The 113,713-nt window shown below is 64.4% G+C and carries 105 protein-coding genes and 1 pseudogene (1 of these 106 cut by a window edge); 53 read left to right on the top strand and 53 right to left on the bottom strand.

From position 1 onward, the window contains the following. Positions 1-206: pseudogene (locus QCE83_RS25625) on the top strand (ribose ABC transporter permease); the annotation flags it as partial. Positions 207-288: 82 nt separating this feature from the next. Then, the gene (locus QCE83_RS25630) at positions 289-1,236 is read left to right on the top strand and encodes an ABC transporter substrate-binding protein (protein WP_309818011.1); all 948 of its coding nucleotides are present in this window, start codon (positions 289-291) and stop codon (positions 1,234-1,236) included. A 9-nt stretch (positions 1,237-1,245) separates the two neighbouring features. On the opposite strand, the gene QCE83_RS25635 is transcribed toward QCE83_RS25630, so the two are convergent. Beyond that, positions 1,246-2,193: a hypothetical protein gene (locus QCE83_RS25635; protein ID WP_309818013.1), complete on the bottom strand. Its 948-nt coding sequence runs from the start codon at positions 2,191-2,193 to the stop codon at positions 1,246-1,248. Positions 2,194-2,268: 75 nt separating this feature from the next. After that, a complete protein-coding gene (locus QCE83_RS25640) occupies positions 2,269-3,000 on the bottom strand; it encodes a hypothetical protein (protein ID WP_309818018.1) in 732 nt (243 codons plus the stop codon). A gap of 107 nt (positions 3,001-3,107) precedes the next feature. On the opposite strand from QCE83_RS25640, the gene QCE83_RS25645 reads away from it, so the two are divergent. Then, on the top strand, positions 3,108-4,250 hold the full coding sequence (locus tag QCE83_RS25645; RefSeq protein WP_309818021.1) for an L-dopachrome tautomerase-related protein: 1,143 nt from the start codon (positions 3,108-3,110) through the stop codon (positions 4,248-4,250). Between the two features lie 4 nt (positions 4,251-4,254). Here QCE83_RS25645 and QCE83_RS25650 read toward each other — a convergent pair whose 3' ends face one another. Continuing rightward, positions 4,255-5,163, bottom strand: a complete 909-nt coding sequence (locus QCE83_RS25650) for a LysR family transcriptional regulator (protein ID WP_309818024.1) — start codon at positions 5,161-5,163, stop codon at positions 4,255-4,257. A gap of 85 nt (positions 5,164-5,248) precedes the next feature. On the opposite strand from QCE83_RS25650, the gene QCE83_RS25655 reads away from it, so the two are divergent. From QCE83_RS25655 to QCE83_RS25670, 4 genes are read left to right on the top strand one after another with little or no spacing between them, the layout of a single operon-like run. Further along, on the top strand, positions 5,249-5,779 hold the full coding sequence (locus QCE83_RS25655) for an SRPBCC domain-containing protein (protein ID WP_309818028.1): 531 nt from the start codon (positions 5,249-5,251) through the stop codon (positions 5,777-5,779). Next, positions 5,776-6,465 (top strand): type 1 glutamine amidotransferase domain-containing protein, encoded by a 690-nt coding sequence (locus QCE83_RS25660; protein WP_309818031.1) that lies wholly within the window; start codon positions 5,776-5,778, stop codon positions 6,463-6,465. The genes QCE83_RS25655 and QCE83_RS25660 overlap by 4 nt, the downstream gene beginning before the upstream one ends. A gap of 54 nt (positions 6,466-6,519) precedes the next feature. After that, a complete protein-coding gene (locus QCE83_RS25665) occupies positions 6,520-7,020 on the top strand; it encodes a lactoylglutathione lyase family protein (RefSeq protein WP_309818034.1) in 501 nt (166 codons plus the stop codon). 56 nt (positions 7,021-7,076) lie between these two features. Then, on the top strand, positions 7,077-8,195 hold the full coding sequence (locus QCE83_RS25670) for an NADH:flavin oxidoreductase/NADH oxidase (protein ID WP_309818036.1): 1,119 nt from the start codon (positions 7,077-7,079) through the stop codon (positions 8,193-8,195). A gap of 23 nt (positions 8,196-8,218) precedes the next feature. Here the strand turns inward: QCE83_RS25670 and QCE83_RS25675 are convergent, their stop codons facing one another. From QCE83_RS25675 to QCE83_RS25690, 4 genes are all read right to left on the bottom strand, one after another. Beyond that, on the bottom strand, positions 8,219-9,835 hold the full coding sequence (locus QCE83_RS25675; protein ID WP_309818040.1) for an ATP-binding protein: 1,617 nt from the start codon (positions 9,833-9,835) through the stop codon (positions 8,219-8,221). A 46-nt stretch (positions 9,836-9,881) separates the two neighbouring features. Next, positions 9,882-10,241 carry a response regulator gene (locus QCE83_RS25680; protein WP_309818043.1) on the bottom strand — a complete coding sequence of 120 codons (360 nt, stop codon included), beginning with the start codon at positions 10,239-10,241 and terminating at the stop codon, positions 9,882-9,884. A gap of 75 nt (positions 10,242-10,316) precedes the next feature. Continuing rightward, entirely contained in the window at positions 10,317-10,688 is a 372-nt protein-coding gene (locus QCE83_RS25685; protein WP_309818045.1) for a response regulator, read from the bottom strand. Positions 10,689-10,703: 15 nt separating this feature from the next. Next, on the bottom strand, positions 10,704-12,158 hold the full coding sequence (locus QCE83_RS25690) for an ATPase domain-containing protein (RefSeq protein WP_309818046.1): 1,455 nt from the start codon (positions 12,156-12,158) through the stop codon (positions 10,704-10,706). A 372-nt stretch (positions 12,159-12,530) separates the two neighbouring features. Between QCE83_RS25690 and QCE83_RS25695 the strand changes: the two genes are divergently transcribed. From QCE83_RS25695 to QCE83_RS25705, 3 genes are all read left to right on the top strand, one after another. Beyond that, on the top strand, positions 12,531-14,096 hold the full coding sequence (locus tag QCE83_RS25695) for a methyl-accepting chemotaxis protein (RefSeq protein WP_309818049.1): 1,566 nt from the start codon (positions 12,531-12,533) through the stop codon (positions 14,094-14,096). Positions 14,097-14,103: 7 nt separating this feature from the next. Beyond that, positions 14,104-16,974, top strand: a complete 2,871-nt coding sequence (locus QCE83_RS25700) for an EAL domain-containing protein (protein WP_309818051.1) — start codon at positions 14,104-14,106, stop codon at positions 16,972-16,974. 317 nt (positions 16,975-17,291) lie between these two features. Continuing rightward, the gene (locus QCE83_RS25705; RefSeq protein ID WP_309818055.1) at positions 17,292-18,428 is read left to right on the top strand and encodes a porin; all 1,137 of its coding nucleotides are present in this window, start codon (positions 17,292-17,294) and stop codon (positions 18,426-18,428) included. Positions 18,429-18,471: 43 nt separating this feature from the next. On the opposite strand, the gene QCE83_RS25710 is transcribed toward QCE83_RS25705, so the two are convergent. Further along, positions 18,472-19,620: an NAD(P)/FAD-dependent oxidoreductase gene (locus tag QCE83_RS25710; protein ID WP_309818058.1), complete on the bottom strand. Its 1,149-nt coding sequence runs from the start codon at positions 19,618-19,620 to the stop codon at positions 18,472-18,474. A 364-nt stretch (positions 19,621-19,984) separates the two neighbouring features. Between QCE83_RS25710 and QCE83_RS25715 the strand changes: the two genes are divergently transcribed. The 4 genes from QCE83_RS25715 (at position 19,985) to QCE83_RS25730 (ending at position 24,009) form a co-directional block, all read left to right on the top strand. Further along, positions 19,985-21,574: a hypothetical protein gene (locus tag QCE83_RS25715; RefSeq protein ID WP_309818061.1), complete on the top strand. Its 1,590-nt coding sequence runs from the start codon at positions 19,985-19,987 to the stop codon at positions 21,572-21,574. Between the two features lie 965 nt (positions 21,575-22,539). After that, the gene (locus QCE83_RS25720; protein WP_309818756.1) at positions 22,540-23,022 is read left to right on the top strand and encodes a molybdopterin-dependent oxidoreductase; all 483 of its coding nucleotides are present in this window, start codon (positions 22,540-22,542) and stop codon (positions 23,020-23,022) included. After that, complete coding sequence (locus QCE83_RS25725; RefSeq protein WP_309818064.1) at positions 23,019-23,570, top strand: nitrogen fixation protein NifQ; 552 nt, start codon at positions 23,019-23,021, stop codon at positions 23,568-23,570. Before QCE83_RS25720 ends, QCE83_RS25725 begins: the two co-directional genes overlap by 4 nt. Before the next feature lie 37 nt (positions 23,571-23,607). Next, a complete protein-coding gene (locus tag QCE83_RS25730) occupies positions 23,608-24,009 on the top strand; it encodes a LysR family transcriptional regulator (RefSeq protein ID WP_309818066.1) in 402 nt (133 codons plus the stop codon). A gap of 28 nt (positions 24,010-24,037) precedes the next feature. On the opposite strand, the gene QCE83_RS25735 is transcribed toward QCE83_RS25730, so the two are convergent. Continuing rightward, entirely contained in the window at positions 24,038-25,339 is a 1,302-nt protein-coding gene (locus tag QCE83_RS25735) for a DUF2325 domain-containing protein (protein WP_309818071.1), read from the bottom strand. 286 nt (positions 25,340-25,625) lie between these two features. Here QCE83_RS25735 and lpdA point away from each other — a divergent pair, with 286 nt between their 5' ends. Further along, a complete protein-coding gene (gene lpdA / locus QCE83_RS25740; protein ID WP_309818075.1) occupies positions 25,626-27,407 on the top strand; it encodes a dihydrolipoyl dehydrogenase in 1,782 nt (593 codons plus the stop codon). Positions 27,408-27,411: 4 nt separating this feature from the next. Here lpdA and QCE83_RS25745 read toward each other — a convergent pair whose 3' ends face one another. Genes QCE83_RS25745 through QCE83_RS25755 form a run of 3 tightly spaced genes read right to left on the bottom strand, consistent with a single transcriptional unit; the run spans position 27,412 to position 32,953 of the window. After that, positions 27,412-28,068 (bottom strand): retron system putative HNH endonuclease, encoded by a 657-nt coding sequence (locus tag QCE83_RS25745; protein ID WP_309818077.1) that lies wholly within the window; start codon positions 28,066-28,068, stop codon positions 27,412-27,414. Beyond that, a complete protein-coding gene (locus QCE83_RS25750; RefSeq protein ID WP_309818079.1) occupies positions 28,065-29,471 on the bottom strand; it encodes an AAA family ATPase in 1,407 nt (468 codons plus the stop codon). Before QCE83_RS25750 ends, QCE83_RS25745 begins: the two co-directional genes overlap by 4 nt. Positions 29,472-29,500: 29 nt before the next feature. Continuing rightward, complete coding sequence (locus QCE83_RS25755; protein WP_309818080.1) at positions 29,501-32,953, bottom strand: response regulator; 3,453 nt, start codon at positions 32,951-32,953, stop codon at positions 29,501-29,503. A 373-nt stretch (positions 32,954-33,326) separates the two neighbouring features. Between QCE83_RS25755 and QCE83_RS25760 the strand changes: the two genes are divergently transcribed. Continuing rightward, the gene (locus QCE83_RS25760; RefSeq protein ID WP_309818082.1) at positions 33,327-33,653 is read left to right on the top strand and encodes a hypothetical protein; all 327 of its coding nucleotides are present in this window, start codon (positions 33,327-33,329) and stop codon (positions 33,651-33,653) included. On the opposite strand, the gene QCE83_RS25765 is transcribed toward QCE83_RS25760, so the two are convergent. Beyond that, positions 33,647-34,588: a LysR substrate-binding domain-containing protein gene (locus tag QCE83_RS25765; protein ID WP_309818084.1), complete on the bottom strand. Its 942-nt coding sequence runs from the start codon at positions 34,586-34,588 to the stop codon at positions 33,647-33,649. The two genes, QCE83_RS25760 and QCE83_RS25765, sit on opposite strands and share 7 nt — an antisense overlap. Before the next feature lie 253 nt (positions 34,589-34,841). On the opposite strand from QCE83_RS25765, the gene QCE83_RS25770 reads away from it, so the two are divergent. From QCE83_RS25770 to QCE83_RS25790, 5 genes are all read left to right on the top strand, one after another. Next, positions 34,842-36,101 carry an aromatic ring-hydroxylating dioxygenase subunit alpha gene (locus QCE83_RS25770; protein ID WP_309818086.1) on the top strand — a complete coding sequence of 420 codons (1,260 nt, stop codon included), beginning with the start codon at positions 34,842-34,844 and terminating at the stop codon, positions 36,099-36,101. 79 nt (positions 36,102-36,180) lie between these two features. Further along, on the top strand, positions 36,181-36,963 hold the full coding sequence (locus QCE83_RS25775; protein WP_309818088.1) for a DeoR/GlpR family DNA-binding transcription regulator: 783 nt from the start codon (positions 36,181-36,183) through the stop codon (positions 36,961-36,963). Next, complete coding sequence (locus QCE83_RS25780; RefSeq protein ID WP_309818090.1) at positions 36,960-38,144, top strand: MFS transporter; 1,185 nt, start codon at positions 36,960-36,962, stop codon at positions 38,142-38,144. The genes QCE83_RS25775 and QCE83_RS25780 overlap by 4 nt, the downstream gene beginning before the upstream one ends. After that, a complete protein-coding gene (locus tag QCE83_RS25785) occupies positions 38,141-38,524 on the top strand; it encodes a VOC family protein (RefSeq protein WP_309818092.1) in 384 nt (127 codons plus the stop codon). The genes QCE83_RS25780 and QCE83_RS25785 overlap by 4 nt, the downstream gene beginning before the upstream one ends. A 95-nt stretch (positions 38,525-38,619) precedes the next feature. Further along, complete coding sequence (locus tag QCE83_RS25790; protein ID WP_309818094.1) at positions 38,620-39,063, top strand: DUF2501 domain-containing protein; 444 nt, start codon at positions 38,620-38,622, stop codon at positions 39,061-39,063. Positions 39,064-39,082: 19 nt separating this feature from the next. On the opposite strand, the gene QCE83_RS25795 is transcribed toward QCE83_RS25790, so the two are convergent. From QCE83_RS25795 to QCE83_RS25830, 8 genes are all read right to left on the bottom strand, one after another. Then, positions 39,083-39,391, bottom strand: a complete 309-nt coding sequence (locus tag QCE83_RS25795; protein ID WP_309818095.1) for a hypothetical protein — start codon at positions 39,389-39,391, stop codon at positions 39,083-39,085. 224 nt (positions 39,392-39,615) lie between these two features. Then, positions 39,616-39,834: a hypothetical protein gene (locus QCE83_RS25800; RefSeq protein WP_309818097.1), complete on the bottom strand. Its 219-nt coding sequence runs from the start codon at positions 39,832-39,834 to the stop codon at positions 39,616-39,618. Positions 39,835-39,931: 97 nt separating this feature from the next. After that, on the bottom strand, positions 39,932-40,675 hold the full coding sequence (phbB, locus tag QCE83_RS25805; protein ID WP_309818098.1) for an acetoacetyl-CoA reductase: 744 nt from the start codon (positions 40,673-40,675) through the stop codon (positions 39,932-39,934). Positions 40,676-40,835: 160 nt separating this feature from the next. Then, entirely contained in the window at positions 40,836-42,017 is a 1,182-nt protein-coding gene (locus tag QCE83_RS25810) for an acetyl-CoA C-acetyltransferase (RefSeq protein ID WP_309818100.1), read from the bottom strand. A 908-nt stretch (positions 42,018-42,925) separates the two neighbouring features. Continuing rightward, positions 42,926-45,292: a cytochrome P450/oxidoreductase gene (locus QCE83_RS25815; RefSeq protein ID WP_309818102.1), complete on the bottom strand. Its 2,367-nt coding sequence runs from the start codon at positions 45,290-45,292 to the stop codon at positions 42,926-42,928. A 45-nt stretch (positions 45,293-45,337) separates the two neighbouring features. Next, positions 45,338-48,109 (bottom strand): autotransporter outer membrane beta-barrel domain-containing protein, encoded by a 2,772-nt coding sequence (locus tag QCE83_RS25820; protein WP_309818104.1) that lies wholly within the window; start codon positions 48,107-48,109, stop codon positions 45,338-45,340. 145 nt (positions 48,110-48,254) lie between these two features. After that, a complete protein-coding gene (locus QCE83_RS25825) occupies positions 48,255-49,418 on the bottom strand; it encodes a dienelactone hydrolase family protein (RefSeq protein ID WP_309818105.1) in 1,164 nt (387 codons plus the stop codon). Between the two features lie 30 nt (positions 49,419-49,448). Further along, positions 49,449-50,792 carry an Nramp family divalent metal transporter gene (locus tag QCE83_RS25830; RefSeq protein ID WP_309818106.1) on the bottom strand — a complete coding sequence of 448 codons (1,344 nt, stop codon included), beginning with the start codon at positions 50,790-50,792 and terminating at the stop codon, positions 49,449-49,451. A 198-nt stretch (positions 50,793-50,990) separates the two neighbouring features. On the opposite strand from QCE83_RS25830, the gene QCE83_RS25835 reads away from it, so the two are divergent. The 5 genes from QCE83_RS25835 to rpoD all read left to right on the top strand — a co-directional run bounded on the left by QCE83_RS25835 (position 50,991) and on the right by rpoD (position 59,191). Next, a complete protein-coding gene (locus QCE83_RS25835) occupies positions 50,991-52,904 on the top strand; it encodes a phage integrase family protein (protein WP_309818108.1) in 1,914 nt (637 codons plus the stop codon). A 191-nt stretch (positions 52,905-53,095) separates the two neighbouring features. Further along, on the top strand, positions 53,096-54,274 hold the full coding sequence (locus QCE83_RS25840) for an AAA family ATPase (RefSeq protein WP_309818757.1): 1,179 nt from the start codon (positions 53,096-53,098) through the stop codon (positions 54,272-54,274). Then, a complete protein-coding gene (locus QCE83_RS25845; RefSeq protein WP_309818110.1) occupies positions 54,275-55,249 on the top strand; it encodes a ParB/RepB/Spo0J family partition protein in 975 nt (324 codons plus the stop codon). It abuts the gene before it with no gap. Between the two features lie 301 nt (positions 55,250-55,550). Next, entirely contained in the window at positions 55,551-56,876 is a 1,326-nt protein-coding gene (locus tag QCE83_RS25850) for a replication protein O (protein ID WP_309818112.1), read from the top strand. Positions 56,877-57,187: 311 nt separating this feature from the next. After that, positions 57,188-59,191 (top strand): RNA polymerase sigma factor RpoD, encoded by a 2,004-nt coding sequence (gene rpoD, locus QCE83_RS25855; protein ID WP_309818114.1) that lies wholly within the window; start codon positions 57,188-57,190, stop codon positions 59,189-59,191. 103 nt (positions 59,192-59,294) lie between these two features. Here rpoD and QCE83_RS25860 read toward each other — a convergent pair whose 3' ends face one another. Together QCE83_RS25860 and QCE83_RS25865 are read right to left on the bottom strand one after the other, a co-directional pair. Continuing rightward, positions 59,295-59,654, bottom strand: coding sequence for a hypothetical protein (locus QCE83_RS25860; protein WP_309818116.1), 360 nt, complete (start codon positions 59,652-59,654; stop codon positions 59,295-59,297). A 252-nt stretch (positions 59,655-59,906) separates the two neighbouring features. Continuing rightward, positions 59,907-60,611, bottom strand: a complete 705-nt coding sequence (locus tag QCE83_RS25865) for a glutathione S-transferase N-terminal domain-containing protein (RefSeq protein WP_309818119.1) — start codon at positions 60,609-60,611, stop codon at positions 59,907-59,909. A gap of 379 nt (positions 60,612-60,990) precedes the next feature. Here QCE83_RS25865 and QCE83_RS25870 point away from each other — a divergent pair, with 379 nt between their 5' ends. Further along, positions 60,991-61,494, top strand: a complete 504-nt coding sequence (locus QCE83_RS25870; protein WP_309818121.1) for a hypothetical protein — start codon at positions 60,991-60,993, stop codon at positions 61,492-61,494. Between the two features lie 88 nt (positions 61,495-61,582). Beyond that, positions 61,583-62,350 carry an SDR family oxidoreductase gene (locus QCE83_RS25875; protein ID WP_309818122.1) on the top strand — a complete coding sequence of 256 codons (768 nt, stop codon included), beginning with the start codon at positions 61,583-61,585 and terminating at the stop codon, positions 62,348-62,350. Between the two features lie 32 nt (positions 62,351-62,382). Here QCE83_RS25875 and QCE83_RS25880 read toward each other — a convergent pair whose 3' ends face one another. Beyond that, entirely contained in the window at positions 62,383-62,613 is a 231-nt protein-coding gene (locus QCE83_RS25880; protein ID WP_309818124.1) for a hypothetical protein, read from the bottom strand. Positions 62,614-62,843: 230 nt separating this feature from the next. On the opposite strand from QCE83_RS25880, the gene QCE83_RS25885 reads away from it, so the two are divergent. From QCE83_RS25885 to QCE83_RS25915, 7 genes are all read left to right on the top strand, one after another. Then, positions 62,844-64,829: a sigma-54-dependent Fis family transcriptional regulator gene (locus tag QCE83_RS25885; protein ID WP_309818126.1), complete on the top strand. Its 1,986-nt coding sequence runs from the start codon at positions 62,844-62,846 to the stop codon at positions 64,827-64,829. Positions 64,830-65,009: 180 nt separating this feature from the next. After that, positions 65,010-66,065, top strand: a complete 1,056-nt coding sequence (locus QCE83_RS25890) for an NAD(+)/NADH kinase (protein ID WP_309818127.1) — start codon at positions 65,010-65,012, stop codon at positions 66,063-66,065. 21 nt (positions 66,066-66,086) lie between these two features. After that, positions 66,087-67,082: a thiamine pyrophosphate-dependent dehydrogenase E1 component subunit alpha gene (locus QCE83_RS25895; protein WP_309818129.1), complete on the top strand. Its 996-nt coding sequence runs from the start codon at positions 66,087-66,089 to the stop codon at positions 67,080-67,082. Between the two features lie 18 nt (positions 67,083-67,100). Beyond that, positions 67,101-68,117: an alpha-ketoacid dehydrogenase subunit beta gene (locus tag QCE83_RS25900; RefSeq protein WP_309818131.1), complete on the top strand. Its 1,017-nt coding sequence runs from the start codon at positions 67,101-67,103 to the stop codon at positions 68,115-68,117. Next, on the top strand, positions 68,117-69,241 hold the full coding sequence (locus QCE83_RS25905; protein ID WP_309818133.1) for an acetoin dehydrogenase dihydrolipoyllysine-residue acetyltransferase subunit: 1,125 nt from the start codon (positions 68,117-68,119) through the stop codon (positions 69,239-69,241). Before QCE83_RS25900 ends, QCE83_RS25905 begins: the two co-directional genes overlap by 1 nt. A gap of 109 nt (positions 69,242-69,350) precedes the next feature. Then, on the top strand, positions 69,351-70,100 hold the full coding sequence (locus QCE83_RS25910; RefSeq protein WP_309818135.1) for a lipoyl protein ligase domain-containing protein: 750 nt from the start codon (positions 69,351-69,353) through the stop codon (positions 70,098-70,100). A 17-nt stretch (positions 70,101-70,117) separates the two neighbouring features. Continuing rightward, positions 70,118-70,948, top strand: a complete 831-nt coding sequence (locus QCE83_RS25915; RefSeq protein WP_309818139.1) for a hypothetical protein — start codon at positions 70,118-70,120, stop codon at positions 70,946-70,948. 18 nt (positions 70,949-70,966) lie between these two features. Here QCE83_RS25915 and QCE83_RS25920 read toward each other — a convergent pair whose 3' ends face one another. The 3 genes from QCE83_RS25920 to QCE83_RS25930 form a co-directional block, all read right to left on the bottom strand. Then, positions 70,967-71,494 (bottom strand): hypothetical protein, encoded by a 528-nt coding sequence (locus tag QCE83_RS25920; RefSeq protein WP_309818141.1) that lies wholly within the window; start codon positions 71,492-71,494, stop codon positions 70,967-70,969. Positions 71,495-71,545: 51 nt separating this feature from the next. Then, positions 71,546-71,905, bottom strand: a complete 360-nt coding sequence (locus QCE83_RS25925) for a hypothetical protein (RefSeq protein WP_309818144.1) — start codon at positions 71,903-71,905, stop codon at positions 71,546-71,548. Positions 71,906-72,091: 186 nt separating this feature from the next. Further along, positions 72,092-72,847: a DeoR/GlpR family DNA-binding transcription regulator gene (locus QCE83_RS25930; RefSeq protein ID WP_309818146.1), complete on the bottom strand. Its 756-nt coding sequence runs from the start codon at positions 72,845-72,847 to the stop codon at positions 72,092-72,094. A 79-nt stretch (positions 72,848-72,926) separates the two neighbouring features. Here QCE83_RS25930 and QCE83_RS25935 point away from each other — a divergent pair, with 79 nt between their 5' ends. Then, positions 72,927-73,523 carry an NUDIX domain-containing protein gene (locus QCE83_RS25935; RefSeq protein WP_309818147.1) on the top strand — a complete coding sequence of 199 codons (597 nt, stop codon included), beginning with the start codon at positions 72,927-72,929 and terminating at the stop codon, positions 73,521-73,523. Here QCE83_RS25935 and modC read toward each other — a convergent pair. From modC to modA, 3 genes are read right to left on the bottom strand one after another with little or no spacing between them, the layout of a single operon-like run. Then, positions 73,512-74,615 carry a molybdenum ABC transporter ATP-binding protein gene (modC, locus tag QCE83_RS25940; RefSeq protein ID WP_309818149.1) on the bottom strand — a complete coding sequence of 368 codons (1,104 nt, stop codon included), beginning with the start codon at positions 74,613-74,615 and terminating at the stop codon, positions 73,512-73,514. The two genes, QCE83_RS25935 and modC, sit on opposite strands and share 12 nt — an antisense overlap. Then, positions 74,608-75,288, bottom strand: coding sequence for a molybdate ABC transporter permease subunit (gene modB, locus QCE83_RS25945; protein WP_309818151.1), 681 nt, complete (start codon positions 75,286-75,288; stop codon positions 74,608-74,610). Before modB ends, modC begins: the two co-directional genes overlap by 8 nt. 8 nt (positions 75,289-75,296) lie before the next feature. After that, the gene (gene modA, locus QCE83_RS25950; protein WP_309818153.1) at positions 75,297-76,064 is read right to left on the bottom strand and encodes a molybdate ABC transporter substrate-binding protein; all 768 of its coding nucleotides are present in this window, start codon (positions 76,062-76,064) and stop codon (positions 75,297-75,299) included. A 318-nt stretch (positions 76,065-76,382) separates the two neighbouring features. On the opposite strand from modA, the gene QCE83_RS25955 reads away from it, so the two are divergent. The 3 genes from QCE83_RS25955 (at position 76,383) to QCE83_RS25965 (ending at position 78,168) form a co-directional block, all read left to right on the top strand. After that, complete coding sequence (locus QCE83_RS25955) at positions 76,383-77,180, top strand: enoyl-CoA hydratase/isomerase family protein (RefSeq protein WP_309818156.1); 798 nt, start codon at positions 76,383-76,385, stop codon at positions 77,178-77,180. 15 nt (positions 77,181-77,195) lie between these two features. Next, positions 77,196-77,864, top strand: coding sequence for a glutathione S-transferase family protein (locus QCE83_RS25960; RefSeq protein ID WP_309818158.1), 669 nt, complete (start codon positions 77,196-77,198; stop codon positions 77,862-77,864). Positions 77,865-77,985: 121 nt separating this feature from the next. Beyond that, positions 77,986-78,168, top strand: coding sequence for a hypothetical protein (locus tag QCE83_RS25965; RefSeq protein WP_309818160.1), 183 nt, complete (start codon positions 77,986-77,988; stop codon positions 78,166-78,168). Between the two features lie 279 nt (positions 78,169-78,447). Here QCE83_RS25965 and QCE83_RS25970 read toward each other — a convergent pair whose 3' ends face one another. The 5 genes from QCE83_RS25970 to QCE83_RS25990 all read right to left on the bottom strand — a co-directional run bounded on the left by QCE83_RS25970 (position 78,448) and on the right by QCE83_RS25990 (position 83,797). Further along, positions 78,448-78,720 (bottom strand): hypothetical protein, encoded by a 273-nt coding sequence (locus QCE83_RS25970; protein WP_309818163.1) that lies wholly within the window; start codon positions 78,718-78,720, stop codon positions 78,448-78,450. A 67-nt stretch (positions 78,721-78,787) separates the two neighbouring features. After that, complete coding sequence (locus QCE83_RS25975) at positions 78,788-80,668, bottom strand: S10 family serine carboxypeptidase-like protein (protein ID WP_309818165.1); 1,881 nt, start codon at positions 80,666-80,668, stop codon at positions 78,788-78,790. Between the two features lie 555 nt (positions 80,669-81,223). Then, a complete protein-coding gene (locus tag QCE83_RS25980) occupies positions 81,224-81,499 on the bottom strand; it encodes a cytochrome c (protein WP_309818758.1) in 276 nt (91 codons plus the stop codon). A gap of 38 nt (positions 81,500-81,537) precedes the next feature. Next, on the bottom strand, positions 81,538-82,806 hold the full coding sequence (locus QCE83_RS25985; RefSeq protein ID WP_309818167.1) for a PQQ-dependent sugar dehydrogenase: 1,269 nt from the start codon (positions 82,804-82,806) through the stop codon (positions 81,538-81,540). A 235-nt stretch (positions 82,807-83,041) separates the two neighbouring features. Further along, the gene (locus QCE83_RS25990) at positions 83,042-83,797 is read right to left on the bottom strand and encodes a hypothetical protein (protein ID WP_309818169.1); all 756 of its coding nucleotides are present in this window, start codon (positions 83,795-83,797) and stop codon (positions 83,042-83,044) included. A gap of 178 nt (positions 83,798-83,975) precedes the next feature. Between QCE83_RS25990 and QCE83_RS25995 the strand changes: the two genes are divergently transcribed. Beyond that, the gene (locus QCE83_RS25995) at positions 83,976-84,452 is read left to right on the top strand and encodes a glycine zipper 2TM domain-containing protein (protein WP_309818172.1); all 477 of its coding nucleotides are present in this window, start codon (positions 83,976-83,978) and stop codon (positions 84,450-84,452) included. Between the two features lie 121 nt (positions 84,453-84,573). On the opposite strand, the gene QCE83_RS26000 is transcribed toward QCE83_RS25995, so the two are convergent. Further along, positions 84,574-84,741 (bottom strand): hypothetical protein, encoded by a 168-nt coding sequence (locus QCE83_RS26000; RefSeq protein WP_309818174.1) that lies wholly within the window; start codon positions 84,739-84,741, stop codon positions 84,574-84,576. Positions 84,742-84,838: 97 nt separating this feature from the next. Between QCE83_RS26000 and QCE83_RS26005 the strand changes: the two genes are divergently transcribed. Continuing rightward, positions 84,839-86,038, top strand: a complete 1,200-nt coding sequence (locus QCE83_RS26005) for a polysaccharide pyruvyl transferase family protein (RefSeq protein ID WP_309818175.1) — start codon at positions 84,839-84,841, stop codon at positions 86,036-86,038. On the opposite strand, the gene QCE83_RS26010 is transcribed toward QCE83_RS26005, so the two are convergent. Continuing rightward, positions 86,029-86,901 (bottom strand): LysR family transcriptional regulator, encoded by an 873-nt coding sequence (locus QCE83_RS26010; protein WP_404985592.1) that lies wholly within the window; start codon positions 86,899-86,901, stop codon positions 86,029-86,031. The genes QCE83_RS26005 and QCE83_RS26010 overlap by 10 nt on opposite strands. Before the next feature lie 103 nt (positions 86,902-87,004). Here QCE83_RS26010 and QCE83_RS26015 point away from each other — a divergent pair, with 103 nt between their 5' ends. The 3 genes from QCE83_RS26015 (at position 87,005) to QCE83_RS26025 (ending at position 89,764) form a co-directional block, all read left to right on the top strand. Further along, positions 87,005-88,567: an MFS transporter gene (locus QCE83_RS26015; RefSeq protein WP_309818177.1), complete on the top strand. Its 1,563-nt coding sequence runs from the start codon at positions 87,005-87,007 to the stop codon at positions 88,565-88,567. Positions 88,568-88,695: 128 nt separating this feature from the next. Further along, positions 88,696-89,022 (top strand): potassium channel family protein, encoded by a 327-nt coding sequence (locus tag QCE83_RS26020; protein WP_309818178.1) that lies wholly within the window; start codon positions 88,696-88,698, stop codon positions 89,020-89,022. A 40-nt stretch (positions 89,023-89,062) separates the two neighbouring features. Continuing rightward, positions 89,063-89,764: an SDR family NAD(P)-dependent oxidoreductase gene (locus QCE83_RS26025; protein WP_309818179.1), complete on the top strand. Its 702-nt coding sequence runs from the start codon at positions 89,063-89,065 to the stop codon at positions 89,762-89,764. A 12-nt stretch (positions 89,765-89,776) separates the two neighbouring features. On the opposite strand, the gene QCE83_RS26030 is transcribed toward QCE83_RS26025, so the two are convergent. The 12 genes from QCE83_RS26030 to QCE83_RS26085 form a co-directional block, all read right to left on the bottom strand. Continuing rightward, positions 89,777-90,820, bottom strand: a complete 1,044-nt coding sequence (locus QCE83_RS26030) for a sensor domain-containing diguanylate cyclase (RefSeq protein WP_309818180.1) — start codon at positions 90,818-90,820, stop codon at positions 89,777-89,779. A 232-nt stretch (positions 90,821-91,052) separates the two neighbouring features. Next, positions 91,053-92,264, bottom strand: coding sequence for a cyclopropane-fatty-acyl-phospholipid synthase family protein (locus QCE83_RS26035; protein ID WP_309818181.1), 1,212 nt, complete (start codon positions 92,262-92,264; stop codon positions 91,053-91,055). Continuing rightward, positions 92,261-93,049 carry a DUF1365 domain-containing protein gene (locus tag QCE83_RS26040; RefSeq protein WP_309818182.1) on the bottom strand — a complete coding sequence of 263 codons (789 nt, stop codon included), beginning with the start codon at positions 93,047-93,049 and terminating at the stop codon, positions 92,261-92,263. The genes QCE83_RS26035 and QCE83_RS26040 overlap by 4 nt, the downstream gene beginning before the upstream one ends. After that, positions 93,046-94,347 carry an FAD-dependent oxidoreductase gene (locus QCE83_RS26045; RefSeq protein ID WP_309818183.1) on the bottom strand — a complete coding sequence of 434 codons (1,302 nt, stop codon included), beginning with the start codon at positions 94,345-94,347 and terminating at the stop codon, positions 93,046-93,048. The genes QCE83_RS26040 and QCE83_RS26045 overlap by 4 nt, the downstream gene beginning before the upstream one ends. A 72-nt stretch (positions 94,348-94,419) precedes the next feature. After that, positions 94,420-95,016, bottom strand: coding sequence for a lipocalin family protein (locus tag QCE83_RS26050; RefSeq protein ID WP_309818184.1), 597 nt, complete (start codon positions 95,014-95,016; stop codon positions 94,420-94,422). Continuing rightward, positions 95,013-96,134: a cyclopropane-fatty-acyl-phospholipid synthase family protein gene (locus QCE83_RS26055; RefSeq protein ID WP_309818185.1), complete on the bottom strand. Its 1,122-nt coding sequence runs from the start codon at positions 96,132-96,134 to the stop codon at positions 95,013-95,015. Before QCE83_RS26055 ends, QCE83_RS26050 begins: the two co-directional genes overlap by 4 nt. A gap of 40 nt (positions 96,135-96,174) precedes the next feature. Next, positions 96,175-96,954 (bottom strand): DUF1295 domain-containing protein, encoded by a 780-nt coding sequence (locus QCE83_RS26060; RefSeq protein WP_309818186.1) that lies wholly within the window; start codon positions 96,952-96,954, stop codon positions 96,175-96,177. A 172-nt stretch (positions 96,955-97,126) separates the two neighbouring features. Continuing rightward, the gene (locus QCE83_RS26065; RefSeq protein WP_309818187.1) at positions 97,127-97,867 is read right to left on the bottom strand and encodes an anti-sigma factor domain-containing protein; all 741 of its coding nucleotides are present in this window, start codon (positions 97,865-97,867) and stop codon (positions 97,127-97,129) included. Next, positions 97,864-98,460: a sigma-70 family RNA polymerase sigma factor gene (locus QCE83_RS26070; protein WP_309818188.1), complete on the bottom strand. Its 597-nt coding sequence runs from the start codon at positions 98,458-98,460 to the stop codon at positions 97,864-97,866. Before QCE83_RS26070 ends, QCE83_RS26065 begins: the two co-directional genes overlap by 4 nt. Positions 98,461-98,630: 170 nt before the next feature. Further along, the gene (locus QCE83_RS26075; protein ID WP_309818189.1) at positions 98,631-99,074 is read right to left on the bottom strand and encodes an SET domain-containing protein; all 444 of its coding nucleotides are present in this window, start codon (positions 99,072-99,074) and stop codon (positions 98,631-98,633) included. Between the two features lie 306 nt (positions 99,075-99,380). Further along, positions 99,381-99,659: a hypothetical protein gene (locus QCE83_RS26080; protein WP_309818190.1), complete on the bottom strand. Its 279-nt coding sequence runs from the start codon at positions 99,657-99,659 to the stop codon at positions 99,381-99,383. A 32-nt stretch (positions 99,660-99,691) separates the two neighbouring features. Then, the gene (locus tag QCE83_RS26085; RefSeq protein WP_309818760.1) at positions 99,692-100,747 is read right to left on the bottom strand and encodes a DMT family transporter; all 1,056 of its coding nucleotides are present in this window, start codon (positions 100,745-100,747) and stop codon (positions 99,692-99,694) included. A 143-nt stretch (positions 100,748-100,890) separates the two neighbouring features. Between QCE83_RS26085 and QCE83_RS26090 the strand changes: the two genes are divergently transcribed. Then, positions 100,891-101,205 carry a hypothetical protein gene (locus QCE83_RS26090; protein ID WP_309818191.1) on the top strand — a complete coding sequence of 105 codons (315 nt, stop codon included), beginning with the start codon at positions 100,891-100,893 and terminating at the stop codon, positions 101,203-101,205. 108 nt (positions 101,206-101,313) lie between these two features. Continuing rightward, positions 101,314-101,652 (top strand): cupin domain-containing protein, encoded by a 339-nt coding sequence (locus QCE83_RS26095; protein ID WP_309818192.1) that lies wholly within the window; start codon positions 101,314-101,316, stop codon positions 101,650-101,652. Here QCE83_RS26095 and QCE83_RS26100 read toward each other — a convergent pair. Continuing rightward, positions 101,649-102,551 (bottom strand): LysR family transcriptional regulator, encoded by a 903-nt coding sequence (locus QCE83_RS26100; protein ID WP_309818762.1) that lies wholly within the window; start codon positions 102,549-102,551, stop codon positions 101,649-101,651. The genes QCE83_RS26095 and QCE83_RS26100 overlap by 4 nt on opposite strands. A gap of 143 nt (positions 102,552-102,694) precedes the next feature. Between QCE83_RS26100 and QCE83_RS26105 the strand changes: the two genes are divergently transcribed. From QCE83_RS26105 to QCE83_RS26115, 3 genes are all read left to right on the top strand, one after another. After that, positions 102,695-103,636 carry a hydroxymethylglutaryl-CoA lyase gene (locus QCE83_RS26105; RefSeq protein WP_309818193.1) on the top strand — a complete coding sequence of 314 codons (942 nt, stop codon included), beginning with the start codon at positions 102,695-102,697 and terminating at the stop codon, positions 103,634-103,636. 7 nt (positions 103,637-103,643) lie between these two features. Further along, on the top strand, positions 103,644-104,792 hold the full coding sequence (locus tag QCE83_RS26110; protein WP_309818194.1) for a CaiB/BaiF CoA-transferase family protein: 1,149 nt from the start codon (positions 103,644-103,646) through the stop codon (positions 104,790-104,792). A 112-nt stretch (positions 104,793-104,904) separates the two neighbouring features. Next, positions 104,905-106,344, top strand: coding sequence for an MFS transporter (locus tag QCE83_RS26115; protein WP_309818195.1), 1,440 nt, complete (start codon positions 104,905-104,907; stop codon positions 106,342-106,344). 91 nt (positions 106,345-106,435) lie between these two features. On the opposite strand, the gene QCE83_RS26120 is transcribed toward QCE83_RS26115, so the two are convergent. Then, positions 106,436-106,588 (bottom strand): hypothetical protein, encoded by a 153-nt coding sequence (locus QCE83_RS26120; protein ID WP_309818196.1) that lies wholly within the window; start codon positions 106,586-106,588, stop codon positions 106,436-106,438. A gap of 54 nt (positions 106,589-106,642) precedes the next feature. Between QCE83_RS26120 and QCE83_RS26125 the strand changes: the two genes are divergently transcribed. Together QCE83_RS26125 and QCE83_RS26130 are read left to right on the top strand one after the other, a co-directional pair. Then, complete coding sequence (locus QCE83_RS26125) at positions 106,643-107,032, top strand: hypothetical protein (RefSeq protein ID WP_309818197.1); 390 nt, start codon at positions 106,643-106,645, stop codon at positions 107,030-107,032. 102 nt (positions 107,033-107,134) lie between these two features. After that, positions 107,135-107,422, top strand: coding sequence for a hypothetical protein (locus QCE83_RS26130; protein WP_309818764.1), 288 nt, complete (start codon positions 107,135-107,137; stop codon positions 107,420-107,422). A 37-nt stretch (positions 107,423-107,459) separates the two neighbouring features. On the opposite strand, the gene QCE83_RS26135 is transcribed toward QCE83_RS26130, so the two are convergent. Beyond that, a complete protein-coding gene (locus QCE83_RS26135; RefSeq protein ID WP_309818198.1) occupies positions 107,460-107,771 on the bottom strand; it encodes a hypothetical protein in 312 nt (103 codons plus the stop codon). Between the two features lie 869 nt (positions 107,772-108,640). Between QCE83_RS26135 and QCE83_RS26140 the strand changes: the two genes are divergently transcribed. Beyond that, positions 108,641-109,798, top strand: coding sequence for a porin (locus QCE83_RS26140; RefSeq protein ID WP_309818199.1), 1,158 nt, complete (start codon positions 108,641-108,643; stop codon positions 109,796-109,798). Between the two features lie 80 nt (positions 109,799-109,878). On the opposite strand, the gene QCE83_RS26145 is transcribed toward QCE83_RS26140, so the two are convergent. Next, positions 109,879-112,272 (bottom strand): ATP-binding protein, encoded by a 2,394-nt coding sequence (locus tag QCE83_RS26145; protein WP_309818200.1) that lies wholly within the window; start codon positions 112,270-112,272, stop codon positions 109,879-109,881. 298 nt (positions 112,273-112,570) lie between these two features. Here QCE83_RS26145 and QCE83_RS26150 point away from each other — a divergent pair, with 298 nt between their 5' ends. Next, positions 112,571-113,713: the 5' portion of a ShlB/FhaC/HecB family hemolysin secretion/activation protein gene (locus QCE83_RS26150; RefSeq protein WP_309818201.1), read on the top strand. 645 nt of this gene lie beyond the right edge of the window; 1,143 of the gene's 1,788 nt are visible here — the first part of the coding sequence; it begins with the start codon at positions 112,571-112,573; its stop codon lies beyond the right edge, outside the window.

Genomic DNA, 113,713 nt, shown 5'->3' on the forward strand with positions numbered 1-113,713 from the left:
CAGTCATTCTCGGCGGCACGAGCGTCGTCGGCGGCGTCGGGTCGATTGTCGGCACGCTGGTGGGCGCGCTCATCATCGCCGTGCTGTCCAACGGTCTCGTGCTGCTTGGCGTGTCGGACATCTGGCAGTACATCATCAAAGGCCTGGTGATCATCGGCGCCGTGGCGCTCGACCGTTACCGCCAGCGCGGCTCGGCCCGCACCTGATTCTTCCATCCTCCATCCGGGCGCTTGCAGGGTCCGCTTGCGCCCGACTCAAACACGAACGGACCAACCTGGAGACAACACCATGCGCAAGCACAATCCGCTGTTCGCCGGCGTCGCACTCGCCCTGGGACTCAGCCTGTCGATCCCGGCCCACGCCGCCGACAAGCAACTGAAATCGATCGGCGTCACTGTCGGTTCGCTCGGCAACCCGTACTTCGTGACGATTTCGAAAGGCGCGGAAGCGAAAGCCAAGGCCATCAATCCGGCCGCGAAGATAACGGCCGTGTCGGCGGATTACGACATGAACAAGCAGTTCACGCAGATCGACAATTTCATCTCGGCGCACGTGGACATGATCCTCATCAACGCGGTGGACCCGAAGGCGATCGAGCCGGCCGTGAAGAAGGCCAAGGCGGCGGGTATTGTGGTGGTCGCGGTGGACGTCGCGGCCGCCGGCGCCGATGCCACCGTGCAGACCAACAACGTGCAGGCCGGCGAACTCGCGTGCGACTTCCTCGCGAAGAAGCTGAACGGCAAGGGCAACGTGGTGATCGAGAACGGGCCGCAAGTGTCGGCGGTGATCGACCGGGTGAACGGCTGCAAGAGCGTGTTGGCGAAGAACCCGGGCATCAAGGTCCTGTCCGACGATCAGGACGCGAAGGGCTCGCGCGAAGGCGGCATGAATGCGATGCAAGGTTATCTGACGCGCTTCCCGAAACTCGACGGCGTGTTCGCGATCAACGATCCGCAGGCCATCGGCACGGATCTGGCGGCGAAGCAATTGCATCGCAATAACATTGTGATCACGTCGGTGGACGGCGCGCCTGACATCGAGTCCGCGCTCAAGTCCGACACCATGATCCAGGCGTCCGCGAGCCAGGACCCGTGGTCGATGGCGCAGCAGGCGGTGAGCGTCGGCTACGACCTGATGAACGGCAAGAAGCCGAGCAGCACGATGATCCTGATGCCCTCCACGCTCATCACGCGTGAGAACGTCGGTAACTACAAGGGCTGGTCGTCGCCGCGCTGAACGCGGTGCTTACCTGAGCGGCAGCACGCGGAGGGCGCTCGGCCGGCTGGGCGAAGTCGAGCGATCCACCGCGACCAGCCGCTTGCGCGCCACGTCCACGGCGACGCCGCGCGGGGCGTCCAGATCGTCCGCGATGACGGTCGGACGGCCGCGCTTCGAGAAGCTGCATACGGCGTGCGCGCCGCATTTCGTGTAGAGCGTGCCGTCGGGCGCCGCGGCCAGCAGGTCGGGCGCTTCGACGGTCGCGAAGACATCGCTGGCGGCGAGCGGCGCGTCGGCGGTGCGCGCCGCCGGCAAATCCACGCGATAGATGCGGTTCGCGGCCTGATCGCTGATATAGAGCGTATCGCCGGCCAGCGCGAGCCCGACCGGCTTCTTCAGGCCCGTGACGATATCCTGCTCGATCACCTGCCGTGGCGCCGCGCCGCGCGTGATGATGCTGACGCCGCCCGTCGCGGGCGCGTCGCCTTCCTTCGAAAACCAGCTCGACAGGAACGTGCCGCCATCGAGCACCAGCAGACCCAGACGACGTCGTGCGGCATTCGTGTCGGACGCGAGGTTGACCTGACCGCTCGGCGCGACATCGAACACGGCGCTCGACGAACCGAAGCCGAAGCGCTCCACCAGCAGATGCCCGTTCGGCGCGAACGCAATCTGGCTCAGGCTCACACGCTGACCGTCCGCCGCCGGCAGGCGCGCGTAGGGCGAGAACGCGGGCGCTTCCGCTTCGCCGAGGTGCTGCGTCATCAGGATGCCGTTGCTGTCGTCATCGGTGACGAACACCGCGCCGTCCGAATCGCGCACGGCTACGCTGTTCGGCGTGCCCGTCAGCGGCACCTTCTGCGCCGTTGTCGTAACGGGGGCGACCGAGCCGCAGGCCGCCAGAAGCATCGTTGTAGCAAACGCCGTCATCAGCCGCCGGTGCATGGCGATGCCTCCCATCGAGTGGATGTCCATTCTTTCTTCCAACTCAGATGATAGTGGCCCGCTTCAACGTGCGCCGACTTGGCAAGCCTTGAAACGACGCGCCTTTCAACTGTTTTGCGGATGATGTGGATCCGTATCGTCCGCATGATGGCTGCCGGGCAGGCCGCCTCCGCCACCTCCACCACCTCCTCCTCCGCCGAGCCCCGCGCCGCCGCCTCCGCCCTTGCCTCCCTGACTCTCGCCCTGCTTGCCCTTGGCCCCGGACGGCCGCGCCGGACCCTGTGCCGGAATGCGGACCGTCACCGGCACCGCATCCAGATCGAGCGCGTCGCGGATGAAATCGCGCAGCGAGATCACGAGTTCAGCCGTATGAATCGGCCGTCCCTGCACCATTTCGGTCGCGGCATGAGCGGCCAGGCGCACCTGTTCCTCCGTGCCGAGCAAGATGATGTCGGCCAGCGCGGCCTCCACCGAGTCGCGGATGCGCCGCGACCTTTCCGTCTTGCCCGGATCGTGAGCATCGCGTGCCGCGTTGGAATCATCCAGCGCGGCAAGGGCGTCATCGACGGCGGGCGGCACGGCCATCGAAGCGCGCCTGAGATCCTTGAGATGGGTCGGATCGACGGCGAGATTGCCGGTGAACGATCCTCCCAGCGTCTTGTACGCGGCGATCAGCGTACGCAGCCGTTCGTTGATCTGCCGGTTGGCACGCTCACGCCGCTGCTGGACCGTCTGCATCAGCAGCAAGCGGACACCGACGCCGATCAGCGTGACGACGGCCAGCGTGAAGAGCGTCGAAAGAAGGGTTTGCCAGGAACTGAAGTTCAGGTCGCGCATGAGTGGACGTCAGAAAGGTTGGGGAACACAGCCACGGCTCGATATGCACTCGCAAGGCGCGCACCCGTAGAATGACGCGCTTTCGCAACCGAACCCGAGGGACATCGATGCAGTTGAACAGACGCGCATTCCTGTCGCTGATGGCCGCAACGGGCGCGAGTCTCGCGGCGCCCCGCTTGCACGCTCAGGAAGCGCCGCTAAAGCTGAACGTAGCGGTGAGATCGCCGTGGATGGCCAACCAGGTCGCGCTGACGCGCTCGAACATGTTGTTCCTCGGCCTGCCGCGTTACGCGCGCGACACGCCCACGCCGTCGCTTGCGCGGCGCGAGCCTGACGGCCGGCTCGTCCCATTTCCGGGGAACGCCTGGAACGACTGGAAGCCGGGCGACGACGGCCGCGACGCCTTCGTCTATCTGAACTCGGTGCATATCTTCGCGGAAGATACCGTATGGTGCGTGGATCAGGGTTCGCTCAGCCCGGATGCCTTCCCGCACGTCAATGAAACGCTGGACCACGGCGCGCAGAAGGTAGTCCGGCTCGACACGCAATCGGGCAAGGTGCTGGACGTACTGCGCTTCGACGACACGATTCTGCCGCCGGGCGCGCAGCTGAACGACCTGCGCTTCCATGGCTCGACGATGTACCTGACCGACTCGGGCCTGGGCGGGATCATCGTGCATGACATGACGACCGGCAAGACCGTGCGCAGGTTGTCCGGCGACCCGCACGTGAAAGCCTCACTGACCGAGATCCCGTCGATCCTCGCGCACGTCAAGGGCGGCAAGACATTCCGTCCGCCGAATAGCGACATGATCGAGATCACGTCCGATGGAAAGTGGCTCTACTGGGCCTCGCCGACCGGGCCGTTGGTCCGGATCGAGACACGCTTCCTGAAGGATGCGAACCTGTCCGACGCGCAACTGGCCGCGCGCGTCGAGCACGTCTTCGATAACCGCTTCTCCGGCGGCTGCTGCATGGACTCGGCGGGCAACGTCTACTTCTCGGAGACGGTCACGCATCACATCACCGTGCTGTCGCCAGAGGGCCGCACGGCGGTGCTGGCATCGGACCCGACGCTCGTTCGTCCGGACGGCTCGTTCATCAGCCATGACCGGCACCTGTATATCCCTGTCAAGCAGGCCATCGGCGAGAATGCCGCGCACCAGCAGGCGCCCTTCGTGATCTATTCGATCGCATTGCCCAAGCGCTTCGACGGCATCGCGCTCGGCGGCCCGGTGACAGGCACATGACACGTCAATCCAGCGCGGAGCAGACGTCGGACAGCATGTCCCGCATCCATCGGTGCGCCAGCGAATGATGCGTGCGTTCGTGCCATGCCATGGTTTTCGTGAAGCCGTCCACTTCGACCGGCGCATCGACGATCACGAGGCCATCGCCCGGTTGCACCAGCCGGCGCGGCACGACCGCGATCAGGTCGCTGCGCTGGAGAATGCGCGGCAGCACGAGGAAGCTCGTCACCGACAACGCCACGCGACGCGCGCGCCCCAGACGTTCGAGCGCCTGATCCGTGGCGCCGCTGAAGGCGCCGCCGTTGTACGACACCAGCGCGTGATCGAGCGCGCAGAAGCGATCCAGCGACAACGCGCCCGTGTGCGCATCCGGGTGCCCCTCGCGCATCACGCAGACATAGCCTTCGTCGAATAGCCGGCGCGCGTGCAACTCCGGCGGCGTGGTATCCGGCGTGACGAGCGCGAGGTCGAGATCGCCGCGTTCGAACTGGGTCTGCAAGAGCTGGTTGCGCACCGGCACCACCGCGATGCGCACACCGGGCGCGCGTTCCCGCAACCGCTCCATGAACGGCACGATCACCACTTGCAACGCGTAATCCGTGGCGGCGAGCGTGAGCGTCATGTCGGCGCTGGCCGGATCGAAGGCGGGCGCGCGGAAGATGGTTTCGATATCGCTCAACACCTGCTTGAGCGGAACGGCTAGTTCCAGCGCCCGTTCGGTCGGCACGATGCCGCGCTGCGTCCGCACGAACAGCGGGTCGCCAAAGCTTTCGCGCAGACGCGTGAGCATGCCGCTCACGGCCGGCTGCGTCAGCGCCAGCCTGCGCGCGGCTTTCGTGACGTTGCGCTCGTCCAGCAGCGCATCCAGCGCGCGCAGCAAGTTCAGATCGATGTTTCTGATATCAGATTGCATGATGACTGAAATCATGACATGTAATTGGATTTATTTCAGCGCGGCGCTCATCATTTGCGTGGTCAACTTTCTCTTGTGAAACGCCATGCAATCCATCCACTGGCCCGAGGGCTACGTGCCCGGCTTCTCCGATAATTTCGCCTCGAACGAGGTGATCGTCGCGGGTCTCAGCGTCGCCGACGTCTGGCCGCTGCTCGATGACACAACCCACTGGCCGACGTACTACAGCAACGCGTCCGAGATCCGTTTTCACGATGGCAACGGACCGCGCCTCGTCCTTGACGCGCGCTTTCGCTTCACGACCTTCGGCTTTCCGGTCGAGGCGGAAGTGACGGAACATGTGCCGCCCGCGCCGGGACAAGCCGCGCGCGTGGCATGGCACGGCTGGGTGGAAGGCGATGCCGCTTCACGCCTCGACGTGCATCACGCGTGGTTGCTGGAAGATCTTCCTGGCGGCCGCGTGCGGATCCTCACGCAGGAAACGCAGAACGGCGCACCGGCCAAGCAACTGGCGAGCACGCGTCCGAACCCGATGATCAACGGCCATCAGGACTGGCTGGACGGCATGGTCGCGGCGGCGCGCGCGACGCGGTCGAGCAAGGGAGGCGTGCAATGAGCGCCGCGAAGATCCTGATGATCGTGACCTCGCACGCGACGATGGGCGACAGCGGCCGCACCACCGGCGTCTGGTTCGAGGAGCTTTCGACGCCCTATTACACGTTCGTCGATGCGGGCGTGCACGTCGATATCGCATCGATCGCGGGCGGGCCGGTGCCGTTCGATCCGCATTCGATCGACGCCGAAGCGGATCAGCCGGCCAGCGTCCGGCGCTTCAGGAACGATGCGCACGCGATGCAGCAAGTCGAAGCGTCCAAGAAGATCGACGACGTGGACGCGGCACCTTACTCGGCGATCTTCCTGCCCGGCGGCCACGGCACGATGTGGGACTTGCCGGCGAGTACAAAGCTCGCCCGCCTGCTGTCGGACGCTTGGTCGCAGAACAAGGTGCTGGCCGCGGTTTGTCATGGCCCGGCGGGTCTCGTCAACGTGAAGGACGCCAACGGCCAGCCGCTCGTCGCGGCGCGCAAGGTGACGGGCTTCAGTAACAGCGAAGAAGAAGCAGCCGGACTCACACACGCTGTTCCCTTCCTGCTCGAAGACCGCCTGCGCTCGCTCGGCGCGCAGTACGTCAGCGCCGCGGACTTCCAGCCGCATGCCATCCGCGACGGCAAGCTCGTAACTGGGCAGAACCCGGCATCGTCGGAAGAAGCTGCGCGGCTCACCTTGCAAGCCATCGCGTGACGCGCCGCGTCGCCCGCCCGGTCCAGCCATTCATTCACCCAGGAAATCCGCACCATGCTCACGCCTTATCCGCGCGCGTTCTCGCACATCGGCCTCTCGGTCACCGACCTCGACGCCGCCGTCAAGTTCTACACCGAAGTCATGGGCTGGTATCTCATCATGCCGCCGACCACCATCACCGAAGATGAAAGCGCCATCGGCGTGATGTGCACCGATGTCTTCGGCGCGGGCTGGGGCTCGTTCCGCATTGCGCATCTGTCGACGGGCGACCGCATCGGCGTCGAGATCTTCCAGTTTCGCAACGCGCAGAAGCCCGAGAACAACTTCGAATACTGGAAGACCGGCGTATTCCATTTCTGCGTGCAAGACCCGGACGTGGAAGGACTGGCCGCGAAGATCGTCGCTGCGGGCGGCAAGCAGCGCATGCCGGTGCGCGAGTACTTCCCGGGCGAGAAGCCTTATCGCATGGTCTATATGGAAGATCCGTTCGGCAACATTCTCGAGATCTATAGCCATAGCTATGAATTGACCTATTCGGCCGGCGCCTATAACTGACCAGCACTGACCGGCACTGACCGGCCCGCAACCGCACCACTTTCAACGAGGTATCGATGGCAGCGCTTTTCAGCCCCTTCTCGATCAAGGACATCACGCTGCGCAACCGCATCGCCGTTCCGCCGATGTGCCAGTACAGCGCTATCGAAGGCGTCACCACCGAGTGGCACGACGTGCATTACGCGAGTCTCGCGCGCGGCGGCGCGGGGCTCGTGATCGTCGAGGCGACCGCTGTGTCGCCCGAAGGACGCATCACGCCCGCCTGCACCGGCCTGTGGAACGACACGCAAGCGCAAGGCATGGCGCGCATCGCGGCGTCCATCAAGCGCGCCGGCGCGGTGCCGGGCATCCAGATCGGTCATGCCGGATGGAAGGGCAGCGCCAATCGTCCGTGGGACGGCGACGATCACATTCCGAACAGCGACGCGCGCGGCTGGCAGACCCTCTCGCCGTCGGCCATCGCGTTCGGGGGCAAGCTCGACAAGGTGCCCACCGAAATGACGCTCGACGACATCGCCCGCGTCAAGGCGGACTTCGTCGCGGCCGCCGTGCGTGCGCGCGACGCCGGCTTCGAATGGCTCGAACTGCATTTCGCGCACGGCTATCTGGCGCAGAGCTTCTTTTCGGTTCATGCCAACCAGCGCACGGATCAATACGGCGGCGACGCGCAAGGACGCGGCCGCTTCCTGATCGAAACGCTGCATGCGGTGCGCGCTGTCTGGCCCGAGCGTCTGCCGCTCACGGCGCGCTTCGGCGTCATCGAATTCGACGGACGCGACGAGGAAACGCTCGCCGAAGCCATCGATCTCGTCAGCCGCATGAAACAGGACGGACTCGATCTGCTCAACGTCAGCATGGGCTTCTCGACGATCCAGGCCAGTGTGCCGTGGTCGTCGGGGTTCATGGCGCCCATCGCGGCGCGCGTGCGCGAAGGCGCGGGCATTGCCGTCGCGACGGCGTGGGGCATGGACGAGCCGGCCGAAGCGAATCGCGCGATCGAAGCGTCGCAACTCGATCTCGCGATGATGGGCCGCGCGCATCTCGCCGATCCGCATTACCCGTTCCGCGCGGCGCGCGAGTTGCAGGTTGCGAAGTCGTCGACGCTGTTGCCGGAGCAGTACGCTTATTGGCTCGCGCGTTATCCGGGCCCGCAGAACGGCGAGCCGGTGGAGTGATGGTGATGCCTACGGCCTGAGCTTCATTCGCCGCCGGGCTGCATCAGCGGCAGGCGGACGGTGAAGGTCGAGCCGAGGCCGGCGCCGTCGCTCGCGCCATCCAGCATGCCGCCGTGCAGATCGACGATCTGTCTGGCAAGCCACAGCCCCAGTCCCAGCCCGCCGACGCGTCCGCTGGTGCGCGGCGCAATCTGCTCGAAGCGGTCGAAAATGCGCGGCAGGGCTTCCGGCTCGATGCCGCGCCCCGTATCGCGCACCTGGATGCTGACGTGATCGTCCAGCACCTTCATCGACACGGTGATGCTGCCGGCATCGGTGAACTTGATCGCGTTGGTCAGCAGGTTCGACACGACCTGTCCGAGGCGGTTTTCATCGGCCAGCACGACGCAGGAACCCAACTCCGCGATATCGAGTTGCAGCCCCTTGTGCTCGGCCAGCTTGCGCATGTCTTCGACCACGATCGCAACCAGCGGACCGATATCGATGGGCTTGAGATTCGCCGAGAGCTTCCCGGTCACGACGGCGCCGCTGTCGAGCAAATCATCGACCATTCTCGACAACTGCCGACCGTTGCGGCGAATGGCATCGCCGGCCTTGGCGACGTGATTCGGATCCGCGACGAGTTGCAGCAACTCCGCCCACGAGACGATGGCATTCAGCGGCGAGCGCAGTTCATGGCTCACCGCCGCGATGAAGCGGTCCATGGTGGCCGCCAGCGCTTCGCTCCGCTCGCGCCCCGAGCGCTCTTCGCCCGCGACGGCATGCGCCTCGATCTCCCGCTCCTTGCGCCCCGTGATGTCGAGCGTGAAGCCCGCCACCGAGCGAACGGTCACGTCACCATCGAACCGCGCCATGCCGCGGATCAGCACCCAGCGATGGCCCGTGTGCGTCTGCACGAGCCGTTCGAACTCGAAAGGCTGTCCGGACTGAAGCAGGCGCCAGTGGGCCGCGAACTGCTCGGTGGTATCGCCGAGGAAAGACGCGTGCGTGAGTTCGTCGGCGTGATCCTGGCCCAGGTCGCGGCGGCATCGTTCACTGCACTTCACCGTGCCCGCCATCAGATCGACTTCCCAGGCGCCGACGCCCGCGAACGCCAGCGCTTCCTCGAAATGGCCGAGATGATCCGCGAGCTGCTTTTGCGTCTCCTGCACGAGGATTTTCCGCAGACGCGCATTCGACCGCATCTGCGCCTTCTCGCGCCGTTCGCCCTCGCCGGCCAGCGTGCGGGCGGTCACGTCCTCGAAGCGAAGGACGACGTGGGACGGAAGATCCTGCGTCGCCGGAACCCGCTGCGCGAAGATCTGCCAGTGACGCACTGCCGGAGCGGTGCTTGAGGTTGTTTCTTCGGTGGATTGTCCGCCGTCGAGACGGAACACCGGCGAGGACCGGCGCTGTCCGGCCCGCAGACTGGCCGCGATATTGACGATCAGATGCTCGCAGTTGCGGCGCTGTTCCGCCAGTAGGCCGTCCGGCGCCGCGTCTTCAGGGAATGCGAACAGCGTCCGCCATGCAGCGTTCGCGCTGACGACCGCGCCGTCGGCATCGAGGATCAGGTAAGGGTCGAGCAGCCGTTCGAAGATGCGCAAGTCATCCGCCGCTGCCCAGACGTCCGAACCGTCCTTTCGCGTAGCCTGATCCATCAGGGGCTTCGCCTGTCGCGAGCGCTGCGTTCGAAGCGGTGCATCGTCAGCCACCTTCTGCAAGTCTGGCGACGGTCGCCAGGAAGTCGTCCATGCGCGCGGGCTTGCGCACAACCGCGTTCCACAGGGCCGTGAACGCGGACGCATCGACATGAGCCGACGTGTGCAGCACGATCGGAATGTGCTCCCATTCAGGGTGTTGACGCAGCACGCGGCTCAGTTCCTCGCCGTTCATGCCAGGCATCATCAGGTCGGTAATCACAAGGTCGGGAGGCCGGCGTTGCATCGCGAGCAATGCTTCCCGCGCGCCGCCCGCGCGTTCGACTTCGTAACCGACGAGTTCCAGCGCGAAACTCCACGCTTCGAGCAAGTCCGGTTCATCATCAACGAGAAGGATACGCGTCATTTGGCGCTCACAGCGACGATAGATGCCACCCTGCCTGCCGGCGGTTCGACCGATTTACTGGGGTTCAGCACGGCATTACTCCGTTGCTCCGCGCTGAACCTGAACGTACCGCGCGACTGTTCCAATCAGGTCAGCCGGCGCGCACGGCTTGCGCAACAAGGCGGCGAACCGGTGAACCTCGTCCGGCGGAATTGCGTGCGGCACCGCGCTGCACAGGACGATGGGCATCGTCGGGCCGTCTTGCTGAAGCGCCCTCGCAAGCTCCAGGCCCGACATGACGGGCATCATGAAATCGGTCACGACGAGCGCCGGATGGACACGCGCGATCAGGCTCAGCGCCTCTTTTCCGTTGGGCGCGGCGTGAACCGTATATCCCTCGTCTTGCAGGAGAAACGTGAGGGAATCGGTAATCAGGGATTCGTCATCGACGACGACCAGAGTAGACATGCAGACCGGCGACGGCTATCGGCCGCGCGCTTTGATGTTCCCCCCCGCTGCGACGACGACGTCGCTCAGCGGCAGCGTTCCGATCACGTGTACACCCTTGCCCGAACTGGAAATGCCGACTTCGGCCACGGTGGTGTCGAAGAGACTGTCGCGCACCTTGAGCACCGCGATGGCCCGCTTCATGACGCCGTCGACGAGTTCATGCTGCATGCCGATCACGTTGTCCAGCTGGCTCAGGATTTCCGGCGACGGATTCTCGATCCACGGCCCCGACAGTTCCTTCACTTCCCAGGTACAGACCGTGGTGACGCCCAGGCCGCGCAGTTCGTTGGTGAGCGCCGCGAAGAACTCGACCATGCGATGCGGGTCCACGGTAGCGCGCTCGAAGCCGGCCAGACCGTCGATGAAGACACGTTTTGCGCCGCTCGCCCGCACGACGTCGAGCAGGTCGTAGGCGAGTTTGTCGAGCAGGTTCTCGGTCATCGGTCGCCAGATGACCTTGAGCGCGCCCGATGCACAGCGCTGCTCCCAGTTCAGGCCGAGCGCGTGCGCCTTGGTTTGCAGGCGCTCTGGCGTTTCATAGAAGCCGAAATGCACCGCCGGTTCCTCCGGCGTGCCCAGTTGCAGGAAATTCAGTCCGAAGGTTGTCTTGCCGCTGCCCGCCGGGCCGACGAGAACGGAGACCGAACTTGCCGGAATGCCGCCGCCGAGACGGGCGTCCAGTCCGTCGATGCCGGTGGGGATCCTATAGGGCGGTGCAGGGTCGCTCCGGGTTGGAAGTGCCAGCGCGACTTCGAGCCGCGGGTAGACGACGATGCCGCGATTGCCGATCTCGAACAGATGCAGCCCGCCCATCGCGCGGCTGCCGCGCGACTTGGCGACGCGGATCTGACGCACCGTGCGCGACGCAGCGAGGATTTCCTCGATCTGCAGCACGCCGTCGACCATCGTGTGTTCGGGGCTGGATTCGTCGATGCGCGCGCTCGTCAGGAACAGCACGGTGCAGCCGGTGAAGGCCGCGTGCCCCTGGAGTTCGGCGACGAAAGTCTTGACGTCGAGATTGCTTTCGCCGCTTTCGCGCGCGTTGAGCAGGCCGTCGAGCACGAGGATGCTGGCTTTCTGCCGGGCAAGCTCGGTGCGCAGCGTGGCGACCAGCGCCGAGAGTCCCTCTTCGCGCAGCGTGCGGAACAGGCTGATGTACGTGATGCCGTTTCCGACGCGTTGCGCGTCGTAGAAGTCGAGCGTCGAGAGCGACTGGAACAGTCTGTCGTGCGACTCGGCCAGCAGCGTCACGTACAGCACCTTGCGGCCCTGGCGAGCCTGTGCGAACGCGATCTGATTCGCAAGAATCGTCTTGCCTGCGCCAGGGCGACCCTGAATGATGTAGGACGAGCCTGCCACGAGGCCGCCGCCACAGATTTCGTCGAGTCCGGTGACGTCGCTGCGTAAGCGCGCAAGCGTGTTATCCATTGCCTGGGTCCATGAAAGCGAAGATGTGGAGCAACCGAATGTCACCGGCTTACCCGCGTACCCGGCAGTCTACCCGATAACCATCTCCTTCCGACCCGTATCCTCTTGTGCGCATCAACCGGGGAGCCTTTGCGGACGCGGCTCGCAGGGCTTTCGACAGCGCGAAAAAATTGCTCAGTGACACGCTCGCGGTCGGTAAATCAGGGAGCGCGATAAAAAATATTTGCTGCGCATCAATTCGCTAACGTTTGCCATGACCGTCGACTAGTTGTCCACCGTTCAGTCCTGTCCCAACACGCCGTAAGGCCGCTTGGAAAGCTTAAGCGACCACTAAAAAACGCCTTCGGACAACTCGAACAAGGAAAAACAACCATGTCAGGGAAACTGCGAGTCAAGACCAAACTCGCGCTCGGATTCGGCATGCTCACTGCGGCCGTGCTGATCGTGGCCGCGCTTTCGATCGAGGCGCTGCGTGAATCCGACGCACGCTTCATGTCCTACGTGCACGGCATCAATGCGCGCGCGACGCTGGCCGAACACATCCGGACCGATGTCGACCGGCGCGCCATCGCGGCGCGCAATCTCGTGCTGGCCACTCGGCCCGAGGATATCGAACTCGAGAAAGCCGCGGTCACGCAAGCGCACGAAGACGTGCAGCGAGACTTGCGTTCCTTCAAGGACATGGTGGCCGGCGCGCAGGATGTCACGCCGGAAGTGCGGGCCCGCGTGGCGGAAATCGACCGCGTCGAGGCGCTCTACGGGCCAGTGGCATTGCATATCGTCGATCTCGCGCTGAAGGGGCAACGGGAGGAAGCCATCGCGCGCATCAACGACGACTGCCGTCCGCTGCTCGCCGCGCTCGTCAAGGCGACGCAAGATTATTCGGAACTGACGCAGCGACGCGAGGAACAGCTCGTCACTGAATCCGAACGCCATTACGTCACCGCGCGCCTCCTGCTGAGCGGCGTCTGCGCGCTAGCGGCGCTGGGCGCCGTGCTGGCGGGCTTCGTCATCACGCGCGGCGTGATGCGCGCGCTGGGAGCGGAACCGGATGCGCTGAGCGCCGTCGCGCAACGCGTCGCGAGCGGCGATCTGGCGCCGGTCGCCCACGCCGATGCTGCCCCGCGCGACAGCGTGCTTGCCTCGATGAGCACCATGCAGAAAAATCTCGTGCAACTCATCGGCAATGTGCGGGCATCCGCCGATCACATCGCCACGGGTTCGAGCCAGATTGCATCGGGCAATGTCGATCTGTCGACCCGCACCGAACAGCAGGCGGCATCGCTCGAAGAAACCGCATCCAGCGTCGAGGAACTCACCACGACCGTGCGCCAGAACGCCGAGCACGCGCAGCAGGCCAACGCGCTCACGGCCAGTGCGAGCGCCGTCGCCAGCGACGGCAGCGCGGCCGTCACCCGCATGATCGAAACCATGTCCGAGATCAGCGCGCGTTCGAGCCAGATCGCGAACATTACGGGCATCATCGACAGCATCGCCTTCCAGACGAACATCCTGGCGCTCAATGCCGCCGTCGAAGCTGCACGCGCGGGCGAGGAAGGACGCGGATTTGCCGTCGTCGCGGCGGAAGTGCGCAGCCTCGCGCAGCGCTCGTCGAGTGCCGCGAAGGAAATCAAGGCGCTGATCGACACCTCGGTGGAGCGCATTGCCGAAGGCTCCTCGCTGGCGGGCAAGGCCGGCGTGACCATGACGGACGTCACGCAGGCCGTGTCCAAGGTGCGCGACATCATGGGCGAAATCGCGGCGGCGTCCAGCGAACAGAGCCGGGGCATCGAGCAATTGAGTCACGCCATCTTGCAGATGGATCAGGTCACGCAGCAAAACGCGGCGCTGGTGGAAGAGGCCGCGGCGGCGGCGCAGTCGCTCGATGACCAGGGACGCCGCCTCACGGATGCCGTGTCCACCTTCCGCGTAGCCTGATCAACGTATGAACGACGAAGACTTCCTGACTTGCGGCAACGCGGACGCGTCCAGCGAACGGGTGTACCGGCGGCTCGTGCAGAGCATCACCGGTTATGCCATCTATATGCTCGACGTGGACGGCATCATCACGACCTGGAACGCGGGCGCGCAGAAAGCCAAAGGCTATGCCGCCGATGAGATCATCGGCCGCCATTACGGCTGTTTCTATTCCGTCGAGGAACGGCTGAACAACCTGCCGGACCGCAATCTGGAAACCGCGCGCACCACCGGCAAGTACGAAGCCGAAGGCTGGCGCGTGCGCAAGGACGGCAGCCGCTTCTGGGCGCACGTGGTCATCGATGCGCTGCGCGACGAACACGGCGTCCTGTTCGGCTTTGCGAAGATCACGCGCGATTGCACCGAGCAACGGCGCGTCAGTGAATACGCGTTCGATCAGGAACGGCGCTTCCGCTTCCTCGTGCAGAGCGTGACCGACTATGCCATCTACATGCTCGACATCAATGGCATCGTGTCGAACTGGAATGCCGGCGCGCAACGCACGAAGGGCTATAGCGCGGATGAGATCGTCGGCAGGCATTTCAGCTGCTTCTACACGCCCGACGATCAGGCCGCGGGCCTGCCCGCCCGCAGTCTCGCGACGGCGCTCGCGCAGGGCAAGTACGAAACCGAGAGCTGGCGCGTGCGCAAGGACGGCACGCACTTCTGGGCGCATGTCGTCATCGATCCGATCTACGACGACAACGGCGAGCTGTTCGGCTTCGCCAAGGTCACGCGCGACCGCACCGAGGCCCGCGCATTGCAGAAGCAGACGCGCGATCACGAGCGCAGCTTCCGGCTCCTGATAGAAGGCGTCACCGACTACGCGATCTACATGCTCGATGCGAACGGCATCGTGTCGAACTGGAACGCCGGGGCGCAACGCGCGAAGGGTTACAAGGCGAGCGAGATCGTCGGCAAGCATTTTTCCTGTTTCTACGATCCGCGCGACCAGGAACAAGGGCTGCCGCAACACGGACTCGACACCGCGCGCGCCCATGGCAAGTTCGAGGCGCTGGGCTGGCGCTTCCGCAAGGACGGCACCAAGTTCTGGGCGCACGTGCTGATCCAGCCGATCTACGACGACCGTGGCGACCTGTTCGGCTTCGCCAAGATCACGCGCGACTGCACCGAGCAGCGCGAGACCTCGCTGGCGCTGGAAGAGACCACGCGCAATCTCGACCTCGCGCTGGAGAACATGCTGCAAGGCTTATGTCTGTTCAACCGGCGCGGCCGTCTGGTGCTGTGCAACGACCAGTTCGCGCGCATCCTCTCGATTCCCGCCGGCAGCCTGCCCGCCGGCATCTCGTTGCGCACCGTGCTGCGCCGCATCTGCGACCGCAAGACCGGAACACGGGACGATGCGGCCAATGCAGTCGACGAACTGCGCCGCAATCTGCTGCGCGGCTCCGCGCTGGGACAGGAGCAGACCCACATCGAATTCCAGCACCTCGGTCGCAGCATCGGGGTCGTAACGCGGCTGCTGTCGCATGGCGGCTGGGTATCGACGATCGAGGATGTCACCGAGCGCCGCGCCGCCGAACGGCGCATCTCACATCTGGCGCATCACGATCATCTGACGGACCTGCCGAACCGCGTGAGCTTCAAGGAACGCCTGGAGCATCTCGTCGATGCCGTCACGCCCGAGCATCCGTTCGCCCTGCTCTATCTCGATCTCGACCGCTTCAAGGTGGTCAACGACACGCTGGGCCATCACGCGGGCGACGAACTGCTCAAGGCGGTGTCGCAGCGGCTGGGCTCGCTGTTGCGCGCAAGCGATCAGCTGGCGCGCCTGAGCGGCGACGAGTTCACCATCCTGCAGACGTGGGCACGCACGCCGGACGATGCCGCCGCGCTCGCGCAGCGCTGCATCGACGCGCTGGTGACGCCGTTCGAGATCGTCGGCAATGAGGTGACGGTGGGCGTGAGCATCGGCATCGTGTGCTGCACGGTGGGAAGCGTCGATGCCGACAACGTCCTGCAGCAAGCCGATCTCGCGCTCTACAAAGCCAAGCGCGAGGGCCGCAACTGTTTTCGCATCTACGAGCGCGGCATGAACGATCCGCTGCGGCTGCGTAACGAACTCGAAGACGACCTGCGCCGCACGCTGCGCTCGGACGAACTCGAAGTGCATTACCAGCCGATCGTCGATGCCCGCAGCGGCCGCACGACCGCGTGCGAAGCGCTGCTGCGCTGGCATCATCCGAAGCGCGGGCTGATCTCGCCGGCCGAATTCATCCCGATTGCGGAAGAGCGCGGCCTGATGCCGGAAATCGGCGCGTGGGTCATGCAGCGCGCGTGCCGCGATGCTGCGAAATGGCCCGCGCATGTGCGGCTCAGCATCAACGTTTCGCCGGCGCAGTTGCTCTATGAAGACTTCACGCGGGTGCTGCTGCGTTCGCTCAATACGGCGGGCTTGCAGGCGCATCGGCTGGAGATCGAGATCACCGAGACCGCGCTGCTCGAGACCTCGGGCACGCCGCACCGCATTCTCAACGAGATCCGTTCGCTTGGCGTGGGCGTCGCGATGGACGACTTCGGAACAGGCTATTCATCGCTGAGCATCCTGCAAAGCTTTCCGTTCACGCGGGTGAAGATCGATCGCGGCTTCGTCAACGGTCTCGGACGCAATCCGAAGTCGGCGGCAATCGTGCGCGCCATCAGCGAACTATGTCGCAGTCTGGGCCTGCCGATCACCGCGGAAGGCGTGGAGACGGCCGAGCAACGGCAAGCGCTGCTCGGCGAACATTGCGATGAACTGCAGGGCTTCCTGCTGTCACGCGCGCTGACGACGCGGGCCGTCGAGTCGTGGCTGCACAAGGAATCTCCCCAGCAATAGGCCGAGCGCTATTCGTTTCGCTCTCACTAGATCTTCCAGGAAGTTACCGCATTTGACCGCGCTTGAATGCGGCTGACTGCGGTTGACGCCTGGCCGCGCGCGAACACTTTGTTTCAAAACGCGTTTTCTCCTGGGTGCCGTGCCTGAAACCGCGCACGCCCAACATTCCGTAACGAATGCACGAACGAACGGCGTCGAGGCCCGTGATTTAATCCGGCCTCCGACGCGTCGACCGGTCGATCGGACGGGCTGTTCGCGCGAGGCATGCATGTCTTGCGCAACTCAGGCACATCCTCAAGCTCTATTGGAGAAACACAGTGAAGAAATCCTTATTCGCGCTGACCGTGCTCGGCACCGTCGCGGGCGCGGCGCATGCACAGAGCAGCGTGACGCTCTATGGCCTCATCGACGCGGGGCTGACCTATACGAACAATCAGGGCGGCTCGCACAACATTCAGGCGACGAGCGGCGCCGTCAACGGCAGCCGCTGGGGCCTGCGCGGCGCTGAAGATCTCGGCGGCGGACTGAAGGCGATCTTCACCCTCGAAAACGGCTTCAACATCATGAACGGCAATCTCGGGCAGAACAGCCGCGAGTTCGGCCGGCAGGCGTTCGTCGGTTTGTCGAGCAACCAGCTGGGTGCGCTCACGCTCGGCCGGCAGTACGATTCCGTCGTCGATTATCTTGGCCCGCTCGCGCTCACCGGCACGCAATATGGCGGAACGCAGGCCGCGCATCCGTTCGACAACGACAACCTCGACAACTCGTTCCGCGTCAGCAACTCCGTCAAGTATCAGAGCGTGAACTACGGCGGCTTCAAGTTCGGCGGCCTGTATGGTTTCTCGAACGAGGCCGGCGGCTTCGCGACGAATCGCGCTTATAGCGTCGGTGCGTCGTATGCGTTCGGGCCGTTGAACGTGGCAGCGAGCTACATGCAGTTGAACAACGCGGGCGCGACGCTGAACGCAAGCGGCGCGGTCAGCGACGACGCGACCTTCGCGGCCAGCCGTCAACGCACCTTCGGCGCGGGCATCAGCTATGCGTTCGGTCCGGCGCAGGCGGGCTTCGTCTTCACGCAGACGCGGCTCGACGGCGCGACCGGCATCGGTGCATCGGCATCGGGCGTGACGGGCGGCATCACGCTCGACGGCGGCAGCGCGCGCTTCACCAACTACGAAGTGAACGGCCGCTATAACCTGACGCCCGCGTGGTCGCTGTCCGGCGCCTACACCTTCACCGACAGCCATCTGCAGGGCGTCGATCCGAAGTGGAATCAGATCAGCCTGCAAACCGCCTATGCGCTTTCGAAGCGCACCGACGTCTATCTGCAAGGCGTGTATCAGCACGTGAGCGATACGGGCGACTCGGGCATCACGGCGGCGATCAACGGGCTGTCGGCGTCATCGACGAACAGCCAGGTCTCGGCGACCGTGGGCTTGCGGCATCGTTTCTGAGCGCGACGGGCTTAAGCGTGGGCATGGCGTTCGCGGCGCTGCTTCAATGCGCCGCGAACAGTTCCACCACGCTCTGCGGCGCGTGTTCGCCGAAGAATCGCTCGTGGTTGCGAGCGGTTCGATCGGCGAATGCGGCGCTGCGCGGGAACAGCGCGCTTTCGTAGGCTTCAAGCGCTTGCTCGATGTCGTCACGATGCGCGCACAGCGCCAGGCCTAGTTCGGCGCCGTCCTGTAGGGCAAGGTTGGCGCCTTCGCCGGCGAACGGCGACATCAGGTGCGCCGCATCGCCCACGAGGGTCACGCCTTCAGTTCCAGTGCGTGCCCAGTGATGATCGATTGGCAGGGCGTGGATCGGGCGGATCACGAGGTCGGTTTCGCTGTCCAGTATCAAGGCTCGCAGATCGGCAGCCCATCCTTCGAATTCATGCGCGAGCCGGGTTAGTGAGGACGAGCGCTCTTTGAAGTCGATCGTGTCGAGCCAGTCTTGCGGCTTCTGCAACGCGACGTACACACGCACCGTGCCGTCCGCGTAGCGGTGCGCAAGAATGCCCTTCCCCGGTTCCACCGCCATGAGCGTGCCCGTTTCGATTGCCGTCGAGACTGTCGAGCCGGATCGATGGCTGATTTCCATGAAGGTCGTGCCGGTGTAGGCCGGCTTTGCAGCGGACAGGAGCGGCCGAACCCGGGACCATGCGCCATCAGCACCGATCAATAATGCCGTGCGCCCGGTGACGCCGTTGTCGAATGCGATCTCGTGGCCGCCCTCTTGCAGACGGCGCACACGGGTCAGTTTGTGGCCCCAGCGGATCGTATCGGCCGGCAGCGAATCGATCAGCATGCGACGCAACGCGCCTCGGTCGACTTCAGGCCGCGTGGGCGCGGCGGATGCGGGCTGGTCGAACAGGATGGTCGCGTGCCTGTCGACGACGCGCTTCGCGTCCTCGCCTGGAAGCACGAGATCAAGAAAGCGATCGTAGAGGCCTGCGGCTCTCAGGCCAGCCTGGCCGTTGTATTCGTGGATGTCCAGCAGGCCGCCCTGTGAGCGCGCGTCGGGAGAAGGTTCGGCTTCGTAGATCGTCGAACGAATTCCATTGATGTGCAGGACGCGGGCGAGCGTCAGGCCGCCCAGGCCAGCACCGATGATGGCAATGCGGGCCGCTGCGACGGTCGAGGAAACGAGAGGTGGGTTCATGGCGCGTTCCGGTAAGTACGAGCGAATCGCGCGGAAACACGACGGCTCGTAACGGTTCCGACGGGATGTCGGAGGAAACGCTGGTCAGCCCAAACCGAGTGGTTTGAGTGACGTGTGCGCGGTCTTTTTCAGCGAGGCTTGCGCGCGCGGGCTGATCTGGAAGACCGTTTTTCGCGAATGTCAGGTGCGGAGTATTGCATGGAAGGGCGTTGCGAGGGGAGAACAACCGGGCGCTGATTGAGGTCGGCGCCCGGGTCTTGGGTCGATCGTGGGTGTGTCGATGGCACGAGGCCGGCCGAAACGTGCCAGTCCGGTCGATCTCGTGCTTTGTTGCTTTGTAGTTAGCGTTCTTGTGCCGAGGTTAGTGGTTGCCGCCGCCACCGCCGCCGCCGCCACCACCACCGCCGCCACCACCACCGCCGCCGCCACCGCCATTGCCGTGGCCGCCACCGCCATTGCCGTGACCACCGCCACCGTTGCCGTGTCCACCACCACCGTTGCCGTGACCACCGTCGCCATGGCCACCACCGCTGCCGGCTCCATGGCCACCGTCGCCGTGGCCACCGTCACCGTGGCCACCGCTGCTGCCGTTGCCACCGCCGACGCCATGGCCGCCATCACCATGGCCACCGTCGCCGTGGCCACCGCTGCTGCCGTTGCCACCGCCGACGCCATGGCCGCCATCGCCATGACCACCGTCGCCATGGCCACCGTCGCCGTGACCGCCGCTGCCATTGCCGCCGCCGACGCCATGGCCGCCATCACCATGACCGCCGTCACCATGGCCACCGTCGCCGTGACCGCCACTGCCATTGCCGCCGCCAACGCCGTGGCCGCCATCACCATGACCGCCGTCACCGTGGCCACCATCGCCGTGACCGCCACTGCCATTGCCACCACCAACGCCGTGGCCGCCATCACCATGACCGCCGTCACCGTGACCGCCGCTGCCATTGCCGCCGCCAACGCCGTGGCCACCGTCGCCATGACCACCGTCGCCGTGACCACCGCTGCCGTTGCCACCGCCGACGCCATGGCCGCCATCGCCATGACCGCTGCTGCCATTGCCGCCACCAACGCCGTGACCGCCATCGCCGTGGCCGCCGTCACCGTGACCGCCGTCGCCATGTCCACCATCACCATGACCACCGTCGCCATGACCGCTGCTGCCATTGCCGCCACCAACGCCGTGACCGCCATCGCCATGACCACCGTCGCCGTGACCGCCGTCACCATGACCGCCGTCGCCGTGACCACCGTCGCCATGGCCACCGTCGCCATGGCCACCGTCGCCATGACCGCCATCGCCATGACCGCCGTCACCATGGCCACCGTCGCCATGACCGCCATCGCCGTGGCCACCATCGCCGTGGCCACCGTCACCATGGCCGCCATCACCGTGACCACCGTCACCATGGCCACCGTCGCCATGCCCGCCATCACCATGACCGCCATCACCATGACCGCCATCGCCATGGCCACCGTCGCCATGCCCGCCATCACCATGACCGCCATCACCATGACCGCCATCGCCATGGCCGCCATCGCCGTGGCCGCCATCACCATGACCGCCGTCGCCATGGCCGCCATCGCCGTGGCCACCATCACCATGGCCGCCATCGCCGTGGCCACCATCACCATGGCCGCCATCACCGTGACCACCATCGCCATGACCGCCATCGCCATGACCGCCATCGCCATGACCGCCATCGCCATGACCGCCATCGCCATGCCCATGACCGTCACCGCCGTGGCCGTGACCATTGCCACCGCTATCGCCACCGCCATCGCCCGTACTACCTCCTCCCGTACTACCACCGCCTGTACTACCTCCGCCCGTACTGCCCCCGCCCGTACTACCCCCGCCCGTGCTTCCGCCTCCACCCGTCCCACCCGAACCGCCACTCGATCCACCCACGCCCGAACTCGAACCGCCTCCTTGTCCACCGGCTGACACAGCGCCGCCTCCCGACGTCGCGCCGCCTCCCTGACCGGATGCCCCGTTCCCGGCGCTGCCGCTACCGCTGCCGCTGCCCGTACCAGTGCTGCTGCCGGAGGTGCCGGCGCCCGACGTGCCATTGCTCCGGCTACCGCTCCTCAACGCAACCGAGCGTCCCGGCAACACCGCTGCCTGCGCCACAGTCTGCGCGGCCGGTACAGCCGCGGCCATGGTCTGCGTCCCGACGGCGCACCCCGTCGATGTCAGGTTATCGCAAGCATCCTGTGAGGAAGCTGCATGTGAAAGATTGGACATCGCCGCAGCAATGACGAGCACGCTAAGCCTGAGTGCCGTCCTCAATTCATATTTGTTCGAGTTCCTCATGTTTTCCCCGTATGAGCAGTCGCGCCGCCTCTGGTGATGCGGATAACGCGATGTGGGGCAAGAATGGCAGTCTGGAAATGTTGTTCTGTGCGCTACTCAACCGAGCGCCCGGCGGCTGCGCGTAAGCACGTGCGCGTCCTCGCAGAAAACGTTTGCAGAAGACTCAAATGCAACTGTCGCAATTACCTGAAGCGACGCCAGCCAGCGCAAGCTTTACCTTGGAATGCTCTCGAAGCACGCCGTCTGCGATCCATGAGTCTCATCCTTTACTACGCCATCCGAACTATTTTAGGCCGCGTTGAATCCGTACAAATTCCTTTCTGTGCGTGAATATCGAATGGATGGCGAAAGAAACGCATCGAGACCTGCCGATGCCACGCTGACAACCCGCACATGCAGCGCCTTTCAAGAATCGAACACCGAAAACCTGAAAAGGCATATGCACGACATGTCCGGCGGGAGATGTCATGAGCACCGATCTCGTAATATATTCAGTGATACAGCGATGTCCGGCCCAAGCCGTCCTAAGCAGCCGCGTCAACCAGCGCCCAGCTTTCGATGTCCTTTCGCCCATCCCAACCAGAAGCCCTGCTCACATGCTTTCACTCAGCCAGGAAATTCGCAGCCCGCACGTGGAGATCGGTGGCGCGGTGCAGACGCCTCTCAGGCTCGATGTCCCCGCGTTGCGCGAATTCGCCTGCACGCGCATCGAGCCGTTCGATCTGATCTGCTTTTCGACCGGTCGCTATATTCGTCCGATGGGAAGCTATCGCGGCGTCCCGTTGCGCACGCTGCTGGACGCGGCGGGCGTGCGTCGGCCGGACAATACGGATTTCAAGCGCACCGTGTTCCTCGCGCACGCGCACGACGGCTATGCGGTCAGCTTTTCATGGCATGAGCTGTTCAACACGCCGATCGGCGCGCAAGTGATCGTCGCGTACGAATGCGCGGATCGCGAACTGGATGTCGAAGACGGCCTGCCGGTGCTCGTATCCGGCGCGGACACGGTACATGCGCCGCGGCACATGAAACGCCTCGTGCGCGTCGATGCGCACATTCTGGGAACCTCGCATCCATGAACGATGCTGCGCGCGCGTTGCTGACTCACGCGGCCGCGCCCCCTTCTGCCGATACCGTGCTGTTCGCGCGGCTGATCGGCGCGCGCATCGAAGCGGGCGATACGGCCCTCCTGGGTCTTGATCGCATCGCACTCGCCGCATTGATCGACCGTCATTTCCCGCACGCGTCGAATGCCCCGGAAGCCCCGCGACAGATCATGCTGACGCCGCATCATGCGTTCGTCCGCCGTCTGCACGGCCTGCTGATGTGGCATGACCGCACGGCGACACACGCGTGGCAGGACGCACTTTGTCTCGCGACCATCATCTCGGCTGCGACCTTGCGCCCGAATCATCTGTGGCGCGATCTCGGTCTCGACGGCCGCGACGACGTCACCGACATGCTGCAGCGTCACTACCCCGCGCTGGTCGCGCGGAACACGGCGAATCTGCGCTGGAAGAAGTTTCTGGCTCACGAAGTGGCTTGCGCGGAAGGGGTCACGCCCACATGCGCGCCGGGTTGTCCGGGCTGCGAGGATTACGCGTTCTGCTATCCGGAGCAGTCATAGCCCATTGCGCCGATATCGTTCGTGTATTCTCTCGGGCATGGCGACGACCCTCAAATCCAAGGACAGCGCAAAGGAAGCGGACACGGCAAAGCAGCCGGCCGAAGTGCGCTTTCGCATGCGCATCACCAAAGGCGAAACCATCGCGCTCGGTCCGGGCAAGGTTGCGCTGCTCGAAGCGATCCGCGAGCAAGGTTCGATATCGGCGGCCGCACGCAGCCTCGACATGTCGTACCGGCGCGCGTGGCTGCTCGTCGACGAACTGAACCGCTCGCTCAAGTCACCCGCGACGCTCTCCGAACAAGGCGGTCAAAGCGGCGGCGGCTGCGTGCTCACGCCGGTCGGCGAACGCATCATCAAGCTGTATCGCGATGTCGAAGCCCAGGCCGAAGCAGCCTGCGCGCGGCAGATCGCTTCGCTCACGCAATTGCTCAAGCCCTGAGGCCGAAAGCGCTCGCAAAGCTATCTTGTCAGCCGTGACGCAGGCAGAACGCCGACGGCGGCGGTGACGCCGGGCTGACGTCCCGCGGGCCCGCGCCGAGCCGTCCGATGAACTCCACGAAACTCGCCACGCTCGCTGTACGCAGCGGCGAATACGGCACGCCGTGACGTTCGCAGACACGCTTGAGCATGTTCATCGAATCGTGATCGATGCAATCGACGGGAAACAGGACCGCGTCGGCATTCGGCAGCGCTGCCGCCAGCAAGCCCTTGCGATCTTCGATGCCGCCATCGTGCACGACCAGTTCACCGCCCGCCGCGGCGGTCAGCGATCTGAGCAGCGCATTCGAATTCGGCCTGCCGCCCACATAGACGATGCGCTTCCCCTCCAGCCATTCGACCGCGCGCCGGCGCGTCTCGGGCTCGTCGCCGGCGGCGAGCGTCGCGCCTTCGAGCGCCGCGCATTCCGCCTGCACCACCTTCAACAACGCCTGCGCCTCGCCCAGGCTGTTGCGCAATGCGCGCGACTGTTCCTCTACCTGCAGCACGCGCTGCTCGACACTTTCGCGACGGCTCGTATGCAGCGCGAGGCGTTGCTCACCGTCCTCGACCTTCTCGCGCAGACGCTCGATTTCGTCTTCGAGCTCGATGGTCGAGCGCTCCGGCTTGCGCGCGGCCAGCTGCAAGGCAAGCTCATGCGCCTGCCTGACGGCGGCATCGCGCTCGGCGCTCAATTCCAGCACCCGCGCCTGCTGGCGCTCCAGTTTGTCGCCGAGTTCCTGGTTCTCGGCTTCGAGCGCGACCAGACGCCGAATGTCCGCACGATTCGCCGCGCCGACCAGATGCGACAGCATGTGCAGTTCGCCGAACGCGTACTGACGCACTTCGATGCTTGCATGCGGATGCGACATCACGGCCCAGTAAGCGGGCGGAATATCGCCGGATTTGAGCGCCTCGTTCCACAGATCGAGCAGCGCCTGGGTATCGCGCGCGCTGTCGAAGCGGCGGATCGCGCCTGAATACCGTTCGTCGAGCGCCTTGTGCAGCGCCTTCGCACCCGCGCCGCCGGCAATCGCCAGTTCCACGGCCGCGTGATGGATCTCGAGATCGCTCGCGTGATAGCGGTCGAGGTCGGTGAATTTCGGCACGAGCTTGCGAAGCTCGCCCGTCGAGAGACACGTACCGATGACCGAGCAGTGCAGATGCGAGTCCAGTTCCGCGAGGCGCGCGCGACGGCGCACCGGACGCGGAACGGCCTCGCCCGGCTGGCAGCAGGCGTCGCCATGCGCATGGGCATGCGTGCGCGCGAGTTGGAACGGCGGGGTTTGCATGATCACCTCGGGCTCGATCGGCAGGGCCAGGACGAGCGCGGATGCCGCGCGCAGACGCGACATGGCGCCCCGGCAAGGTCAGTCGAAAGCTTTTTCGCAATATACCACCGAATATAGCGACGACGAAAACGCACCGGCCGTCCGTGCCTTGCCGCGCGCGGGCTACGGACACGGCGTATCCTACGACTTCGGCGCGCCGGGCCGGCCGTGGCAGGCCGCGTCCGCAAGGCGCCGCGCCGGACGTTTCCAATCGCGAACAACGCGCTCGCTCACAAGGAGAATCTGAATGGCCAGGGTTGAAGTCAAGGTTCCGCAGCTTTCCGAATCCGTCACTGAAGCGACGATGCTGCCGTGGAAGAAAAATGCGGGCGACGCCGTGGCACAAGACGAAACGCTCGTCGAACTGGAAACCGACAAGGTCGTGCTCGAAGTGCCCGCGCCCGGCGCCGGCACGCTCGTGGAAGTGCTGAAGAAAGCAGGCGACATCGTTCACGCCGATGAAGTGCTCGCCGTGATCGATACCGAAGCGAAGGCATCGGCGGCGGCTGAAAAGCCGGCAGCTGAAAAACCGGCAGCAGCCCCAGCACCCGCGCAAGCCGCGGCACCCGCGCAAGCAGCCGCACCCGCCGCGACGGGCCAGAAAGCCGATTTCGACGTCATCGTGATCGGCTCCGGGCCGGGCGGCTATATCGCCGCCATCCGCGCCGCGCAGCTGGGCCGCAAGGTCGCCTGCGTCGAGGAATGGATCAATCCGGCCGGCAAGCCGAAGCTCGGCGGCACCTGCCTGAACGTCGGCTGCATTCCGTCGAAGGCGTTGCTGGCATCGTCGGAGGAATTCGAGAAGGCCAGGCTGCACTTCGGCGACTTCGGCATCAAGATGGACAACCTGTCCGTCGATGTCGAGAAGATGGTCGGACGCAAGGAAGCGATCGTCGAGAAGATCACCGGCGGCGTGGAATTCCTGTTCCGCAAGAACAAGATCACCTGGCTCAAAGGTCACGGCAAGCTCGCCGGCAAGGATGGCGGCAACTTCAAGATCGAAGTGAGCGGCGAGGGCAAGAGCGAAAGCCACACCGCGCAGCACGTGATCATCGCGACGGGTTCGAAGGCGCGGCATTTGCCGAACGTTCCGGTGGACAACAAGATCGTCTCCGACAACGAAGGCGCCCTCGCCTTCACCTCCGTGCCGAAGAAACTCGCGGTGATCGGCGCGGGCGTGATCGGGCTGGAGCTCGGGTCGGTGTGGCGTCGGCTCGGCGCGGAAGTGACGATTCTCGAAGCGCTGCCCGAATTCCTCGGCACCACGGATACCGCGCTGCAAAAAGAAGCCGCCAAGCTGTTCAAGAAGCAGGGTCTGGCCATTCATCTCGGCGTCAAGATTGACGGCGTGAAGACGACCGAGTCGAGCGTATCGATTTCCTACCAAGACAAGGACGGCAACGCGCAGACGCTGGAGGCGGACCGGCTGATCGTATCGATTGGCCGCGTGCCCAATACCGACAATCTTGGCCTCGATTCAATCGGTCTGGCGGCCGATGAGCGCGGCTTCATTCCCGTCGACGGTCATTGCGCGACGAAGGTGCCGAACGTGTACGCGATCGGCGATGTCGTGCGCGGCCCGATGCTCGCCCACAAGGCCGAGGACGAAGGCGTGCTGGTGGCGGAGATCATCGACGGGCAGAAGCCGCATATCGACTACAACTGCATTCCGTGGGTGATCTACACGCACCCGGAGATCGCGTGGGTCGGGCAGACCGAGCAGGCGCTGAAGGCGGAAGGCCGCGAGGTCAAGGCCGGGCAGTTCCCGATGCTCGCCAATGGCCGCGCAATGGGCATCGGCGAGACCGATGGCTTCATCAAGATCATCGCCGATGCAAAGACCGACGAGATTCTCGGTGTGCATATCATTTCGGCGAACGCGTCGGATCTGATTGCGGAAGCGGTCGTCGCGATGGAGTTCAAGGCGGCGGCGGAGGATATCGGACGGATTTGCCATCCGCATCCTTCGCTTTCAGAGGTGATGCGCGAGGCGGCGCTCGCGGTGGACAAGCGGGCGTTGAATATCTAGGCCGCTATAGACCCGACGACGGAAGGTATTGCCCGGCGTAGCGAGCAATCACATGCCCGAAAGAGGGAAGCCTTCCGTCGTCGTCGGGACGGCTGAAGGCGTCCCGAAGCTGTGACAAGTCTTCGTCGCTGGCGGTCGACAGAAATTCGGCATCCAGCGCATTTCCGAGCACTTCGGCGCGTGCCGCTCGCAAGAACGGAATATCCAGCGACAAAAGCTCGTTCATGTAACTCGCGGGTTCGTCAGACGCATCGGCAGCGGCAATCGCACCGAGCGCGGTGTACACGAATCGCTTTTCACAGGTCACATCCTGCGGATCGATGATCCTGCGCTCATCAAAGCGGTTGCCTTTGGCATGCCCGCAGTGTCGCGGCAAGCCGGCGCCGATGTTCTTCAGGCAGGAGGCGTGCAGATTCTCGAAGCTCAACTGCAACGCCTCGAATTGATCCTGCGGGCGAAAGTGTTCGATGTGGCTGTCATCCAGCGTGACTTCGCGGCCGCAATAGCAACACACCCAACCCTGCTCTGCGAGCAAGGCCTTGTGAAGCGCCTGCTTCTCGGGATTCTGCAACTGCGCATAGCTCGGCTCCCAGCCTTCATCCCCTTCTGTCTTCCATTTTTCGAAGGCGTCCGGAGCGGCGCCTTTTACCACGTTCTTCATCGGCCCAGAACCTCTTTACGCTTGATCAAGGCTTCAGCGCCAGCCAGTTCCGGAATGCCGGGTGCCAGTTGCTTCAAATCAGTCAAGCGTTCACGCGCATTCGAGAGCTCGTTCCGCTCGATGGCCGCGAACAGTTCAGACAGAGCCTGTTCGACATCGGCGGGCCGAGGCTTTGCATCCATGATCTGTTCGAGGATGCGGCTGGAATCGAGTCCATAGCTGACCTGCGGCCGCTCGAAACCGTCTGGCTGAAGCAGAATGATTTCGCTGGGATGCAATTCACTCAGGATCTGCGGAGAGTGGCTCGCGGTAATGAACTGCACACGCGGAAATGCTTGCGTCAAACCTCTCACAATCAGACGCTGCCACTTGGGATGAAGATGAATGTCCAGTTCGTCGATGAGAACCACTCCGGGCGTTTCCTGCGCCACGTTCTGCTTCAGTTGCGGATTGAGCAAGCACATCCGCCGGGCGATATCCGCCACCAACGCAATCGCGACGCGCTGGCCGTCGCTCAGATTGCCAAAAGCCGTAGGCGTCTTGCCGCTGAGCCACTCCATGATCAAGCTCTTTTGAGCCATCTCGTAGCGCAGACCCTTCGCATCTTCCACCACGGCCTGAAGCGCGCCATTGGCAATAGCGAGTTCATCATCGACGATAGCGTCCCAGCGCGCGCCTTGGTCAGTCACGGACTGAAGGCGCTCCAATGTCTTGGCGATGACCCATTCCTGAACTGCACCCGGATCCGCGGATGCGTCCCACCAATTCGAGTAACCAGCGACCCTTGATTCGCGTCGGGTTACTGCGGCAAGTTCGCGCGCCTGAGCCGCAGGCCAGTGACGATAAGCGGGATAGTATGCAAGGATGGGAAGCGGGTTTTGTGAAGATGTGTTGCCTGCCGAATCACCGCCGTCCAATCGCTTCCGAATGACCAAGCCAGGATTGTCATCCTGAATTGAAGTCTGAACGGCTTCACCATGCCGGTCTAAAGTCCAGCCCAAGGCCTCGCCGCCTATTTGACCGTTGGCAACAAGCTTCATGGGATATTGAGGCTCGAATCGATAGCGCGAGCCAAATGCCTCAACGCTGATTCGCACTGAATCCCGATCATTCAACGGTTCGAAATAGCCGTCCGAAGCCGCTACAAGATGCGTGCTCGGCGCCAGTGCATCGCGGATTCCCTTCAGGAGAGAAGTTTTCCCGCTGCCATTCACACCTGCGATGACGTTGAACCCCGGCTCGAACGAGACTGTGAAAGACGTGTAGCAACGGTAATTGTGTAGTTCAAGCGACGTCAGTCTCATCCCGGATTCTCCATCAAGCAGTTCCTCGAACTGCTTCGGTATCGACTTGCATTCATCGATGCGGAAGCGGCGCTCGAGCGCCGCGTTCAACTCAAGCACTCGATACTCGATAGAATGCCCGTCCGATTCTACACGCGCCGCGCCATCCACACCCTCAACAACGAGTAAAGCCGGTCGATGTCGATCGGCTTCGCCAGATAGTCACTCGCTCCCGCCGCGAGACACTGTTCCTGATCGTCCTTCATCGCCTTCGCCGTGATCGCGATGACCGGCAGCTTCCTGAAGCGCGCATCCTCGCGGATGCGCCGCGTCGCCTCCAGTCCGTCCATGCCCGGCATCATCACGTCCATCAGCACGACGTCGATATCCGGATTCTTGTTGAGCGCCTCGATCGCCTCGAAGCCATTCCGGCCGATGTCCACCTTCAGCCCCTGATGCTCCAGGGCGCTCGACAGCGAAAAGATGTTGCGGATGTCGTCGTCCACCAGCAGCACGCGCCGGCCATCCAGCACGCGATCCCGCGAACGCGACACGTGCAGCATCGCCTGGCGGTCCGCCGACAGATCCGTTTCCACCTTGTGCAGGAACAGCGTCACTTCATCGAGCAGACGTTCCGGCGAGCGCGCGCCCTTGATGATGATCGACTGCGAATAGCGCAACAATTCCGCTTCCTCGTCATGCGTCAGATTGCGGCCCGTGTAGACGATCACCGGCGGGAACGAATAGGCGTCGATCGCGGCCATCTGGCGCAGCAGGTCGCCGCCCTGCATGTCCGGCAGTTTCAGGTCGATGATCATGCAGTCGAAGATCGTCGTCTTCAGCATGTCGAGCGCTTCGCGTCCGTATTCGACCGGCGTGATCTCCACGTCCGCATCGCTGATCAGCTCGACGATACTCTGCCGCTGACGCGCATCGTCTTCCACCAGCAGCACGCGCTTGATTTTCTGGCTGCTCTTTTCTTCGAGCCTCTGGAAGATCTCCAGCAGTTGCTCGCGCGTCGTCGGCTTCACCGCATGGCCGATCGCCCCGAGATGCAGCGCCGCTTCGCTGCGGTCGGTCGCCGACACCACATGCACCGGAATATGCCGCGTACGCGCATTCGCCTTCAGTTCCTGCAACAGCACCAGGCCCGAGCGGTCCGGCAAGCCGATGTCGAGCAGGATGGCGCTCGGCGCGCCCTCCTGCGCGAGCCGCAATGCCTCGCCCGCCGTGCCGCTCACGATGCAGCGATAGTCCAGCTCGTGCGCCAGATCGAACAGCACCTGCGCGAAGCGCGCGTCGTCCTCGACCACCAGCACGAGGCGACGGCCAGGCGCGGAATCATTACGATCGTCGTCGATCACGCGGGCGGGCTCGACTGCTGCCATCGGTTCCACCACTTCAACTTCTTCCACGGATGCGACCGGTTCCACGGCTTGCGGAACTTCAACAGCCGCGTCGTACGCAAGCGGCATCGTCAACGTAAAGGTGCTGCCCGTGCCCGGGACGCTGCGCACCGCAATCGTGCCGCCAAGCAAATGAGCCAGGCTGCGTGAAATCGACAAGCCCAGACCCGTGCCGCCGTAATGACGGCTCGTGGTGCCGTCGGCCTGCTGGAACGCCTCGAAGATCGCATCGAGCTGATCCGTCGCAATGCCGATACCCGTGTCCTTCACTTCGAACTCCACCGCCCGCGAGGAACCCGCGTTCCGCAACGTCAGCGAAACGACGCCGGCATCCGTGAACTTGATCGCGTTCGACAGCAGATTCTTCAACACTTGTTCGAGCCGCCGTGCGTCGGTTTCGAGCGTCGGATAGCCGGCCATCTCGTTGCGCAGTTCGAGCGTGAGCTGCTTCTGCCGCGCGAGCGGTTCGAACGTGCGCCGCAGCGTTTCCATGATGCGTTGCAGCGGCACGTCCTCGATATGCAGATCCAGCTTGCCCGCCTCGACCTTCGAAAGATCGAGGATGTCGTTGATCAGGTTCAGCAGGTCGTTGCCCGCGGAGTAGATGGTCTGCGCATACTTGATCTGATCGCCGGTGAGATTGCCGCTCTTGTTCTCGGAAAGCAGCTTCGCGAGGATCAGCGAGCTGTTCAACGGCGTGCGCAGTTCGTGCGACATGTTCGCCAGGAACTCCGACTTGTAGCGGCTCGCGCGCTGCAACGCATCGGCGCGCGTTTCGAGTTCGCCCTGCGCCGCGTTGAGCGCCGAATTGCGCTCGTCGAGCACGCGCGCCTGCTCCGCCAGCTGATCGTTGGTCTGCTCCAGCTCGGCTTTCTGGTTCGCGAGATAGGCCTGTGCCTGCGAAAGCGCGGTCGTCTGCTGCTCCAGTTCCTCGTTGGTGGTGCGCAGTTCTTCCTGCTGCATCTGCAATTCTTCGTTCAGCTGCTGCGTTTCCTCCAGCACGCGCTGCAAGCGCTCGCGATACTGCGCCGCATCGACGAAATCGCCGATGTTCCGCGCCACGATCTCCAGAAACTGCCGGTCGCGCGGGCTGAGCGCGTGCATCGCGCCGAGTTCGAGCGCGCCATTCGCGCGCCCTTCGTTTTCGATCGGAACGATCACGAGGCTTGCCGGCGCACTCCCGCCGAGTGCCGATGTCACCTTCCAGTAACCGGACGGCACCTCGGCGACGCTCGTCAGCTTGCGCGCATGCACCGCTTGCCCGACCAGACTCGTCACGCCCGCCAGCGACCCCGGCACCGCCGCGCTGGCCGGATCGAAGCCGAAGCTGGCGGTGCGCTTGAGCGTGCCGTCGGCTTCGCGCACATAGAACGTGCCGAGCGATATCTTCAGGTAATCGGAGAGGAAATCAAGAATGGACTGGCACAGCTGATCCAGCGTTCGCCGTCCGATGACCGTCTCCGCAAGCTGCCGCTGGCCGTCGCGCAGCCACGCCTGCTCCTGGAGCGCCTTCGTCTGCCGTTCCTGTTCGTCGATCGCCGCGCCGAACGCGCCTGACAGGCTCATCAGCTCGCGCCGGCCGAACACCGCCAGCACCACCGAAAGCGCCAGACTCAGGATCATGAACACGGCGACGGTAATCGTCGTCAGTTGCCTGGCGGATTCAATACGCTGCAGGCGCAGCGTCTGCTCGATGTTGAGAAAGGCGTCGAGCTCACGCCCGGATTCGGCGCGTTCCGCAGAACCGCGGCCGGCACGCACGAGCGCGGCGGAATCCTGCTGGTGGCGGCGCGCGTCGATCAGCGCGTCGGCCACCTTGTCCCATTGCGCCTGCAACGCGCGTATGCGGATCAGGCGGTCCACCTGCGGCGTGTTGTCGGATACGAGGCCCGCGAGCGTGTCGATATCCGCCGACAGCTTCGGCTTCGCCGTCTCGTAGGGCGCGAGGAAGGACTCGTCGCCAGTCAGCAGGAAGCCGCGAACGGCGCTCTCCTTGTCGCTGACCAGCCGGCCGATCTCCTGCGCGTTGCCGATTACGCGCTCGGAATGCTCGACCCAGTTAATGCCCGAAAGCAGATACAGCACGAGCGCCAGGAAGGCGACCGCCGTGACGATGCCCGTCGCGAGCGGCAGCGTGATGTTGCGCAGAAGAATCCGACGAAAGCTGGCCTCGTCGACACCGGACCGCAAGGGCATAAACAGCTCCGATTAAGCGTGGCGGCCGCCCGGCGAGGACCGGCTGTCTGGATGACGCCAATCGCCGCGGCCGTTTCTAAAGTTGTAATTGTGGTTCCAGCCGGTGCGCATCATAACCGCTTTGAATCCGCCGCGCGGGAGCCGCCGGACGGGTGCGCGAAGGGTACACCGTATCGGCTTCCGAAACGGACGCGGCCATCCTTGCGCCTCCCTGAATATTTGCGCGCGCCGCCTTACAATCGACGCACGGCATTCAGCCGCCACGGCCACGAGGAAAGCGTCATCGGCCCGGAGAAAGTGCTTGCGTTTGTTTCACCGGTTTTCGCGGCCCATTCCGGCCGCGCGACGTTCAACCGATCTCTCTGGAGAGGCTATGAAAGCAACGCTCGGCAGCAGACTTGCCGTTTCCCTGATGGCGGCCGTATTCGGGCTGTCGGTCGCGCCGCTCGCTGGCGCCCAGGACAGCGCCGCCACCAATGGCGCCACCAATGACGCCACCCAGGCCGCGCCCACCACCAAGGCCGACCAGAAAGCGGCGCGCAAGGCCGCCCGCAAGCAGGCCCGCGCCAAGAAGAACGCCGAACTCAAGAAGCTCGAGGATGCCGGCTACAACCCGGCCGTGCGTGACGACGCCAAATATCCGCAGGACATCCAGGACGCGCAGAAGAAGGCCGGCATCGGCCGGGGCGCGAGTCAGTAAGCGGGTTTGCTGGCGCTGCCCGCGTCCTGTGACGCAGCAGCGCCTTCTTCCCGCTTGTCAGGCACGGCGGCTTCTTCATGCAGCCACTCGACCAGGCCGTCGATGGACGAGGTAATCGACCGTCCATGCGGAACCACGATGTAGTACGCGTCGGCGGGCTTGCATGACGCCGTATGCAGCCGCACCAGTTCGCCCGACGCCAGGAAGTCCGTCACGAGCCGCGCCCAGCCGAGCGACACGCCCTGCCCGCAGCGCGCGGCCAGCACGGCATCGGAATAGATGCTGCAGCGAAGCGCGTAATTCAGCCGCGCCGGCCGATGCCCCACCGACGCAAACCACGCCTCCCAGCCCATCCAGCCTTCCGAAGTCGAATCCGAGCCGATCAGCGGCATCTGCGCGAGCGCTTCGAGCGTCTCCGGCGCCTCGTGTTCGCGCAGCCAGTCGGGCGAGCACACGGGAAACACTTCTTCATCGAAGAGATAGGTGGAGGTGCCGTCCGTCCAGGAACCGTCGCCGAAACGCACCGCAACATCGACTTCGTTGTGACGCAGGTCCGCGATGAACATCGGATCGGTCAGGCGCAGTTGCAGCTTCGGTTGCAGCCGCTTCAGGCTGGCCAGACGGGGAACGAGGCGAAGCTGCGAGAAGGCGGCAGTGGACGCCAGCACGAGTTCGCGCTGCTCGAAACCGGTGGAAAGACGGTCGAACACGCCCGCGATCTTCTGCATCGATTCCGCGACCACCAGATAAAGCGATTCACCTTCGCCGGTCAGCGAGATGGAGCGGTGCAGGCGATGGAACAGCCTCACGCCGAGCGTCTCTTCCAGAACCTTCACCTGCCGGCTGACGGCCGCCTGACTGACGCCCAGTTCGCTTGCCGCATGCGTGAAGCTGCCGAGCCGCGCGACGGCTTCGAACTCGACCAGCGCGGTCATGGAAGGAATGATCCGCCTGTAACCTTTGGGGCCTCTTGCATTCTTCATCTGACGACGGTTCCTGTCCGGTGAATACAGCACTCGACGACTGCGGCAGGCGCGATTCTGCCTCAATTTTCAAGGCTCGATACGCATAACATAGAGTAATGCGAAACGGAGATTAAAGGACATTGACGCTCACAGGCGGCACTCCAATACTGCGCGTACGGCGGCTGGGAACGCCCGCCGGAAACACATCCCTCTGGAGCGCACCGTGTCAGCCACTCCCCACAAGACCCATCGCGAACTGCTCGACAGCCGGGAGCCCGGCTGCGGCTTTCCGGGCGAAGTATTCAGTCGGCAGGACGTGTTCGAGAACGATCTCGACGTCTTCTTCAGCAAGCTCTGGATTCTCGCCGGCGTGACGGCGGACATTCCCGAGCCGGGCGATGTCTCCACGGTCGAAGTGGGCCGGGCATCGATCATGATCGTGCGCGACGACGACGACAACATCCGCACCTATCGCAACGTCTGCCGCCATCGCGGTTCGCGAATCATGAAGGAAGCGGGCAAGGCGAGCGTCGGCATGCTGGTGTGTCCGTATCACCAATGGACCTACGATCTCGACGGCAGTCTCAAGCACGCCGCGCACATGGGCCGAGATTTCGACGCCAAGTGCAAGAGCCTGATTCCGGTCCATACGAAGGTGATCGGCAGCCATATCTACGTGTGTCTCGCCGATGAACCGCCGGAAGACGTCACGAAGCTCGATCAGGCGATGACGCCGCGTTTCGCGCCGCATCAGATGCAGCGCACGAAGATTGCGTTCGAGGCGGAGATCATCGAGAACGGCAACTGGAAACTCGTGATCGAGAACAATCGCGAGTGCTATCACTGCGAAGGAACGCACCCGGAGCTATCCAATTCGTTCCTGCCGGAAGACTTCGGCTACTGTCTCGACGGTCTCGGCGAAGAAGCCGTCCGGGACTACGAAGCCTATACGGCGCGCAACGAGAAAAGCCGCGAAGACTGGGAGCGCGACGGCTTCATCTGCGAGCTGGTGGAAGCCGTCGATGAAAGCGCGCAGACCAACTTCCGCACACAGCGGCTCGTTATTGCGGGCAGCAACGAATCGCAGACGATCTCAACCCGCGTGGCCAGCACGAAGCTCCTCGGCGATCTGCAACGCCGCGACCTCGGCGACGTGCATCTGTGGGGACACAATTCGTGGACCCACGTGATGAGCGATCACGCGGTCGTCGCCTTCATCCTGCCGATCGCGCCGGATAAGACCGTCGTGCGCACCAAATGGCTGGTTCACGAGGATGCGGTGGAAGGCGTGGACTACGACGTCCAGACGCTCACGGAAGTCTGGCTCGCCACCACGCGCCAGGACGCTGATCTCGTCGCGAACACGCACAGCGGCACGCAGGATCCGGCCTATGTGCCGGGACCGTATTCGCGCTACACCGAAACCGCGCTCGACCAGTTCTGCCGCTGGTATGACGCGCGTCTGAGCGAGCACGGCATCTGAGGCTCCGCCGACGTGCATGTTTAACATGCACGTTTATGCACGTTTACATTCTTGTTTGTGCACACTAGAATGCACACTCATGAATGAAGACATCCCACTCGCCCGCCGCGATGAAATCGCGGCGCGGCTCGCACAAGGCCAGCCGGTCGTCGCGGCGGCGCTCGCCGCGGAATTCCAGATCTCGGAAGACGCCATCCGGCGCGATCTCCGCGCGCTCGCGGCGGAAGGCCGCTGCCGCCGGGTGTACGGCGGCGCGTTGCCGATCACGCCGGCATCGGCGCCCATGGCCAGTCGGATCGACCAGGCCCAGGAACGCAAAACCGCGCTGGCGCGTGCGGCGGTGCCGCTGATCGAACCGGGCGAACTCCTGTTCCTCGACAGCGGCAGCACCAATCTGTCGCTCGTCGCCCTGCTTCCGGAAGACTTCGGCCTCACGGTCGCGACCAATTCCGTCGATATCGCCGCCGCCGTACTGCGCCGCGCCGACCTGCCGCTCATCATGACCGGCGGCGTCGTGGATCCGGCGGTCGGCGGGTGTGTCGATGCGCAAGCCATGCAGCAGGTCGCGCAGATGAACATCGACCGCTGTTTCATCGGCTCATGCGCCATTTCGTCGAAGGCGGGCATCAGCGCCTTCTCGCTCGCCGATGCAAGCTTCAAGCGTGCGGTCCTCGCAGCCAGCCAGCATGGCATCGTGCTCGCGCTCAACGACAAGTTCGAAGCCCGCGCGCCGCATCGCATCGCCGCCGTCAAGTCGATCGGCATCGTCGTCGTCGAGCACGACCTTCCTCGTGCGGAACGCATCGCCCTGTCGAAAGGCGGCGCGTCCGTTCTGGCGGCTGCGGAGGCGGTCGGATCATGAGCGCGCGTTCCCTTCCCGAGCAGCGTGCTTCAGAAGGCGCGCATCCGGCCGCGCGTCTCGCGACGCGGCTCGCTTTCCTCGTCGCGGGCTTCGGCGTCGCGTGCTGGGCGCCGCTCGTGCCGTTCGCGAAGCAGCGTCTTGGCGTCGATGACGGCGTGCTCGGCATGCTGCTGCTCTGCATCGGCCTCGGTTCCGTCTTCGCGATGATGATGACCGGCGCGCTCAGCGCCCGCTACGGCAGCAAGCCGATCATCGTGGCGGGCGGGATCGGGCTGGCGGCCATTCTGCCGCTGCTCACGGTGGCCGATACGCCCGTCGCGCTCGGCATTGCCTTGCTTGGATTCGGCGCGTGTCTCGGCTCGCTCGATGTCGCGATGAACATTCATGCCGTCGAAGTCGAGCGCGCCGCGCGGCAACCGCTGATGTCCGGTTTCCATGCGCTGTTCAGCGTTGGGGGATTTGCCGGTTCGCTGTTCATGACGTTCCTGCTGTCGATGAACATCGGCATGTTGCTGAGCGCGTCGTTGTGCGCGGTGCTCATGTTCGGCGCGATGGTCGTGGCGCGTCCTCGACTGATCGAAACCGCCAGCGCGAACGACGCGCTCTTGTTCGCCGTGCCGCGCGGCGTCGTGCTGTTGCTGGCGGCGCTGGCTGCGATCACCTTCCTCGTGGAAGGCGCGTTGCTCGACTGGAGCGCGCTGCTGCTCACCAGCACCGGTCGCGTCGCGGCCGCGCAGGGCGGACTCGGCTACATGTGCTTCTCGATCGCGATGACCGCAGGCCGTTTCGGCGGCGATGCCTTGACGGCCCGCATCGGCGATCGCGCGATGGTGTTCTGGGGCGGGTTGCTTGCCATCGCGGGCTTCGTCGTGCTGCTGACCGCGCCGTCGGCCATTGCGGCGATGAGCGGCTTCGTACTGATCGGGCTCGGTGCGTCAAATGTAGTGCCGGTGTTGTTCCGACGCGCGGGCACTCAACATGCGATGCCGTCCACGCTGGCGGTCGCGGCCATCACGATGACCGGCTATGCCGGGCATCTGCTCGGACCGGCGGGCGTGGGTTTCGTCGCGAAGGAAGTGGGCTTGCCCGGCGCGTTCTGGCTCCTGGCTGGCCTGCTTTGTTTCGTGCCCGTCTTCGCGCGGCGGGTGACGGCACGTGAACCCAATGAGGTGCGGCAATGAAAGTTGCGCACGTGGCGCTCTGGACGCGCGATCTGGAAGCGGCGGCAGCATTCTGGCGCGAGCACTTCGGCGCGAAGATCGGAGCGCCGTATCACAGCCAGCGCCGGCCAGGATTCGTGTCCTGCTTCGTCACGTTGCCTGACGGCGGCGCGCAGATCGAGCTGATGACGGCACCGTGGCTCGCGAACGCCGATAGCGCCGATCACGTAGGCTGGGATCATCTCGCGATCGCACTCGGCAGCCGCGCAGCAGTCGACACGATGGCGCAGCGCTGCGGTGCGGAGGGCTCGCTGATCGCCGCACCCCGCATCACAGGCGACGGTTTTTACGAAGCTGTCATAGCCGCGCCGGACGGCACGCGCATTGAAATTACGGCATGACGGCGCACGGCGTTTCGCCGTTCACGCTGTTGCGCTGCCCGCCGGGTGCCCCGCTGAAAACCAACTATAGTGGGAGTTCACCCAGCGGAGGCTCCATGATCTTTTCAAAACGACAGGTGGGCGCAAGCAGCATTCTCGTTGCGGCCTTGCTCTGTTCTTCCATCGCGCACGCGCAGCTCGGCAACCTTCTCAATCAGGGAAAGAGCAGCAGCGGCGGTGGACTGGGTAGTCTGAGCGGCCTAGGAAGCGGTCTGTCGATGGACTCGCTGACATCCAGTAGCACGGGCAATGTCGCCGGCGTGCTCGAGTTCTGCGTGAAGAACAACTATCTCGGCGGCAGTGCGTCGTCCGTCAAGGACGGCCTGATGAGCAAGCTCGGCGGCTCGCCTTCCACGGACAGCGGCTATACCGATGGCGCGAAAGGCGTGCTCGACAGCGGCGGCGGCAAGACGCTCGATCTCAGCGGCGGCGGACTCAAGGAGCAGATCACGAAACAGGTCTGCGACAAGATCCTTGCTCAAGGCAAGTCGCTTCTGTAGTTCGCGCGATCCACGCGAATCACTCGTCCTTCGCCGGCGCGACACCGCCTGAAGCCGTCGTCGCGTCCGGTACGCAGGTGAACGATACCTTCGCCGTCTGCTCTTCCAGCGAGCGCACGCCGCTCGTCGCTTCGGACTTCACCGAGACGCGTTGCGAGCGTTGCTTGCAATAATCCGTTGCGGCATCCATCGCGGCCTTGCGCGCGGTGGCCCAGGACATGCGCGTGCCGGTCGCCTTGCCGGTGACCGTGTAGCTGTTCGGTTGCGGACCGGCGGTGATGTCGCTGGTCGTGCCGCACGCGGCGAGCAGAAGCGAGAGCGCGGACACGCCGAGTGCGTGTCGCAAACGTAAGAGGGATCGGGCTGGATTCGACATGCGCTTGTGAACCGTGTTGAATGAGGACGGCCCGAATGGTACAAGCGCCCGCGAATTTCTTCACGGGTCAGAGGAAACAAAGTGCATCATCGAGCCGAAAGCAGTCGCCGCGCACGAACATTCGCGCGGCTCTTCAGGATTGACCGCTCACCCTTCCGGCTGTTCCCGCGCCTCTCTCAGACTTCGGCGATCCGTTCAAGCAAACGTTGCAGACGGGCGTATTGACACGGCGCAAGTCCCGGCGTCGCCAGCGCCTGCACGACGCGCGCACGCCAGTAAGTTTGCGAAAACAGCGAATTGGCGCCTTCGAGACTCAAGACCTGTTCGAGATGTTCGATCGCCGCATCCAGATGGCCGACGCTATATGAAGGTGTGCCGTTGTAGAAATCAGTCATGGGCACGATTGCTCTGGCGAGCGTTTGTTTCAGATGAAGAAACGCGCTGCTTCGGCAGCAGGGCGGCGCACGTGCGACCGTGCGCCGCCGGCCATCCTTAGTTCATGTGCTGGCCGCCGTTGATTGCGATGTTCGAACCGGTCACGAAGCCCGCATCGTCCGAACACAGGAACGCGACGAGCGCCGCGACTTCTTCTGGCTTGCCGAGGCGGCCGGCGGGAATCTGCGGCAGGATCTTGGTGTCGAGGATCTCTTGCGGAATGGCCGTCACCATCTTCGTGGCGAGATAGCCCGGCGAGATCGTGTTGACGGTGACGCCCTTCTTCGCCACTTCGAGCGCGAGCGACTTCGTGAAGCCATGCATGCCGGCCTTGGCGGCCGAGTAGTTCGTCTGCCCGACCTGGCCTTTCGAACCATTCACCGACGAAATGTTGATGATGCGGCCCCAGCCGCGCGACACCATTTCTTCGCACACCGGTTTGGTCATGTTGAAGACCGAATCGAGATTGGTGCGCAGCACGGCGTCCCAGTTCACCTTGGTCATTTTCCTGAAGGTGGTGTCCTGCGTGATGCCTGCATTGTTCACGAGGATGTCGATCGGACCGACTTCGGCCTGGATCTGCGCCACGCAGTGTTGCGCGGAATCATAGTCGGCGACGTCCACGGCGAATGCGCGGATGTTGCGGCCCCGGCGGTCCATGTCGGCGAGCCATTCATTCACTTTGGCGTTGCCCGGCGAATGCGTCACGACGACGGCATAGCCCGCGTCGTGCAGCTTGATGCTGATGGCTTCGCCCAGACCGCCCATGCCGCCCGTCACCACTGCGATTCGCTTAGTCATGCTGATACTCCTCTCGAACAGATCTCTCAGATTGATGAAACTCGGAATGGCACCGGCGCCTTCCCTTTATCCCGACGCTTGTAATGATCTTGATGGTGCGTCGGGCCGCGTCTTCGCGGCGCTGGTGTGTACTTCGTGCTGCGTTGATACGTTGCGTGACTTACGGACGCTCCACCGCCAGCGCCACGCCCATGCCGCCGCCGATGCACAGCGACGCCAGACCCTTCTTCGCATCGCGCTTCTGCATTTCGTGCAGCAGCGTCACCAGAATCCGGCAGCCCGATGCGCCGATCGGATGGCCGATCGCAATCGCCCCGCCGTTCACGTTGATCTTCGACTGATCCCAGCCCATCTGCTGATGCACCGCCAGCGCCTGCGCCGCGAACGCTTCGTTGATTTCCATCAGGTCGAGGTCGTTGACGCTCCAGCCCGCGCGCTCCAGACAGCGCTTCGACGCGGGCACCGGACCCATGCCCATGATCTTCGGGCTCACGCCCGCGTTCGCGTAGGCCTTGATGCGCGCCAGCGGCGTCAGGCCCAGCGCTTCAGCCTTCTTCGCCGACATCACCACCACGGCCGCTGCACCGTCGTTGATGCCCGATGCATTCGCCGCCGTCACCGTGCCTTCCTTCGAGAACGCCGGCTTGAGGCTCGCCAGCGCTTCTGCCGTCACGCCGTGACGCACGAATTCGTCAGTGTTGAACTGAAGCGGCTCGCCTTTGCGTTGCGGAATCGAGACCGGCACGATCTCATCGTTGAAGCGGCCTTCCTTTTGTGCGCGCTCGGCCTTGTTCTGCGACAGCGCCGCGAACGCATCCTGCTGCTCGCGCGTGATGCCGAATTCCTTCGCGACATTCTCCGCCGTCGTGCCCATGTGGTAGTTGTTATAGACGTCCCACAGGCCGTCGACGATCATCGTGTCGATCAGTTTCGCATCGCCCATGCGGAAGCCGTCGCGCGAGCCCGGCAGCACGTGCGGCGCCGCGCTCATGTTTTCCTGGCCGCCCGCGATCACGATGTCCGCGTCCCCCGCGATGATCGCGTTGGCCGCCAGCATCACCGCCTTCAGGCCTGAGCCGCACACCTTGTTGATCGTCATGCCGGGCACCATGTCGGGCAGCCCTGCCTTGATGAGCGACTGGCGCGCCGGGTTCTGGCCCGAGCCCGCGGCCAGCACCTGGCCGAGAATGACTTCGCTCACCTGATCCGGCTTCACGCCTGCGCGTTCGAGCACGGCCTTGATGACCGTTGCGCCCAATTCCGGCGCCGCGATCTTCGCGAGCGAGCCGCCGAATTTGCCCACCGCCGTACGCGCGGCCGATACGATCACTACGTCAGTCATTTTTTATCCTCGTCAAACAGTAAAAGCGTGGGTGCTTTCCCGGCCCGTGATGGAAAGGGGCGGATTACAGCGTTACGCGTCCGGCCCGGACGCGGCGGCGTGATATGCCGTGTTTAGTGCAAAGCAATCAACTGATGTTTCGTTGAATGATTGCGTGCCCGACCTGCACTGCGCCGATGGCACAGAACGATTCGGCTTATGACACGATCCCGGCATGGGGACTGTTGCAACCGTTGCCAGTTTCGAAAGAAAGACAGGTGGCGAGATGCGTCGATCTCGGAGTGAGTAGCATGGTCCATTTATATGGGCCTATTGGATAATCTCTCAGGTTCAGCAACGACCTTCTCTACAGCCGACACCGCGAAACAACACGCATGCGTGTTTTCTGCCGCGCGGGACTTGCGCGTGCGGACATCAGGGCTTGTGGAAGTTATTCGATCAGGTACGGCTTGTGCGTCGCACCAATTAAGACTGATTCTAAACGCAAAACATGCGTAAAAAATCTCATATTAGTAGGTAATAACCCTGATTTTGGTAAAAATAGTGCTATTGAAGATGCAAGAAAGCGCAGCTTTGCTCGAACGGACGTTCAATAATCATCCCATATGACGACGAAAATTGCGCGTTCAGCCTGATGAAAGGGATATCGGGAAAACCTGCATCCCGCCCGAAAACATTGATTTGTTCAATCAACATGGCATGCTCACGAATATCCTGCCATGCAGTTTGTGATCACAGATGGCAAAAACGCTGTCTCAATATATTAAAAGTAACCACCGGGTATAACCATTCAATATTTGAGAAATAATCTTTCTGATATTCCGGGAAGATGACGCCGTGATGAAGGGATGATGATTTAAATCGACGCCGGTAATGCGCGGCAAAATGCCACCGGCGTCAGAAATCGTTCAAAGCGCCAATACCAGCTTCCCGCATCGGGCGCGCGAACAGCACGCCATCATTCGCTGATTCGACTGGCGCTCGCCCTTGGTCAGCACCACGTCGCGATGGTCGATCTCGCCTTCCAGCACTCGCACTTCGCACGATCCGCACAGGCCTTCCTCGCAGTCACTCTGCACGTCGATATTCGCGCGCCGCAGCGTTGTGAGCAGCGTTTGGTCGGCGGGCACGTCGAGCACCAGCCCGGAATCCTTCAATTCCACCTGGAACGCGCGTTCCTTCGAGGGATCGAGCGTGCCGAGCTTCGACGTGAAGTGCTCGATCCTCAGCGCATCCTCGGGCCATGATTGGCTCGCCTCTCCCAGCGCATCGAGCAGGCGCGTGGGACCGCATGCATAGACCTGAGTGCCTTCGCCGACCACGAGCGTCGCCGGATCGACGCGCGTGCCCTCGTCCGACACATACACGCGCAATCGTCCGCCGTGCAGCGCCTGCATCTCGTCGAGCAGCGCCATGGAAGCACGCGAACGGCCGCTGTAGTGGATCTCGTAGTCGAGCCCGAGCGTGTGCGCGCGCTGCGCCATCGCGCTGATCGGCGTCACGCCGATACCGCCCGCAATCAACACGAGCCGCCGCGCCGTTTCGTCGAGACGGAAGTGATTGCGCGGGCCGCGGATGCGCCACTGCGCGCCGGGCCTGACGTTCTCATGGACCCACGCCGAGCCGCCGCGACTCGCGCTTTCACGCAGCGCCGCGATCTCGAACGTGCGCTGATCGGCGGGATCGCCGCACAGTGAGTACTGGCGCGACAGGCCGGTGTCGCCGCAGAGCACGTCGATATGCGAGCCCGCCGTCCAGCGCGGCAAAGCGCGTCCGTCCGCCGACGCCAGCCGCACGCGCACGATGCCGTCGGCGCAGGCATCGGCCGACTGGACGATCACCGTACGGCTCACCGCATGCGACGACGGCTCGCCGATGCGCACCGCCACACGCGACTCGCGCACGGCAGCATTCGTGCGCTCGGGGTTGAGCGCCGGCTCCCATTCGACGTGCAGATGCTCCGGCCCGCGAAACGACGTGTTCGGCACATAGGTAAAGCGCTGCTCGCTCAGGCGCATGTGCGGCAAGCGGCGCGTGAGTTCGTCGAGGAAAATCTGCATCTCCATGCGCGCGAGATTCTTGCCCATGCATTGATGTGCGCCGTAGCCGAACGTCAGTTGATCGCTGGCATTTTCGCGACGGATGTCGAAGAGATCGGCGTCGGCGAATTGATGCTGGTCGTGGTTCGCCGAAGACGTCACGATCAACAGCTTCGATCCCGCCGCAATCGCGACGCCGCCGATCGTCACGTCCTTCGTCGCGAGACGCCGCCATGCCGCGACCGAACCGTTGTGGCGCAAGCACTCTTCGACGGCATTCGGGATCAGCGTGGAATCCTCGCAGATGTCGCGCCAGGCATCCGGATGTTGCAGCAGCAGCTTGAGCGCGTTCGCGGCGGCATTGGCCGTGGTCTCGTGCGCGGCGACGATGCCGGCCATCATCATCGAATGAAGATACGAGTCGGTGACGACGTCCGGCAGTTCCTTCTGCTTGCGGATGCCGTATTGCATCCAGCCGGGACCGGACGGATCCTCGCGCATCTTGTCCAGCAGCTTGCCGGCGAACTGCCAGAACTTGCCGACCGCATGCGCCACTTCGACCTGCTCTTCGGGCCTGGGCCGTCCCCACGTGTTGACGGTGTGCGCAATCGAATATCGGCGCAGCGTGTCCATGTCTTCCTCGGGCACGCCGAGGAAATGCAGCGCTACCGTGAGCGGCACTTCCCAGAGCATCTGGTCGACGAGATCGGCGCGGCCATCGTCGATGAAACGGTCCACGTACTCGCGGGCGAGCGTGCGCACCATCGGTTCGTGATGCGCGAGCGCTTCGGGCGTGAACGGATCCATCAGCGCGCGACGGCGCGGCATGTGCGCGGGCTCGTCCTCGTTCACCAGCGTGCGGTTGAGCGCGAAGCCATACGAGGCGAGCACGGCGTTGGCTTCGGGGCCGGTCGGCGTGATCTTTTCCAGCGCAATCGACGGACTGAAGGTCCGGTTGTCACGGAAGATGGCCTTGATGTCGTCGTAGCGCGTGACGATCCAGTAACCGAGCCGCGGACTCCAGAACACCGGCTCCTGCTCGCGGGCCCAGCGCACGTATTCCGGCGGATCCTGGTTGTAGCCGTCGCCGAAGGGATCGAACTCGGCGGCTTGCGGGCTCACCGGACAGCCGTTCGGCGTAAGGGCGTCATCGTGCGCTTTGTCGTGCGCTGTGTCGTGCGCTTTGTCGTGATAAGGACAGCGGGGCACGCGATCCGCGCCAGCCACGTCGGTCATGCCTGTCTCCTGGATTTTTTATGTGTGTCCGTAGTATGCAACGGCTCACCACTTCCAGCGCATCCCCGCTCCGCCCTCGATGGCGCTGCGATGCCCGCCGCCCACGTTCATCGAATAAGCGAGGTTTGCGAACAGGCTGCCGCGCGCGCTGACCTTGGCCGTGACGCCCGCGCCGAACTGCGCGATGGTCGCCGAGACTTCGGTGGGAATGACGGTCGTGCCGGCGAAGGTCGCGGTGTCGGTCGCGCCGAAATAGCGCCAGAGGTTGGCGCGCAGATAAGGCTCGAACGCGGTGCCGGCGGCGTCGAAGCGGCCATAGAAGCGCACGCCGAGACGGCCGGTCAGGCCGCTGGCTTCGCTGAAGGAGACGGTGGAGATGCCATCGTCGATGTCGTTCAGATTGACGTGCTGCCAGATGAGTTGCGCCTGCGGCTCGATACCCAGTCCGGCGGGCAGCGGAATCGGCAAGCCCGCTTCGAACGAGGCAGCAAATGCGTTGCCGTGCGTCGTCGCGCCGACGCCGCGGTTCGACTGCGGATCGACGGTGAGCGCGCTGCCGAGCAGAACGGTATCCGTGTACCAGCCGCCCGGACCAATGTGCGTCCAGTAAAGGCCCGCGCTGTAGGCGTTCATCGACAGGTGCCCGGCATCGGCGTTGGGAAAGCCGAGCGCGAGCCCGCTGATGTCGCCGCTCGCGCGCGCGAAGCCCAGGAAAAAGCCGTAGTGATTGCGATGGCCGCCGGTGGTCGTATCGGCGTAAAGGTCATGGCCGATCTGCACGCCGCCGATGCCGCCGCTGAATTCGGGATCGGCGGCGCCGCTGTTGTGCAGCGTCGCATGGCCGCCCCACACGCGCGCCCACGCCGCGGGCAGCGCGCCGTTCTCCGTCAGCAAGGCCTGATCGCCCTGGCGCTCGTGGAACGTGCCCACCTGCTGGATGGCAAGTTCGCGGGCAAGCGGCGGGACCTCCGCATAGACCGGCACCTCCATCCGATACAGCGGCGTCGGCGCCGCGCCGGGCGGCGGCGCCGGTGGAAGCGCAGGCGTGCCGGGCGCCGCTTGAGGCGCGGGAATGAGGGTGGCGGGTGGCGTTGGATTGCCGGGGTTTTCCGGTGTGGTGGGTGTTGTCGGTGTGGTGGGCGTCACGGGCGCAGCAGGAATCGACGGCACTGCCGCAACACTCGATCGCAGATACCAGTTTTCCGACGTTCCCGCGCTCGCTCCACCCTTGAACAGATAGTAAGTGAACGCCCCCGCCTCCAGCGGACGCGCCAGAGAGAACGCACCCGCCGACGTCGTTCCGCCGCCGGTCGCCTGCACGACGAGAATGCCGTCGTTGACCGTCGAGCCGCCCTTCCCGCCGACATTCGTCACGCCGATCGACGTCGTGCCGCTTCCCGCACCCTGCGCGATCACGAGTCGATCGCTGGGCGCGCCGTCCGCGCCGAGCACGCTCTGCACCAGCAAGCGGCCATTCGCGCCGATGTAGTTGCCGTTCACCGTGAACGTGTCGCCGGTGCTCGCGCCGCCGTTGGTCAGGTCGATCACGCCCGCGTTGTTCAACGTAACGCGTTGCCCGGCGACCGCCGGTTGCAGCGCCGTGGCGCCGATGCCGCCCGCGAACAGCGTGCTCGTCGCGTCGAGATCGAGTGTGCCCGTGCCGGTCACGGCGTCGCCGAGCGTGAGGCCGTTCGCATCGAAGGTCAGTTGCGTGCCGTTGCGCGCGTCGATGCTCTCCCAGCCGGTGAAGCGCGCAAGACCGCTAGCCTGCACGTTGTCGAATGTGAGTGCATCGGTTCCCGGACCGCCGTCGAAACGCGTGAGCGCGCCGAGCGTCGTGTCGTTCAGGTTGCGAATGATCGCGGCATCCGCGCCGTCGCCGAGCGACACGGGGCCCGTGATCGTTCCGCCGCTCCATGTCAGCGTATCCGGGCCGAAGGTCGTCGTGACGCCCATCCCGATACTCCCGCCCGTGATGGTCAGCGCATTCGTGCCGCTGCCGAGATCGACCCGGCCGCCGATCGTGCCGCCCGACAACGTGAAGGTGTCGTTGTTCTGCGCGGCGGTGACGTTGCCGTCGACTTGTCCGCCCGACATGTCGAAGACATTGTTGCCGACATTCAGATCCACGGTGCCGATGCGCCCGCCCGTCATCCGCGCGATGTCGCCGTTCACGAAGACGCCGACAATCCGTCCGCCGGTCATCGTGAAATCGTCGCGCGTGTCGCCCTGATCGAGCGAGTCGACTTGGCCTGCCGTCATCGTGAAGGTGTCGAAGCCGTTGCCCTGGCGAATCTGTCCCGACACGACGCCGCCGTTCATGACGAAGGTATCGTTGCCGGTGTCGGTGCTCACGGCGACGCCCGCGCCGCCCGCAATCGTGCCGGTATTGACGATCGACACGTTGATCCGCCCGTTCGCGACGATGCCTGCGCCGCTCGTTCCGCGAATCGTCCCGCTGTTGTCGATCACGGCCGCGCCGCCCGTGATGGAGACGCCGGTCGCACCCTGGATCGTGCCGGCGTTGTCGAGCGTGCTCGTGTTGCGCACGGTGATGGCGCTGCCTGAAGTGACATTGAGCGCCGCGCCGGGCAGCACGTTGATCGTCACATTGGCGCTGGCGGGCGCCGTGGCGATGGGCTGCGTCGACGGATTCGGGGCGCGCGTGTCGCACGTCGTGGTTTGGCCGGCGAGCGGCGCGGTGTTGTCACAGGCGCCGTATGCCGACGCGGCCCTCAGCACGCACGACGCACCGAAAGCAAGACAGAGCGCACGCTCGATCGATGTCGAGCGCACTGATGGCGACGCACGCGGCATACGTCCTCCGGTCGTGCGGAGCGCGCCATTGTTTCACTTTGAACCATGAGACATGGTGTTTGGTGCGAGGACCGCAACGTTCCACTCAGAGTAGGTCACGTCACGCGCATGTGCAACGCCTGCTGAAGACTTTGGGGTCGAACGTTCAGACGGGCTTGCCTTCGCTTGTTGCCCAGTTGGGCATGAGCGCGTTGCTCGTCAAGGTTTCGTCGATGAGCTTGCGCGCCGTCTGCCGCCCTGCCACCGGCAAGCCTTCCGGATCGAGCACGCCGATCTGCACCAGCACCGACGCCTGATCCCAGTAGATGTGTTCGTTATAGAGCTTGTCGCCGCGAAAGCGGATCACGGCGAGCATCGGGACTTCGAAATACTTTTCGGTGGGCGCGAGGCCCGGCAGCAGCCAGTCGATCTCGCGATCATGCGTCGCGCAGAACACGAACTCATCGACGACACGATCCGAGCCAATCGTGCGCGACACCGGAATCAGTTTCGTGTCGGCCGGATTCGAGTGCACGAAGTGATGCGTGTAGAAGCGCTTGAGCTCGTCGTGTCCGACGCCGCCCGTCATCGTCGGAACATGATTGACGTAGGGTTCGGCGACCATCGTCGTCATGACGGACTCGACATCGCGCGTGGCGAACTCGAAGTAACAATGTTGTTCCCACAGCTGGTTCAGATCGAAGACCGGACCGAGCACCTTGCGCAGCATCGAGAGCGTGCGCGAATAGGCCATCAGGGCAGCGGGCTTGTCGTAGGCCGGATTGCCGGTATCGACGAAACCCGGCGCGCAGCCCGGATACACATAGCGTTCGATCGACGGCTTGCCCACCAGCGCGGCCTCGCTCTCGCGCAGGTCATATGCGGCCCGCTCGGCGAAGTGAAAAACGATGGGGCAGCGGATCGTCGGGATCTCGGTCAGGCAGGCCGCGAGATCGTCCGGGTAGTAGCACGCGGCGCAATCCACGTCGGCTTGTGCGGCAATGCGCGTCGCGAGCCGGCCGCCGCGCCCGAAGCCGATGACCGCGACCTTGCCCGCGTGCTGCGGTAACGCACGCAGTTTCTCGACGAACGCCGCCACGTTCTCCGCCGCCACGCCGCCCGGCAGCGGTTCGTGCGCCGGAAGACGCGGCGCGAGCACAACGTAGCCTTCCTCGGCGTAGAGATCGGCGGTATGGCGGATGAAGTCGTCGACGCCGGAAGCATCGTGCAGCAGAACGATACCCGGCCCCGATCCCGTCGCGGGATGCGTGAAGTAGGCGGGCAAGGATGTACCGTCGCGAAGCGTGATGTCGATGAACGTGCCGCTCATGATCTGCGTTTCCCTCTATATGGAATAGGTTTAGCGCAGGATCGTGTCGGCGAGCAGCTTCACATTCAGCACGACGATCACGCCCGCGACGAGCCACGCCAGCGCCCCGGTCCAGCGCGAAATGACGAAGACGCCCATTTTGCGGCGGTCGGAGACGAAACGCACGAGCGGAATGACCGCGAACGGCAGTTGCATCGACAGGATCACCTGGCTCAGCACCAGCAATTGGCCCGTGCCCTTCTCTCCATAAATGGCGGTCACCACGATCACCGGCACGATGGCGAGCGCGCGCGTAATCAGGCGTCGCGCCCAGTTCGGAATGCGCAGGCGCAGGAAGCCTTCCATCACGATCTGTCCGGCGAGTGTCGCGGTCACGGTCGAATTCAGGCCGGAGGCGAGCAGCGCGACGGCGAAAAGCGTCGATGCAATGCCGACGCCGAGCAGCGGCGACAGCAAGCGGAACGCGTCGCCGATTTCCGCGACGTCCTCGTGACCGTTCGCGTGAAACACGGCCGCCGCCACGATCAGGATCGCCGCGTTGATGAACAGGGCGAGCGTCAGGGCGATCGTGCTGTCGAGGGTCGCCCAGCGGATCGCCTCGCGCCGCGCTTTCACGGATTTGCCGTAGGCGCGTGTCTGCACGATCGACGAATGCAGGTAGAGGTTGTGCGGCATCACCGTCGCGCCGAGGATGCCGATCGCCACGTACAGCATCTCCCGGTCGGCGACGATGCGCGGCGTCGGCACGAAACCGCGCAGCACCTCGCTGAACGGCGGCGCGGCGGCGGCGATCTGCAACGCGAAGCACCCGGCAATCACGACCAGCAACGCGATCACGAACGCTTCGAGCAGCCGGAAGCCGCGGTTGATCAGCAGGAGCAGCAGGAAGGCGTCGAGCGCGGTGAGCAGCGCGCCCGCGATCAGCGGAATGCCGAACAGCAATTGCAGCGCGATCGCCGTGCCGATCACCTCGGCCAGATCGCAGGCGATGATCGCGGCCTCGCACGCGATCCACAACGCGATGTTCACGGGCTTCGGATAGTGTTCGCGGCACGCCTGCGCGAGATCGCGTCCGGTCGCGACGCCCAGGCGGACGGCGAGCGCCTGCAGCAGGATCGCCATCAGGTTCGACAGCAGGATGACGCTGAGCAGCGTGTAGCCGAAGCGCGAACCGCCGGCGAGATCCGTGGCCCAGTTGCCCGGATCCATATAGCCGACCGAAATCATGTAGCCGGGACCGGCGAAGGCGAGGAAGCGGCGGATCCATCGGCCGCCCGCCGGTACGTGCACGGATGCGTACACTTCGGGCAGGCTGGGCTGCGCTTCGACATCCTGCTCCGATGGCTTCGGCGTGTGGCGGACGGGATCAAGCATCGGCTCGCTTCCTCCGGGCATGGCGGGTTGGACCTGCTCGAAATATGCGCCGAGGCTTGGGGCGCTGGCAAGCGAGGGGCTTTGACGATCGCCGGCATTCAAAGCCTGATAATCACACTTATCAGATGTAGTGATTTTCCTTGTCAAATTCGAAGCTGGTTGATAACCTCGCCGCAAATGACTGAAAAGAAAGGATAAATGGCTAGCGACCCGCCCTCCTCCTCTATTCACGGTGCTCAAGCGGGGCCTAGTCGGCTGACCCGTCAGCATTTCGCGCTGTATCGCGGTTATCTCGATGGCGTCGCCGAGACCCAGCTCCATGCATCCTATGGCGACGCGGGAACCGATGTGCGCGTGACGCGCCGACTCATCGACGTTCTGCGCGATACGCTTTCCGTCCTGGCGCGCCGGGCGCGGGACACCGAGGCGGCTCACCTTCTGCGGCTGCGGCCGGGCAGCATTCCGCTGTTCGATACGACGCCCGAGTCGGCGGCGCCATCGCTCGACGAGTTCCGCGAACGGATCGATCCGGATGGTGTGTACGGCGAATCCGAATTGCTCGCGTTGTTCGAGGAAGCCTATCCGGCGGGCGGTTCGCCTGCGCTCGATCGTCGCGCGGCCCGCAACGCCCGGCTGCGGCGGCGTCAGGCGGAAGCGCTCGCGCGCATGGAAGCGAGTCTGGTTCAGGAGCCGCGTCCGGATCATCCCGTCGACGGCTGGTTCGAACCGGCCGTCAGCGCGCGGCTGGCGGCGGCCGGGTTGATGACCGTCGGGGATGTCATCGAGCGCGTCGAGCAGCGGGGGCATCGGTGGTATGCGTCGGTGCCGCGGCTCGGGCCGAAAGGCGCGCAGAGGGTCGTCGACTGGCTGCGGCTTCACGAGCAGGCGCTTCAATACTCGGTTTCTCCGCGTGCGCTGCTGCCGCGCCGGCAGTGGCAGCCTGTGCCTGCTAGCCAGTTGGAGCACGCTCCGCTTGCCGTCGCGCCACTCGAGGCGCTGCGGGTGCCGGCGGCGCTCGACGGATCCAGCGGGACAAACCGGGCCGCATCCGGTGCGCGCTTCGATACGGATATTCGTGCGATCTTCGCCTGGCTCGACGCCCGATCCGCCAGTGAACACACGCGCCGCGCGTACCGGCGCGAGGCCGAGCGGCTCCTGCTCTGGGCCGTGCTGGAGCAGGACAAGGCGCTTTCATCCCTCGATGCGGCAGCGTGCGCGGACTATATCGACCGTTTTCTTTCGGACCCGCAGCCCGCGGGGCGCTGGATTTCCGCGCGTCGCGGCGAGCGCGTGCTCTCGGACTGGCGCCCGTTCGCCGGCCCGCTTTCGGCGCGGAGCCGGGAAACCGCGCGCTCCATTCTCACCGCGATGTGCGAATGGCTGGTCGGCGAGCGTTATCTGGCCGCCAATCCCTTTGCCGGCGTGGCGCGGGTGGCGAAGCCGGCTGCCTTTGATGCCTCGGAACGCACGCTCGGCCAGGCACAGTGGCGCGGGCTGCTCGAATCCGTCACGCGGGCGGAATATAGCTTTGCGGAACATCGCGACCGGCTCGCCCTGCTGCTGGCCTATTCGACCGGCCTGCGACGGGCCGAACTGGCCGATGCATGTACTGGCGCGCTGAGCGTCGGGAATCTGGACGGCGTGGATGATCCGGTGTGGCGGCTGACCGTCGAGTCGGGGCGCGGGACACGTCGGAGCGTGTTGCTGCCGGCGGTTGTCGTCGAGACGCTGCGGGAGAATCTGGCGCTCCGCGGTCTGCCCGAACCGCTGGCGTGCGCGGCGGACACGCCCTTACTCGCCCAGGCGCGCAGCGGTTTGCCTATCACGCCGGACGGCGTCGGTAAACTTTTCAAGGGGATTTTCTCCCGCGCGGCCGCTCAGGCCGATTCTCGCGCCTCCGGCAGCGGCCGCGCGTTGCAGCGCGCGAGCACGCACTGGCTTCGCCACACTCACTCGACGCATGCGCTCAGGCACGGCGCCCATCTGCATGAAGTCGGCATCGGACTCGGCCACGCAAGCCGCTCCACCACGGCGCTCTATCTGGGAAACGACGATCCACGCCGCCTCCTGGGCCTCGAAACGCTGATCCGCAGCGTGTCCGACCGGCGGTAAACGGGGGCTCTGGCGCGATTTTGTGTTTACTCCGGCGACGGACGTTGTAAAAATGTCCGCTGCGGGTCGTCAAGTACCTCAGAGTTTACTTGAGGTTTACCGGTTCGACGTTTATTCTTCGGTTTGCAGCTTGTTTTCCACAAACCGAAGAATTATTTGCTTACCCAGGCCCGCCAGTGACTGCGAATTCCATGCTAAGCGCTCGGCTTCCCGAAGTCGATCAATCCGTTTCGATCGAAACACTCTTGGGAGTGGCCGCCCAAGCCACTGACATCCTCAATCAGATCCGCGATGCAATGTTGGAGCCGTATCCGCGCAAGAGCGCGCCGACATTCACCAGCTCGCAGGTTGCGTCGCTGTGCGGTATCGACAAGCAACGCTTCCAGTACCTGACGACCAAGGGCGACTTGCCTGCGGGTACGTCGAAGGGCGCTGGACGAAGCAAGGAGTTCACGCTCGAGGAAGCCCTCACCTGGATCCGATCGACGCGGGAGCGCGTCCGGCGGCCCGAAGGGAAGCGCGGGCGCATCGTGACGGTGGCGAATTTCAAGGGCGGCGTTGCCAAGACCACGACCGCGGTATCGGCAGCGCAGGCGCTGACGCTGCTCGGACGCAAGGTGCTGGTGATCGACTGCGATCCGCAGGGGACCACCACGCAGTTGTGCGGCTGGGCACCCGACGCCGAAATTTCCGATGACCAGACGCTGCTGCCGCTCATCTATGGCGATCAGCAGACGCTGCACTACGCGGTGCAGGAGACGTATTGGCACAACCTGGATCTGATCCCGGCTTCCTCGTCATTGTTCGACGCCGAGTTCGAGATCCCGGCAAAGGTGCTGAACGACAGCACGTTCGAATTTTGGGAAATCGTGCGCAAGGGTCTGATGCCGCTGACCGAGGAGTACGACGCGGTCATCATCGACACGCCGCCTGCGCTCAGTTATCTCACGATCAACGCGCTGCTGGCATCGGATGCAATCCTGCTGCCCTGCCCGCCCGAAGCCCTCGACTTCGCCAGCTCGACCCAGTTCTGGCACCTCTTCGCGGACATCGCGAAGAAGCTGCCGGGCGTGCTCGAGCAAAAGCGTTTCGACTTCGTCAATGTGATCCTGACCAAGGCAAAGTCGGACGACGTTTCGCGCGTCGTGCGTGGCTGGCTGCAAAAAGCGTATGGCGACCGCGTATTGCCGTTCGAGATCCCCGAGTCGACCGTTCCGAAGGGTGCATCGGCTCAATTGTCCACGGTATATGACCTTTCGAAACCGGACGGCAGCACGGCTGCCTACAACCGGTTCAAGGAACCGCTCGACAGACTCGCGGAACACCTCGACGCGCAATTCGTTCGCGCCTGGAATCAGACGGAGGTTTAAATGGGTATCGGGGACAGACTCCTCGCGAAGACCGCGAATATCGGCAGCAAGCCGGCGGAGACTTCGCAGCAGCAGCGGCCGGCCAGCGCGGAGGCGCGCACGTCGCCGGGCAGATTGATGGATGCGCAGAATCGCATCAATTCCGCACAGGCACGCATCAAGGAACTCGAGACTCAACTCGAGGAACGAGCGGCGCTGGAAGTGCCGCTCGACTCGCTTGTGGAGATCGACGGAAGACGGCGCAAGCTGACGACCGAGCAATTTCAGGAACTGAAAAGCAACCTGGCACAGCATGCGCTCGCGACGCCTATTTTAGTGCGGGCCTTGCCTGATGCTCGCTACGAGATTGTTGCGGGCCACAATCGGGTTGCCGCTTACCGAGAACTGGGCCGCGCGACGATCCGGGCGAACGTGGCGTCGATCGAAGAAGGTGAGATCGAGTTCGCTGCGTTCTTCTCGAATTTGTTGTCGCCGTCACTTACCGACTTCGAGAAGTATTGGAACTTCAAGCGGCTGCAGGAGTTGAGCGGGCTTACGCGCACCGAGATTTCCGAGAGCGCAGGACTGAGCAAGAGCCACGTCACGCGGATCTTTTCTTTCGACGCCCTTCCGGATGCAGCCAAGGTTGCCCTCGCCGAGCGGCCTGAACGACTTGGAAGCAATGCTGCTCAGAAGCTGGCAGCACTGACAGAAGCGGGTAAGGCGGAAAAGGTCATCGAAGCAGTACGTCGCCTGGTCGACGATGAGGCGTTCACGCAAGACAAAGCCGTTTCGTTCGCGGCTGAAAAGCCACGTGTTGCGGCACCGAGCGCGACTGTAGTTCGCACAGGAAGAAGAAAGGTATGTGAGGTGTCCACGCGCAATGGGGTTGTGGGCGTCCGTTTCTTCGAAAAAGACGCGACGGAGGCGGAGCAGTGGGGCCAGCGAATTGCGGAATTCATCAACCAGACGCTGCGTGACTCAGAACAGGATTGAGCTCTAGTAGGTTTTCTTTTTAAATCAATCACTTAGATGATTCACAAAGATTCAAGGCAGTTGACTCTAGTAGAAACTCTTTAGAAATCAATAGCTTGAAACTTCAGAAACAAGAGGTCGCTATGTAAATAGCACACGCTAGAAAGACAAAAGCCTTCGGCGCCAACCGAAGGCTTTTGAATATTGGGCTTTACTGCAAGTCGCCCGGTCCGCTTCCCGACGCCAATCGGGTCACGAGTACGCATCTCGAAGTTTAGCGGAACGCGATAAGCAGTCAAGCGTTTGTCTTCCATTTTTCGAAATGGACGTACTTGATATGCGTATCGCGCAACATTCCGTTGCAGGCGAGATGGTTGTTCGCCCGCAGAATTCTGAACTGCCCTCCGTGGAGCAAGATCAGCAGGCTCTCGACGAGTACGCTTGCGATCGCTCCAATCTTCCCTGGGTGATTTTTCGTGCAGCACATCGGGCCACGCATACGTCTGCGCTCCCGGCTCGTGCGCGTGCGCTGTTTGCTGCCCTTGCTCGCACCGTCGACGCAAGCAAGCCCTATGCGGCGATCTTTGCCCGTCGCGAACTGCTGACTGGACGGGCGATGCAATCCATGCGGACGTTCTATCGCAGCCTCGACGATCTCGAATCCGCTGGCTTCATCACTCGGCCGCCACAGATGCGCTACGGTTCCGCCGGGCTGTTCGGCCGGGCTTATCTGCACCTGACGTCCAAGGCAGCGACTCTGCTAGGCCTGGTGGCGCCTGATGTCAACTCCGAATCGACGTCGACGGAAGCTCGGACGCAGTCCGCCGGCACTGGACCCGAGCTTTCTTTGGCGCCGCCGTGTGCCACGCTGGCAGACGGCGCTATATATAAGGATCTAAACCCTACTCATCAAAAGAGACAACCAGGACGCCTGCCCGCGGACCTTCAACGCCTGCTGCCGCTGGGATTTCGTGAATTCCTGATTTTCAAACTCATGAGCGAGGCGAAGCGCGCCGGGAAGCTGCTCTCCGATGTCGTCGAAGCCAGTTGGCAGCACCTGAGTCGAGCGACGCACCCGATCAGTTACCTGCGCACCCTGCTGCGCGCTCCGGTTGATTTTGCTTATAGGCTGCGCGCTCAACGCATCTCTTTGGAAGCCGACCGACAGCAGCAGGAGCGCGTAACGCACGTCGAGCGCACGGTGGTCGATCTCGCCGGTCAGGCCTTCGCCAGCCGCGATGGATTGCGTACGTACCATGTGTCGACCGACGCCACCTCCGTCACGATCCATCATCGTGACGAGGCACGCCCGCGTGTTCACGCCGGGAACTGGGCTCAGGATTTCGTGGCTGCGATGGAAGCAGGGCAGATCGTCGCGATTGACGCGATTCGTTCACTCGGCGCCCAGGTGCGGACATTGACCACTCCAGCGCCAAAGGCAGCTTCGTGTGAATCACAACAACGTATGCGCGAACTCAGACAATTCCTCCGCTTGAAGCAAGCCGGAATCGCCCCAACTAAGCCTACGAGGACAATCGAGGCACCCGGTGCATCGCCCACTTTGTCCGAAGCTGCTCGCAAGCCGTTGGGCGAACTTTTGCGAAAGTTATCCGGTGTCGCAGTGCAACCCGATCCAACCCCATTTTGAACGCCCATGGGGTTGACTCCCGGTGATCTTCAGCCACTTGCCTACAAAGTCGTGCCAAGAGATCAGCCAAGCGCCGCCAACAAAAGTTTTCAGAATACCTGCTGCGACGCAGCAGAACCTGATACACTCTAAGGTTGCGCCTGAGAGGGCGTTTGAAAAGCGCGGCCGCACGTGAATGCGGTCTGCGTGTTTTGCTCGATGCGATTTTCAGCAAGCCGTCCGTGGTCGAAGCTGTCATCGAAATCATCGCGAGCCGTTACGCTCGCTCCCGGGGATCTGTCGTCGCCGAGCAAACCTGTCGAGGAGAAAGTATGGCAAGTTTTGATCGGGAAGATTCGGAGCTGGACATCGTCGCACCGGCGCGCAAGTCGCCGGGACGGCGGGCGAACAAAGGCAAGGGCCAGGCCGGCACGACGCAGCCCGATGTCGCAATGACCGCAGAGCAGAATGAAGAGCGTCAGCGCCAGATGCGCGCGCTCATCCAGTTGGGCAAGGAACGCGGTTATCTCACGCACGCTGAAATCAGCGACCACCTGCCGGACAACTTCGCTGAAACCGCAGCGATGGAAACCATTGTCAGCACGTTCAATGACATGGGCGTCGCGGTCTACGAACAGGCGCCGGACGCCGAAACGCTGCTGCTGAACGACACCGCGCCGAGCGTCGTCACCGACGAGCAATCGGACGAGGAAGCGGAAAACGCGCTTTCCACCGTCGATTCCGAATTCGGCCGCACCACCGACCCCGTCCGCATGTACATGCGCGAAATGGGCGCCACCGAGCTGCTCACGCGCGCGGGCGAAATCGCCATCGCGAAGCGCATCGAAGACGGTCTGCACGAAATGATTCAGGCCATCGCCGCGTGTCCGTCGACGGTCGCAAGCATTCTCGCGGACGCGGCCCAGGTGGAAGCCGGTGAGCTGAAGATCGACGACCTCGTCGACGGCTTGAAGGAAGAAGACACGGAAGACGCGGACATGTCCGCAACCGACACCGCCGATTCAACCGATATCGATACGGATACCGATGAATCCGACGAAGATTCGGATGACGAAGATGATCTCGACGGCGACGATGCCGGCGCATCGAACGAAGCGCGCCTGAAGCAGCTGAAGGCCGACTGCCTCGCCATCTTCGCACGCGTCAGCGAGCTCGCCGAACAGGCAAGTCATCCGAAGGGTTCGGGCGTGGTCGCGTCGAAGGGGGTGGAAAAGGCGCGCGCCGAAATCCAGCGCGAGCTCGGTTCCATCCGCTTCACGGCCAAGACCATCGACCGCCTGTGTGCCGACGTGCATCAGCAAGTCGCACAAGTGCGTGAGATCGAACGTCGTGTGCTCGCTATCGCGGTTGATCGTTGCGGCATGCCGCGCGAGAAGTTCGTCGAGTCGTTCCCGGGCCACGAGACAGACCTCGAATGGACCGCGCGTACGGCGGCGTCGTCGAAGCACTATGGCGCATCGCTCGAGCGCAGCTTGCCGGCCATTCAGGCTGAACAGCAGAAGCTCATCGACATCGAAGGCGTCGTGCAAATGCCGCTCAAGCAACTGAAGCAGATCAACCGTCAGATGACGGCTGCCGAGCTGAAGATGCGTCAGGCCAAGCGCGAAATGATTGAAGCCAACCTGCGTCTCGTGATCTCGATTGCCAAGAAGTACGTCAATCGCGGCATGCAGTTCCTGGATCTGATCCAGGAAGGCAACATCGGTCTGATGAAGGCGGTGGACAAGTTCGAATATCGTCGTGGCTGGAAGTTCTCGACCTACGCAACGTGGTGGGTGCGTCAGGCTGTGACGCGTTCGCTGGCCGATCAGGCGCGCACGATCCGCGTGCCGGTTCACATGATCGAAACGATCAACAAGTTGAACCGCATTTCGCGCGAGATCCTGCAGCAGACCGGTCAGGAAGCGCATCCGTCGGTGCTGGCCGAGCGCATGGAAATGCCGGAAGAAAAGATCCGCGGCATTCTCAAGATCGCGAAGCAACCGGTGTCGCTCGAAACGCCGGTCGGCGAAGATGCCGATGCAACGCTCGGCGACATGATCGAAGATCAGGGCGCGACGTCGCCGGCCGAGGCTGCGGTGCATGCGAACATGCGCGCTGCCATCGACGACGCGTTAAACGCACTCTCGCCGCGTGAAGCGAAGGTGCTGCGTATGCGTTTCGGTATCGATACGGCGTCGGACTACACGCTCGAAGAGCTGGGCAAGCAGTTCGATGTCACGCGCGAGCGTATTCGCCAGATCGAGAGCAAGGCGATGCGCAAGCTCATGCATCCGAGCCGCGCTGACAAGCTGCGTCCGTTCCTGGATCGCTAAGCGCTCGAACCGCTCGAACCGTCCGGACTTCGGTCCGGACAAGCCGAGACTGAACGCGTGCCGCCTCACCGGGCGGCACGCTTTTTTTATGCGCGCGATCTCATCAGCCGTGCGCCGAACCCTTCGCGCCGCCCGGTGGCGAGCATGATTCGAGCGCGACGATCGCCTTGTGAGCGAGGGTCAACGTCTCTTCGCACGCGTGCTGGTCGCGAAACTTGGAACAGCCGCCGCCCGCATCGACCTTGGCGACCGCATCACGCAGCCTGCCCAGCGCGGATTGCGGCGAGCCGGCGTCCCGGATGATCGAAGCGAGATCGAAGGCGCTGCCGGAATCCGTTTCGACATAACCCGGACAGGGCGTCTGCGCATGCGCAGCGATACCAACGAGTCCGATGGCCGACAGCAGCACGAATCGGCGCAAACGGCGTAGCGGCGAGAGCGTAGAGCGGGAGAGGGCGTTCATGGGTGTGTCCACCTCGGCTTCGGAAACGGATCAACGACTTGCAGCGAGCGAGCAGGCTTATCCACAGAAACTTTGCACAAGCGTGTGGATATCCTGGGCATCCGTCGCGCAAGACGTTGACGCACAACACTATTCTTGCGACGTTTGAAAATCGCACGGCTGACGTCTGCCGATTGTGAACCCATTGTCCAAAGCCTGTCACCCGATCGGAAAGCGCCGCTTTCGACACAGCCCTGCACCCTCAAAATTCACTTATCCCCGCTTCGGAATATCAAGGCCGCGAATCACGGCTGGCCGCTGCAGGAATGCGTCGAGCGCGCGCTCGACGTTCTTGAACTCGTGAAAATCGACGAGTTCGCGCGCCTCGTAAAACCCGACCAGATTGCGCACCCACGGAAAGATCGAAATATCGGCGATGGTGTATTCGTCGCCGATGATCCACACGCGCCCGTCGAGCTGCCGATCGAGGACGGAGAGCAGCCGCTTCGACTCCGCGACATACCGCGCGCGCGGCCGTTTATCCTCGTATTCCTTGCCGGCAAACTTGTTGAAGAATCCCACCTGCCCGAACATCGGCCCGATACCGCCCATCTGGAACATCAGCCATTGCAGCGTTTCATAACGCTGCGCGATGTCCTCGGGCATCAACTGCCCGCTCTTTGCCGCCAGATAAACCAGGATCGCGCCGGATTCGAACAGCGGAAGGGGCGCGCCGTTTGGTCCGTTCGGATCGATGATCGCGGGAATCTTGTTGTTCGGATTCAGCGAGACGAATTCCGGCGACATCTGGTCGTTCGCGTCGAAACGCACCAGATGGGGTTCGTACGGCAGGCCGGTTTCCTCGAGCATGATGGAAACCTTGACGCCGTTCGGCGTCGGCAGCGAATAGAGCTGAATGCGCTCCGGATGCTGGGCGGGCCATTTTTGGGTGATCGGGAAATCGGTGAGCGCGGTCATTGGAAGTCCTCTGAGGGTCGAATCGCAGAATATAACCAAGTCGCTGAATTTCCGTTTCGCACCACTGTCGCGCGCAGGGTCATCGAAACGACATCGCTCCGCGGAAAAATTGAGGGATCTCGAACAGACTGGCGCTGTCGAAAAGCAGATTCTGTGCGTACCTCGACTACAAAAACGATTGTAGGATTCACTACACGAGCACGAGGATAAAGCGAAGCGCCCGACAAAGAATTCAACCCACCTACAAGAAGCCATGCCCCTTGCGGGAAGCATGCAGCGCTGCGCAACGTGCGAACCGATTCACTGGCTCGCTTATTGCATCGATGCGGATGCCCGTGCATCTGTGTTGGCCTACAAACCGATAGGTTTTATCGCTGCCATGAAAACCGCTCCTCTCGCAATGCTCACCGCATTCGCTGCCGTGGTCGGGGGACTGCTGCCCAGCCTGTGCGAAGCCACTCCGCTCGAAAGTCAGCTCGACTGCAAGTCCAGCGCGCACCGCTTCATTGCGCCGCTAGTCGCCGACAAATCCATCGACGCCCGCCCGATGCGCGTCGAATCCAACTCCGTCAACGCTTTCAAGCCGATGCAAGGCAGTCAGCTCACGGCCTACGGCTTCCGCGTCTACGCTGTGCTGGGCTACGAGCAAGGCGACGACATGTTCATGCGCGGCAGCGGCCAGCCGATCAGCGAATCCTCCTATGGCGTCGTGGTCCTGGCGGCTGCGGAAACGGTCGAAGCGAAAGTGCGGGAGTCCGGCAGCACGGCCGTGGTGAAGCAGATCGTGCCGATGCTGATGACCGCGGTCTTCTGCGACGGACGCGACGCGCGCAACACGACGACGGCCGGCCCGGTCACGACGGAAGCCTCGCGTAATCGCTGACCCGGCAGGAATCGGCCGAAGACGGCGATAATGTTCTCCCGAATTCAGCGCGCAGCTGTTGCGCGCCCAACAACAGGAGAACGCCGATATGTCCGACGCAGCCAATCAGTCTCAACGAATCGCCATCGTCACCGGAGCGGGTAGCGGCATTGGCCGGGCGGCGGCGTTGGCGCTCCTCGGCGACGGCTGGTCGGTCGTACTGGCGGGACGTCGCCCGGCGCCGCTGCAAGCGGTCATCGACGAAGCCCGCGCAGCCGGCCGCGCGCTCGCTGTGCCGACGGACGTGTCGGATCCGGAATCCGTGGCGCAGTGCTTCAGGACCGCGGTCGAGCATTTCGGCCGCGTGGATCTGCTGTTCAATAACGCCGGCGTGACGAACCCGCCCGGGCCGTTCGAGGACTGGACGCCGGAGCAATGGCGGAATGTCGTCGACATCAATCTGAACGGCATGTTCTATTGCCTCCAGCAAGCGTTTCGCACGATGAAGGCGCAGACGCCGATGGGCGGCCGCATCATCAACAATGGCTCGATCTCCGCCAGCGCCCCGCGCCCGAATTCGGCCGCCTACACGGCGACGAAGCACGCGGTTCAAGGCCTGACGAAAAGCGCCTCGCTCGATGGCCGCAAGTACGACATCGCGGTGGGTCAGATCGACGTCGGCAATGCGCTGACGGAGCTTTCGGAGCGCATGTCGAAAGGCGTGCCGCAGGCGAACGGCGAGATCGCGGTGGAGGCGATGATGGACGTGAAGATCGTCGGCCAGTCGGTGCTTTACATGGCGAACCTGCCGCTCGAAGCCAATGTCCTGTTCCACACCGTGATGGCGACGAAAATGCCGTTCGTCGGCCGCGGCTGAGCGAACGGTTTCCTGAGCCGCAACCTGAGCCGCTACCCGACCCGATACCAGACGCGAATGCCTGAATACCAGTGGCTCACGCTGGTATCGTCGCCGGCGCCGAACGTCGAGAGACTCTCGACGTTCAATACATCCACCGCGTTCTCCGCAATCCACTGATTCGCGCGCTCGACGAGCGCCGCCCCGTTCTCGTACACGTTGCCCTTGATGAGGTGATGCTGCACGACCTGTCGCTCGAAATCTTCGTAGGCGATCTTCGTCATCCTGAGTCTCCGTAGTGTCCGACGGCATGTTGCGGCGCAGCGCTCCTGCCGCATGACGCGTCCTGCCGATTCGAGCATCATATGGCCTGAGACACGCTCGTGCGAATCGGTGAAATCCGCGCGCGAGCCGGCCCAGCACAACACAACACGACTGACCCGAGGCGATCAAACCAAAGCGCGCTGCGTGCGCCCACAAATGCCCGACGCTGGAGACACCAAGGAGAGCACGCATGGACATGCGGCAACGCGAGCACATCGAGGCAGTCGTCGCGGCCACCACGCGGACGCAATCGCTTGCGCCACAGCGCCTGCACGAAAGCATCATCGAATCGTCCTGGCGGCGTTGCGTGCATCAATACGGACTGGACCCGTCGCGCATGCAGGAAGCGCGCATTCTGCCGCAGACGCGGCTGCGCGAGCACCAGCAGCGCATCGACGACTTCGCGCGCATCGCCCGTCACGGTCTCGAGACGCTGTACGAGCAAGTCGCCGGCATGGGCTACGTCGTGTTGCTGACGGATGCGCTGGGCGTGACCGTCGATTACATCGGCGATGCCAATACCGATGCCGCATTGCGCCGCGCGGGCCTCTATCTCGGCGCGGAGTGGAGCGAAGCGGGCGCGGGCACCTGTGCCGTGGGAACCGCGCTGACCACCGGCCAGGCGCTGACCGTCCATCAGCTCGATCATTTCGACGCCACGCACATTCCGCTCACCTGCACGGCGGCGCCGCTCTACGACTCACGCGGCGCGCTTTCCGCGATCCTCGATATCTCGGCACTCGTTTCGCCGCAGGCGCGCGACAGCCAGAACCTCGCGCTGCAACTCGTGCGCATCTACGCGGGGCACATCGAGAACGCCAACTTCCTGCGCACGCATCGGCAGGACTGGATCCTGAAGCTGAACGCGTCGCCGGAATTCGTCGACGTCGATCCTGAATACCTGATTGCGCTCGATGCGGGCGGACGCATCGTCGGCCATAACCGGCGCGCGCATACGATGCTGGCGGCGGAAATCGGCCGGCCGGTCGCGCCGGGTGAACCGGCGGCGTCGCTCATCGGCGTGCCGTTCGACACGCTCTTCGACGCGCGTCTCGAAGAACTCGGCCGCTTCGTCTATTCAAGGCCGAGCGAACTGCGCGCGGTGCCGCTCGCGAAATCCGGCGCGTTCCTTTACCTGAGCGTGATGCCGCCCGCGCCGTGCATCGCGCCGGCGACGAACGCGAACCGCCCGCGCCCGGTAGACGTGCCCGCGCCGCTTGCTGCTCTGTGCGGCGGCGATGCCGCCCTGACGCGTCAGCTGGAACGCGCGGCCAAGCTCGCCGATGCGCCGATCAACCTGCTCGTCAACGGCGAAACGGGCAGCGGCAAGGAGTTTTTCGCGAAGGCGCTGCATCGTGCGAGCGCGCGCCGCGCGGGTCCGTTCGTCGCGGTGAATTGCGCGGCGATTCCGGAGACGCTGATTGAAAGCGAACTGTTCGGCCATCTGCCGAACAGCTTTTCCGGAGCGGGCGCGAAGGCGAAGCGCGGGCTGATCCAGGAAGCCGATGGCGGCACGCTGTTTCTCGATGAAATCGGCGACATGCCGCGCGAACTGCAATCGCGGCTGTTGCGCGTGCTGGCGGAAGGCGAGGTGCTGGCGATCGGCGCATCGCGGCCGGTGTCCGTCGATGTGCGCGTGATCTCGGCGACGCATCAGTCGCTCGACGCGCTCATGCAGGACGGACGTTTCCGCGAAGACCTGTATTACCGGCTGAACGGCGCGCGCTTCACGTTGCCGCCGCTGCGCGAGCGCACCGATCTCGACTGGCTGATCCGCAAGTTTCTCGAAGAAGGCGACGACAGCGCGCGCCCCACGGTGACGCTGTCAGCCGGCGCGCGGGAGCGGCTGCATCGGCATGACTGGCCGGGGAATCTGCGCGAATTGTGCAATGCGCTGCGCTATGCGCGCGCGGTGTGCTCGAACGGCGTGATCGAGATCGACGATCTGCCGGAAGGTCTGAGCCACGTCGCGCTGCCGGACGACGCGCCGCGCGCCGTCGAGGCGTTCGATCCGCATCGCCTGCCGCCCGAAGGCATGCTGCTGATGCAGTACCTGCGCGCGGCGAGCTGGAATCTGAGCGCGGTCGCGCGGCAGATCGGCGTGAGCCGCATGACGCTGTACCGGCGCATGGCGCGCTATGGCATCCAGTCGCCCAATCAGCGCGACGGCCACTGAACGCGCGATACGCCTGTCCACCGTGATACACCTGCCGCTGTGACACCTGTCACGGCGGCGCCCGTTACACCCGCGATTTCCTCGGGTATTCCCGCACTTTTTCCCCGCTGAACCCCCTCGTTCGATTGGCATAACGCTTGCCTTTATCCGCCGCACAAAACACAGAACGGAGACACAGGCATGCGTGCAAACGCAACGCCGCTCGTCGGCATCATCGCCAATCCGGTTTCGGCGCGGGACATCCGGCGCGTCATCGCCAACGCCAATAGTCTGCAACTCGCCGACCGCGTCAACATCGTGTTGCGGCTGCTGTCCTCGCTGGCGGCGAGCGGCGTGCCGCGCGTGCTGATGATGCCCGACCGCGAAGGCCTCAAGGTCATGCTCCAACGGCATCTGGCGCGCAAGCAGGGTCCGGATGCCGAACTCGCCGCCGTCGAGTTCCTCGACATGCCCGTCACCGCGCGCGTCGACGACACCTTCCGCGCCGCGCGCATGATGCGCGAAGCGGGTGTCGATGCGCTGCTCGTGCTGGGCGGCGACGGCACGCATCGCGCGGTCGTGCGGGAGTGCGGACAAGTGCCGCTCGCCGGGTTGTCGACCGGCACGAACAACGCCTATCCGGAAATGCGCGAGCCGACCATCTCCGGCCTCGCGACCGGTCTCTATGCCACCGCGCGCGTGCCGGCCAACGAAGCGCTGGCGTCGAACAAGCGGCTCGACATCGAGATTCGCGCTCGCGACGGCAGCGTGCGCCACGACATCGCGCTAGTCGACGCCGTGATCTCGCACGAGCACTTCATCGGCGCGCGGGCGCTGTGGAAGATCGAGACGCTCGCTGCCGTCTATGTGTCCTATGCCGATCCGCAGGCGATCGGCATGTCGGCTATCGCGGGCCTGCTCGAACCGCTCGGCCGTCACGATCGAGGCGGACTCGCGGTGCAGCTCGCCGCGCCCGGCGAAGGCGAATTCGATCTGTGCGCGCCGATCGCGCCCGGGCTGATGGAGTCCGTGCCGATCGCAAGCTGGACGCGTCTCGCCGATGGCGTGCCGCATCGCGTGCGCCAGCGCACGGGCATTGTCGCGCTCGACGGCGAACGCGAGCTGGCCTTCGGTCCGGATGACGAAGTGACCGTCACGCTCAGGGAGAACGCTTTTCGCAGTATCGACGTGGCCGCGTGCATGCGTTACGCGGCGGCGTCCGGGCTGATGCGCCAGCCCATGAGCACCATCCGCTAGACCCACCCCAAGGAGACAGAGATGACAGCAACGCAGCATGCGGGCGGCTTGCCGCTCTCGAAGGACGAACTGTTGAGCGTCTATCGCAAGATGCGCACGATCCGCGATTTCGAGGAGCGTCTGCACGTCGATTTCGGCCGCGGCGACATCCCCGGCTTCGTGCATCTGTATGCGGGGGAGGAAGCCGCGGGCGTCGGCATCATGAGCCATCTGAACGACGGCGACCGCATCGCCAGCACGCATCGCGGACACGGGCACTGCATTGCCAAGGGCGTGGACCCCGTCGCGATGATGAAGGAGATCTACGGCAAGAAGGGCGGTTCGTGCAACGGCAAGGGCGGCTCGATGCACATCGCGGATCTGTCGAAAGGGATGATGGGCGCGAACGGCATTCTCGGCGCGGGCGCGCCGCTGATCTGCGGCGCGGCGCTCGCGGCGAAGTTCCGCGGCAAGGGCGAGGTCGGCATCACCTTCGCGGGCGACGGCGCGTCGAACCAGGGCACCTTCCTCGAAAGCCTGAATCTCGCGGCCGTGTGGAATCTGCCGGTGATCTTCGTGATCGAGAACAACGGCTATGCGGAATCGACGGCGCGCGACTACGGCACGGCCGTGGACAGCTATGTGGACCGCGCGGCGGGCTTCGGCATTCCCGGCGTGACGGTGGACGGCACCGATTTCTTCGCGGTCCATGAAGCGGCGGGCGAAGTGATCCGGCGCGCGCGCGAAGGCGGCGGGCCGGCGTTGCTCGAATGCAAGATGATCCGCTTTTATGGACATTTCGAAGGCGATGCGCAGACCTATCGCGCGCCGGGAGAGCTCGACGAGATCCGCTCGAACCGCGATTGCCTGAAGAAGTTCGCGCAGGCCGTGACGCAGGCCGACGTGATCCAGCCGGCGGAACTCGACGCGATCGACAAGGAAGTCGCCGCGCTGATCGACCGCGCGGTGCAGGAAGCGAAGGACGCGCCGCTGCCGACCGCCGCCGATCTGCTCACCGATGTCTACGTCAAATATTGATTCCTGGAGACGACAATCATGGCCCGCAAACTGAGCATGAAGATGGCGATCAACGAAGCGCTCGATCAGGAAATGCAGCGCGATCCGAGTGTGATCGTGCTGGGTGAGGATATCGTCGGCGGCGCCGGCGCGGATGGCGAGAAGGACGCGTGGGGCGGCGTGCTCGGCGTGACGAAGGGACTCTACGCGAAGCACGGCGACCGCCTGCTCGACACGCCGTTGTCCGAGTCCGCGTACGTGGGCGCGGCGATCGGCGCGGCGGCGTGCGGGATGCGTCCGGTCGCCGAGCTGATGTTCATCGACTTCATGGGCGTGTGCTTCGACCAGATCTTCAATCAGGCCGCCAAGTTCCGCTACATGTTCGGCGGCAAGGCGGAAACGCCTGTCGTAATCCGCGCGATGGTCGGCGCGGGATTCCGTGCGGCGGCCCAGCACAGCCAGATGCTGACCTCGCTGTTCACGCATATTCCGGGGCTGAAGGTTGTGTGCCCGTCGACGCCTTATGACACCAAAGGCCTGCTGATCCAGGCGATCCGCGACAACGATCCGGTCATCTTCTGCGAGCACAAGAATCTCTATGGCTTCGAAGGTGAAGTGCCCGAGAACTCGTACGCGATTCCGTTCGGCGAAGCGAACGTGGTGCGCGACGGCAAGGACGTGTCGATCGTCACCTATGGGCTGATGGTGCATCGCGCGCTCGAAGCCGCGGCGACGCTCGCGAAGGAAGGCATCGAAGCGGAAGTGGTGGATCTGCGCACGCTGTCGCCGCTCGATATCGACACCGTGCTGGAAACGGTGGAGAACACCGGGCGGCTGGTCGTCGTCGATGAAGCGAATCCGCGCTGCAACATCGCCACGGATATTTCCGCGCAGGTCGCGCAGCAGGCGTTCGGCGCGTTGAAGGCGGGCATCGAGATGGTGTGCGCGCCGCATACGCCGGTGCCGTTCTCGCCGACGCTCGAGGATCTCTACATCCCGAACGCCGCGCAGATCGCCGACGCTGCCCGAAAAACCATGAAGGGAGGAAAGCACTGATGGCCGCAATCACACCGATCGTCATGCCCAAGTGGGGCCTGTCGATGAAGGAAGGCACGGTCAACGAATGGCTCGTGGAAGAGGGCACGGAGATCACCGTCGGCATGCCGATTCTCGATGTCGAAACCGACAAGATCGCCAATGCCGTCGAGGCGCCGGACGCCGGCTTGCTGCGGCGGCGGGTGGCGTCGGCGGGCGATACGCTGCCGGTGAAGGCGCTGCTCGGTGTGCTCGCGCCGGCCGAAGTCAGCGACGCCGATATCGACGCGTATGTGTCCTCATACGTGACGCCCGCCGACGACGAGGAAGAGGGCGAGGAAGTGTCGGCCTATCATTTCGTCGATGTCGACGGCATCCGCGTGCGCTATGCATCGCGCGCCGGCGACGATGCGAGCCGGCCCGCGGTGCTGTTCATCCACGGCTTCGGCGGCGATCTCGACAACTGGCTCTTCAATCTCGATGCGCTCGCCGACAAGAATCGCGTGTTCGCGCTCGATCTGCCGGGCCACGGGCAATCGACGCCGAAGGTGCCGGGCACGACGCTCGCGGACCTCGCGGGTTTCGTCGGCAAGTTCATGGACGCGGTGCAGCTCGACCGCGCGCATCTCGTCGGCCATTCGATGGGCGGCGGCATCGCGGCGCAGATGGCGGTGGATCAGCCGGAGCGGGTGGAATCGGTGGCGCTGATTTCGTCGTCCGGTTTCGGCGAAGAGATCAACAACGCCTACACCGAAGGCTTCGTCACGGCCGAGTCGCGGCGCGAACTGAAACCGGTGGTCGAGCTGCTGTTCGCGAATCCGGAACTGGTGAGCCGCCAGATGCTCGACGACCTGCTGAAGTACAAGCGGCTCGACGGCGTCAGCGAAGCGCTGACGTCGCTCAATGCCGGCTTGTTCGCGAACGGCAGGCAGGCCGCGCAGCCCGGCGGCAAGCTGGCGTCGGCGGGCAAGCCGGTGCTGGTGATCTGGGGCGAGCGGGACCAGATCATTCCCGCCGCGCACGCGAAGAACGCACCGGAAGGCGCGACCGTTCGCGTGTTCGAGGACGCCGGACACATGAGCCAGATGGAAAAGGCCAACGAAGTGAACGCGTTGTTGAAGGAGCATGTCAGCAAGCGCGGCTGATGCGCTCGCCCCGCCGGAGAAGGCTGCCGGCGGGGCGGCGCCGTGTCGCGCGGTTATTGGCTACCATGCCGGGATGGCGTCGCTCGCGGCGCATTCCGAGATCGATTCCATGTCCTTCGAACTGATCGATTCCACTGCGGTGTCTCTTTCCGACGATCCGCTGCACGCCGAAGAAGCGCTGCTCGCGCGTGCCGCTGCGGGCGAGGCCGTCGCGCAAGTGTGGGAGGCGCCCGTTTCGCTGATCGTGCCGCGCAGCTATCAGCGCTACCCGGCGCTCGCCGATGCGTGCGAGGCGTTTGCCCGGCGCGGCTGTCCTGTGTGGCTGCGCCTGTCGGGCGGCGGGCTGGTGCCGCAGGGACCAGGCATTCTCAACCTGAGTCTGGCGTATCCGGTGCGCGCGCCGATGGGTGCGTTGTCTGAAGGCATTTACGAACACCTGTGCCGCCTGCTCGCCGACGCGCTCACGCCGCTCGGCGTGCTGACGCACTGGCAGGCCGTGGAAGGCTCGTTCTGCGACGGCCGCTTCAATCTCGCGTGGGGCCCCGGCGACGATGCGCGCAAGATCGCCGGCACCGCGCAATACTGGCGCCGCGTGCCGCACAGCAGTCACGACACGCCGCTCTATGCCGTGCTGGCTCACGCCGTCCTGCTGGTGGATGCCGATCCGATCGAGATCAACGCGCGCGCCAATGCGTTCGAGGCGATGATCGAGAGCCGGCGGCATTACGAAGACATGAAGATCGTGACCGTGGCGCAGGCGCTCGCTTACGAATGTTTTTCGATTCCCGTGGATCTGCGCCAGCGTGTGCGCGCCGCGCTGATCCAGTGCGTGAAGGACGCTTCCCCGCCAGCGCAGTAAGACGCATCGAGGTGGCCATGCCGCTCAGACGTGTTTCGAACGGGTTCTTCTTCGCGCTGTGGGTCGCCGTCTGCGCCGCCGCGCCCGAATTCCTGTGGCAAGGGCTGTTCTCGCTCTTCGGCCATTTTTCCCTGACCGATGCCGCCGCCGCGCTGCTGATCGGCGCGATCCTGGCCTTTTTCGTCGAGCCCGTGTTGGAGAGGCTGCGCAGTCTCGGCGACGAGCCGGAGCACGCGGAGAAATCGCCCGCTTTCGCCGCGTGCGAGGCGCTGGGGTTCGCGGTCGTCGCGGTGTGCGTGCACGAGGCGATCACCGTGTACGTCGCGGCGAGTCACGGCAACGCACAGGCGGGCGAGAATCTGGCCAAGGCCGTCGCGCAGGCCGTGCAATGGGCGGTCACGCCGTTCTTCATCACTGTCGCGTGGCTGGTCGCGCGTGGGCCGTCGTGGTTCGCGTGGCCGGTGGCGGCAATCGCGGTGGTGGTCAGCGGCATCGTCGGCGTGGTGTGCGGATGGGATATGCACGTGCTCGTGACGAGCCTGATTCCGGCGATCTTCGTGTTGATTGCAGGATGCGCCATCGTGCGGGAGCAATGGGACGCGGCCACCTTCCGACGCTGCGCGCGGGCTACCGGCGTGATCGCCGTCACCTGGCTCGTATTGAGCGGCGCGCTGCAACTCGTGCTGTGGCTCGCGCACGTGCAGGCGTTTCGGGTCTACGACTGGCTGGAGTTCTGGAGCGACGCCCGGTTCTACGTCGGCTGGGTGACGGGGCTGCTGGTCGCGCCGGCGTTCGTCTCCGACGCGCCGCTCAGTGCCGGTGGCAAGGGCTGGCGCTGGCGGCGATGAAGTGTGCTGGCCGAAAGCCTAGTAAGACCCCGGCGGCGGCTGCCATCCCGGCGGGGGCGGCGGCGGAGGCGGCGTGGTGTAGGCCGCGCCCGCAGGCTGCTGCTGCTGTAGGGTGCTGATGGCGCCGCGTACGGGAACCCGGTCGCCCGCCGCATACATGCATTGCAGATAGGAGTAGTCGTAGCGTTGCTGCACGTTATAGCCGGATGTCTGCGACGCCCCCAGGCCAAACGCACTGCCCGTCAGCAGACCGGCACCCGCGCCGATGGCCGCGCCTCCGCCGCCGCCAAACGCCGCGCCCGCCGCCGCGCCGATCGCGGTGCCGACGACGGCGCTGCCTATCGCGCTGTTGGTCGCCGCCTGATTGGCGTCCACGCCGCCGGTTTGCTGGAGCGCGAACTGACGGCACGAGGCGTCATCGGCGCGGAACTGGTCGAAGGTCTTGTTGCTGCCCGGCAGCGCCATCACGCTGGGACCGGTGGGCATCACGGTGCAGGCCGAAAGGCCGAGTGCCGCGGAGAGCAGGGCGAGCCTGGTGATGTTCATGGATGCTTGCAGATTCCTGAGATTGACGATGTCAGCAGCACGCGCGCCGCATCAGTTCGGCGACGGCGGCGTGGCCGGCACCGGATGCCACGGCGCGGAGCACTGCTTGACGTACGGGTAATACGCCTTCGCCGGGTCGCAGTAGTACCACATGCCGGGCTGCTGGGCGGGCGCACCCGGATCGGCGGCGGGCTGGCCCTGTTCGACATACTGCACCGGTGTGGGAGGCGCGACCGGCGCAACGTAGACGGGCGGCGGCGGATAGTAGTAATACGGCGCGGGCGCTACCGGGTAAGGGTAATAAGCGGGACCGCCGATCCACACGCCGACGCGGCCCCACGCATGCGCATTGGCGGCAACGCCGGCGCTCGCCACGAGCGACAACGCGATAAAAGCCTTGAGGCGATTCACGACCTTCTCCAGGAAAAATGTTCGCTGATTCGACAGGTACAACGGACATCGACGCTTGGCTGTTGACCGCCCGCAGCGCATCTTTCTACGCTATTCCCTTTATCGCGAAAACTCAATTACACGGCCTCGAACGTATTTTTCGGCTTGTTACGCTGTAACGCGGCCGAGAAACAATGCCCTGCGATCTCAGGCGCGCAGCACGGAGACGCCGGCCTGTTCGATGGGTTCCGTCAGCTTCGCTTCAGCCGCGCTTTCCACAATGAGAGTCTGCGCAAGCTCGATGCCGCCGATCCGGTAAGCCGACGCCGCATTCAGTTTCGCCGCCGACGCCAGCACCACCGTTTCCGCCGCCCGCGCCGCGAGTGCGCGCTTGATGTGGGCTTCCTCGAAATCTCCGGTAGTGAGGCCGGCCGTGGGATGGACGCCGGTGACGCCCATGAAGTAGAGGTCGGCGTGAATATGCGACATGGCTTCGACAGCCGCCGCGCCGACCGTGACGATGGAATGCTTGTACAGCCTGCCGCCGATCAACACGACTTCCACCGCCGGATGTTCGGCGAGCGCCACCGCGACGCTCGGGCTATGCGTGACGATGGTTGCGTTAAGCGTGTCCGGAAGCTGGCGCACGAGCAGCGCGGAAGTCGTGCCGCCGTCGATGATGACGACCTGTCCCGGCGCAATCATCTCCGCAGCCCGTCGCGCGATGCGCCGTTTGGCATCGGACTCCATGTTCTCCCGCCGTGCGAACGGCGCGACCGCCGGCGACGCAGGCAGCGCGCCGCCGTGCACGCGCTGCAGCAGTCCTTCCGTGGCGAGTTCGCGCAAGTCGCGCCGCACGGTGTCTTCGGAGACGCCGAAGCTCGCGCTCAGCTCGGTGGCGAGCACCTGGCCGTCGCGTTTCAGGGCGTCGAGAATGGCTTTCTTGCGTTGGCTGGTCAACATCGTTTGCGTGAATTTTCTTGATATTGCACGAAACTGCACGATACCATGCGCTGACTGGATCGTCGAATGGGAGAGCCGAATGGAAGCAATCGAAACGAAAGACCGCGTCCGCATCGTGAATACCGCTGTCCTGTCGGACGACTGGTATGTGCTCAGGAAAGTCACCTTCGATTTCCTGCGCCGCGACGGCACCTGGCAGCGCCAGAACCGCGAAACCTACGATCGCGGCAACGGCGCCACCATTCTTCTGCATGACCGCCAGACCGGCAACGTGCTGCTGACGCGCCAGTTCCGCATGCCCGCGTTCGTCAACGGCCACGACGGCATGCTGATCGAGACGCCGGGCGGGTTGCTCGACGATGCATCGCCGGAAGAGCGCATCCGCGCCGAAGTGGAGGAGGAGACGGGCTATCGCGTGCGCCACGTCGAGAAGGCCTTCGAGGCGTTCATGAGCCCGGGATCGGTGACCGAGAAGCTGTACTTCTATCTCGGCGACTACGAGAGTTCGATGCGCGTGTCGGCGGGCGGCGGCGTCGAGGAAGAGGGGGAGGAAATCGAGACGATCGAGGTGCCGCTGGCGCAGGCGCTGGAGATGATCGCGAGCGGGGAAATCATGGACGGCAAGACCATCATGCTGTTGCAGTACGCGGCGCTGAATGCGCGGTCAAGCAAGTAGCGAGACCGCCTTCACTTGCGCCCACACGCGCATGCCCGTGACGATACCCAGCCGGTCCAGCGAATAGCGCGTCACGCGCGCGAGCAGCGGCGTGCCGTCCACATCGAGACGCACGACCGCCTGCGACGGATGGGCGTCGTCCGCGATGCCGACGACCGTCGCGGGCAGCACGTTCAGCACGCTGCTGCGGGCCTCGTCGTGCGTGCCGGTGACGAGGCTCACGTCGCGCGCCTTCACGGTGACGCGCATCGGCTTGCCGTCGGGCAGCGGCGCATGCACCACGGTCAGCTTCGCGGTTGAAGCCGGCAGCGCGATCGTCAGCAGGCCATACGCGCTGTCATGACCGGCGACGACGCCTTCGAGCACGACCGATGCGTCATCGGCGAGCGCGAGCGGCAAGTCCAGGCGCGCGAGCGTTTCCGCAATCGGTCCGCTCGCCACCGCGCGCCCCGCTTCCAGCAGCACGAGATGATCGGCGAGCCGCGCCACTTCTTCCGGCGCGTGGCTGACGTAGAGCATCGGGATATCGAGCTCGTCGTGCAGACGTTCGAGATACGGCAGGATTTCGAGCTTGCGCTTCTGGTCGAGCGACGCGAGCGGTTCGTCGAGCAGCAGCAGGCGCGGACTCGTCAGCAACGCGCGCGCGATGCCCACGCGCTGACGTTCACCGCCCGACAAACCCGACGGCATCCGTTCCAGCAAATGCCCGATGCCCAGCAGTTCGGCTGCCTGCGCGAGATCGACGCGCCGTTCAGCCGGCTTCACGCGCTCGAGCCCGTAACGCAGGTTCTTCGTCACGCTCAGATGCGGAAACAGGCTCGCTTCCTGGAACACATAGCCAAGCGGACGCTTGTGGGTGGGCAGGAAGACATTGCGATCGGTGTCGAGCCAGACTTCGCCGTTGACGACGAGCTTGCCCGTGCGCGGACGCGCCAGTCCCGCGAGACAGCGCAGCAAGGTGGTCTTGCCGGAGCCGGAATGGCCGAAGATCGCGGTGACGCCGCGGCCGGGCAGCGCGAGATCGAGGTCGAGCGTGAAGCCGCTCTGCTCGACGAGAAAGCGCGCCTCGATGGCGGAGGTGAGTTCAGACATGCGCCGCGAAGGACCGTCGGCCGAAATAGAGCAGCAGAAGAACGACGAACGAGAATACCACCATGCCGCCCGCAAGCCAGTTCGCCTGGGCGTACTCGAGCGCTTCGACGTGGTCGAAGATCTGCACGGACACCACGCGCGTCTGACCCGGAATGTTGCCTCCGATCATCAGCACGACGCCGAATTCGCCGACCGTATGCGCGAAGCCGAGGATCGTCGCCGTGACGATGCCCGGTCGCGCGAGCGGCAACGCCACCGTGAAGAAGCTGTCCCACGGACCGGCGCGCAAGGTCGCGGCGGCTTCGAGCGGACGGCGGCCCATGGCTTCGAACGCGTTCTGCAGCGGCTGCACGACGAAGGGCAGCGAATAGATCACCGAGCCGACCACCAGCCCCGCGAACGTGAACGGCAGCAAGCCGATGCCGAGCGCCTGCGTCAGCTTGCCGACCGAGCCGTGCGGGCCCATCACCAGCAGCAGATAGAAGCCGATGACCGTCGGCGGCAACACCAGCGGCAGCGCCACCACGGCGCCGACGATGCCCTTCAGCCGCGAGCGCGTTCGCGTGAGCCACCACGCGATCGGCGTGCCGACGACGAGCAGCAGCGCCGTCGTCAGCGACGCCAGTTCGAGCGTCAGCGTGATGGCCTGGAGGTCGCTGCTGTCGAGGGGCATCGGCGGAATTACAGCTGGTAGCCGAAGGACTTGATCACTTCAGCCGCCTTCGGTCCCTTCAGGTACTCGATGAACTGCTTCGCGACCGGATTGTCCTTGCCCTTCTCGAGGATCACGGCGTCCTGCTTGATCGGCTCATGCAGGTTCGCGGGCACGATCCACGCCGAGCCGCTGGTGATCTTGCCGTTCTTGTAGATCTGCGACAGCGCGACGAAGCCCAGTTCCGCATTGCCGCTCGCGACGAACTGCTGCGTCTGCGAAATGTTCTGACCTTCGACGACCTTCGGCTTGAGTTCGGCGGTCAGGCCGAGCTTGTCGAGCGTCTGGTAGGCAGCGAGACCGTAGGGCGCGGCCTTCGGATTGGCAATCGCGATGTGCGTGAAGGCGTTCTTCTTCAGCACGTCGCCCTTGTCGTCCACGTAGCCGTCTTTCGCGGACCACAGCGCAAGCGCGCCCGTCGCATAGGTGAAACGGCTGCCGGGCACGGTGGCGCCTTCGGTTTCGAGCTTGGCGGGCGTGGAGTCGTCGGCGGCGAGGAACACTTCGAAGGGCGCGCCGTTCTTGATCTGCGCATAGAACTGACCCGTCGCGCCGAACGACGCCACCACCTTGTTGCCCGTATCCTTTTCGAAGTCCGCGGCGATGGCTTGCACCGGCGCCGTGAAGTTGGCCGCGACCGCGACCTTCACTTCACCCGCCAGCGCCGACGTAGCAGCGATACCGGCGGCGAGCGGAACGAACGCACCAATGAGGGCGCGGAGAATTCGAATCTTCACGTGAGACTCCTTGAATCGAGTTGAAATTCTGGTTATGAATCGACTGCGGACGGCGCGTGCAAGGCCGCGAAGCCTAGTGCCGTGTGGTTCGGCGAGCACCGTAATATATACGACTATATTGCGTAGCCGCATGTTGGCTTCATGACATGACGCGCATGTGTGCCGACGAATGATCGGTGTTGCACCGATTTGTGAGTGTCGCTCAAAGATATGAGTTGACCGTTCGCACCATTTTGGCCGACACTGATTTATCCGCATTCAAAGCAACCCGGTAAAAATTGAGCAAAGCTCAATTCAAGCGAAGCAGGGAGACGAGATATGACCGATGCAGCGAATCTTCAGCGTCTGAAGCTGGGAATCGAAGGACACGTGGCGCGTGTGACGCTGGATCGCCCGGACGTGCGCAATGCTTTCGATGACGCCACCATCGTCGAACTGACGGCGGCCTTCCGCGCGCTCGGCGACGACCCGAACGTGCGCGTGATCGTGCTCGCGGCGAATGGTCCGTCCTTCTGCGCGGGCGCCGATCTCAACTGGATGAAGCGCATGGCGGGCTATTCGGAAGCGGAGAATCGCGCCGATGCACTGGGCCTCGCCACCATGCTCAATACCGTCTACGCGTGTCCGAAGCCGGTCATTGCCCGCGTACAGGGCGATGCCTACGCCGGCGGCACGGGACTCGTCGCGGTGTGCGATATCGCGATCGCGGCGAACACGGCGCAGTTCTGCCTTTCGGAAGCCAGGCTCGGGCTGATGCCCGCGACCATCGCGCCGTATGTGATCCGCGCGATGGGCGCGCGTGCGGCGCATCGCTACTTCGTGACGGCGGAGCGCTTCGACGCCGCCGAAGCTCTGCGGATGGGATTCGTGCATGAAGCCGTTGAAGCCGGGCAGCTCGATGCGCGCGTCGAGGCCGTTGCGTCAGCCATCGTCGCGAACAGTCCGAACGCCGTGCGGGAGTGCAAGCAACTCGTCACGGACTTCGCGGGCATGGAGATCGACGAGGAATTGATGGGCGAGACGGCCGAACGCATCGCGCGCATCCGCGCATCCGATGAAGGGCGCGAAGGCGTGCGCAGTTTCCTGGAGAAACGCAAGCCGTCGTGGCTCGGCTGAGCCGATGGAGCGCACATGATCAAGCTGCATCATTGCGTGAGCGCGCGGTCGTTCCGGCCGCTGTGGGCGCTGGAAGAAATCGGCGTGCCCTACGAACTGAAGATGTTGCCGTTTCCGCCGCGCGTGCTGGCGCGCGCGTACATGGAAGTGAATCCGCTCGGCACGATTCCGGCGCTCGAAGACGAGGGCGTTTTCATGACCGAGTCGGCGGCGATCTGCCAGTATCTGGCCGCGCGTCATTCGCCTGGCGTGCTGGACGTCGCTTCACACGAGCGCGACTTCGGCCGCTATCTCAACTTCCTGCACTTCGGTGAGGCCACGCTGACCTTCCCGCAGACGCTCGTCTTGCGTTATACGCATCTCGAGCCGCCCGAGCGCCAGCAGCCGCAGATCGTCGAGGATTACGCGCGCTGGTTTCATGCGCGCCTTCGCACGCTGGCGCCGTTGCTGGAAAAGCAGCCCTGGCTGTGCGCCGGGCGTTTCACGGCCGCCGATATCTCCGTGGGTTACGCGCTGATGCTGGCCGAGCTCATCGGCTTGAGCGAGCGCTTTGCGCCGTCCATCGCGGACTACTGGAAGCGTTTGAGCGAACGCGAAGGCTTTGTCCGCGCGATGCGTGCGCAGGAAGCCGCCGCGCTCGCCCAGGACGTATCGACCGTTGCGTCGCCGAAGCTTCGCCCGTAGCAACCCTCCTTCAAGTCCCCTCGTCCGTGGGGTCGTGCGCCGCGCCCCATGACCGTACTCTTCACATCACGCGCTGACCTGCAAGCGCGGATTCGGAGAGACTCATCTGACGAGGTGCGCAATGGCTGCTTTCTTCTGGTTACTGTCGATGATCGTCGCGCTCGTCGCGACGGCCACCATCGCGACGGCACTGCCGCGCTCCGCCTCCGACGAATTGAATGCCTTCACGCCGCAGTCGCTTTTCAGCATGGAGGCGAAGCGGATCGACGCGATGCTTGCGTCGTGTCTGCCTGCTGCTGACTGAGTCCGGCGCGTGCACGGGGCGCGTTTGCCGGGCGTCGTTCGTAAGTGGTTTGGAATCAACGGGTTGAGGAAGTAATAACAACGATATCCAACGAGTTGTCCACGTGATCTGTGGATAAGCCGCGACCGGGGCCAGTCGCGGTGCATGAACCCCAAAACCGCCGTGAAGGACGCGCTGGGGAGACCAACAAGTCATCATCAAGAATCGAGGCCGAAGAGCCTGGGAGTTTGCAAGCCGCCTCGGCAGCCTGTTGGGTGCCGAGGCAGGCGCTTTTTGCGATCAGCGCTGAAGCACCGAACTGCCGTACTTGGCCACGAGCGCGCTTTTGAAATCGGCGGCGGCTTGATCGGCCAGTTTGGACTTGGCCTCCTCGGGGCTCTCTTCCGCGGACGGGTTCGGGTTGGCGGCTTCCGTGACCTGGCCCGTCGAGGTTTGCGGCTGGACCGGGACCGCAGCCTGGATCGGCGCCGATTGATGGGTGTTCCTGATCACAAAGACAGCAACCGCCAATAGACAGGCGATTGAAACGAGAAAGAATAGTCTGTAGCGCATCGAAAACCTTCTTCGAGAAAGTGGCCTCGACAACGAGTATTGACCGAGGCCGCGGATTTCCTGGAAATCAGTTGGCGGAATAGAACGCGTCGAGTTGCGCCTTCATCGCGGTTCCAACGGAAGGCGTTGAATAGAGCATGTGCCCCGAGGGGTAATTCTGGAACGTGACCCGCTTCAGAAGGGACTGACCTTGCGTATCGGAGAAGGTCTGCGCATAAGTCAGCGCCGTGCTGTAGAACGGCGTGACCGAATCGAAATACCCATTACCCTGGAACACGCGCAGATTCGGCTTGATGGTCATTGCGGAGCGGAGATCCTGGATGGCATTGAAGGTCTCCTCGGAATAGGTGATCTGATTATCAGGCTGCACATGGGTGTAGTCCCAAAGCGGGAAAATGGCGGGGTTCGAGAGGCTGGTGGTGTTCAGCGCGCTCGGGTTGTAACCGCCCAGCGTGTTGAGATTTGACCAGCCCCAACTGACGATTGGATTAATCATCCGCATGGTCGGGTCGTCGTTGCCGAATTGCCTGGGATCAGGCGCTGTCGTCGAAGTGACGCGGCCATCGTACACGCCGAGATAAAGCGCCTGACCGAGGCTGTTGTGATACGCGCTGCCCATCTCGGCATTTTTGGCGATGCTCGCCGACATGATCGTGGACGAGCTCATTCCCGTATAGGCCGCGACGCGAGACTGGATGGCGGCGGGATAAGCCAGATTGGACAGAACCGACTGGGCGATGTTGAGTTGCGCAATGAGATTCTGATAATCGGAGATGGCGCCAGCCACATTGACCGGCGGTTGGTTCTGCAATGCGACGATCTGGTTCGCAAGCTCGGCGGTATTTAGAATGCCGTTCGTCGAAAAAGCGCCGGACGTCAGATTCGTGAGTAAGGTTTGCTGGGCAGCGGTGAGGTTGGCGGTGTTGGACTGACCCAGATCGACGCCCAACAGAGAATAGTAATAGGTGAGGACCTGAGGCAGGTGGGTCGTCGTTTCGAAAGGCAGAATCGTGGAATTGGCATAGGCCTCGACCTGAGCGAGATAATCCTCGAGCGATGGCGGCGATGCGGGATTGATGCCCAGCGCTGACCAATTCACCTGGTTGTTGGCGTAGGCGTCGGCGGCGAGCGTCGGCAGCACGCCGGTCAGCGAGTAAAGGGCATTCGTTCCGCTCAGGATGGAACTGAGAAGGACAACCCCCTTCAGGTTGATTTGAGCGTACTGATTCGCGAGAATATTCGCGGTGATTGCGGAACGAGGTGTCCCATAAGATTCACCCATGATGTAAACCGGCGAATTCGATCTGCCCGTGGCCGTCAAATAAGAGCTGATAAATGCCGCAATGGATCGGGCGTCGACGTCAGTGCTCCAGAAATCCTGATTTTTTGCGGGCGCCAAGGCTGTAGAGTAAGTGGTTCCAACCGGATCGATGAAAACGAGATCCGTGTCGTTGATAATACTGTTCGGATTATTGTCGTACCAGTTACTGGCCGCGGAAAAAGGTCCCGTGCTTTGATTCGGCATGGTGAGGACTGGCGCTTTCGGTGCGTACGCTGATTGAAGAAAAGCAAAGGCACTGCCGGGACCGCCGTTGAAGGCGAACGTCACTGGACGATTGGCGGGAATGTTCGGGCCGGACTGCGTATAGGCGCGATACGCCATGGCCGCGGAAATGTTGTTGGTCTTGCCTGCTACCGTGACAAGCTGATGACCGGTCGTCATCGCGTAACTGATGGTTTTCGAATTGTCCGCGGACGTCCACGTGTAGTTATTGGTGACAGCCGGGACGCCACTATAAGCAGACAGATTATCGAAAGCCCCGCCGCCGTAAAACCAGGGATCGTTCTCGACATTCAACGCGGGCACGCTGCCACGGGCGGTCAGATTGAGCGTAATCAGACCGAGTAGCGACGCAGCTTTTATGATTTGAGGCAGCAGGTTCTTCATTGGTGTCAAAATTCCAGAGCAATGCCGAGAGTGAGTTTCATGCCGACATGACTTGTGGTCGCCGTTTCAACGGCTTATGCGGCAAGACGCATCGCGAGAGCAGAAATCTCTGTCACGCGCATGACAAGCATAAAGACGGAGCTTTTTTTTTCGCAAGCGAAGTTTCAGCGCGCGTGAGGCGGCATCTGCGCGAATGTGGAGTTTGATCGGAAAATGCGAGACCTGCGTTTTGAATTGCCGAACGATTAATATCGCTCCTTTCGACCGCCCGGCTTACATTCGATCCATGCTTTCATGACGCGCGCCATCATCTCAATATGTCAATTCGTTCGAATTTGCAGAATGAGCGTTTCGCGGGAGGTATGACGCGGAGTGCAGCGCCGGCCATGCTGCCGACATGCCAGACGCAAGAAAAAAACAGGCGAAAAAAAAGCCCGCTTCAGAGAGCGGGCTTGAATCCACATCGGTTGAGACATGGAGGAGACAGGTGTAAGTATAAACCCTTAAGTACTCACGTCAACCCCCAAGCGAAAAAAAGTTCAGCGGAAGTGGCCGTCAGGGCTTTCCCAGGCTGTGGTAATACGCCGCGAGGTTGGCCACGTCCGCGTCCGACAAGGGCTTGGCCATCATCGTCATCATCTCGTTCTTGCGCTCGCCTGAGCGGAAGTCGTTGAGCGCCTTCACGAGATATTCCTCGGTCTGGCCCGCGAGATTCGGCGCCTCGGGCAGCTTCGACATGCCGTCGATCCCATGGCACGCCGCGCATTGCACCGCCTTCGCGCGTCCGGCCTTGATGTCGCCGGCGGCGAACGACGGATGCGAAAGCGCCATCAGCACGCCTGCCAGCAACGCAGCCCTCGGCGCCCGGTTCACTTCGCACCCGTGTAGGAGATGCGATAGATCGCGCCCGCATAGTCGTCCGACACGAGCAGCGAGCCGTCCTGCAACGTCTGCACGTCGACCGGACGGCCCATGTACTCGCCGCTCGGCGTGAGCCAGCCTTCCGCGAAGACTTCCGCCTCGCCCGCCGTGCCGTCGTCCTTGATCGGAACGAACATGATGCGCGCGCCGATCGGCTTGGTGCGGTTCCACGAGCCGTGCTCGGCATCGAAGATGCCGCCCTGGTATTTCTGCGGGAACATCTTGCCGTTGTAGAACGACATGCCGAGGTCGGCGGCATGCGCCGCGAACTCGACTTGCGGAAACACGACGCCCGCCGGCGGATTCTGATCCTTGTACTCCACCGTGCGCACCTTGCCGCCGCCGTACCACGGGAAACCGAAGGTTTCGCCCGCCTTGGTCGCGTGATTGAGTTCGCCGGGCGGAATGTCGTCGCCCATGCCGTCGACCTGGTTGTCCGTGAACCAGAGCGTCTTGTCCTTGGGGTTGAAGTCGAGGCCGACCGAATTCCGCACCCCATGCGCATAGGTTTCGCGGTTCTTGCCGTCCTGATCCATGCGGACGATGCCCGCCAGTCCGTTGCGGTCGAGTTCGGCGAGCTTGTCCTTCGGCGGCACGTTCCACGGCTGGCCGAGCGCGATGTACAGCTTCTTGTCAGGTCCCACGCGGCAGTAGCGGGCGCCGTGATTGAAGCTTTCGAACTGTGTCGGGATCAGCTTGCCTTGCGGGACGACCACTGCCGCCGCGACGTCCGGTCCGCCTTCGCCGAAGAACTGCGCCGCCGGAAAGCCGAGCACCCGGTTCTGCTCGACCACGTAAAGCACGCCGTCCGGCGAGAAACACACGCCGTTGGGCACCTTGAACGTCACCGATGACGCGAACTGCGCGACATCGCTGGCTACGCGTTGATGCGTCCGATCGGTGACCTGCCACACGCGGTTCTTGCGCGTGCCGACGAACACGACGCCCGTCGACGGCTCGATCGCCATCGCGCGCGCCTCCGGCACCACTGCGTACAGTTCGATCTTGAAGCCGGGCGGCAGCTTGATCTGTTCGAGGTTCTTGCGCAGCGCGTCGGCGGTCTGGCCGGACTGGGGAATCGTTTCCGCCGGCGCCGACGTGCCGGTCTGGCGGAAATTGGACAGCGCATTGACGTTGTCCTGCGCCGCATGCGCGAGCGGCAGGCAGGCGAACAGGGCGGCGACGGCGGACGGCACGAGCTTGAGCGTTGCGTTCATCGGGTTGTCTCCTGGATGTTGTCGACCGGCTTCGGCGTGTTGCGCCATCGGCCGGATCCATGCAAAGCGAAAACAGCTTTTGGATGGTGCCTTGAACATCACGACTACTTTCGCCGAAGCGCGCAGCCTGGAAGCAACTGGACGCGAACGCCACGACGCTGCCTGCGGTGAAACTCACTTCCGAAACACATCGCTCCTTCAAACGGTGAGCGACGCACGCGGCCGCTATTGGCCGCTATTTCCGGCCGTCGAAGAGAAACACGTCCGAGCGGTCCGGGCTCGGCAGCGCGACCAGCAGCCGCGCGCCGTCGAGAATGGCGTTGCCGGTCACGGTGACGTCCGGCAACGGACAGGGCGCGGGGCCGAAGGTCACCGAGACGTCATAGGCATTCGCGCCCTCATGGGGTGCGGTCGTGCCTCGGAAGATGCAGCCGCTGGTCGTCGTGCCGGCGAGATAGCCGTCGCCGGCGACGGTGATGCGGGTCTGCGTCGCTCCGCCGAGCGACATGCCGCGCCCGTTGTAGAGACCGCCCGCGTTGGCGCGGGTCGGGGCGACGTCGAGGATCGGCATGGAGCGCGCCGCGTAGATCAGGCTTGCGCTGCCGTTGCGGTTCACGACGCTGCCGTCGACCGACGGCGCATGCGCGAAATTCGCGTTGAAGGTGACGGGCGACGCCGCCTGCGTGCCCAGCCGATAGTCGAACGCCGAGGAACTGGTGAACCGTCCGTCGCTGGTCTGGGTGCCGTGCGCGGCGACCGCGACGCCGGCGAGACCCGTGCCGCCCGCGCCGCCGTAGAAGAGATAGGCGGTGCCGTCGAAGAGCATCAAAAGCGTGGCCTCGGCGGTGCTGCCCGTGAGCGAGCCCTTGTAGACGCCGCCGGAGGAGAAGGTGGTGGTGACGGTGCCGGGCGGTGGCGGCGCGGCGCTGTCAGTGGAGCAGGCGGTGAGGGCGGCTGCGCAAAGCACGAGGGGAATCGCGGTTCTTTTCATTAAAGACTCCGGTCGCGGGCGTTGAGTGTCCTGTATAAGCGCTTCAATCAAGCAGGTCAAGCACGGCGCGCGGCCTCATTTGCAACTCATTCAGCGTCCTTAGGATATCTTCCATGGCACCGGGGCTTCACGACACGGGCCGATCCCAACAAGACATTGCCTGAGTGAGGAGTGAGAGATGAACAAGTCGACTATCGCAGTGTGTGCAATGGCGCTGGTGTGCACCGTGGGGATGAGCGGTTGCGCCTCGATGGGCAGTTCCGCCGATATCTACGACAGCATGCAGACGCAGCGCGAACAGACAGTGCGGATGGCGACCGTGGAAAGCGTGCGCGGCGTGACCATCGACAATAACGATGGCCACACGGGCTTGCTCGGCGCGCTCGGCGGCGGCGCGCTCGGCGCGGTGGCGGGCAGCGCGATCGGCGAAGGGCACGGGTCGCTGCTGGCGGGCGTGATCGGCGGCATTGCGGGCGCGGTCGCGGGCGACAAGGTCGAGAACCGCGTGGAACAGGAAAAGGGACTGGAAATCACCGTGCGTCTGGATAACGGCGAGCTGCGCGCGATCACTCAGGCGGCCGATGGCCAGATGTTCTATGCCGGCGAACGGGTCCGGTTGCTGTCGAGCGGCGGGATCACGCGTGTGACGAGCTGACGCCGGCTGGAGCGGGCGAACAAGAGAAGCCAGGCGGGGCGTCGATGAGACGCTCCGCCTGGCTTTTTGCGTGATTCGAGGGTTGCGCCCAGGCAGCGCCATCGTGTATGAAGCGAGCGCTTCAGTATGCACCGGCCATCGGCAGGAGCAGCCAGGGCAGCAAGTCTTCGTAGCGCATCGCATCCGTGGGAGGGGAAGTGTCGAGCGTCGGTTCATCGGGCTGGACTTCGCGATTCGACGGTTCGGCGAGCAAGGATCCCGCGGCGACGGCTGTCGGTTCGATCTTCATGATTCCCTCTCTCATGCAACGTGTGAGGGCAGTGTGCGTGTAGAGAGTTAGGCGTACGTGAGCGCCTGGCATCCCGGATGCTCCCATCGACAGGACCATGAAACGAGTCATTCTGTTCGGCGCCTTCGACCGGCATAACGCCGGCGACATGCTGTTCGCGCATGTCGTCGCGCGGCTGCTGACGCAGCGCATGCCCGCGATAGAACTCGTGTTCGCCGGACTCGCGCAGCGCGATCTGCGTGGCTGCGGCGGTCACAGGGTGACGGCGCTCGCCGAGGCGGCCGCACGCTGGCGCGACGAGCCCGTGACCGTGATTCACGCCGGCGGCGAGCTGCTCACCTGCGACGCCTGGCAGGCCGCCGTCATGCTGACGGAGCCGGGCGAAGCGCAGCGCTGGATCGCGCGTCTCGAAGCGCGGGACGACGAGCGTCGCGCGTGGGTGCGCTCCATGCTCGGCATCGACGCTTGCGCGCCTTACGTGGTCGGGCGCGAGACGTTTCCGCACGCCGCGTCGATCGTCTGTAATGCGGTCGGCGGCGTGAAGCTCGAGTCGCTTGCGCCCGCCCTGCGCGCCGAAGTGCTCGACAAGCTCCGCGGCGCCGACGTGCTCACCGTGCTCACCGTGCGCGACGCGCGGACGCAAGCCGCCTTGCGCCTGGCGGGCATCGAGGCGCGCCTGATTCCGGATCCGGTTTCCTTGATTGCGGCGCTGTTCGACGAGCGCATTCAGGCCCACGCGAACTGCGGCGAGCTTGCCGCATTGCGGGGCGCGTTGCCGCAGGGTTATCTCGCCGTGCAGTTCAGCGCGGATTTCGGCGACGACGCCACGCTGGCCCGCATCGCCCGGCAGCTGGACCGGCTGGCCGAAGCGTGCTGCCGGAGCATCGTGCTGTTCCGTGCGGGCGCGGCACCCTGGCACGACGATCTCGCGGTCTACGAGCGGACCGTGCGTCGCATGAACTGCCGGACGGTGAAGATCTTCGCGTCGCTGAACGTGTGGGATATCTGCGCGCTGATCGCGATGAGCGAAGGCTATGCGGGCAGCAGCCTGCACGGCCGCATCATCGCGATGGCGTATGGCCTGCCGCGCATGAACATGCGCCACGGAGAAGCCGAAAAGCAGCGCGCGTACGCGTCTGCGTGGGATGAAGCCAACGTAGGCGTCGAACCTGTCGAAGACCTGTGCGACGCGATGCTGGAAGCCCTGAAGTCCGACCGCGAGGCCCTCGCCCAACACGCGGCGACGCTCGCGCAAGCCTACCAACAGGCGTTCGACGACCTAAGCCGCTACGGCTGAGCGGTGAAGTCCAGATACGCCTTGACGGCGGGCGCCCGTTCGAAGCGCCTGTACATCATCGCCACTTCGGAGGGCACCGGCTTGCCCGCGATCTCCCGATACTCGACCCCCGGCACCACCATGCATTGCGCCAGCGAGCGGGGCACGACCGCGACGTCGCCGCCAAGCGACACGTGCGCGAGCACGGCGGCGAGCGTGCCCGGCTGGGCGACGACACGTGCCGTGAAGCGTCCGCGCCGCGCCACGTCGAGCGTGCCGGATTCCTGTTCCGGCACGACGAACGACTGCTCCTTCAACTGCGCGGGCGCAATGACGGAAAAGGCGGCGAGCGGCGAATTGGCGGGCAGGGCGACGAGAAAGGTATCGCGATGCACCGTGCGCAGATCCACGCCTTCGGGCCAGGGCACGGGCGGGCGCACATAGGCGACGTCGATGCGTCCTTCGAGCAGCCGCGCGCCCGCTTCGCGCATGACGATCTCCTCGATGCCGATCTCCACGAGCGGAAAGCGCTCGCGAAACCCGCGCACGGCGGCGGGCAGCACGCCCGCATAGACGGCCGAGCCCACGTACCCGACGACGATCCGCCCCAGTTCGCCACGTTCCGCGAGGGCGGCCCGCTCCGCGCCGCGCGCGAGATGCGCCAGTGCGCTCTCGGCTTCGCCGAGATAGGCCTCGCCGGCCGCCGTCAGCGCAACTGAACGCTTGGTGCGGTGAAACAGCCGGGCGCCGAGCAGGCGCTCGGCTTCCTGGATCTGCTTGGTGAGCGCGGGCGGCGCGATGCCGAGTTCTTCGGCGGCACGCGCAAAGTGCAGATGCCGGGCGACGCTCAGGAAACAGCGCACGTGACGCAATTCGACGGCCATGTTTCTATTCAACAATTCAGTAATTAAGTTGAGATTCTATGTCAATGACAGGAAACACTGCCGCCTTTAGCATCGTCGGGAACCTGGCCTTATTGCACCGTCCATGTCCGACACGATCCGCAACCCCCGCTTCGTCCTGCTGACCGCATCGGCGACCTGTGCGCTCATCACGCTCGATACCAACGTCGTCGCGGTGGCGCTGCCTTCCATCGCGCGCGATTTCCACGCCGGTTTCGCCGACATCGAATGGGTCGTGAGCGCCTATATGGTCGCGTTCGCCGCCTGCCTGCTGCCGGCCGGCGCGCTGGCGGACCGCGTCGGCCGCAAGACCATGCTGATTGCCGGGCTGGCCGTCTTCATGGTCGCGTCGCTTGGCTGCGGGCTGGCGCCATCGGCGGCGGCGCTGAATCTCGCCCGCGCGGCGAAGGGCGTCGGCGCCGCGATGCTGCTGACCTCGGCGCTCGCGATCATCGCCAACACGTTCCACGAAGGCCCGGCGCGCGCCCGCGCCTGGGCCGTGTGGGGCACCTGCATGGGCGTGTCGACGACCATTGCGCCGCTCGTCGGCGGCGTCATCACGCAATGGTCGGGCTGGAGCTGGATTTTCCTGATGAACCAGCCGATCTGCGCGGAGATGGCGCTCTGCGCGTGGCGCGGTATCCGCGAGTCACGAAACCCGCACGCCGGGCCGCTCGATCTGGCGGGCAGCGCGCTGTTCGCCGCCGCGCTGGCGCTCGGCATCTGGGCGCTGATCGACGCGCAAGCGGACGGCTGGGCCGACTGGCGCACCGAATCCCGCCTCGTCGCCTGCGCGGTGCTGTTCGTGCTCTTCGTCCGCGTGCAGCGCACCCGCACTCACGCGATGATCGACCTGACGCTGTTTCGCCAGCCGCGCTTCGTCGCCGCCGTGCTCGCGATGGCGGGTTACGCTGCCTGCGCGCAGGTGATGATGACCTTCCTGCCGCTCTATCTGCAAAACGCGTTCGGGTTGCCGGCGGTGCGCGCGGGCATCGGCATGCTGCCGTTCGCGATTGCCATGGTGATCGGGCCGCACATCGGCGCGGCGCTCAGCCGGCGCGTGCCCTCGATGACGCTGCTGTCGCTCGGCCTCGCGACCATCGGCGCGGGCAACCTGCTGACGGCGCTGTTCGCCGGCTTGTCGAGCTACGGGCTGATCGCGGTCGGCATGATCGTGACCGGCCTGGGCGCGGGCGTGCTCAATGGCGATACGCAGAAGGCGATCATGGCGTGCGTGCCGCCGAACCGGACCGGCATGGCGTCGGGCATCAGCACGACGACGCGCTTTACCGCCATCGTCACCTCGGTGGGCGTGCTGGGCGCCGTGCTGGCGACGCGCACGCACGCCGCGCTCGACGCCCACGCGTTCGCGCTCGCCGATGCCCGCACCGTGCTTGACGACACGTTCCTCTCACGTCTGCTGGCAGGCGATCTTGCGCACGCGGGCGCGAGCCTGGGCGGCTCGGCCGGGGCGATGGTCGTGCATATTGCGCGCGAGAGTTTCGCGAGCGGGTTCTCCGCGGCGCTCGGTGTGGCCGGCGCCTGCGCGCTGATTGTTGCGGCAGCGGTATGGTTGCTTGCCGGCATCACGCGAAGCGACACGCAAGCGAAAGCCGCCGGAAAGCCTCAATCAGCCGTGTCTGAATAAACGGGCACGGTTCTTACGGACACATGCGGTCCACGAGTAGGATGGGAGCCTCGCGCGCATATCGTGCAGGTCTCCCCATGAACGGCATAACGAAACTTCTGAAGTCAGAGACGATCAATTCGCGTCGCGTGACGATCGAATTCATGCGCGCGCTCTGGCATCTGCGTTCGCTGTTCACGACCTTCCTGCTGATTTTCGTCGCGCTTTGCGTGGCGATGCATTACCTCGGCGCACCCATCGACACCCTCACGCACCTGAAAACGTCGTTCGGGGAAACGGTGTATTTCTGCGGCGTGACGGCGTTGACCATCGGCTATGGCGACGTGGTCGCGACCACGGGTCTCGGACGCGCGCTGGCCGTGCTGATCGGCATGTTCGGCGTGCTCGTCATGGGCGTGATCACGGCGGCGGCGGTATTCTCCATTCAGCGGGCGACGCAGCAAGCCCGCTCGTGACGTTTCCATCACGTATCACGTGTAACGGAGCGAACTCGCCATGGACAGCCTCGCAGGAAAGACGGTCGCCATCGCGGGCGGCTTCGGCAGCCTCGGACTCGCGACGGCGCGCGTGCTCGCCGGGCGCGGCGCGCGCATCGCGCTGATCGGCAAGAGCGCGAGCGCGCAGCCGTTGCCGCCTGAACTCGCCGATGCATGCAGCATCACCGGCATCGACCTGGCGGATGCGCAGTCGGCACGCGAGGCCATCGAGCAGATCGTGCAACAGACCGGCGCGCTGCATGCGCTCGTGAACGTGGCGGGCGCGTTCCGCTGGGAAACCGTCGCGGACGGCAGCGTCGATACCTGGCAAACCCTGTTCGATGTCAACGTGAAGACGGCGCTGAACGCGTCGAAGGCGGCGCTCGATGCCTTGAGCGCACAGGAGCACGGGCGCATCGTCAATATCGGCGCGCTCGCGGCGCTGAAGGCGGGGGCGGGGATGGGCGCGTACGCGGCGTCGAAGGCGGCGCTGATCCGCCTGACCGAAGCGCTTTCGGAAGAACTCAAGGATCGCGGCATCACGGTGAATGCGCTGTTGCCGTCGATCATCGATACCGCGCCCAATCGCCGCGACATGCCCGACGCCGACTTCACACGCTGGGTGAAGCCCGAGGAACTCGGCGCGGTGATTGCGTTCCTGTTGTCGCGCGATGCGCAATGCATCACGGGTGCGGCGATTCCGGTAGCCGGGCGCGTTTGAAGCCAGCCCGGATCAGCGCGACTGCGCCTTGAAGCCTTCGCCTTGCATGCCGGCGCGGTCCACCGCCGCGATGCGGTTGCGGCCATTGTCCTTGGCCTGATACAACTGCGCGTCGGTCAGATTGATGAAGGTGGTCACGTCGATACGCTCGCCCGGCACCACCGTGCCGACGCCGAAGCTCGCCGTCACCTGCTGGTTGTGCGGCGAGCGCACGTGCGGGATGGCCGCGTCGGCGATCATCGCGCGGCAGCGCTCGGCGATGCGCATCGCGGCTTCGGCATCGGTGTCCGCGAGAATCAGCGCGAACTCCTCGCCGCCGAAGCGTCCGAGAAAATGCTGCGGACCCGCCGCCTCGCCGAGCACGCGCGCGATGCGTTGCAGACACGCGTCGCCTTGCAGGTGGCCGTAATAATCGTTGTATGACTTGAAGAAGTCGATGTCGATCATCACCAGCGACAGCGGCTTGCCCGACGCGCCGGCAGCTGCCCATTCGCGCGCCATCACGTCGTCGAAGCGGCGGCGGTTGCCGACGCCCGTGAGACTGTCGCTGAACGAGAGACGCTCCAGTTCCGCCTGCATCTGCGCAAGCTTTTCCTCGGTGCGCTTGCGTTCGCTGATGTCAAACATGAAGCCGATCAGCGCTTCCACGTCGCCATTTTCCTTGCGCACGACATGCACGACGTCGCGCAGCCAGACATAGCCGCCGTCGCGAGTGAGCGCGCGGTAGTCGGCCTCGTGATCCGTGCCCGCCTGAGACTGTGCGACGCAAAAGTTGACCACCGCTTCACGGTCGTCGGGGTGCATGCGCTCGGCCCAGTCGGTGACCGTCTTCCACGTCGAGGGCGCCCAGCCGAGCAGCGTCTCGATTTGCGGGCCGATGTAGGTGAACGCCATCGTCGCCCAGTCGATCTTCCAGGGAATCGCCTTGGTCGATTCCAGCAGCGTGCGATACACCGCGTGATCGTCCTCGCCGAGCGCGTGCCCGGACGGCGCAAGGGAATCTTCGTGACGCAGGAAAGCGGCCTGCAGCGGGCCGTGGGAGGAATCGGAAGTCATCGTGTCGGTCGGCGTCGAAGCCGGTTATTTTTGTTCTGTGTCTTATCGGCACGGGTGGCGGCGTTCTGAAGTTTCCGCCATCGGCAGCCTCGCTTTCAGAATTTGCCAATGGGCACTTGGCGCAGGTCTGCTTATGCTCCTTCTCGTAGCTCACGCTACACAAAGGTGGTCTCGAGTTTGGGCCCCTGCTTACGCGGGGCCCGTTTTTTTCTCGAATGCCGCGGGGTGTTGATTACGCGCCGTGCGAGACCACGAAGTGCATGACATCCGTGCGTGCTTCGTCGAAGCCGGCTTCGCAATAGGCCAGATAGAGGCGCCAGGTGCGCATGAACGCTTCGTCGAAGCCCAGCGCGCGCACCGCGTCCGCGCGCGCTTCGAACGCGCGGCGCCAGTGGCGCAACGTGCGCGCGTAGTCCGCGCCGAAGGAGAGCGCGGCGTGCGCGTCGAGTTTCGCGCGTTGTGCCGCGCGAACGAAGCGTTCCGGGCTGGGCAGCATGCCGCCGGGAAAGATGCTCTCGCGGATGAAATCGCTGGAGGCGCGATACGCGGGAAAGTGCGCATCGCCAATGGTGATGGACTGCACCAGCGCCCGCGCGCCCGGCTTCAGGCAGCGTCGCAGCATGCGGAAGTAGGCCGGCCAGTACGCTTCGCCCACGGCCTCGAACATCTCGATGGAGACAATCGCGTCATACCGACCGTGCAGGTCGCGGTAGTCGCGCAGTTCGAACTCGACGAGACCCGTCAGGCCTTCGCGCTGAGTCTGTTCGAGCGCCCAGGCATGTTGCGCGGGTGAAATCGTCACGCCATGCACGTGAATGCCCTGGCGCGCCGCGTGCCGCGCGAAGCCGCCCCAACCGCACCCGCTTTCGAGCACCTGCATGCCGGCGCGCAAGCCGAGCGTCTCGATAATGCGCTGGTACTTGCGCTCCTGCGCCGCTGCGAGGGAACCATGCGCATCGCCTTCGAAGCAGGCGCTCGAATAGGTCATCGTCGGGTCGAGCCAGAGCGCGTAGAAGTCGTTGCCGAGATCGTAATGAGCGTGGATGTTGCGGCGGCTGCCGGCGCGCGTGTTCAGCCGCAGCCGGTGTCGCAGCGCATTCCACCCTTGCGCCAGCACGCCGCCCACCACCGTGCGCTGCAGCGCCGCCTCGTTGCGGAGCGCGAGCCGCAGCACGGCGCACGGGTCCGGCGTGTCGAGCCAGCCGTCGCGATACGCCTGCGCAAAGCCGATGTCGCCTGCACGCAGGATCGCCCGGCAGGCGCGCCAGTCATGAATGTAGAGTCGCGCGGCGGGCTGCATCAACGGGTCGCCGAACACGCACCGGTCGCCGTCCGGCGTCACGAGCACCAGATGGCCGACGCGAATGCGCCGCAGCAGACCCATAAAGCACCGTGCGGCGAACGGCATGGCCGTTTGCGCGGAGAATGACCGCAGCAGGTTCATGATCGGACCTTGTTGTTGGATTCGTTCGTATGGTTTGGATCGGTCTGGCTCGGCGGATGCCGGCCATGGAAAGGCACGCGCTTGAGCCACAGCCTGAGCGCCTGCCAGTGAATCCGCACGATGACCCCGGCGGCGAGCAAGGGCTGGCGCAACAGCGTGCGCCACGCCAGCGCGGCGGTGAGCGGCCGCGCATCGAGACCCAGGGCCGTGCGGATCAGCAGGCCGTCCGGGTCGCGGTAGTCGATGGCCAGCGAAAGATGCGCGCCGCGCCGGCGCACCCGGAACGTGTAGTCGCCGGTGACGTCGCAGAAGGGCGAGACGTGCAGGGTCTTGCGGCACGTCAGCTCGCTGTCCGCCGTGATGACGCCATGATCCGGCGCGCTCAGCAGATAACCGCGATGCTCGCCGAAGGTATTGCGCACGTCGGCGTAGAGCGCGCGCAACGCGCCCGCCTGGTCATGGCAGAACCAGAAGCTCACCGGATTGAAGCCACGGCCCAACACGCGCGGAATGGTCAGCAGCCGGATGACGCCATCGGCGGGAATGTTGGCCTCGGCCAGACGCGCGCGCATCCAGTGTTCGAGATTGCTGCCGTCGCGCGGGCCATGGTCGCGCGTGAACAGCGCGAAGAGCCGTGTCCGGTCGATGCCGAACCAGCTGCTTTGCAGCGCGTCGAGCCCGGCGACGTCGCATTCCACGTAACACACCGGATAGTCGAAACGATGGTGCGCCGGGCGCAGCCGTTCGTGCATCACGCGGCCTGTCAGCAGGCGAGCCGTCGTCATGGCTGCGCCCAGGCCGGCGTCACGCCGAAGTCGCGGGCCACGCGCAGCGCCGACTTCAGTCCGTCTTCGTGAAAGCCATAGCCGGTCCAGGCACCCGCGTACCACGTGCGGCGCGTGCCTTGCAGCGCCGGGAGATGCGCCTGCGCGTCGATGGCGGCCAAGTCGAGCAGCGGATGTTCGTAGTCGTAGCAGCCGAGCATCGTGCCGGGCGCGGGTTCATCGACGGGATTGAGCGTGACGACCAGCGGCGTCCTGAAAGGCAGCGGCTGCAGCTGATTGAGCAGATAGCTGACGCAGACGGGCGCGGCGTGTTCGTCGGCGCCTCCCGCGTGTGCGCCGCCGAGATAGTTCCACGCCGACCACACCCGGCGGCGGCGCGGCAGCAGCGCCGGATCCGTATGCAGCATCGCCACATTGCGCCGGTAGCGCACCGCTCCGAGCAACGCGCGTTCGGCGGGAGAGGCGTCGTCGAGCAGGCGCAGGCTCGTCGGCGCGTGCGTGGCGAGCACGACGGCATCGAAACGCTCCGGACCGCCTTCGTCCGTCATCACCACGACGCCCTCGTCGTCGCGCCGCACGCCGCGCACCGGCGTGCGCGTCCGCACGTCGTCGAGCGTGGCCGCGATACGCCGCACATAGTCGCGCGCGCCGCCCGCCACGGTTTTCCATGGCGGCCGGTCGTTGACTTGCAACAGCGCGTGATTGAGGCAAAACCGCAAAAAGGTGGCGGCCGGAAAGCGCAGGACGTCGCCGGCGGCGCTCGACCAGATGGCGGCGGCCATCGGCAGCAGATAGCGGTGCTGGAACGGCGCGCCGTAACCGTGTTCGGCGAGCAGTTCGCCTACGGAGCAGCGGTTGGCGCTCGCGTGCTCCAGATGCCGGGGCGCGGAAGCGTTGAAGCGCAGGATGTCGCGCAACATGCCGATGAACGACGGCGAGAACAGGTTGCGCCGCTGCGCGAAGACGGTGTTCAGGTTCGTGCCGGCCCATTCGAAGCGACCGCCGTCGAGCGACACGGAAAACGACATCTCGGTGCGGTGCGCAGCGACCCCCAGTTCGTCGAACAGCGCGATGAGATTCGGATAAGTGCGGTCGTTGAACACCAGAAAGCCCGTATCGACGGGATGCCGCTCGCCGTCGAGCGTCACGTCCACGGTATGCGAATGGCCGCCGAGATAATCGGCGGATTCGAAGAGCGTCACACGATGCGCACGCGCCAGCAGGTACGCGCTCGCGAGACCGGCGATCCCCGCGCCGATCACCGCGATGCGCTGTCCTGCTTCTGTCGATGCCTTCATGCTGCGGGTCTCCTCGCGCGCAATGCTCTTGCGGGAGATACGCAGCAACGCGGTGTCCGGATGCAGCCCGTTTCAGTCGCGTTGGCCGGGACTCTGAAAACCGGGCTGCCCGATCTGCTCGGGCGATTGCGGCACGCGCCGGAAGCGCGCGGTGTCGTAGCCCATCGAATCGAGGCGGGCGAGCAGCGAACGGTAGACGTCGTCGCTCATGGTCGGCTCGCGGGAGAAGATCCAGCCGAGCTTCTTGTTCGGGTAGCCGAGAATCGTGTAGCGATAGTCCGGGTCCACGTACAGCGTCATCTGCGTCACGTGCACGGGCCAGAACGGCTGCACGCTCCATTCGCCGCCGTTGCTGCCGGGCTTCACCGTATCGACGAAATGGTGCGTCGTCTCCTTCTCCTCAAAGCCATTCTTTCGGCCATGAAAGACGTCGTCGATCTTGCCGTCCGGCCGCAGCGACCACTCCACGTGCGTGCCCACGTAATCGCGCTCGGCGAAGTAGGGAATGTTCGCGATGACGTACCAGCGCCCCATGTAGCGCGGCAAGTCGACAGGCACGGTCTGGAGCGGCTGATCCGCGCGCGGATTCGGGTTCGGCGGACTGGAGCACGCCGCCACGGCCGCGACCACGCCCACTCCGATCAACGCCACGATGAGCGCACGCTTCATGATCTGACCTCCGCGACAGGTTTTTCGAGCAGATAGTGCGCGACGCCCCATTCGCCGCCGCGCGCATAGCCGAACAGTTCCGCGACCGACATGTAGAACATGCGCCAGCGCTGGAACCAGACGGCGGCGGCGTCGCCATAGGCGTCGCGCAGGATCGGCATGATGCGGGGGCGGGCGGCGTCGAGGGCGGCGAGCCACTGGTTGGCGGTGCGCTCATAGTGCGTGCCGTCCAGCCACCATTGCTGCGTGACGCGCAGATCGTCGCCGAAATGCTGCAGCAGCGAGGCGGACGGCATCGTGCCGCCCGTGAAGAAGTAGCGCGACATCCAGTCGCTGCCGTCGCGCGACGTGAAGTGATAGGCCAGCGTCCGATGCGCGAACAGATGGACGAACAGCAATCCGTCGGTGGTGAGCCAGCCTGAGATCTTCGCAAGCAGGCGCCCGTAGTTCTTCATGTGCTCGAACATCTCGATCGACAGGATGCGGTCGAACGGTGCATCGGCGCCGCGCGTGAAGTCGAACTCGAAGTCGACGATATTGCCCGTCACCACCCGCAGGTTGCCGATGCCGCGCTCGCGCGCCCGCGCTTCGATGAACGCGCGCTGGCCATGCGAGTTCGAGAGCGCTACCACCTGCGCGCGCGGATAGCGTTCGGCGATCCACAGCGCAAGCGCGCCCCAGCCGCAGCCGAGATCGAGAATGCGCTGGCCATCGGCAAGACGGGCGCGCTCCGCGTAGAGCTCGAGCATCGCCTGTTCGGCCTGCGGCAGCGTTTCATCGCCGCGCGGATAGTAGCTGCACGAGTACTTCATGCGCGCGCCGAGATGCGCTTCGAAGAAGGCGTCCGGCAACTCGTAGTGCTGTGCGTTGGCCGCCTGCGTTTCGATGGCGATCGGACTCGCGCGCAGTTCGCTGACGAAGCGTTCGAAGGCCTGCTCGCGCAAGGCGGGATTGTCGGCGTGCTCGTCGGCGAGACGGCGGCGCATCAGCGCGCGCATGCCGGCGCGCATCAGCACGTCAGGAACCCAGCCGCGCTCGCACGCCCGGAGCATCCAGTTTTCATCCAGCGCCGGCATGGCGTGAGTCAGCGTGTGCGGTTCCGGAACGGTGGAAGTCATCGTGTCGGGGTCTCCTTGTCAGGCTTCGTCAGGCGCATATTCAGGCGCGCTTAGGCGGCCACGGCACCAGCACGCTCGTGGTGCGCATGTAGTCGCGATAGCCGTCGCGCGTCTCGGCGAGACGTGCTTCGAGAATCGGAATGCCCGATACCTTGAGCAGCAGCCACGCCATCAGCACGGGCGGAGCGAGCGTGACCCACGCCCACGGCAGACCGATGGAAAGCGCCGTGTACGCCAGCCAGTGCACGCATTCGAAGAAGTAGTTCGGATGACGCGAGTAACGCCACAAGCCTTCCTGGCACACCTTGCCGCGATGAGCCGGATCGGCTGCGAAACGCTTTAGCTGCCTGTCGGCAACTGCTTCGCCCATGACCGCGACGATCCAGATCGCGATGGCCGCAACGATGTTCCCCGCGCTCGCCGGCTCGACGGCGTAGGCGGGCACGAAGAACGCGGCGGCGAGCAGCATCGAGATGACGGCCTGCAACTGGAAGAACCAGAACATGTTGCGTGCGGCGCGGCTGCCCCAGCGCTCACGGAACGCGTGGTAGCGCGGATCTTCGGGCTTGCCGTGATTGCGGCGCCACAGGTGCAGCGCGAGGCGGCCGCCCCACAGCAGGCCGCCCACGGCGACGCACACGCGATTGAGCGGCGCACCCGTTGCGCTCGCGGCGATGAACAGCGCGACGATGCCGAGCGTGGCGGCCCACACCGGATCGACCATGCCGGCGTTTTCGGTGCGGAGTTGCTGGAGCCACGCGGCCGCGAAGACCAGCACGAGTCCGGCGACCACGATGACGAGTGTGACGATGAAGGGCATGGGCGAGTCCGTATCGATGCTCTCATTGAGCAATACGGATGCCGCGCGCGTCCGGATGCGGTTCGTCGCCGGCGAACGAAAATTCGACGTCTCCCGTGCAAGGAACTCTCAGTGACGCCGTGACGCGCGGCGGAGCGCAACTGCGCTCACGCCAGCCCTGCAATAAGGCGCGTCAGGTTGTGTGCATGGCGCCGGTGCCGAGCACCGGTCCGGTCGGCGCGCCCGTGGGCGAACCGCCCGACGGTTCGTCGGACACGGCGAGCACGGCCTGCGCATTCAGCTGCGCCATGATCTCGGGCGGCAGGGACATGGTCGCGGGCTGGTCGGACGGAAATACGCCGAGCGGGATCGGCTTGGCGTTCGGCGGGATCAGCCACAGTTCCGTCGTGCGCCCCGCCGGCAGGGAAACGCGCGCGGCGGGTATCACGACCATGCGCGCGCGCTGCACGTCGACGGTTGCCGTCCAGTGCGGAACGCCGTCCTTGGGCGCGATCGACGCGACCATGTACTCGCTCGACGCAGCCGTGGTGGCCGGCGCCTGCGTCGCCTGGCGCGTCCAGTTGAAGTTCACGCCGAGCAGCACGAGCGCGGCGACGCTCGCACCGATGGTCAGCCAGCGCCACAGGCTCAGGCTGTCCCACCAGCGCTTGGCGGGCGCTTGGGCAACGTCGGCTTGCGGCGACAGGAAGCCCAGGTCGCGGCGGATGCGCGTCCAGACGCGCGCGGGCGGCTCGATCGGGCCGATATCCTGCGCGAGCGGCGCGAGCCGTTGCTGCCATGCGTCGAGCAGGCGTTGCAGCGCGGCGTCGCGGGTCACGTCGGCTTCGAACGCCGCGCGCTCGTTCGCGTCCAGCACACCGAGTGCGTACTCGGCGCAGCGCAGATCGTCGTCGTCGCGAAGGGGCGTGTTCATTGTTCGAGGCAGGTCTTGAGCTGTGTCAGGCTGCGGCGGATCCAGCTCTTCATCGTGCCGAGCGGCACGGCGAGACGCTGCGCGAGTTCGCTATAGGTCGCGCCGGTGAAGAACGCTTCACGGATCGCGCTCTTCTGCGGCGCTTCCAGCCGGTCCAGACAGAGTTCGAGGCGACGCCGCTCTTCGTTCCATTCCGCGGCGGCGGCGGGCGTGGGCGCTTCGTCGGCGAGTTCGGGGGTTTCATCGTCGCCGAGCAGTTCTTCACGGTGCTGACGCAGCCGGTCGATCGTGCGGTTGCGTCCGAGCGTGATGAGCCACGTAATGGCGCTGCCGCGCGCGGGATCGAACGTATCTGCGCGGCGCCAGGCGCTGGCATACACGTCCTGCAGGATGTCTTCCGCTTCGGCGCGATCATGCACCATGCGCACGATGACGCCGAACACACGCGCCGACGTGTCCCGGTAGAGCGTGGCAAACGCCTGTTCGTCGCCGCTCGCAACGCTCACGAGCAGCCGGTTCGCGCGTTCGCGGCGCTGGCGGTCGGCATCGGCATCGGCCGAAGGTTCGGTGCTGCCTGCAAAGGGATCCGTCATGGGCAGAAAGGGCCGCGCTGCGCTCCAGGCTGAGTATGTCGCGCAATATAGCATTGCCGCCCGCCGTTCAGTCCCTGTCGCCATTTCGCTGTGCGCTCCGTCGCTCCCCTTCACTCCATACGGATGACGTGGCAAGCGGGATGCGCGGGATGTTTCGTCAGCGCCCGGGACTAGCGTGAACGCGACAGCATCGTGCCGCGGCACGCGCTCGCGAGGCAGCGGCACGCATAGAGCTGCTTGACGGCTGCGGTGCGCCGGCCATCGACAGTCAGACGATAGTCGATGAACAATTCCTGACCGCGTTCGATCGGCGAGATGGCGCGGATGAACACGCGTTCGCCGTCCTGCTCCGCCTCGCAGTTCGGCGCGCAGCTGTGATTGAGCCAGCGTGCCGAATTGCCGCCGCGCGCGCCGTCGATGACGCTGCCGTCGTCGAGACCGAACAGGAACGTGTGACCGTCCTCGGGACTCGCGCGCGCATGCACGCGTTGCGCTTCCTTCCATGAAACACGCAGGCCTTTGTATTCGAGCAGCAAGGTGCCTGGCGATAGATCGGCGAGGGCGAAGACGCCCCGGCCATGAACGGGCGAAGTCCGGACAGTGATTCGGCGCATGGTGTGGCGGTTCGCGATGAGGACGATGAGTAATTGAGGGATGACGTTCGCGTCGTTATGATGTCGCCGTCATAAATCGCTGTCATCTGCCATGCCCGCAGTTTCTCTCCGCAAGAGCACAAAGCGCAAGCCGTCACGCGGCATGCTTGCGCGTTATCGAAACAGGATTGTCGAAGTGCTCGGGGAGGCACGCGGGCAGCGCGTGATGATACGGTCGATTCATGACGACGGCGTGGAGCGGCGCACGGCCGTCAAGTGGATCAACTTGATGCCGCTCGACATGGAACTGTTCTGAAGCGTTCACCGCTAGCCGCGCAACAGGCCGCGCGCCTGTTCGAGCAATGCAGCCGCCGCGAGAAACTCCTTGCGGCCCGCGAGGGTGAGCGCGGCGGTCGCGGTGTCCTTGAAGAGCTCGTCGTTCGACACAGCGGGCGCATTGGTGTCATTCACGCGCGCTTTCAGCAAGCGGAAATACGCCAGCGTTTCGAAGGCCTCCGCGCGTTGCTCGGCGGGCGCATCTGCCGCGATCAATTCTGCCGCGCCAGTCAATTGCGCGATGGCCTGTGCGTAGTCCGGGCGTTCCATCTGCATCTCCTTGCTTCGTGGTGAATGGTGCGCTAGCCGTGTGCATGCCGATGATGCACGTCCGGAAAATGCGCATGCGTATGCGTGATCGGAAGATGCACGTGCGGATGCGTATGCGGCTCGTCGCCGTCGTAGGGAAAGTCGTGTTCATGCTGATGATGCGCGTCGTGCGTGTGACGATGCGTGTGCTCCAGCCGCTCGTGCGTGTGTTCGTGCTCGTGACGTTCGCGCACGTGCAGCCAGACGCCGAACGCCATCAGCGCGGCGGCGATCCAGAACAACGCGCCCGGCGCATGCGGCCAGATGGCCAGTGAAATCGCGACGCCGAAAACCGGCGCAACGGAGAAGTAGGCGCCCGTGCGTGCCGTGCCCAGGTGCCGCAGCGCGATCACGAACATCACGAGGCTCACGCCATAGCCGGCGAAACCGGTCGCCATTGCGGCGAACAGCGGCGCCGGTGCGGGCAGACGCGCGCCCAGCGCAAGCGCGATGCAGAGATTCGTCACGCCCGCGACGAGCCCTTTCGCACACGCGATGAGCGTGGCGTCCGCAGCCGAGATCTTGCGCGTCAGGTTGTTGTCGATGGCCCAGCATGCGCACGCCAGCATGATCAGCAACGCACCGCGTTGCAGGCCGCCGCAGCTGGTTGCATCCGGTTGCCAGGCAAGCACGACGCCGCCCGCGACGATCGCCGCCATGCCGAGAAACACTTGCCGGTCGAGGTTCTCGCGGAACACGAGCCATGCGATGGCGGCGGTCAGCACGCCTTCGAGATTGAGCAACAGCGCGCTCGTCGAGGCGGGCGTGCTGGTGAGCCCGAGCATCAGCAGCGCGGGACCCGCGACGCCGCCCGCGACGATCGCTCCCGCGAGCCAGGGAAGCTCGCGGGCACTGAGCCCGTTCGAATGCTTGGGCCCTGAACGCAGCAGGATGACGCCGCCCAGCCCGATGCCGCTGCCCAGATAGAGCAATCCCGCGACCATGAACGGCGGCACGCCGCCGAGCAGGATCTTGGCGACGGGCGTGGCGGCGCCGAACAGCGCGGCGGCGCCGAGGGCAATCAGGATGGCGGTGGAGCGGCTGGGCATGGCGAGGCGGCCGGGGGTTCGACACAGGTTCAGTGTAGAACGCATCGTCACGAGCGCGCCTCACTGCGCACGCTCATTTTTCTCTCATTCTCGCGGAGCAGACTCCTTTCATCGACAAACAAACAAGCAATGAGGAGAGGACCATGAAAGCGATCAGCACACAAAAAATGAAAATGCTCAAGAAAGTCATCCTCGCAGCCAAGCTGACCTTCGGCATTGCGACGGTGGCGTACGCGCATCCGTTCATCGGCGTGGGCATTCTCGGCGGGCCGGTGTTTCCGGTCGCATCCAGCGCCCAGAGCGCGCCGCCGCTGCCCGTCTACCCCCGTGCGACGGACTCCGGCCCCGCGCCGCTGCCGCTCGATGCACCTCCGGTCACGTATGCATCGCCGGTCATCGGCAACTTCGCGGCCATCATGGGCCATGCGAACAATGCGAGCGTTCAGGGCGGTATCTGAAACCGGCATGCGTGAATGACGCTCACATACGCGTCAGAAACATTCGTTTGTGCCGCGTTGCGTGCGGCGTTAGGCTGAAGCGTTCCAGCTGATCGATTGCGTCCGCACATGACCGATTCCATCGACTACGCCGCCCTCGCCGATGCCGCCCGCGACGGCTACATGAACCGCGTGATCGCGAGCGTCAACGATCACGCCGTCCACCTGAGCGTCATGGACGCACCTTACCGCTGGCATCTCCATCCGGATTCTGACGAAACGTTCATCGGCGTGGAGGGCACGCTGGTCATCGAGTTCGAGGAAGGCGCGGTCGACTTGCACGCCGGCGAGTTGCTGACGGTGCCGGCCGGCAAGATCCATTGCACGCGTCCGGGCGGCGCGCGCTCCGTCAATCTGACCGTCGAGAAGAAAGACGCCGAAACCGTGTTCTGCGAAGCGCCCGGCTAGCGCTGCGCCCGGGTTACCAGATGCTCGACGAGACGTTGCGCCGCAGGCTGCAACGTGTCGAAATCCCTGAAGCAGATGACAAAGCGGCGCGCGGCGAAGTCGTCGGACAGCGGGACCGCCGCGATGCCGAGCGCCTCCCGGTACGTGCCGGCCACTTCCATCGGCACGACGCTGATGCCCAGCCCGGCCGCGACCACGCGAAACGCCGCGTCGAAGCTCGACACGATCACGCGATACGACATCGACTTGCCCGCCTGCGCCGCCGCGCGCTGGAGCATCGTGTGAACGGCGGTGGCGGGCGGCAGGCCGACATGCTCGAACGCGAGCGATTCCTCGAAGCTGACCGAGCGCCGCCGCGCCAGCGGATGATCCGGCGGCACAGCGAGCGCCAGCCGATCGTGCCTATAGGTGCGATGTTGCAGGCCGCGCAGATCGACGCTGTCCCAGCACACGCCGACCGACGCCACGCCTTCGCGCAACTGCCGCACGAGTTCGTGCGACAGCCGTTCTTCCACGTCCACCTTGATGTTCTGGTTGGCGGGCTCGCGCATGAACGACGCGATATCGTCGAGCAGCGCTTCCGCAATCGCCGACGCCGATGCGCAAATGCTTACGCGTCCGACCAGACCGCTGCCGAACGCGGCGACGTCGTTGGCGATGCGCTCCATGGTGAACAGCACGCTGCGCGCGTGTTCCAGCAGCGCGCCGCCCGCCGGCGTGGGTTCGACGCCGCGTCGCGAGCGCGTCAGCAGCGGCACGCCGAGCGCCGTCTCCAACTGCGCGATGCGCTTGCTGATGGCCGACGGCTCGATATGCGACTCCTGCGCCGCCCGCGCGATGTTCTGGTGTTCACAGACCGTCACGAACAGGCGCAGGGTCTTCAGATCGATGTCGCGCATGGCGGGCGGAGGCTCCATTGAGGTTCCGGGCGTTCCGGAGACATTCCGAACCGGAAGCGTGAAGCTTCCAAATTACCGCTTTCTGGGCAATTGCGGAATGTCTAGAGTGGAACACATTCAAAGAAAACCCGGAGACAAAGCTCATGTCCGCGTTCCCCCTGCGCGCCGTGATCCGCGAAGTCGGCTTGCGCGATGGTCTGCAAAGCATCCGCACCATTCTGCCGACGGCGCACAAGATCCAATGGATCGCCGCCGCCCACGCGGCAGGCCAGCGCGAAATCGAAGTCGGCTCGTTCGTGCCGGCGCGCCTCTTGCCGCAACTCGCCGACACCGCCGAACTCGTCGCCTTCGCGAAGCGTCTGCCCGGACTGTTCGTGTCCGTGCTGGTGCCGAACCTGAAGGGCGCGGAACGCGCGCTCGACACGCAAGCCGACCTCATGCTCGTGCCGCTTTCGGCCAGCCACGCGCACAGCCTCGCGAACCTGCGCAAGACGCCGCAGGAAGTGATCGACGAGGTGGCGCGGATGCGCGCGGCGCGCGATGCGTCGGGGGCGAAGACGCTGATCGAGGGCGGCATCGGCACGGCGTTCGGCTGCACGATTCAGGGCCGCGTCGATCCCGCCGAGGTGCTGCGCCTCATGCAGGCGCTGCTCGATGCGGGCGCGGACCGCGTGAGCATCGCCGATACCGTCGGTTACGCAGGCCCTGCCGCCGTGCGCCGGCTGTTCGAACAGGCGCGGCGCATCGCGGGCGAGCGCTTCTGGTGCGGCCATTTCCACGACACGCGCGGTCTCGCGCTCGCCAACGTCCATGCGGCGCTCGACACCGGCGTCGCGCGTTTCGACGCGACGCTTGCCGGCATCGGCGGCTGTCCGCATGCGCCGGGCGCGAGCGGCAACGCGGCGAGCGAGGACCTCGCATTCATGCTCGCCGAAATGGACATCGAGACCGGCATCGATCTTCCTGCCTTGCTGTCGCTGCGTGCGCAACTCGCGCACTGGCTCGAAGGCGAAACGCTGCACGGCGCGCTCGCACGCGCGGGCCTGCCGGTCACATTCGCACAACCCTCCGCAATCGAAGCCTGAGGACCTCATGACTCATTCAGCCCTGCCGCTCGACGGCATTCGCGTGATCGAATTCACGCACATGGTGATGGGACCGACCTGCGGCATGATCCTCGCGGATCTCGGCGCCGAGGTCATCAAGATCGAACCGCCCGGCGGCGACAAGACGCGCAATCTGCCGGGCCTCGGCGTGGGCTTCTTCCGCTCGTTCAATCGCAACAAGAAGAGCGTCGTCCTCGACCTGCACACGGACGAGGGGCGCGAAGCCGCGCTGGAACTGATCGGCGGCTGCGACGTGCTGCTCGAAAACTTCCGTCCCGGCCTGATGGCGAAGCTCGGGCTCGACTACGACACGCTGTCGAAGCCGTATCCGAAGCTGATCTACGTCTCGCACAAGGGCTTTCTTCCCGGTCCGTACGAGAAGCGTCTGGCGCTCGACGAAGTCGTCCAGATGATGGGCGGCCTCGCCTTCATGACCGGTCCGGCGGGCCGGCCGCTGCGCGCGGGAACCTCGGTGAACGACATCATGGGCGGCATGTTCGGGGCTATCGGCGTGCTGGCCGCGTTGCGCGAACGCGAACGCGACGGCCGCGGTCAGGAAGTGCAGAGCGCGCTGTTCGAGAACTGCGTGTTCCTGTCGGCGCAACACATGCAGCAATACGCGATGACCGGCGAAGCGCCGCCGCCGATGCCGTCGCGCGTATCGGCATGGAGTGTGTACGACGTGTTCACGCTCGCCGACAACGAGCAATTGTTCATCGGCGCGGTGAGCGACAAGCAGTTCGTCACGCTGTGCGACGTGCTCGAACGTCCCGACCTCGCGCGCGACCCGGCATTCGCGACCAACGCGATGCGCGTCGCGGTGCGCCCGGCGCTGCTCACGCGGCTCGGCGAGATTCTCGCGTTGCATCGCGTGGACGAACTCGCGCCGAAGCTCGAAGCGGCCGGCATTCCGTATGCGCCCATCGTGCGTCCCGAGCAGCTGCTCGACGATCCGCATCTGAAAGCCAGCGGCGGCCTCGTGCCGATGCAGACCGACGACGGCGGCTCGACCGATGTCGTCCTGCTGCCGCTCACGATGGGCGGACGCCGGCCGGGCGTGCGGCAACCGCTTGCGGGCGTCGGCGAGCATACCGACGAAGTGCTGGGACAGCTGACGAAGCGCGTCACGGCGTGATGCTTCGCGACAGGCGCATATAACAATCCGCGCCGTCGCTTACAGAGTGGCATGGGTCCGTCGTCAGCCGTAATAAAGCGGCAGTCACGGACGCACCAAGGAGACAAAGACAATGCAGCCTACCTTCAGTGCGGTCGCAGAGCCGCTCGCCTCGCCCGATATCCGCGTCGACATGACGCCCGGCGCGCAGATCTCCGCGCGCATGGACCGCCTGCCGATCACACGGCATCTGTGGATGCTCGTGTTCCTCATCTCGCTCGGCGGCTTCTTCGAAATCTATGATCTCATCTTCACCGGCTATATCGCGCCGGGCATGGCCCGCAGCGGTCTGTTGCAGACCACCACGCATGCGTTCTTCGGCTTTACCGGCATCGCCGGATTCATCGCGGCGACCTTTGCGGGACTCTTCATCGGCACCTTCTGTTTCGGCTGGCTGCCAGACCGTTATGGACGCCGCAGCGTGTTCACGGTCTCGCTGCTGTGGTACTCGATCGGCTCCGCCATCATGGCGTTCCAGACCACGCCCGAAGGCGTGATCTTCTGGCGCTTCGTGACGGGCATCGGCGTGGGTGTGGAGATCATCACCATCGACAGTTACGTCACCGAACTCGTGCCGCAACACATGCGCGGCCGCGCAATGGCGTTCAACCAGACCGTGATGTTCGCCGCCGCGCCCGTCGCCGCGCTGCTCTCGTACTGGCTCGTGCCCGAGACCGTGTTCGGCCTCGATGGCTGGCGCATCGTGGTGCTGGCGGGATCGGTGGGCGCGGTGATCGTGTGGTTCATCCGGCGCGCGGTGCCGGAAAGCCCGCGCTGGCTCGCGATGCACGGGCGTACGGAAGAATGCGAACGCGTGGTCGGCGACGTCGAGCGCGCCGTGGCGCGGCAATCAGGCGAACCGCTGCCGCCGCCCGCGGCCTTCGTCGAACAGCCGTCGCACCGGCGTGCGGCGCTCGGCGAGCTGTTCAAGGCGCCGTATCGCGCGCGCCTCATCATGCTGATTGCCTTCAACTTCTGCCAGGCGATCGGCTATTACGGTTTCGCCAACTGGGTGCCGACGCTGCTCATCGGACAGGGCGTGACCGTCACGAAGAGTTTGCTGTATTCGTTCGTCATCGCCTTCGCATTGCCGCTCGGGCCGCTGCTCGCGATGTTCTATGCCGACCGCATCCAGCGCAAGTGGTTGATCGTCGGCGGGGCGCTCGTCGTGATCGCGAGCGGTCTCGCGTTCGGACAGATGAAGTCGCCGGTCGGGCTGATCGCGCTCGGCGTGCTGATCTCGCTTGCGGGCCAGACCATCTCCGTGTGCTATCACGCGTACCAGACCGAGCTCTTTCCCACTGCCGTGCGCTGCCGGGCAAGCGGCATCGTGTATTCGGCGAGCCGCGCCGGCGCGATGATGTCGGGCTTCATCATCGCGTTCCTGTTAAAGGAGTCCGGCGTGCCGGGCGTGTTCGCCGGCATCACGGTGTGCATGCTGCTGGTGGCGCTGGCGATCGGCGTGTTCGGTCCGCGAACCAACGGCCTGCGGCTCGAAGAACTGAATCACTGACAGCACGTGCCGACACGAAGACGGCTATTCACTGATAGCCGTCTTCGACGCACACTGCGTTGAAAAGCTTTCCGCAACCCTGCGCAAGATTTCATTCGAACGCCGATGCAAGTGCCTGAACACCGGCGTTCATTCGACCTGTCAATAGCGGGAACAACTTCTGCATCGTCTGCTCTAAGCGATGCGATGCGGCCAACCGACGCTCGCGCACTTCCTTCTTCTTCGCTTCCACGGCAAGGCCCATGCTGGTGCATCGACGTATGAGGCCCGCCAAGTGGAGCATGCAAGTTCGAGCGCCATGAATACGCAACTCAGTGAGCAATGCAAGTCCCGCCTGTACCGCATGAAGTTCGAACGTCCGGTCAGAAGCGTTGCGTTTGTCCTCGCGGACAGTCGTGAGGCAGCGTGGCGTATCGGCAAGACGGTCATGGCGGTGGTGCATGGTGTCGGCATCCAGAATGTCGAGCTGCACGGCATCCAGTCGTTCAGGGAACTGGTGCGCACCGGAGTGAGTGACGATCAGGATCTTCGCATCTTCGAACTCGCCACTTCAGGCGATCAGGTCGAACAGTGGTCGCACACGCCTTACTTCTTTACCGACGATGCGTCACTGCTCGGTAAATGGGCGGAACTGCGCGCCGACCTTGCGTCGGACGTCGCGCAAATGGTGCTTCGCCGCGCACGTTAGCCTTCGTTAGCCTTAAACCTCCACAGGCACACGCGATGCTTGCGGCAACGGTAGGCGTCATGCACAGCGCGATTTGCTGTGGATCACGACGCTTCCTTGGACGTGGTCCACAAGCGGCGGGGTGGCGCAATAATACGGTCGTACAACCATAAGGGCTTCGTGCTCGAAGTCGCGGTGCAAGCGAACGGACGGATCGTGCCTGTTCCCGTGACCGCGCATTATCTTGCCATCGTGACCATCAGCCGCTCGGGGCGGCCCGTGACGGCGTTCTCGCCGTTGCGCGTGGAGAACGCGCGCTTCCAGACCTTTGCTTCCGCCGAAGACGCGCTGATGAGCGGGCATACCGCTGCGCGCGCCATGATCGACGAGTGGACTGAAGCTACGGGCTAGGCGATTGTGCAATCGCCAGACTGAATACTGATTGGCGTCAGGCGGCCACGCGCCGATTTTGCTGACCTTCTTGAACGTCCGCGGCGGAGTCGAGCGCCGCATCGAGCAGCGCCAGCTTTCGTTGCAGCGAGGCGACGCGCTGACTTTGCGACGGGACGAGGTCGTACTCGGAATCGAGCTGTGCGACGCGCATGTCCCAGTAGCGGGTGGGAAGCCGGTCGGTCGATGTATTGCGTTCGACGAAGTTCGCCAGGACCATCTCGAGATGCTGCAGCTCGCGCTCGGCGAACTGAGCCGGTCGACGCTGTCGGAACGCGTGGACGGAAACTGCGTTGATGCCACTTTTCATGTTGGAGTTCCAGCCTGGTGCTCAGAAGCCATGACTACAGCAAGGGATGTACCCCATTGACGTTTTGCGTTGCTTCGACATGTTTCCAAATGAAAACGGCGGGTGAGCGATCGCGGGCATGCCGCCGTGCCTAGGGGCTGTCGGGCGGTTACAAATTGTCCGAGCAATTGCTCTAATCCTCGCCATCAGTTCAGTTGGGGGCGCTGGCACGTCACGATACGGCGCCGCGCCATGCGGAATTTCTTCAATCGGAACGAGTGGGTTTGAAATGCCTACCTGTGCCCTGGAGCGTCGAGACAGGAGGTGTCTCGGAAGGGCAATCTTGCGCTTGACGCGACCGCGCGGGATTCTCGCTGTTGCGATTATTTTTATAATAAGCGGGGATTATTTCCTTACGTGGAATGCGCCGGGCATTCAGGAAAATAGAATAATAGAAATCGAATGAATTGAATATGCAAGGATATTGAAATTAAAAAAGGAGCGGCTCCCTCTCGCGAAGCCGCTCCATGCCCCAGTCATGACTTCTCGGAGTTCTGCAGGCATACGCCAGCATATCAACGCTTGACGCCGGCTGAAACTTCGTCCGCCGCAATTAACTTCTCCCGGAAGCGCAGCAATGGCGTCGTCCATGCGCAACAAGGGTAACGGGACGATTCAGAAATCGAAACGCTCAATGCCTTTTCTTAAAAGGCTCTGAAACCGATGCGCTGTCCATTCTCAAAATCTGCAAAATATTATTGCGTCCACACTCCCGCCACATTCCGGCAACCGTCGAATAAAGTGAGTCCCAGTTTCACAAGGTCGAGTGGCCAGTAATTCAGCCGGCCAACCCCCGGGAAGCTTTCGCTTTAAAAGGACTTCGGACAATCATGAAAAGAACTCTCATCATCGCGGGTGTGCTGGGTGCATTCGCAGCGTCGGCGCACGCGCAAAGCAGCGTCACCCTGTACGGCACGCTGGACGCCGGCCTCGTCTTTGCGAACAACGAGCACGGACACAGCAACTGGGGAGAAGGCAGCGGCTCGCTTTCGGACACCTACTTCGGCCTGAAGGGCGTTGAGGATCTCGGCGGCGGCCTGCATGCGCTGTTCAAGTTGGAAAGCGGCTTCAACATCAACAACGGCCGTTACACCGAAAGCAGCACGATGTTCAATCGCCAGGCCTATGTCGGCTTGCAACACGACCAGTACGGTACGTTGACCCTGGGCCGCCAGTACGATTCGATGGTCGATTACCTCGGGCCGTTCTCGGAAGCCGGCTCCGGCTTCGGCAACAACCTGAGCGCCCATCCGTTCGACAACGACAATCTCGACCATTCGTTCTCGATCAAGAACTCGGTGAAGTATCAGAGCGCCGACTACGCGGGCTTCAAGTTCGGCGGCCTGTATGGCTTCTCGAATGACGCGGGCCAGTTCTCGAACAACCGGGCCTGGAGTGCGGGCGCGTCGTACAACAACGGTCCGTTGAACGCCGCCGCGGCGTACCTGCAACTGAACAACTCGCGTAACACGCCGAACGCTGCCGGCGCGGTATCGGCGGGCCAGGGCAACAACGCCAACCTGACGGCAGCATTGCAGCGCACCTTCGGCGCCGCGGTGAACTACACGTATGGCCCGGCCACCGTCGGTTTCGTGTGGACCAACACGCACTTCGACAATCTGATCGCCGGGTCGCAGGGCGGCACGTCAATCGCGATACCTGACGACGCGAACCTGCACCTGAACAACTTCGAGCTGAACGGCCGCTATATGCTGTCGCCGGCGCTGAGCCTCGATGCCGCCTACACCTACACCGACGGCAAGGTGTCGGGTGCGCACGGCTCGGGCGATCCGAAGTGGCAAACCGTCTCGCTGCAAGCCGACTACATGCTGTCGAAGCGCACCGACGTCTATCTCGAAGGCGTGTACCAGCATGCTTCGGGTCAGCTCGGCGATGCCGGCGCGAACGTGGCGATGATCAACACCCTGTCGCCTTCGTCCACGGGGAACCAGGTTGCCGCAACGGTGGGCCTGCGTCACCGCTTCTAAGCGAAACCTGGCGGTATCAGGCAAAAGCGGCCGCGATCGAGAGATCGCGGCCGCTTTGTCATGCTGCGCTGGAAGGAAGGCTATTCCTTCTTCGGTTCCGGGCCCCCAATGATCTGCCCGACGTCATAGGCCGTGCCGCCCGTGCCCGCCACGAGCCGCGCCAGCGCCGTTGCAGCCGTGTCGCGCCGCACGCCGCTCTCCGGCCGATACTGCTTCGGCAGCGCCAGATAGAAGGTCGCGCCGGCGTCTGGCGTGCCTTCCGCCCAGACCTTGCCGCCATGCCGCTCGATGATGCGCCGGACGTTCGCGAGTCCGATGCCGGTGCCGTCGAAGGCATCGTTGACATGCAGGCGCTGGAACACGCCGAACAGCTTGTCCACATAGCGCATGTCGAAGCCGATGCCGTTGTCGCGCACGAAATACACGACATACCCGGCCAGCTCGCCGCTGCCGTCCTGCGCGCCGACATGAATCTCCGGCTGCGGACGCTGCGCGCTGAACTTCACCGCGTTGGACAGCACGTTCGTCAGCGCCACATGCAGGAAGACATGGTCCGCTTCGATGGACGGCAGCGCGTCCACCGTCCAGCGCACGCGCGCGGACCATTGTTCGTCGATGTCGTTCTGGATCACGGTGTGGACGAGCGCGCGCACATCCACGCGATGCGGCCTCAATGCCGCGCGGCCGAGTTGCGCGAACGAGAGCAGGTCGTCGACCAGCCGGCCGCCGAAACGCGCCGACGTCACCACGCGCTCCAGATAGCCGCGTCCGCGCTCGGAGAGCTTGTCGCCGTCGATCTGCCTGAGCAGGTCCGCGAAACTCACGATATGCCGCAGCGGCGCGCGCAGATCGTGCGAGACCGTGTAGGAAAAGCCTTCCAGCTCGTGATTGGCGCGGCCAAGTTCGGTCGCGAGTTGGGCGATTTCCTCCGCGCGCCGCAACACGATGCCGAGCACGGCCGCGCGAAATTCCAGCGCGATCTCACGTTCGGCGGGCCGCCACGGCAGCGAGCGGTTGCGCACCACGTCGGTCCACGTTTCGAAGCTCAGGCGTGGCGAGAGCGACTCGGCCAGCCCGGTGAGCTTGGCGCGCGGATCGCCGGCCCATTCGATGGTCTGCACGACCTCCTGGCGGAACCAGACGACGTAATTGCGATAGATCTTCGAGATCGACACCGCCAGGAAACCCGCGACATCCGGCGAATCGGCCAGCGCCGGGCAGTCCTGCGACGCGTGGTCCGACATCACCACGTCCTCGCTCTGGTCGTCGAGCCAGTCGACCAGCGCGGTCACCGCATGTACGCCGGGCGTCACGCCGACCAGCGACGTGCGTCCTTCGAAGATCACCGCGGCCCCTGACGAGCGCGTGAAGCCGAGCAGGTCAGAAGGATCATTGACGAGCGCCTCGACGAAGCTGTCGGTATTCGCCATCGACGAAAGCAGCTTCGACAACATGCGCCGCAGTTCGAGCCGGTAGTGCGCCTCGTCCTGCGTCTCGCGCGCCTCGATCTGCAGCGACACAATCTGCGCGACGTGCTCGCACGCGGTGCGCACTTCGAACGGCGGCAGACGCGGTGTCGCGTGATGACAGGAGATCAGGCCCCAGAGCGTGTCGTTGACGAGGATCGACATCGACATCGACGCCAGCGTGCCCATGTTGCGCATGTACTGCAGGTGAACCGGCGACACGCTGCGCAGCGACGCATACGTGAGATCGGTGGGCCGCTTCGTCTGCGGATGCAGCACGGGAACGAGCGGCGCGGCCTCATAGTCGGCGTTGGAGATCAGGCGGATGCGGTTCCTGCGATACAGCTCGCGCGCCTGCGCCGGAATGTCCGAGGCCGGGAAATGCTGGCGCAGATAAGACGGATAGCCGGGATCGACGGCTTCGGCCAGCACATTGCCGTGGCCTTCTTCGTCGAACTTGTAGACCAGCGTGCGTCCGAAACCGGTGATGCGCGAGATTTCCGTCGCGGCGAACTGGCACAGCTGTTCGACGGTGCGCATCGTCTGGACTTCGGTGACGAACGAGCGCACGAGCGGATAGATGGTCGAGAAGACATCGGCGGTGTCCTGTGCCGGCTCGACTTCGACGAACAGCAGCCCGTCATGCCGGTGCACGATGATCGCCATCGGTCCGTGCGAGATCCAGCCATCGATCATCACGTTGCCCACGTGCAGCGCCATGCCGTCGCGCGACAGGTGTTTCAGGCTCGCGACCGCGCGCTCGCTGGCGGCCGGGCCGAGCACGTCGGACAGCGCGCGTCCCAGGCAGGCCTCGGGCTCGAGGTGCGCGAACGCGGCGACGTTGCCGCTCACCTGCAGGATGTGGCCGTGCGCGTCCACGCTGAAGAACACGCCATGCGGCTGGATTCCACCCGGAATGTGAATCGGCTCGCGTGCGCAGTCGTCGACGGCGAGCGCGTCACGCGGGTCGGGGCGGGCCGTGCCGGCGGTGGAGGTTTTGTCCATCATCGTCCTGAATGCGGTCCGGCTTGTTGATCGCGCCGGTTGCGAAAAGCGGGATTCGGTTGTCGGGCGGCATGCCGCGCACGGCATTTCGGTGTTTTCTACAGACGCTGCGATTCGCCGCGCGTCATTTCTACGCAATGGTCGATGGGTCTTCGAGCCATGACGCGGCAAGCGCAGGAATTGTTCCGCGAAGGGTGCGTTTTGACCGTGTCATCGTACGATCGGGCACGCCCGGAGCGCAAACGCGGCTGATACCATGCGAAGCCCCCAATGACGATCGCCGGAGCGCGGCGCCGCATGCATGGCTCAGCTTGCCGGAAACCGCATCATACGGGGTTCGCGCCTTCTTGCCGCGGCGCTGTCCACGACATTGCTGTGCGGCGTGTCGATTCGCGAGGCCTGCGCGCAGTCCTGGCGCGATGTCGCGCCGCTTGCGCCGCCGTCATCCGGACGTCCGCGCGAAACGCCCCAGCCGCCTCAGCCCGGCGACGATTCGCAGCGCGTCGCCGTTCAGGATCTGCGTGGTCTGGCTTTTATGAGCGCGGATCCGGCAACGGCCTCTTCTCCGCAAACGGGCGCCGACGGCGCGATCACGGCCGCGAATCTGCCACTGCTGACGCCTGATTTTCTCGATCGCTTTGCAGACGACCTGCACCGGCCGCTCACCTTCGCGCGCCTCGCCGAGATCCGCCGCGCGGTGGTGGCGCGTTATCGCGAGGCGGGGCAGCCGCTCGTCGATGTGTACGTGCCCGAACAGGACGTGAGCGGCGGCATCGTGAAGATCGTCGTGGCCGAGTACCGGACGGGCCGCGTCGTGCCGCAGGGCAACCGCTGGTTTTCCGACGCGCTGCTCGAACGCGAGATGCCGCTGACGAGCGGCGCGCCGATTCGCGAGGCGGATGTCGCGTCCGGCCTGGCGTTGCTCAATGCGAATCCATACCGCCGTGTCGATGTGGTCTACGCGCCGGGCGCGGCGCTCAATACGACCGACGTCATCCTGCAAACCGAAGACCGCTTCCCGTTCCGGGTCTACGGCGGCTACAACAACGACGGCGTCCGCGCACTGGGCCGCGACCGGCTGCTCGCGGGCTTCGACTACGGCAATCTGTTCGGCATCGACGCGCGCTTCAGCTATCAGATGACCGCGAGCAACGACCTCGTGAGTGGCAATCCGGATATCGAAGGGCGGCCGGATCGTGCGCGCTTCATCGCGCACGCGTTCAACTTCGTCGCGCCGCTGCATGACGGCGACCGCATCGAGTTGTTCGGCGTGTTTGCGCAGAGCACGCCTCGCCTGCCGGACAGCTACGGGCAAACCGGCCTCAGCGCCCAGCTCAGCCTGCGCTACGACTGGCGCCTGCCGCCGCTCGATCATGCGGGCGCGTGGCAGCAGCAGGTGCAGATCGGCTACGACTTCAAGCGCTCGAACAATGACCTGGAGTTC

Origin of the sequence: Caballeronia sp. LZ034LL (assembly GCF_031451215.1) — a bacterium.
Taxonomy (GTDB): domain Bacteria; phylum Pseudomonadota; class Gammaproteobacteria; order Burkholderiales; family Burkholderiaceae; genus Caballeronia.

Bases quoted from the DNA above. Each gene is read 5' to 3' on its own strand.
- QCE83_RS25630 (WP_309818011.1), top strand. From the start codon at position 289: ATGCGCAAGCACAATCCGCTGTTCGCCGGCGTCGCACTCGCCCTGGGA.
- QCE83_RS25635 (WP_309818013.1), bottom strand. From the start codon at position 2,193: ATGGACATCCACTCGATGGGAGGCATCGCCATGCACCGGCGGCTGATG.
- QCE83_RS25640 (WP_309818018.1), bottom strand. From the start codon at position 3,000: ATGCGCGACCTGAACTTCAGTTCCTGGCAAACCCTTCTTTCGACGCTC.
- QCE83_RS25645 (WP_309818021.1), top strand. From the start codon at position 3,108: ATGCAGTTGAACAGACGCGCATTCCTGTCGCTGATGGCCGCAACGGGC.
- QCE83_RS25650 (WP_309818024.1), bottom strand. From the start codon at position 5,163: ATGCAATCTGATATCAGAAACATCGATCTGAACTTGCTGCGCGCGCTG.
- QCE83_RS25655 (WP_309818028.1), top strand. From the start codon at position 5,249: ATGCAATCCATCCACTGGCCCGAGGGCTACGTGCCCGGCTTCTCCGAT.
- QCE83_RS25660 (WP_309818031.1), top strand. From the start codon at position 5,776: ATGAGCGCCGCGAAGATCCTGATGATCGTGACCTCGCACGCGACGATG.
- QCE83_RS25665 (WP_309818034.1), top strand. From the start codon at position 6,520: ATGCTCACGCCTTATCCGCGCGCGTTCTCGCACATCGGCCTCTCGGTC.
- QCE83_RS25670 (WP_309818036.1), top strand. From the start codon at position 7,077: ATGGCAGCGCTTTTCAGCCCCTTCTCGATCAAGGACATCACGCTGCGC.
- QCE83_RS25675 (WP_309818040.1), bottom strand. From the start codon at position 9,835: ATGGATCAGGCTACGCGAAAGGACGGTTCGGACGTCTGGGCAGCGGCG.
- QCE83_RS25680 (WP_309818043.1), bottom strand. From the start codon at position 10,241: ATGACGCGTATCCTTCTCGTTGATGATGAACCGGACTTGCTCGAAGCG.
- QCE83_RS25685 (WP_309818045.1), bottom strand. From the start codon at position 10,688: ATGTCTACTCTGGTCGTCGTCGATGACGAATCCCTGATTACCGATTCC.
- QCE83_RS25690 (WP_309818046.1), bottom strand. From the start codon at position 12,158: ATGGATAACACGCTTGCGCGCTTACGCAGCGACGTCACCGGACTCGAC.
- QCE83_RS25695 (WP_309818049.1), top strand. From the start codon at position 12,531: ATGTCAGGGAAACTGCGAGTCAAGACCAAACTCGCGCTCGGATTCGGC.
- QCE83_RS25700 (WP_309818051.1), top strand. From the start codon at position 14,104: ATGAACGACGAAGACTTCCTGACTTGCGGCAACGCGGACGCGTCCAGC.
- QCE83_RS25710 (WP_309818058.1), bottom strand. From the start codon at position 19,620: ATGAACCCACCTCTCGTTTCCTCGACCGTCGCAGCGGCCCGCATTGCC.
- QCE83_RS25720 (WP_309818756.1), top strand. From the start codon at position 22,540: ATGCTTTCACTCAGCCAGGAAATTCGCAGCCCGCACGTGGAGATCGGT.
- QCE83_RS25725 (WP_309818064.1), top strand. From the start codon at position 23,019: ATGAACGATGCTGCGCGCGCGTTGCTGACTCACGCGGCCGCGCCCCCT.
- QCE83_RS25730 (WP_309818066.1), top strand. From the start codon at position 23,608: ATGGCGACGACCCTCAAATCCAAGGACAGCGCAAAGGAAGCGGACACG.
- QCE83_RS25735 (WP_309818071.1), bottom strand. From the start codon at position 25,339: ATGCAAACCCCGCCGTTCCAACTCGCGCGCACGCATGCCCATGCGCAT.
- lpdA (WP_309818075.1), top strand. From the start codon at position 25,626: ATGGCCAGGGTTGAAGTCAAGGTTCCGCAGCTTTCCGAATCCGTCACT.
- QCE83_RS25745 (WP_309818077.1), bottom strand. From the start codon at position 28,068: ATGAAGAACGTGGTAAAAGGCGCCGCTCCGGACGCCTTCGAAAAATGG.
- QCE83_RS25755 (WP_309818080.1), bottom strand. From the start codon at position 32,953: ATGCCCTTGCGGTCCGGTGTCGACGAGGCCAGCTTTCGTCGGATTCTT.
- QCE83_RS25760 (WP_309818082.1), top strand. From the start codon at position 33,327: ATGAAAGCAACGCTCGGCAGCAGACTTGCCGTTTCCCTGATGGCGGCC.
- QCE83_RS25765 (WP_309818084.1), bottom strand. From the start codon at position 34,588: ATGACCGCGCTGGTCGAGTTCGAAGCCGTCGCGCGGCTCGGCAGCTTC.
- QCE83_RS25775 (WP_309818088.1), top strand. From the start codon at position 36,181: ATGAATGAAGACATCCCACTCGCCCGCCGCGATGAAATCGCGGCGCGG.
- QCE83_RS25780 (WP_309818090.1), top strand. From the start codon at position 36,960: ATGAGCGCGCGTTCCCTTCCCGAGCAGCGTGCTTCAGAAGGCGCGCAT.
- QCE83_RS25785 (WP_309818092.1), top strand. From the start codon at position 38,141: ATGAAAGTTGCGCACGTGGCGCTCTGGACGCGCGATCTGGAAGCGGCG.
- QCE83_RS25790 (WP_309818094.1), top strand. From the start codon at position 38,620: ATGATCTTTTCAAAACGACAGGTGGGCGCAAGCAGCATTCTCGTTGCG.
- QCE83_RS25800 (WP_309818097.1), bottom strand. From the start codon at position 39,834: ATGACTGATTTCTACAACGGCACACCTTCATATAGCGTCGGCCATCTG.
- phbB (WP_309818098.1), bottom strand. From the start codon at position 40,675: ATGACTAAGCGAATCGCAGTGGTGACGGGCGGCATGGGCGGTCTGGGC.
- QCE83_RS25810 (WP_309818100.1), bottom strand. From the start codon at position 42,017: ATGACTGACGTAGTGATCGTATCGGCCGCGCGTACGGCGGTGGGCAAA.
- QCE83_RS25815 (WP_309818102.1), bottom strand. From the start codon at position 45,292: ATGACCGACGTGGCTGGCGCGGATCGCGTGCCCCGCTGTCCTTATCAC.
- QCE83_RS25820 (WP_309818104.1), bottom strand. From the start codon at position 48,109: ATGCCGCGTGCGTCGCCATCAGTGCGCTCGACATCGATCGAGCGTGCG.
- QCE83_RS25825 (WP_309818105.1), bottom strand. From the start codon at position 49,418: ATGAGCGGCACGTTCATCGACATCACGCTTCGCGACGGTACATCCTTG.
- QCE83_RS25830 (WP_309818106.1), bottom strand. From the start codon at position 50,792: ATGCTTGATCCCGTCCGCCACACGCCGAAGCCATCGGAGCAGGATGTC.
- QCE83_RS25835 (WP_309818108.1), top strand. From the start codon at position 50,991: ATGGCTAGCGACCCGCCCTCCTCCTCTATTCACGGTGCTCAAGCGGGG.
- QCE83_RS25840 (WP_309818757.1), top strand. From the start codon at position 53,096: ATGCTAAGCGCTCGGCTTCCCGAAGTCGATCAATCCGTTTCGATCGAA.
- QCE83_RS25845 (WP_309818110.1), top strand. From the start codon at position 54,275: ATGGGTATCGGGGACAGACTCCTCGCGAAGACCGCGAATATCGGCAGC.
- QCE83_RS25850 (WP_309818112.1), top strand. From the start codon at position 55,551: ATGGACGTACTTGATATGCGTATCGCGCAACATTCCGTTGCAGGCGAG.
- rpoD (WP_309818114.1), top strand. From the start codon at position 57,188: ATGGCAAGTTTTGATCGGGAAGATTCGGAGCTGGACATCGTCGCACCG.
- QCE83_RS25860 (WP_309818116.1), bottom strand. From the start codon at position 59,654: ATGAACGCCCTCTCCCGCTCTACGCTCTCGCCGCTACGCCGTTTGCGC.
- QCE83_RS25865 (WP_309818119.1), bottom strand. From the start codon at position 60,611: ATGACCGCGCTCACCGATTTCCCGATCACCCAAAAATGGCCCGCCCAG.
- QCE83_RS25870 (WP_309818121.1), top strand. From the start codon at position 60,991: ATGAAAACCGCTCCTCTCGCAATGCTCACCGCATTCGCTGCCGTGGTC.
- QCE83_RS25875 (WP_309818122.1), top strand. From the start codon at position 61,583: ATGTCCGACGCAGCCAATCAGTCTCAACGAATCGCCATCGTCACCGGA.
- QCE83_RS25880 (WP_309818124.1), bottom strand. From the start codon at position 62,613: ATGACGAAGATCGCCTACGAAGATTTCGAGCGACAGGTCGTGCAGCAT.
- QCE83_RS25885 (WP_309818126.1), top strand. From the start codon at position 62,844: ATGGACATGCGGCAACGCGAGCACATCGAGGCAGTCGTCGCGGCCACC.
- QCE83_RS25890 (WP_309818127.1), top strand. From the start codon at position 65,010: ATGCGTGCAAACGCAACGCCGCTCGTCGGCATCATCGCCAATCCGGTT.
- QCE83_RS25895 (WP_309818129.1), top strand. From the start codon at position 66,087: ATGACAGCAACGCAGCATGCGGGCGGCTTGCCGCTCTCGAAGGACGAA.
- QCE83_RS25900 (WP_309818131.1), top strand. From the start codon at position 67,101: ATGGCCCGCAAACTGAGCATGAAGATGGCGATCAACGAAGCGCTCGAT.
- QCE83_RS25905 (WP_309818133.1), top strand. From the start codon at position 68,117: ATGGCCGCAATCACACCGATCGTCATGCCCAAGTGGGGCCTGTCGATG.
- QCE83_RS25910 (WP_309818135.1), top strand. From the start codon at position 69,351: ATGTCCTTCGAACTGATCGATTCCACTGCGGTGTCTCTTTCCGACGAT.
- QCE83_RS25915 (WP_309818139.1), top strand. From the start codon at position 70,118: ATGCCGCTCAGACGTGTTTCGAACGGGTTCTTCTTCGCGCTGTGGGTC.
- QCE83_RS25920 (WP_309818141.1), bottom strand. From the start codon at position 71,494: ATGAACATCACCAGGCTCGCCCTGCTCTCCGCGGCACTCGGCCTTTCG.
- QCE83_RS25930 (WP_309818146.1), bottom strand. From the start codon at position 72,847: ATGTTGACCAGCCAACGCAAGAAAGCCATTCTCGACGCCCTGAAACGC.
- QCE83_RS25935 (WP_309818147.1), top strand. From the start codon at position 72,927: ATGGAAGCAATCGAAACGAAAGACCGCGTCCGCATCGTGAATACCGCT.
- modC (WP_309818149.1), bottom strand. From the start codon at position 74,615: ATGTCTGAACTCACCTCCGCCATCGAGGCGCGCTTTCTCGTCGAGCAG.
- modB (WP_309818151.1), bottom strand. From the start codon at position 75,288: ATGCCCCTCGACAGCAGCGACCTCCAGGCCATCACGCTGACGCTCGAA.
- QCE83_RS25955 (WP_309818156.1), top strand. From the start codon at position 76,383: ATGACCGATGCAGCGAATCTTCAGCGTCTGAAGCTGGGAATCGAAGGA.
- QCE83_RS25960 (WP_309818158.1), top strand. From the start codon at position 77,196: ATGATCAAGCTGCATCATTGCGTGAGCGCGCGGTCGTTCCGGCCGCTG.
- QCE83_RS25965 (WP_309818160.1), top strand. From the start codon at position 77,986: ATGGCTGCTTTCTTCTGGTTACTGTCGATGATCGTCGCGCTCGTCGCG.
- QCE83_RS25970 (WP_309818163.1), bottom strand. From the start codon at position 78,720: ATGCGCTACAGACTATTCTTTCTCGTTTCAATCGCCTGTCTATTGGCG.
- QCE83_RS25975 (WP_309818165.1), bottom strand. From the start codon at position 80,668: ATGAAGAACCTGCTGCCTCAAATCATAAAAGCTGCGTCGCTACTCGGT.
- QCE83_RS25980 (WP_309818758.1), bottom strand. From the start codon at position 81,499: ATGGCGCTTTCGCATCCGTCGTTCGCCGCCGGCGACATCAAGGCCGGA.
- QCE83_RS25985 (WP_309818167.1), bottom strand. From the start codon at position 82,806: ATGAACGCAACGCTCAAGCTCGTGCCGTCCGCCGTCGCCGCCCTGTTC.
- QCE83_RS25990 (WP_309818169.1), bottom strand. From the start codon at position 83,797: ATGAAAAGAACCGCGATTCCCCTCGTGCTTTGCGCAGCCGCCCTCACC.
- QCE83_RS25995 (WP_309818172.1), top strand. From the start codon at position 83,976: ATGAACAAGTCGACTATCGCAGTGTGTGCAATGGCGCTGGTGTGCACC.
- QCE83_RS26000 (WP_309818174.1), bottom strand. From the start codon at position 84,741: ATGAAGATCGAACCGACAGCCGTCGCCGCGGGATCCTTGCTCGCCGAA.
- QCE83_RS26005 (WP_309818175.1), top strand. From the start codon at position 84,839: ATGAAACGAGTCATTCTGTTCGGCGCCTTCGACCGGCATAACGCCGGC.
- QCE83_RS26010 (WP_404985592.1), bottom strand. From the start codon at position 86,901: ATGGCCGTCGAATTGCGTCACGTGCGCTGTTTCCTGAGCGTCGCCCGG.
- QCE83_RS26015 (WP_309818177.1), top strand. From the start codon at position 87,005: ATGTCCGACACGATCCGCAACCCCCGCTTCGTCCTGCTGACCGCATCG.
- QCE83_RS26025 (WP_309818179.1), top strand. From the start codon at position 89,063: ATGGACAGCCTCGCAGGAAAGACGGTCGCCATCGCGGGCGGCTTCGGC.
- QCE83_RS26030 (WP_309818180.1), bottom strand. From the start codon at position 90,820: ATGACTTCCGATTCCTCCCACGGCCCGCTGCAGGCCGCTTTCCTGCGT.
- QCE83_RS26035 (WP_309818181.1), bottom strand. From the start codon at position 92,264: ATGAACCTGCTGCGGTCATTCTCCGCGCAAACGGCCATGCCGTTCGCC.
- QCE83_RS26040 (WP_309818182.1), bottom strand. From the start codon at position 93,049: ATGACGACGGCTCGCCTGCTGACAGGCCGCGTGATGCACGAACGGCTG.
- QCE83_RS26045 (WP_309818183.1), bottom strand. From the start codon at position 94,347: ATGAAGGCATCGACAGAAGCAGGACAGCGCATCGCGGTGATCGGCGCG.
- QCE83_RS26050 (WP_309818184.1), bottom strand. From the start codon at position 95,016: ATGAAGCGTGCGCTCATCGTGGCGTTGATCGGAGTGGGCGTGGTCGCG.
- QCE83_RS26055 (WP_309818185.1), bottom strand. From the start codon at position 96,134: ATGACTTCCACCGTTCCGGAACCGCACACGCTGACTCACGCCATGCCG.
- QCE83_RS26060 (WP_309818186.1), bottom strand. From the start codon at position 96,954: ATGCCCTTCATCGTCACACTCGTCATCGTGGTCGCCGGACTCGTGCTG.
- QCE83_RS26065 (WP_309818187.1), bottom strand. From the start codon at position 97,867: ATGAACACGCCCCTTCGCGACGACGACGATCTGCGCTGCGCCGAGTAC.
- QCE83_RS26070 (WP_309818188.1), bottom strand. From the start codon at position 98,460: ATGACGGATCCCTTTGCAGGCAGCACCGAACCTTCGGCCGATGCCGAT.
- QCE83_RS26075 (WP_309818189.1), bottom strand. From the start codon at position 99,074: ATGCGCCGAATCACTGTCCGGACTTCGCCCGTTCATGGCCGGGGCGTC.
- QCE83_RS26080 (WP_309818190.1), bottom strand. From the start codon at position 99,659: ATGGAACGCCCGGACTACGCACAGGCCATCGCGCAATTGACTGGCGCG.
- QCE83_RS26085 (WP_309818760.1), bottom strand. From the start codon at position 100,747: ATGCCCAGCCGCTCCACCGCCATCCTGATTGCCCTCGGCGCCGCCGCG.
- QCE83_RS26090 (WP_309818191.1), top strand. From the start codon at position 100,891: ATGAAAGCGATCAGCACACAAAAAATGAAAATGCTCAAGAAAGTCATC.
- QCE83_RS26095 (WP_309818192.1), top strand. From the start codon at position 101,314: ATGACCGATTCCATCGACTACGCCGCCCTCGCCGATGCCGCCCGCGAC.
- QCE83_RS26100 (WP_309818762.1), bottom strand. From the start codon at position 102,551: ATGCGCGACATCGATCTGAAGACCCTGCGCCTGTTCGTGACGGTCTGT.
- QCE83_RS26105 (WP_309818193.1), top strand. From the start codon at position 102,695: ATGTCCGCGTTCCCCCTGCGCGCCGTGATCCGCGAAGTCGGCTTGCGC.
- QCE83_RS26110 (WP_309818194.1), top strand. From the start codon at position 103,644: ATGACTCATTCAGCCCTGCCGCTCGACGGCATTCGCGTGATCGAATTC.
- QCE83_RS26115 (WP_309818195.1), top strand. From the start codon at position 104,905: ATGCAGCCTACCTTCAGTGCGGTCGCAGAGCCGCTCGCCTCGCCCGAT.
- QCE83_RS26120 (WP_309818196.1), bottom strand. From the start codon at position 106,588: ATGGGCCTTGCCGTGGAAGCGAAGAAGAAGGAAGTGCGCGAGCGTCGG.
- QCE83_RS26125 (WP_309818197.1), top strand. From the start codon at position 106,643: ATGAATACGCAACTCAGTGAGCAATGCAAGTCCCGCCTGTACCGCATG.
- QCE83_RS26135 (WP_309818198.1), bottom strand. From the start codon at position 107,771: ATGAAAAGTGGCATCAACGCAGTTTCCGTCCACGCGTTCCGACAGCGT.
- QCE83_RS26140 (WP_309818199.1), top strand. From the start codon at position 108,641: ATGAAAAGAACTCTCATCATCGCGGGTGTGCTGGGTGCATTCGCAGCG.
- QCE83_RS26145 (WP_309818200.1), bottom strand. From the start codon at position 112,272: ATGATGGACAAAACCTCCACCGCCGGCACGGCCCGCCCCGACCCGCGT.